Annotated in this window: 77 protein-coding genes, 20 tRNA genes, 1 pseudogene, 2 riboswitches and 1 other annotated feature (1 of these 101 cut by a window edge); of the genes and pseudogenes, 69 read left to right on the top strand and 29 right to left on the bottom strand. The window is 33.6% G+C overall.

Translation table 11 applies throughout. From position 1 onward, the window contains the following. Nucleotides 1-40 precede the first annotated feature (40 nt). The 24 genes from B6K90_RS15285 (at nucleotide 41) to B6K90_RS24215 (ending at nucleotide 4,215) form a co-directional block, all read left to right on the top strand. A tRNA-Lys gene (locus B6K90_RS15285) sits at nucleotides 41-116 on the top strand. Nucleotides 117-128: 12 nt separating this feature from the next. Next, nucleotides 129-212 (top strand) — tRNA-Leu (locus B6K90_RS15280). A gap of 22 nt (nucleotides 213-234) precedes the next feature. After that, nucleotides 235-309 (top strand) — tRNA-Gly (locus B6K90_RS15275). 8 nt (nucleotides 310-317) lie between these two features. Continuing rightward, nucleotides 318-406 (top strand) — tRNA-Leu (locus tag B6K90_RS15270). 10 nt (nucleotides 407-416) lie between these two features. Continuing rightward, nucleotides 417-493 (top strand) — tRNA-Arg (locus B6K90_RS15265). Nucleotides 494-517: 24 nt separating this feature from the next. Beyond that, nucleotides 518-594 (top strand) — tRNA-Pro (locus B6K90_RS15260). Between the two features lie 10 nt (nucleotides 595-604). Then, nucleotides 605-677, top strand: a tRNA-Ala gene (locus tag B6K90_RS15255). Between the two features lie 28 nt (nucleotides 678-705). Then, nucleotides 706-779: transfer RNA gene (locus B6K90_RS15250), tRNA-Met, on the top strand. Between the two features lie 9 nt (nucleotides 780-788). Continuing rightward, nucleotides 789-865 (top strand) — tRNA-Ile (locus B6K90_RS15245). A gap of 8 nt (nucleotides 866-873) precedes the next feature. After that, nucleotides 874-966 (top strand) — tRNA-Ser (locus tag B6K90_RS15240). Between the two features lie 52 nt (nucleotides 967-1,018). Next, nucleotides 1,019-1,095: transfer RNA gene (locus B6K90_RS15235), tRNA-Met, on the top strand. A gap of 3 nt (nucleotides 1,096-1,098) precedes the next feature. After that, nucleotides 1,099-1,174 (top strand) — tRNA-Asp (locus tag B6K90_RS15230). 8 nt (nucleotides 1,175-1,182) lie between these two features. Next, a tRNA-Phe gene (locus B6K90_RS15225) sits at nucleotides 1,183-1,258 on the top strand. A gap of 408 nt (nucleotides 1,259-1,666) precedes the next feature. Next, nucleotides 1,667-1,739 (top strand) — tRNA-Thr (locus tag B6K90_RS15220). 9 nt (nucleotides 1,740-1,748) lie between these two features. Beyond that, nucleotides 1,749-1,824: transfer RNA gene (locus B6K90_RS15215), tRNA-His, on the top strand. A 6-nt stretch (nucleotides 1,825-1,830) separates the two neighbouring features. After that, a tRNA-Gly gene (locus B6K90_RS15210) sits at nucleotides 1,831-1,901 on the top strand. 16 nt (nucleotides 1,902-1,917) lie between these two features. Continuing rightward, nucleotides 1,918-1,994, top strand: a tRNA-Ile gene (locus B6K90_RS15205). A gap of 20 nt (nucleotides 1,995-2,014) precedes the next feature. Continuing rightward, nucleotides 2,015-2,089, top strand: a tRNA-Asn gene (locus B6K90_RS15200). Nucleotides 2,090-2,095: 6 nt separating this feature from the next. Then, nucleotides 2,096-2,186, top strand: a tRNA-Ser gene (locus B6K90_RS15195). A gap of 11 nt (nucleotides 2,187-2,197) precedes the next feature. Continuing rightward, nucleotides 2,198-2,269 (top strand) — tRNA-Glu (locus B6K90_RS15190). A gap of 303 nt (nucleotides 2,270-2,572) precedes the next feature. Beyond that, a complete protein-coding gene (locus B6K90_RS23765; RefSeq protein WP_167555381.1) occupies nucleotides 2,573-2,734 on the top strand; it encodes a hypothetical protein in 162 nt (53 codons plus the stop codon). Nucleotides 2,735-2,764: 30 nt separating this feature from the next. Beyond that, on the top strand, nucleotides 2,765-3,319 hold the full coding sequence (locus B6K90_RS15185; RefSeq protein ID WP_088013620.1) for a bifunctional transcriptional activator/DNA repair enzyme AdaA: 555 nt from the start codon (nucleotides 2,765-2,767) through the stop codon (nucleotides 3,317-3,319). Beyond that, complete coding sequence (locus B6K90_RS24220) at nucleotides 3,316-3,651, top strand: EamA family transporter (protein WP_235821815.1); 336 nt, start codon at nucleotides 3,316-3,318, stop codon at nucleotides 3,649-3,651. The genes B6K90_RS15185 and B6K90_RS24220 overlap by 4 nt, the downstream gene beginning before the upstream one ends. Nucleotides 3,652-3,708: 57 nt before the next feature. Continuing rightward, nucleotides 3,709-4,215, top strand: coding sequence for a DMT family transporter (locus B6K90_RS24215; protein ID WP_235821814.1), 507 nt, complete (start codon nucleotides 3,709-3,711; stop codon nucleotides 4,213-4,215). 83 nt (nucleotides 4,216-4,298) lie between these two features. On the opposite strand, the gene B6K90_RS24210 is transcribed toward B6K90_RS24215, so the two are convergent. Both B6K90_RS24210 and B6K90_RS24205 read right to left on the bottom strand, forming a co-directional pair. Then, nucleotides 4,299-4,805 (bottom strand): PepSY-associated TM helix domain-containing protein, encoded by a 507-nt coding sequence (locus B6K90_RS24210; RefSeq protein WP_235821813.1) that lies wholly within the window; start codon nucleotides 4,803-4,805, stop codon nucleotides 4,299-4,301. Nucleotides 4,806-4,892: 87 nt separating this feature from the next. Next, nucleotides 4,893-5,357, bottom strand: coding sequence for a PepSY-associated TM helix domain-containing protein (locus B6K90_RS24205; RefSeq protein ID WP_235821812.1), 465 nt, complete (start codon nucleotides 5,355-5,357; stop codon nucleotides 4,893-4,895). A 571-nt stretch (nucleotides 5,358-5,928) separates the two neighbouring features. Between B6K90_RS24205 and glgB the strand changes: the two genes are divergently transcribed. From glgB to B6K90_RS15145, 6 genes are read left to right on the top strand one after another with little or no spacing between them, the layout of a single operon-like run. Continuing rightward, the gene (glgB, locus tag B6K90_RS15170; RefSeq protein ID WP_139840737.1) at nucleotides 5,929-7,860 is read left to right on the top strand and encodes a 1,4-alpha-glucan branching protein GlgB; all 1,932 of its coding nucleotides are present in this window, start codon (nucleotides 5,929-5,931) and stop codon (nucleotides 7,858-7,860) included. Next, on the top strand, nucleotides 7,808-8,935 hold the full coding sequence (locus B6K90_RS15165; protein WP_088013619.1) for a glucose-1-phosphate adenylyltransferase: 1,128 nt from the start codon (nucleotides 7,808-7,810) through the stop codon (nucleotides 8,933-8,935). Before glgB ends, B6K90_RS15165 begins: the two co-directional genes overlap by 53 nt. A 48-nt stretch (nucleotides 8,936-8,983) precedes the next feature. Further along, nucleotides 8,984-10,003: a GlgC family sugar phosphate nucleotidyltransferase gene (locus tag B6K90_RS15160; RefSeq protein ID WP_088013618.1), complete on the top strand. Its 1,020-nt coding sequence runs from the start codon at nucleotides 8,984-8,986 to the stop codon at nucleotides 10,001-10,003. Continuing rightward, entirely contained in the window at nucleotides 9,997-11,430 is a 1,434-nt protein-coding gene (gene glgA / locus B6K90_RS15155; protein WP_088013617.1) for a glycogen synthase GlgA, read from the top strand. Before B6K90_RS15160 ends, glgA begins: the two co-directional genes overlap by 7 nt. Nucleotides 11,431-11,455: 25 nt before the next feature. Beyond that, nucleotides 11,456-13,864 carry a glycogen/starch/alpha-glucan phosphorylase gene (locus tag B6K90_RS15150; RefSeq protein ID WP_088013616.1) on the top strand — a complete coding sequence of 803 codons (2,409 nt, stop codon included), beginning with the start codon at nucleotides 11,456-11,458 and terminating at the stop codon, nucleotides 13,862-13,864. A 60-nt stretch (nucleotides 13,865-13,924) separates the two neighbouring features. Beyond that, nucleotides 13,925-14,719: a lipase family protein gene (locus tag B6K90_RS15145; RefSeq protein ID WP_088013615.1), complete on the top strand. Its 795-nt coding sequence runs from the start codon at nucleotides 13,925-13,927 to the stop codon at nucleotides 14,717-14,719. Between the two features lie 79 nt (nucleotides 14,720-14,798). On the opposite strand, the gene B6K90_RS15140 is transcribed toward B6K90_RS15145, so the two are convergent. Then, nucleotides 14,799-15,587, bottom strand: coding sequence for a TIGR00266 family protein (locus tag B6K90_RS15140; RefSeq protein WP_088013614.1), 789 nt, complete (start codon nucleotides 15,585-15,587; stop codon nucleotides 14,799-14,801). 474 nt (nucleotides 15,588-16,061) lie between these two features. On the opposite strand from B6K90_RS15140, the gene B6K90_RS15135 reads away from it, so the two are divergent. Further along, entirely contained in the window at nucleotides 16,062-16,262 is a 201-nt protein-coding gene (locus tag B6K90_RS15135) for a cold-shock protein (protein ID WP_088013613.1), read from the top strand. Between the two features lie 58 nt (nucleotides 16,263-16,320). Here B6K90_RS15135 and B6K90_RS15130 read toward each other — a convergent pair whose 3' ends face one another. From B6K90_RS15130 to B6K90_RS15120, 3 genes are all read right to left on the bottom strand, one after another. Then, nucleotides 16,321-16,785: a TspO/MBR family protein gene (locus tag B6K90_RS15130; RefSeq protein WP_088013612.1), complete on the bottom strand. Its 465-nt coding sequence runs from the start codon at nucleotides 16,783-16,785 to the stop codon at nucleotides 16,321-16,323. Between the two features lie 108 nt (nucleotides 16,786-16,893). Then, nucleotides 16,894-17,643: a TraR/DksA C4-type zinc finger protein gene (locus B6K90_RS15125; RefSeq protein WP_088013611.1), complete on the bottom strand. Its 750-nt coding sequence runs from the start codon at nucleotides 17,641-17,643 to the stop codon at nucleotides 16,894-16,896. Between the two features lie 99 nt (nucleotides 17,644-17,742). Next, on the bottom strand, nucleotides 17,743-18,666 hold the full coding sequence (locus B6K90_RS15120) for a 1,4-dihydroxy-2-naphthoate polyprenyltransferase (RefSeq protein WP_088013610.1): 924 nt from the start codon (nucleotides 18,664-18,666) through the stop codon (nucleotides 17,743-17,745). Between the two features lie 154 nt (nucleotides 18,667-18,820). Here B6K90_RS15120 and B6K90_RS15115 point away from each other — a divergent pair, with 154 nt between their 5' ends. The 6 genes from B6K90_RS15115 (at nucleotide 18,821) to menC (ending at nucleotide 26,340) form a co-directional block, all read left to right on the top strand. Beyond that, nucleotides 18,821-20,227, top strand: coding sequence for an isochorismate synthase (locus B6K90_RS15115; protein WP_088013609.1), 1,407 nt, complete (start codon nucleotides 18,821-18,823; stop codon nucleotides 20,225-20,227). Continuing rightward, nucleotides 20,217-21,956, top strand: a complete 1,740-nt coding sequence (gene menD, locus B6K90_RS15110; protein ID WP_088013608.1) for a 2-succinyl-5-enolpyruvyl-6-hydroxy-3-cyclohexene-1-carboxylic-acid synthase — start codon at nucleotides 20,217-20,219, stop codon at nucleotides 21,954-21,956. The genes B6K90_RS15115 and menD overlap by 11 nt, the downstream gene beginning before the upstream one ends. Nucleotides 21,957-21,974: 18 nt before the next feature. Continuing rightward, nucleotides 21,975-22,802, top strand: coding sequence for a 2-succinyl-6-hydroxy-2,4-cyclohexadiene-1-carboxylate synthase (menH, locus tag B6K90_RS15105; RefSeq protein WP_088013607.1), 828 nt, complete (start codon nucleotides 21,975-21,977; stop codon nucleotides 22,800-22,802). Continuing rightward, on the top strand, nucleotides 22,799-23,617 hold the full coding sequence (menB, locus tag B6K90_RS15100; protein ID WP_056473277.1) for a 1,4-dihydroxy-2-naphthoyl-CoA synthase: 819 nt from the start codon (nucleotides 22,799-22,801) through the stop codon (nucleotides 23,615-23,617). The genes menH and menB overlap by 4 nt, the downstream gene beginning before the upstream one ends. Nucleotides 23,618-23,782: 165 nt before the next feature. Further along, nucleotides 23,783-25,225: an o-succinylbenzoate--CoA ligase gene (locus B6K90_RS15095; RefSeq protein WP_088013606.1), complete on the top strand. Its 1,443-nt coding sequence runs from the start codon at nucleotides 23,783-23,785 to the stop codon at nucleotides 25,223-25,225. A gap of 11 nt (nucleotides 25,226-25,236) precedes the next feature. Then, entirely contained in the window at nucleotides 25,237-26,340 is a 1,104-nt protein-coding gene (gene menC, locus B6K90_RS15090) for an o-succinylbenzoate synthase (RefSeq protein WP_088013605.1), read from the top strand. A 36-nt stretch (nucleotides 26,341-26,376) separates the two neighbouring features. Here menC and yidD read toward each other — a convergent pair whose 3' ends face one another. Together yidD and ytzI are read right to left on the bottom strand one after the other, a co-directional pair. Then, the gene (gene yidD, locus B6K90_RS15085) at nucleotides 26,377-26,631 is read right to left on the bottom strand and encodes a membrane protein insertion efficiency factor YidD (RefSeq protein WP_088013604.1); all 255 of its coding nucleotides are present in this window, start codon (nucleotides 26,629-26,631) and stop codon (nucleotides 26,377-26,379) included. 24 nt (nucleotides 26,632-26,655) lie between these two features. Beyond that, nucleotides 26,656-26,802, bottom strand: a complete 147-nt coding sequence (gene ytzI / locus B6K90_RS15080; RefSeq protein ID WP_088013603.1) for a YtzI protein — start codon at nucleotides 26,800-26,802, stop codon at nucleotides 26,656-26,658. A gap of 168 nt (nucleotides 26,803-26,970) precedes the next feature. On the opposite strand from ytzI, the gene ytkD reads away from it, so the two are divergent. Next, nucleotides 26,971-27,450, top strand: a complete 480-nt coding sequence (ytkD, locus tag B6K90_RS15075; RefSeq protein WP_088013602.1) for an RNA deprotection pyrophosphohydrolase — start codon at nucleotides 26,971-26,973, stop codon at nucleotides 27,448-27,450. 572 nt (nucleotides 27,451-28,022) lie between these two features. Here ytkD and B6K90_RS15070 read toward each other — a convergent pair. The 4 genes from B6K90_RS15070 to B6K90_RS15055 all read right to left on the bottom strand — a co-directional run bounded on the left by B6K90_RS15070 (nucleotide 28,023) and on the right by B6K90_RS15055 (nucleotide 31,236). After that, a complete protein-coding gene (locus B6K90_RS15070) occupies nucleotides 28,023-28,829 on the bottom strand; it encodes an ABC transporter permease (protein ID WP_167555380.1) in 807 nt (268 codons plus the stop codon). After that, entirely contained in the window at nucleotides 28,822-29,586 is a 765-nt protein-coding gene (locus B6K90_RS15065; protein ID WP_088013600.1) for an ABC transporter ATP-binding protein, read from the bottom strand. The genes B6K90_RS15070 and B6K90_RS15065 overlap by 8 nt, the downstream gene beginning before the upstream one ends. Nucleotides 29,587-29,598: 12 nt before the next feature. Further along, the gene (locus B6K90_RS15060; protein WP_407920530.1) at nucleotides 29,599-30,591 is read right to left on the bottom strand and encodes an ABC transporter substrate-binding protein; all 993 of its coding nucleotides are present in this window, start codon (nucleotides 30,589-30,591) and stop codon (nucleotides 29,599-29,601) included. 156 nt (nucleotides 30,592-30,747) lie between these two features. Next, nucleotides 30,748-31,236 (bottom strand): RrF2 family transcriptional regulator, encoded by a 489-nt coding sequence (locus B6K90_RS15055; RefSeq protein ID WP_088013598.1) that lies wholly within the window; start codon nucleotides 31,234-31,236, stop codon nucleotides 30,748-30,750. A 238-nt stretch (nucleotides 31,237-31,474) separates the two neighbouring features. Between B6K90_RS15055 and B6K90_RS15050 the strand changes: the two genes are divergently transcribed. Continuing rightward, the gene (locus tag B6K90_RS15050) at nucleotides 31,475-31,918 is read left to right on the top strand and encodes a carboxymuconolactone decarboxylase family protein (RefSeq protein WP_088013597.1); all 444 of its coding nucleotides are present in this window, start codon (nucleotides 31,475-31,477) and stop codon (nucleotides 31,916-31,918) included. Nucleotides 31,919-32,097: 179 nt separating this feature from the next. Here the strand turns inward: B6K90_RS15050 and pckA are convergent, their stop codons facing one another. Beyond that, complete coding sequence (gene pckA / locus B6K90_RS15045) at nucleotides 32,098-33,684, bottom strand: phosphoenolpyruvate carboxykinase (ATP) (protein ID WP_088013596.1); 1,587 nt, start codon at nucleotides 33,682-33,684, stop codon at nucleotides 32,098-32,100. 316 nt (nucleotides 33,685-34,000) lie between these two features. Next, nucleotides 34,001-34,112: riboswitch (SAM riboswitch) on the top strand. 210 nt (nucleotides 34,113-34,322) lie between these two features. Between pckA and metK the strand changes: the two genes are divergently transcribed. Continuing rightward, on the top strand, nucleotides 34,323-35,519 hold the full coding sequence (gene metK, locus B6K90_RS15040; RefSeq protein ID WP_088013595.1) for a methionine adenosyltransferase: 1,197 nt from the start codon (nucleotides 34,323-34,325) through the stop codon (nucleotides 35,517-35,519). A 142-nt stretch (nucleotides 35,520-35,661) separates the two neighbouring features. Beyond that, nucleotides 35,662-36,651, top strand: a complete 990-nt coding sequence (locus B6K90_RS15035) for an NAD(P)-dependent alcohol dehydrogenase (protein WP_088013594.1) — start codon at nucleotides 35,662-35,664, stop codon at nucleotides 36,649-36,651. A gap of 75 nt (nucleotides 36,652-36,726) precedes the next feature. Here B6K90_RS15035 and B6K90_RS23760 read toward each other — a convergent pair whose 3' ends face one another. Together B6K90_RS23760 and B6K90_RS15030 are read right to left on the bottom strand one after the other, a co-directional pair. Next, nucleotides 36,727-36,891 (bottom strand): hypothetical protein, encoded by a 165-nt coding sequence (locus B6K90_RS23760; RefSeq protein WP_167555368.1) that lies wholly within the window; start codon nucleotides 36,889-36,891, stop codon nucleotides 36,727-36,729. Nucleotides 36,892-36,990: 99 nt separating this feature from the next. Beyond that, the gene (locus B6K90_RS15030; protein ID WP_088013593.1) at nucleotides 36,991-37,965 is read right to left on the bottom strand and encodes a glycoside hydrolase family protein; all 975 of its coding nucleotides are present in this window, start codon (nucleotides 37,963-37,965) and stop codon (nucleotides 36,991-36,993) included. A 161-nt stretch (nucleotides 37,966-38,126) separates the two neighbouring features. Between B6K90_RS15030 and B6K90_RS15025 the strand changes: the two genes are divergently transcribed. The 3 genes from B6K90_RS15025 (at nucleotide 38,127) to B6K90_RS15020 (ending at nucleotide 40,316) form a co-directional block, all read left to right on the top strand. Continuing rightward, nucleotides 38,127-38,582 carry a MarR family winged helix-turn-helix transcriptional regulator gene (locus B6K90_RS15025; RefSeq protein WP_088013592.1) on the top strand — a complete coding sequence of 152 codons (456 nt, stop codon included), beginning with the start codon at nucleotides 38,127-38,129 and terminating at the stop codon, nucleotides 38,580-38,582. Nucleotides 38,583-38,610: 28 nt separating this feature from the next. Continuing rightward, entirely contained in the window at nucleotides 38,611-38,769 is a 159-nt protein-coding gene (locus B6K90_RS23755) for a hypothetical protein (protein ID WP_167555379.1), read from the top strand. Between the two features lie 66 nt (nucleotides 38,770-38,835). Next, a riboswitch (purine riboswitch) is annotated at nucleotides 38,836-38,935 on the top strand. Between the two features lie 73 nt (nucleotides 38,936-39,008). After that, the gene (locus B6K90_RS15020; protein WP_088013591.1) at nucleotides 39,009-40,316 is read left to right on the top strand and encodes an amidohydrolase family protein; all 1,308 of its coding nucleotides are present in this window, start codon (nucleotides 39,009-39,011) and stop codon (nucleotides 40,314-40,316) included. Between the two features lie 58 nt (nucleotides 40,317-40,374). Here the strand turns inward: B6K90_RS15020 and B6K90_RS15015 are convergent, their stop codons facing one another. Continuing rightward, the gene (locus B6K90_RS15015) at nucleotides 40,375-40,884 is read right to left on the bottom strand and encodes a DinB family protein (RefSeq protein WP_088013590.1); all 510 of its coding nucleotides are present in this window, start codon (nucleotides 40,882-40,884) and stop codon (nucleotides 40,375-40,377) included. Nucleotides 40,885-41,007: 123 nt separating this feature from the next. Between B6K90_RS15015 and B6K90_RS15010 the strand changes: the two genes are divergently transcribed. The 4 genes from B6K90_RS15010 to B6K90_RS14995 all read left to right on the top strand — a co-directional run bounded on the left by B6K90_RS15010 (nucleotide 41,008) and on the right by B6K90_RS14995 (nucleotide 43,864). Then, the gene (locus tag B6K90_RS15010) at nucleotides 41,008-42,042 is read left to right on the top strand and encodes a DUF2332 domain-containing protein (protein WP_407920529.1); all 1,035 of its coding nucleotides are present in this window, start codon (nucleotides 41,008-41,010) and stop codon (nucleotides 42,040-42,042) included. A gap of 38 nt (nucleotides 42,043-42,080) precedes the next feature. Then, the gene (fosM, locus tag B6K90_RS15005; RefSeq protein WP_088013588.1) at nucleotides 42,081-42,503 is read left to right on the top strand and encodes a FosM family fosfomycin resistance protein; all 423 of its coding nucleotides are present in this window, start codon (nucleotides 42,081-42,083) and stop codon (nucleotides 42,501-42,503) included. A gap of 201 nt (nucleotides 42,504-42,704) precedes the next feature. Continuing rightward, a complete protein-coding gene (locus B6K90_RS15000) occupies nucleotides 42,705-43,400 on the top strand; it encodes a pirin family protein (protein ID WP_088013587.1) in 696 nt (231 codons plus the stop codon). A gap of 38 nt (nucleotides 43,401-43,438) precedes the next feature. After that, nucleotides 43,439-43,864: an OsmC family protein gene (locus B6K90_RS14995; protein ID WP_088013586.1), complete on the top strand. Its 426-nt coding sequence runs from the start codon at nucleotides 43,439-43,441 to the stop codon at nucleotides 43,862-43,864. A gap of 129 nt (nucleotides 43,865-43,993) precedes the next feature. On the opposite strand, the gene speE is transcribed toward B6K90_RS14995, so the two are convergent. From speE to B6K90_RS14965, 5 genes are all read right to left on the bottom strand, one after another. Then, nucleotides 43,994-46,324, bottom strand: a complete 2,331-nt coding sequence (gene speE / locus B6K90_RS23985) for a polyamine aminopropyltransferase (RefSeq protein WP_212667557.1) — start codon at nucleotides 46,322-46,324, stop codon at nucleotides 43,994-43,996. Next, a complete protein-coding gene (speD, locus tag B6K90_RS14980) occupies nucleotides 46,321-47,160 on the bottom strand; it encodes an adenosylmethionine decarboxylase (RefSeq protein WP_088013585.1) in 840 nt (279 codons plus the stop codon). The genes speE and speD overlap by 4 nt, the downstream gene beginning before the upstream one ends. A 210-nt stretch (nucleotides 47,161-47,370) precedes the next feature. Further along, a complete protein-coding gene (locus tag B6K90_RS14975; protein ID WP_088013584.1) occupies nucleotides 47,371-48,522 on the bottom strand; it encodes a glycosyltransferase family 4 protein in 1,152 nt (383 codons plus the stop codon). A 12-nt stretch (nucleotides 48,523-48,534) separates the two neighbouring features. After that, a complete protein-coding gene (locus tag B6K90_RS14970) occupies nucleotides 48,535-49,068 on the bottom strand; it encodes a phosphatase PAP2 family protein (RefSeq protein WP_088013583.1) in 534 nt (177 codons plus the stop codon). A 280-nt stretch (nucleotides 49,069-49,348) separates the two neighbouring features. After that, nucleotides 49,349-49,876 (bottom strand): gamma carbonic anhydrase, encoded by a 528-nt coding sequence (locus tag B6K90_RS14965; RefSeq protein ID WP_088013582.1) that lies wholly within the window; start codon nucleotides 49,874-49,876, stop codon nucleotides 49,349-49,351. Nucleotides 49,877-50,036: 160 nt separating this feature from the next. Here B6K90_RS14965 and B6K90_RS14960 point away from each other — a divergent pair, with 160 nt between their 5' ends. After that, on the top strand, nucleotides 50,037-51,131 hold the full coding sequence (locus B6K90_RS14960) for a tetraprenyl-beta-curcumene synthase family protein (protein WP_088013581.1): 1,095 nt from the start codon (nucleotides 50,037-50,039) through the stop codon (nucleotides 51,129-51,131). Nucleotides 51,132-51,257: 126 nt separating this feature from the next. Here B6K90_RS14960 and B6K90_RS14955 read toward each other — a convergent pair whose 3' ends face one another. The 4 genes from B6K90_RS14955 to B6K90_RS14935 form a co-directional block, all read right to left on the bottom strand. Then, nucleotides 51,258-52,433: a cation:proton antiporter gene (locus B6K90_RS14955; protein WP_088013580.1), complete on the bottom strand. Its 1,176-nt coding sequence runs from the start codon at nucleotides 52,431-52,433 to the stop codon at nucleotides 51,258-51,260. Between the two features lie 844 nt (nucleotides 52,434-53,277). Then, nucleotides 53,278-53,760: a hypothetical protein gene (locus tag B6K90_RS14945; RefSeq protein WP_088013578.1), complete on the bottom strand. Its 483-nt coding sequence runs from the start codon at nucleotides 53,758-53,760 to the stop codon at nucleotides 53,278-53,280. Nucleotides 53,761-54,388: 628 nt separating this feature from the next. Continuing rightward, nucleotides 54,389-54,964, bottom strand: coding sequence for a class I SAM-dependent methyltransferase (locus tag B6K90_RS14940; RefSeq protein ID WP_088013577.1), 576 nt, complete (start codon nucleotides 54,962-54,964; stop codon nucleotides 54,389-54,391). Continuing rightward, on the bottom strand, nucleotides 54,961-55,923 hold the full coding sequence (locus B6K90_RS14935) for a TIGR01212 family radical SAM protein (RefSeq protein ID WP_088013576.1): 963 nt from the start codon (nucleotides 55,921-55,923) through the stop codon (nucleotides 54,961-54,963). The genes B6K90_RS14940 and B6K90_RS14935 overlap by 4 nt, the downstream gene beginning before the upstream one ends. A gap of 193 nt (nucleotides 55,924-56,116) precedes the next feature. Here B6K90_RS14935 and B6K90_RS14930 point away from each other — a divergent pair, with 193 nt between their 5' ends. The 7 genes from B6K90_RS14930 to B6K90_RS14900 all read left to right on the top strand — a co-directional run bounded on the left by B6K90_RS14930 (nucleotide 56,117) and on the right by B6K90_RS14900 (nucleotide 64,274). Further along, nucleotides 56,117-56,380, top strand: coding sequence for a DUF2524 family protein (locus B6K90_RS14930; RefSeq protein WP_088013635.1), 264 nt, complete (start codon nucleotides 56,117-56,119; stop codon nucleotides 56,378-56,380). 61 nt (nucleotides 56,381-56,441) lie between these two features. Further along, nucleotides 56,442-56,591 carry a glycogen biosynthesis protein GlgD gene (locus B6K90_RS14925; RefSeq protein WP_088013634.1) on the top strand — a complete coding sequence of 50 codons (150 nt, stop codon included), beginning with the start codon at nucleotides 56,442-56,444 and terminating at the stop codon, nucleotides 56,589-56,591. Nucleotides 56,592-57,276: 685 nt separating this feature from the next. Further along, nucleotides 57,277-58,722: a group II intron reverse transcriptase/maturase gene (gene ltrA, locus B6K90_RS14920; RefSeq protein ID WP_235821811.1), complete on the top strand. Its 1,446-nt coding sequence runs from the start codon at nucleotides 57,277-57,279 to the stop codon at nucleotides 58,720-58,722. A gap of 292 nt (nucleotides 58,723-59,014) precedes the next feature. Then, nucleotides 59,015-60,214: an MDR family MFS transporter gene (locus B6K90_RS14915; protein WP_088013575.1), complete on the top strand. Its 1,200-nt coding sequence runs from the start codon at nucleotides 59,015-59,017 to the stop codon at nucleotides 60,212-60,214. Nucleotides 60,215-60,280: 66 nt separating this feature from the next. Next, nucleotides 60,281-60,498: a binding site (T-box leader), on the top strand. A gap of 79 nt (nucleotides 60,499-60,577) precedes the next feature. Next, complete coding sequence (leuS, locus tag B6K90_RS14910; RefSeq protein ID WP_088013574.1) at nucleotides 60,578-62,995, top strand: leucine--tRNA ligase; 2,418 nt, start codon at nucleotides 60,578-60,580, stop codon at nucleotides 62,993-62,995. 556 nt (nucleotides 62,996-63,551) lie between these two features. Continuing rightward, nucleotides 63,552-63,848, top strand: coding sequence for a rhodanese-like domain-containing protein (locus B6K90_RS14905; protein ID WP_088013573.1), 297 nt, complete (start codon nucleotides 63,552-63,554; stop codon nucleotides 63,846-63,848). 210 nt (nucleotides 63,849-64,058) lie between these two features. Further along, nucleotides 64,059-64,274, top strand: coding sequence for a DUF2553 family protein (locus B6K90_RS14900; RefSeq protein WP_167555378.1), 216 nt, complete (start codon nucleotides 64,059-64,061; stop codon nucleotides 64,272-64,274). Nucleotides 64,275-64,506: 232 nt separating this feature from the next. Here B6K90_RS14900 and B6K90_RS14895 read toward each other — a convergent pair whose 3' ends face one another. Then, on the bottom strand, nucleotides 64,507-65,778 hold the full coding sequence (locus B6K90_RS14895) for a BaiN/RdsA family NAD(P)/FAD-dependent oxidoreductase (protein ID WP_088013632.1): 1,272 nt from the start codon (nucleotides 65,776-65,778) through the stop codon (nucleotides 64,507-64,509). Between the two features lie 151 nt (nucleotides 65,779-65,929). Between B6K90_RS14895 and B6K90_RS14890 the strand changes: the two genes are divergently transcribed. Then, entirely contained in the window at nucleotides 65,930-67,549 is a 1,620-nt protein-coding gene (locus B6K90_RS14890) for a putative polysaccharide biosynthesis protein (protein WP_088013571.1), read from the top strand. Between the two features lie 151 nt (nucleotides 67,550-67,700). Next, complete coding sequence (locus B6K90_RS14885) at nucleotides 67,701-68,423, top strand: pseudouridine synthase (RefSeq protein WP_088013570.1); 723 nt, start codon at nucleotides 67,701-67,703, stop codon at nucleotides 68,421-68,423. 227 nt (nucleotides 68,424-68,650) lie between these two features. On the opposite strand, the gene B6K90_RS14880 is transcribed toward B6K90_RS14885, so the two are convergent. Then, nucleotides 68,651-68,851, bottom strand: a complete 201-nt coding sequence (locus tag B6K90_RS14880; protein WP_056473526.1) for a DeoR family transcriptional regulator — start codon at nucleotides 68,849-68,851, stop codon at nucleotides 68,651-68,653. 302 nt (nucleotides 68,852-69,153) lie between these two features. On the opposite strand from B6K90_RS14880, the gene pepV reads away from it, so the two are divergent. The 5 genes from pepV (at nucleotide 69,154) to B6K90_RS14855 (ending at nucleotide 75,756) form a co-directional block, all read left to right on the top strand. After that, nucleotides 69,154-70,557 (top strand): dipeptidase PepV, encoded by a 1,404-nt coding sequence (gene pepV / locus B6K90_RS14875; RefSeq protein WP_088013568.1) that lies wholly within the window; start codon nucleotides 69,154-69,156, stop codon nucleotides 70,555-70,557. Between the two features lie 128 nt (nucleotides 70,558-70,685). After that, nucleotides 70,686-71,873: an MFS transporter gene (locus B6K90_RS14870; protein WP_167555377.1), complete on the top strand. Its 1,188-nt coding sequence runs from the start codon at nucleotides 70,686-70,688 to the stop codon at nucleotides 71,871-71,873. A 1-nt stretch (nucleotide 71,874) separates the two neighbouring features. Further along, nucleotides 71,875-72,426, top strand: a complete 552-nt coding sequence (gene thpR, locus B6K90_RS14865) for an RNA 2',3'-cyclic phosphodiesterase (RefSeq protein ID WP_167555376.1) — start codon at nucleotides 71,875-71,877, stop codon at nucleotides 72,424-72,426. Between the two features lie 236 nt (nucleotides 72,427-72,662). Continuing rightward, nucleotides 72,663-74,825: a type I pullulanase gene (gene pulA / locus B6K90_RS14860; RefSeq protein ID WP_088013565.1), complete on the top strand. Its 2,163-nt coding sequence runs from the start codon at nucleotides 72,663-72,665 to the stop codon at nucleotides 74,823-74,825. Between the two features lie 142 nt (nucleotides 74,826-74,967). Further along, the gene (locus tag B6K90_RS14855; RefSeq protein ID WP_170927390.1) at nucleotides 74,968-75,756 is read left to right on the top strand and encodes a phosphotransferase family protein; all 789 of its coding nucleotides are present in this window, start codon (nucleotides 74,968-74,970) and stop codon (nucleotides 75,754-75,756) included. Nucleotides 75,757-75,787: 31 nt separating this feature from the next. Here the strand turns inward: B6K90_RS14855 and B6K90_RS14850 are convergent, their stop codons facing one another. Then, on the bottom strand, nucleotides 75,788-76,066 hold the full coding sequence (locus B6K90_RS14850) for a YtzH-like family protein (protein WP_088013564.1): 279 nt from the start codon (nucleotides 76,064-76,066) through the stop codon (nucleotides 75,788-75,790). A gap of 151 nt (nucleotides 76,067-76,217) precedes the next feature. On the opposite strand from B6K90_RS14850, the gene trmB reads away from it, so the two are divergent. Together trmB and B6K90_RS14840 are read left to right on the top strand one after the other, a co-directional pair. After that, nucleotides 76,218-76,859: a tRNA (guanosine(46)-N7)-methyltransferase TrmB gene (gene trmB, locus B6K90_RS14845; protein ID WP_088013563.1), complete on the top strand. Its 642-nt coding sequence runs from the start codon at nucleotides 76,218-76,220 to the stop codon at nucleotides 76,857-76,859. Between the two features lie 226 nt (nucleotides 76,860-77,085). After that, nucleotides 77,086-77,928 (top strand): YtnP family quorum-quenching lactonase, encoded by an 843-nt coding sequence (locus tag B6K90_RS14840; protein ID WP_088013562.1) that lies wholly within the window; start codon nucleotides 77,086-77,088, stop codon nucleotides 77,926-77,928. Nucleotides 77,929-77,942: 14 nt separating this feature from the next. Here B6K90_RS14840 and B6K90_RS14835 read toward each other — a convergent pair whose 3' ends face one another. Then, nucleotides 77,943-78,254, bottom strand: coding sequence for a PepSY domain-containing protein (locus tag B6K90_RS14835; protein WP_056473349.1), 312 nt, complete (start codon nucleotides 78,252-78,254; stop codon nucleotides 77,943-77,945). A 162-nt stretch (nucleotides 78,255-78,416) separates the two neighbouring features. Between B6K90_RS14835 and B6K90_RS14830 the strand changes: the two genes are divergently transcribed. The 4 genes and pseudogenes from B6K90_RS14830 to B6K90_RS14815 form a co-directional block, all read left to right on the top strand. Then, nucleotides 78,417-79,487 carry a M42 family metallopeptidase gene (locus B6K90_RS14830; protein WP_088013561.1) on the top strand — a complete coding sequence of 357 codons (1,071 nt, stop codon included), beginning with the start codon at nucleotides 78,417-78,419 and terminating at the stop codon, nucleotides 79,485-79,487. A 420-nt stretch (nucleotides 79,488-79,907) separates the two neighbouring features. Continuing rightward, nucleotides 79,908-81,026 carry an ABC transporter substrate-binding protein gene (locus tag B6K90_RS14825; RefSeq protein ID WP_088013560.1) on the top strand — a complete coding sequence of 373 codons (1,119 nt, stop codon included), beginning with the start codon at nucleotides 79,908-79,910 and terminating at the stop codon, nucleotides 81,024-81,026. Beyond that, nucleotides 81,016-81,852: pseudogene (locus B6K90_RS14820) on the top strand (alkaline phosphatase family protein). Before B6K90_RS14825 ends, B6K90_RS14820 begins: the two are co-directional and overlap by 11 nt. Before the next feature lie 78 nt (nucleotides 81,853-81,930). Then, nucleotides 81,931-81,938, top strand: the 5' end (the start) of a protein-coding gene (locus tag B6K90_RS14815; RefSeq protein ID WP_088013559.1) for an ABC transporter permease. The gene runs 847 nt beyond the window's last position; only the first 8 of its 855 coding nucleotides appear in the window; the start codon lies at nucleotides 81,931-81,933; its stop codon lies off the right edge, out of view.

Raw genomic sequence — 81,938 nt, 5'->3', positions numbered from 1 at the left:
GTAGGTTGGGGGTTCAAGTCCTCTAGTCGGCACTCTTTATGAGCCATTAGCTCAGTAGGTAGAGCATCTGACTTTTAATCAGAGGGTCGAAGGTTCGAATCCTTCATGGCTCACCATTTAAATAATATGCGGGTGTGGCGGAATTGGCAGACGCACCAGACTTAGGATCTGGCGCCTATGGCGTGGGGGTTCGAGTCCCTTCACCCGCACCATTTATCTTGTTAATCAGTATATGCGGAAGTAGTTCAGTGGTAGAATACAACCTTGCCAAGGTTGGGGTCGCGGGTTCGAGCCCCGTCTTCCGCTCCATATATACTGCCGGGGTGGTGGAATTGGCAGACACACAGGACTTAAAATCCTGCGGTTGGTGACAACCGTGCCGGTTCGAGTCCGGCCCTCGGCACCATTTATAATATGCGCCCGTAGCTCAATTGGATAGAGCGTTTGACTACGGATCAAAAGGTTATGGGTTCGAGTCCTTTCGGGCGCGCCATATTATTTCACCTGTAATTCTGAACGGGAAGTGGCTCAGCTTGGTAGAGCACCTGGTTTGGGACCAGGGGGTCGCAGGTTCAAATCCTGTCTTCCCGACCATTTAAAATATGGGGCCTTAGCTCAGCTGGGAGAGCGCCTGCCTTGCACGCAGGAGGTCAGCGGTTCGATCCCGCTAGGCTCCACTTGAACAAACTTAAATTAATTTATTATGGCGGTGTAGCTCAGCTGGCTAGAGCGTACGGTTCATACCCGTGAGGTCGTGGGTTCGACTCCCTCCGCCGCTACTTATTTAAGGACCTTTAGCTCAGCTGGTTAGAGCAGACGGCTCATAACCGTCCGGTCGTAGGTTCGAGTCCTACAAGGTCCACCACTTATAATGGAGTAATACCCAAGTCTGGCTGAAGGGATCGGTCTTGAAAACCGACAGGGGTGTAACAGCCCGCGGGGGTTCGAATCCCTCTTACTCCTCCATTTTTATTAAATTTTATATTAATGGATCTAACATAGTTAGTATCCAAATTATCGCGGGGTGGAGCAGTCTGGTAGCTCGTCGGGCTCATAACCCGAAGGTCGCAGGTTCAAATCCTGTCCCCGCAACCAAATGGTCCCGTGGTGTAGCGGTTAACATGCCTGCCTGTCACGCAGGAGATCGCCGGTTCGATCCCGGTCGGGACCGCCATTTAAGATGGCTCGGTAGCTCAGTCGGTAGAGCAGAGGACTGAAAATCCTCGTGTCGGCGGTTCGATTCCGTCCCGAGCCACCATCTTAAGTAAAAAACAATTATAATAAGCCGACTTAGCTCAATTGGTAGAGCACGAACGAATAAGCTTCGTAGCGAAACATCAGCGTACTTGTCGAAAAACTCCTTGAATTATCTATTAGAGACAAGGACGACATTATGATGATTACTACACCAACACTTAAGTTTGAGTGGAACAAATTATATAAGTAACTAAACTAAGTAATTTAATTAATATTAAGCCGACTTAGCTCAATTGGTAGAGCACGAACGAATAAGCTTCGTAGCGAAACATCAGCGTACTTGTCGAAAAACTCCTTGAATTATCTATTAGAGACAAGGACGACATTATGATGATTACTACACCAACACCTAAGTTTGAGTGGAACAAATTATATAAGTAACTAAACTAAGTAATTTAATTAATATTAAGCCGACTTAGCTCAATTGGTAGAGCAACTGACTTGTAATCAGTAGGTTGGGGGTTCAAGTCCTCTAGTCGGCACTCTTTATGGCGGTCGTGGCGAAGTGGTTAACGCATCGGATTGTGGTTCCGACACTCGTGGGTTCGATTCCCATCGGTCGCCCCATATTTTGCGGGTGTAGTTTAATGGTAAAATAGAAGCCTTCCAAGCTTCGGTCGTGGGTTCGATTCCCATCACCCGCTTTTTATAAAATTTAATGGGCCTATAGCTCAGCTGGTTAGAGCGCACGCCTGATAAGCGTGAGGTCGATGGTTCGAGTCCATTTAGGCCCACCATTAAATTTATAATTAATTTTTCCGCAGTAGCTCAGTGGTAGAGCACTCGGCTGTTAACCGAGTGGTCGTAGGTTCGAACCCTACCTGCGGAGCCATATGATAGAGAAGTACCCAAGTGGCTCAAGGGGCGCCCCTGCTAAGGGTGTAGATCGGGTAACCGGTGCGAGGGTTCGAATCCCTTCTTCTCTGCCATATTTTTTTTTGGCCCGTTGGTCAAGCGGTTAAGACACCGCCCTTTCACGGCGGTAACACGGGTTCGAGTCCCGTACGGGTCATATCTAAAGCTCAGTTATTTGTGATAACACAGGTAACTGAGTTTTTTTATTTGTCTTTTTTTAAACTATAGTTAGCAATATTTAAATGAATACGTCTGTCTTCATTTTATTAGAGGGTTCCTTGTTCGTTTTAAGATGAACAGGCCGTCTTGTTTTGAATTAGAGCTTTATTAAATAAAATGATCTTTGAACCTCAAATTAGAGGCTATTATATATGCTCAGAAAAGGAAAAAGTTAGTTTATTAGCGTATGATTAAATAACTACATTTCTCTTTTGTATCCAAAAATAAACGGACTAACTGAATGATTAATCAGTTTTTTAAGATCGGCAGAATTAATGGGAAATATAAAGTTACTTACGATGGATTAGAAGGTTGTAAGATTATTCAAAATGATACGATGGTCTATTATCTAATGAAATTAGAAAGCAAGAAATTGAAAGCAAGTGCATTATCTCAGTGCTAAAATGTGAATAGCTAAAGATGAGGTGATTAAATGAACGGATTAAATAATCAGGTCATGTGGAATGCAGTTGAATCATGCGATGAAAACTACGATGGAGTATTTATTTATGCAGTTAAGTCTACTGGAATCTGTTGTAAGCCTTCGTGTAAGTCAAGAACTCCATTAAAAGAAAATGTATCGTATTATCCTTCATTTTCTTTAGCAATTAGTGATGGATACCGTCCATGTAAAAGATGTCGCCCTGACTTACTTCACTCAAATGAAGAGGATGTTATTTTATCGGCTCAACATTTTATTGAAAAAGAATATCGAAATACCTTAACATTGGATCGGTTAGCAATTGAAGTAGGAGTAAGTAAATTTCATTTGCAAAGATTATTTAAAAAATCCACAGGTTTATCGCCGTTAGAATACGCAACTAAGCTGAGGATGAAAGAAGCTTTGAGATTGTTACGAGATACTGAGGAAACAATAACTGAAATAGCACATAATCTCGGTTTTAAAAGCTCGGCACATTTTTCAAGCATGTTCCGTCAATATTTAAATTACACTCCAACAGCATTTAGAAAGGGGCTAAATAAGTGAAATTAAAAGATGGAATAGCTTTATTTAGCCTAGCTGCATTATGGGGAGCTTCATTTTTATTTATTCGAATAGCTTCACCCGTTTTTGGACCGATTTTAACAATACAAGGAAGAGTTACAATTGCTGCATTTGCCCTAGTGCTATATTTAGTTATTACTAAAAAGTCTTTACAATTTAAAAAGAGATGGAGACAATATTTAATAATGGGGGCATTAAATGCCGCAATTCCATTTACATTAATTGCAACATCAGCATTATATCTAACAGCCTCAATGTCATCTATTCTAAACTCGTTGACGCCATTATTTACAGCATTGGTTCTCTGGGTATAGACGAAAGAAAAGCTGGGTATACGAAAGTGGTTTGGAATAATAGTAGGAGTAATAGGTGTGATCTTGCTAGTAGGATGGAGTTCAATTCCGTTTACTTATGATGTTAAAATAGCAATTGGACTAGCGGTTTTGTCGACTATTTCATATGGGATTGCAGGAGTTTATGCAAAGAAAGCATTTGCCTTTGTACCACCACTTTCGCTTGCAACTGGTCAACAAATTGGTGCTGCAATTTTACTTTTACCTTTTACATTCCTAAATTTCACAGCATTTACTGATAAAGTTTCGGGAATTGCTATTTTGGCAGTTCTAGGGTTAGCATTGTTTTGTACTGCCATAGCATATTTATTGTATTTTTATCTTATCGATAGTGTTGGGCCAACTAAAACATTAAGTGTTACTTTTTTAATACCTGTGTTTGGAATGATCTGGGGAGCTCTTATTTTGAAAGAACATATTACAATAGGAATGTTGTTTGGTTTTCTTGTCATTTTATGTGGTGTATTTTTGATTTCAGACATTCGTTTACGTGTATTAACATCAAACAAGCGAATGCAGATCTAACATGGCCAGTATATAACAATTCAAATAAACAAAAAGGATCTTCGTAAAATTGAAGATCCTTTTACTATTTTAAAATGATTTTTTTAGCTAAATACTTTATTCAAAACAGGAATTCTTTTTATAAAGAGATAATCAACTATTAGTACGAAAATAAGTGATAACCCAGCCAAAGGAAGTATTGCACCTAGTAAAATAATTATTATAATAAGACCTTTTGTAAGTTTGAAATCATTTGGGATCAATGGTGAACCTATTCTATCAGCAGGTTTTCTTTTCCACCATATCGAAATACCAAAAATGGTAGTAGATGCTAATACTAGACAGATGATTAAATCGATAAGTTGATTTGTAACTCCGAAGTAATGCCCTTCATGTAGAGCTATTCCAATCTCGATGATTTTGGCTGACATTCCATAATCTTTAAAACGCAAGTCCATTAATATTTTTCCGCTATATTGATCAATATGTAGCGTTGCTTGGTCCTGAGGTTTTGGAGGAATGACAGATACAGTATAGACACCTTTGTCATTTGCTGGCAATGTGATTGTATAGCCTTTATGTATATTAGATTCATCTGCGATAGAAATCATATCAGATACTTTTAAAGACGTTGCCTTCATAAGGTTTGAGGTAGGTACTGGTAAGTTCTCCGCTTCCCATGGTACTTTTGTAACATCTTATGAAATTATTTTTGAAGAGGGAATATTTCCGTCATATAAACCAATTGGATAACTTGTATGTGTTGCTGTAGCAAATTTATTTATAATGTTACCTAATAAGCCAGACCAAGGTAAACCTGTAAAAATAAAGATACTAATAAAAATTGAAAACCAAAATGCGGGTACTGCATGTAAATCTCGTAGAAGCATTCTTTTTCCTTTTGAAAAGCGAGGAATTAGGAGACCCATTATTTTCTCTTTTTTTCTTGGCCACCATAAATATAATCCCGTGACTAAAAGTATCATTGCCCAACTTGCAGTCATTTCTACAATACGATCTCCAATTGTGCCTGCCATTAACTCCCCATGTATTTTAACAATTTTATTAACGAAGCGATCCTCACTTTTTAGGTTACCAAGTATTTTTCCATTATATTGATTGATAAAAACAGTCGTAATTTCACCATTTTGATCTACTTCCAACCTTTACGAATAATCGATCGTGATAACTTGCATTTTCAATTTGTGGCTTAAATAAATAAATAAATAATCCCACTTATTGTAAGTATCAAAATTAATGGGGCAAGAAAGATTCCGGCATAAAAATGCCACCTCCATATTGCTGCATAAAGTGAATTTGATTTAGACTTTATTTCTACTTTTGCATCTGAAATTCAAACTATTTTATTCTGGCTTTCTAAATTTTTTTCCAAAAATAGCTCTCCTCTTCAATTCGACAGTTTTCTACAATTCTTTTTTAATATAAAGTTTATATGTATTAAAAGTGTGAAATATGTATGAAATTTTATGATAAATCAAAAATTTACAAATTGTTACAAGGGATTTTTAAAGTGAAATGTATAAATATACCATATTATTCGTTCGACAAATTCGACATTTTTACGACAAGTGCAACAATGACAACGGTTTCATGAATGGTTATTCATTTTCCAAAAAATGTTTTTGAATTTTTTTTGCATAAAAACAAGGTAAATATATATATTTGTAGAATATTAAGAGATAGAAGAATTTAAGAGATTGTAATGAGGTGAGGATGTTGCTTTTGACGCGGCCAACTGAGTTTGATGTACATTTATTCCACGAGGGAAGTTTATTCCATAGCCATGAATGCTTTGGGGCACATGTAGTAAAAAAGGGGAATAAAGTTGGAACAATTTTTACAGTGTGGGCTCCACATGCAAAAGGTGTCTCAGTTGTTGGGGACTTTAATAATTGGAATGGTTCTGAACATAAAATGGAAAAGTTGAACGATCAAGGGATTTGGACGATATATATCCCCGAAATTGGTCATGGGACGATATACAAATATGAAATTTCAACCAAACATGGTGAAATTTTATTAAAAAGTGATCCTTTTGCTTTCTATAGTGAACTTCGACCAAGCACAGCTTCAATTGTTTATGATCTTTCGGGTTATAAATGGAATGATGCAAAATATCGTAAGCAGAAATTTAAAAAGTCTGTATATGAAGAACCAGTTTTAATTTATGAAGTACATTTAGGCTCTTGGAAAAAGAAGGAAAACGGTGACTTCTACAATTATGCTGAACTAGCGACAGAACTAATTCCATATGTAAAAGATCATGGTTTTACACATATTGAAATATTACCATTAGTCGAACATCCATATGATCGTTCTTGGGGGTATCAAGGAGTAGGATATTTTTCTACTACTAGTCGATATGGAAATCCTCATGAGCTAATGAGCTTTATTGACGAATGCCATCAGCAAGGATTAGGAGTCATTATGGATTGGGTGCCAGGTCATTTTTGTAAGGATTCTCACGGATTATACATGTTTGATGGTGAACCGACATATGAATATGAAGGTTATGATGCTAGAGAAAATGAAGTATGGGGAACAGCGAATTTTGATTTATCAAAACCAGAAGTAAAATCATTTCTAATTTCAAACGCCTTATATTGGATGGAATATTTTCATATTGATGGTTTCCGAGTAGACGCTGTTGCAAATATATTATATTGGAAAAATAGAAATGAAGAGAATCCTTTTGCAACTCACTTTTTAAGAAGATTAAATGAAGCGGTATTCGAACATGATCCACAAGTATTAATGATTGCAGAGGATTCTACTGATTGGCCATTAGTTACTGCACCTACATACGAAGGTGGACTAGGTTTTAATTTTAAATGGAATATGGGTTGGATGAATGATGTTTTGACTTATATGGAGACTCACCCAACGGAAAGAAAGCATCATCATAATAAGATGACTTTCTCGTTTTTATATGCCTTCTCAGAAAATTTTGTTTTACCTTTTTCACATGATGAAGTAGTACATGGTAAGAAATCTTTACTAAATAAAATGCCAGGTACATATGAGGAAAAGTTTGCTCAATTAAGGGTACTATTTGGTTATTATTTATCTCATCCAGGTAAGAAGCTCTTGTTTATGGGAAGTGAATTTGGGCAATTTGATGAGTGGAAGGATTTAGAGCAAGTTGATTGGATGATTAAAGATTATGAATATCATTCCAAGATGAACAAATATTTCAAAGAATTATTATCTATTTATAAAAAAAATAAATCACTTTATGAAGTTGATAATCATTGGGATGGATTTTCATGGATTGATGCCAATAATGCAGATCAAAGTGTATTTTCATTTATCCGTAAAGGAAAGAACAAAGAAGATTATGTCATCGTAATCTGTAATTTTAGAGAGATTTCTTATGACACATATCGAATTGGTGTACCTGCAAAGCAACGGTATAAAGAATTGCTTTCAAGTGACTATATACAATTTGGCGGCGATAGTAAAATAAATCGTTCTGCCATTGAATCAGAAGAAATACCATACCATGGTTTACCATATAGTATTGAAATAGCATTACCTGCCTATAGTTTTACAATCATTCGTCCAGTTAAAATGCGAAAGGGGATTAGCAGCAATGGTTCAGAAAAAATGCGTAGCAATGTTACTAGCAGGGGGAAAAGGGAGTAGATTAAGTTCTTTAACAAAAGAACTAGCAAAACCAGCCGTAGCTTTCGGAGGTAAATATCGAATAATAGATTTTACTTTAAGTAATTGCACAAATTCAGGTATTGATACTGTTGGGGTACTAACTCAATATCAACCACTAGTACTAAACTCATATATTGGTATAGGAAGTGCATGGGATTTAGATCGCTTAAATGGTGGGGTAACTGTTTTACCACCATATTCAGAAGCATCTGGAGTTAAATGGTATACAGGTACTGCAAGTGCAATTTATCAAAATTTAAATTATATAAAGCAATATCAGCCTGAATATGTGTTGATTCTTTCAGGGGATCATATTTATAAGATGGATTATAGTAAAATGTTAGACTATCACGTTGAAAAAGAAGCAGATGTATCAATTTCAGTTATCGAAGTTCCGATAGATGAAGCTAGCCGTTTCGGAATTATGAATACAAACGATGAAATGGATATTATAGAATTTGAAGAAAAACCTCAATATCCGAAAAGTAATTTAGCATCAATGGGAATTTATATTTTTAAATGGAATGTTTTAAAAGAGTTTTTAGAGATGGATGATCGCAATCCAGAATCAAGTAATGACTTTGGTAAAGACGTTATTCCACTATTATTGGAAGAAAAGAAAAAAGTAGTTGCTTATCCTTTTAAAGGCTATTGGAAAGACGTTGGTACAGTAAAAAGCTTATGGGAAGCAAATATGGATTTACTAAATGAAGACAGTGAACTAAATATATATGACCGTGATTGGCGCATATATTCAGTTAATCCAAATCAACCACCACAATACATTGCACCTACGGCAATCGTTGAAGACTCTCTAATTAATGAGGGATGTGTTGTTGAAGGATTTATATCACATTCTGTATTATTCCAAGGAGTAACAATCGGAGAAGGCAGTATGATAAAAGATTCTGTCGTTATGCCAGGTTGTGTAATTGGAAAAGATGTTCGAATTGAAAATGCAGTAGTAGCTCCTGGAATGGTAATTCCTGATGGAAGTCTGTTAGGTCCGGAGAAAGATTATGAAGAGGTAATTTTAGTTACAAGCGAAGAATAAGAGGTGGCTCATTCCTCAAATAGAAAAATAGATTGAGAGGGTTATTTGATGAAACATACTATGCTAGGAATAATTGAGGCGTCAACACATTTTGAATCTTTAAAGCCGTTAACACAACATCGACCATTAGCAACACTTCCTTATGCAGGGCGATATCGTTTAATCGATTTTATGTTAAGTAATATGGTGAACTCAGGTATTACGAGTGTCGCTGTATTTCCTGATCAACCTTATCGATCAATTATTGATCATTTAGGCTCAGGTAAACACTGGGATTTAAATCGTAAAAAGGATGGGCTATTTATTTTTACGCCAGAGCCAACTGATGGAGCTTTTGGTACATTCGATTTCATTCAAAAGCATATTCAATTTTTACAACGTTCTACTCAAAAGTATGTAGTAGTTGCAAATACTTATACGATTTGCTCAGTGGATTTTAGACCGGTTTTAAAGAGGCATATCGAAACAAATGCACAGATTACTGAGTTAAAGCAGTTCGGTAAATCTTTAAATATCTATATACTTGAAAAAGAGTTATTGTTAAAGCTTTTTGAAAACTTCCACGAAAAAGGCTATGAAACAATTATGGATGTTGTGCGCGATCAAAATAATGAGGTTGAGCTAAGTGCGTATGAAATACCTCAACAAGTTGCAATCATTCAAACAATTGAGGATTATTTCGAGCAAAGTATGAAATTATTAAATCCTGAGATATGGAATCAATTATTCTTAAAATCTTATCCTGTCTTTACTAAGGTTAAAGATGAGCCGCCAACAAAATATTCAAAAGAAGCAATTGTAAAAAATTCAATTGTAGCTAATGGATGTGAAATTGAAGGAACGGTTGAAAATAGTATTATTTCAAGAGCTGTGAAAATTGGAAAAAATACGATTATTCGAAATTGTGTTGTTATGCAAAAATCAAACATTGGAGATAATTGTATATTAGATGGTGTTATATTAGATAAAGATGTCCGAATTGAAGATGGTGTTGAAATAAAAGGAAGCTTAAGTGAGCCAGTAGTGCTTCAAAAAGGTTCAGTTCAAGGAGCGTTGATTCAGTGGTAAATGTTTTATATATTGTTTCAGAGTGTGTACCATTTGTTAAATCGGGAGGGCTTGCAGATGTTGCAGGCGCTCTCCCTAAGTATTTAAATAAACTAAATATGAACGTAAGAGTAATGCTTCCATTTTACTCGTTAATTCCTGCTAAATATAGAGAAGAAGCTAAGCTAGTAAAAGAGCTTTCTATAAATCTAGGCTGGAGAAAACAGTATTGTGGTTTATTTGAGTTGAAAGTAGAAGGAACAACTTATTATTTTATTGATAACGAGTACTATTTCAATCGAGATAAGTTGTATGGTCATTTTGATGATGGAGAGCGCTTTGCATTCTTTTCTCTAGCTGCAATTGAATGTATTAAAGAATTAGACTTTAAACCTGATGTTATTCACTGTCATGACTGGCATACAGCAATGATCCCATTTTTCATGAAAGAGTACGGTGCATTAAAAGACATTAATCCAAAAATGAAATCTATTTTTACAATTCATAACCTTCAGTTCCAAGGGGTATTTTCAAAAGAAGTAATGGACGATATGTTAGGAATTGATGAACAATATTTTCGTGATGACTATTTAAAATTTTACGATTGTATCAACTTTATGAAAGCTGGAATCATTTCAAGTGATTTCGTAACAACTGTTAGTCCAACATATAAAGAAGAAATTAAGCATGAATTTTTTGGAGAGCAATTAGATGGACTATTACGTGAGCAAGATCACAAACTTTTTGGGATTGTAAACGGAATTGATGAAACAATTTATAATCCAGCTACTGATCAAAAAATTCACTCTAATTACGATGAATTTACAATCGAAAATAAGACTGAAAATAAATTGAAATTGCAGGAGTCACTAGCATTAAAAATGGATGAAAATATTCCTGTTATTGCAATGGTTTCTCGCTTAACAAGTCAAAAAGGTATCGATCTCATTCAACACGTATTCCCTCAAATTATGGATCATAATGTCCAAGTAGTCATTTTAGGTTCTGGTGATGAAGAATTCGAGAACTTTTTTAAAGCAATGGAGCATAACTACTACGATAAAGTAAGAGCTTATATTGGATTTGACGAAGGTTTTGCTCATCAGATTTATGCAGGTGCGGATTTATTCCTTATGCCTTCACTATTTGAGCCATGTGGACTAGGTCAGCTTATTGCGATGAAGTACGGGTGTGTTCCAATCGTAAGAGAGACTGGGGGGCTAAATGATACTGTCCAGTCATATAATGAAGAGACGAAGAGTGGAAACGGTTTTACTTTTACAAACTATAATGCTCACGATATGCTTCATACAATTGAACGTGGATTGAGTATTTATGAGGATAAAAAACATTGGAAATCAGTCAGAAAAAATGCAATTAGAAGAGATTCAAGTTGGTTAAAATCAGCTAAAGAATATGCGAAATTATATATGCAGTCTTCAAAGTAAAAATCTTTTAGGGCGAGGTGATTCCATGTTTTCTAGTGTGGAAGAGTTTGAGTGGTGTTTTAAAGAGAAACTAGAAAGTATGCATGGAAAGAGTACTGCAGATAGCACTACTCAAGAGCAGTTTCAAACACTTGGAACGATGATTCGTGAACATATAAGCGGTAATTGGTTAGGAACGAGTGAACAATACCGCTTAGAGCGAAAAAAACAAGTTTATTATTTATCAATTGAGTTCTTATTAGGAAAGCTTTTGAAAAGTAATTTAATTCATTTAGGGCTTAGAGAGTTATGTGAATCTGGCCTCGAGAGATTAGGAATTTCTCTAAGTTCTCTTGAGGAGTTTGAAAGTGATGCTGGTCTTGGAAACGGTGGACTTGGACGGCTAGCATCTTGTTTTCTGGATTCGTTAGCATCACAAGATCTGCCTGGTCATGGATGTGGCATCCGCTACAAACATGGCCTATTTGACCAAAAAATTGTTGATGGATATCAAGTGGAGCTACCTGAACAATGGCTGAAATACGGAAACGTTTGGGAAGTTAGAAGAGATGACGAAGCAATAGAAGTTTTATTCGGCGGCGAAGTAGAAGCGTTTAATAATAAAAATCGATTGGAATTCCGCCTTCATGGTGCAGAAGCAATCACAGCGGTACCATATGATTTACCGATTATTGGCTATCATACAAACACGGTAAATACATTAAGATTATGGAGTGCTGAAGCGTCTACTCATTCCTCAAATAAATCACTGATGAAATATAAGCGAGAAGCAGAAGCAGTTTCAGAATTCTTATATCCAGATGATACACATGATGAAGGAAAGATTTTACGTCTAAAACAGCAATATTTCTTAGTCTCTGCAAGCATTCAAAGAATAGTAGATTCATATAAGGAGCAGTATGGTAATATTCGTAGGCTTCATGAAGAAATTGCTATTCATGTAAATGATACACATCCAGTTTTAGCGATTCCAGAGTTAATGAGAATTTTAATCGATGCTGAAAAGTTATCATGGGATGAAGCATGGGAAATTACAACTAAAACGATTTCATATACGAATCATACAACTTTATCGGAAGCACTAGAAAAATGGAGAGTTGATTTATTTAAACCTTTATTGCCAAGGATTTATATGATTGTAGAAGAAATAAACGAAAGATATTGTAAAGAGCTCTGGAACAAATACCCAGGTGATTGGGATCGAATTGAACAAATGGCCATTATTGCTCATGGAGTCGTTAAAATGGCTCATCTAGCTATTGTAGGTAGTAAGAGTGTTAATGGTGTTGCTGAAATCCACACTGAAATTTTAAAACAAAGAGAAATGAAGCTCTTTTATGAGTATGAACCATTCAAGTTTAATAATAAAACAAATGGTATTACTCATAGAAGATGGTTACTACAATGTAATCCTGAGCTTAGTAGCTTAATAAATGATTCGATTGGGAACGATTGGATACACGAGCCAACTCATCTTGAGAAACTATTAGAATATCAAAATGACGACGTATTCTTATCACAATTTATGAATGTAAAGAAAAAGAGAAAAGAAGTTCTCGAAAATTATGTTCACTATACAAATGGAATTGCATTAGATACAGATTCAATCTTTGATATTCAAGTAAAACGGATGCATGCATATAAAAGACAATTACTAAATGTGTTACATATCATGTATTTATATAATCGTTTGAAGGAAGATTCACACTTTAAAATGCATCCTAGAACCTTTATATTTGGAGCAAAGGCATCTCCTGGTTACTACTTTGCTAAAAAAATCATTAAATTAATTCATTCAGTGGCTGATATTGTTAATAATGATCGCTATATAAGTCAATTTATTAAAGTTATCTTTATTGAAAATTATCGAGTTTCATTAGGTGAAATCATTTTTCCAGCAGCGGATATTAGTGAACAAATTTCAACTGCAAGTAAAGAAGCTTCAGGTACTGGGAATATGAAATTTATGATGAATGGTGCTTTAACACTTGGTACTCTTGACGGTGCAAATATTGAAATCTTAAGAGAAGTTGGCGAGGAGAATATTTTTACATTCGGACTTACAGCTGACGAAGTTTTAAATTATTATCAATACGGTGGATATAAAAGTAGTGACTATTATCATCATGATCCGCGAATAAAAAAGGTATTAGATCAATTACTTCACGGTTTATTTCCGTTACCAAGAGAAGAGTTTGAACCGATTTTTGATTCTCTTATGTCTTATAATGATGAGTATTTCTTACTTAGAGATTTCTCTTCGTATGTAAAAGCTCATGAATGTATCAATCACACGTATCAAAATAAAAGGGACTGGGCTATAAAAAGTCTTAACAATGTTGCGAAGTCGGGATTTTTTACGAGTGATCGCACGATTCGTCAATACGCTTCAGAAATATGGAATATCCATCAAAGAACTTTACACCATTCTTAACCTCCTCTATTACCAGGAGGTTTTTCATATCATGATGAAAAGCGAGAAAGGAGAGATACAGTGAAATTCCTTTCAGTTGACTATGATAAGGCCTTAGAATTATTACTTTGCATTGAACAGGCATATGCTCAGTTTGATAATGATGGTAAATTTATGATTCCAGCAAGCTATTCTTTAGTAGATACAATTAAAGCATGTGCGATTAGCGAGCTAGAATGGTTTGGCTATATTATTGAAAATGGTGAATCCGTGATCATTGTTTTTAGAGGAACGAAATCAGATTTGGATTGGTTAGTTGATTTGAAAATTGATCAAGACTTATTTCCTTATGTGATGAACGGTGGGAGTGTCCATTCGGGGTTTTTATCAATTTATCAATCTTGTCGAGAAATGCTTTTAGCAATTGTGAAGGAAAAGGCTCTTTCACAAAAAATATTCATAACGGGGCATAGCTTAGGTGGTTCATTGGCCACGTTATTAGGATATGAATTAGCAATGACTGGAATTTGTAACCCGAATGTCTATTCATTTGGCTCTCCAAAAGTAGGAAATACAAAGTTTAAAGAAAACTATGATGAAAATGTTAGGCATAGTTTAAGATTTGTAAATTTGTATGATATTGTCCCTTTAAGCCCGCCCTTTAAAGTAGAAGTGAAGCCATTAAAAATTTTTTTAGAATACGTTCAAGTGAAACATCCAATCACTTTTTCATTAAATAAAGGATCTATTAAGAATAGTCACCATTTATCAACTTATATTGAAGGCGTTAAAAAGATGCAGTTGGATTATGATTATACTCCAACCTTTACTTACAAATTACGTGAAGCTGAACCAGTGGAAGAGGAAGTTATTTAATGGTACAAAAAAACTAGTCAAGATTTCGTTGACTAGTTTTTTGTATGTAAACAAAAAAGCGCTTTTTTAGTATCCTGATTTAATCATTACCATCTAATAGATTGCCAAGGCCACCTAATATACTTCCTTCTTCTTTTGATGAATTTGGTAAGTATTGCCCAATTCGAGAAGCTAATCTTGCTAATGTTAATGATTGAACCCAAATTGTTCCTGGTCCTTGTAATGTAGCAAAGAATAGACCTTCTCCTCCAAATAGTGCAGTTTTTACATTTCCAACGTATTCAATTTCATAATTAACATCACCAGTGAACCCAACTATACATCCAGTATCGATTTTAACTTTTTCACCTGGTTGAAGTGTCTTCTGGTAAATTGAACCACCAGCATGTAAGAAAGCAAGACCATCACCTTCGAGCTTTTGCATGATGAAGCCCTCACCACCGAATAGGCCAGTACTCAATTTTTTTCTAAATTCGATTCCAACTGAAGTTCCTTTTGCTGCCGCCAAGAAAGAATCTTTTTGACAAATAATTTTATTTCCATACTCATGTAAATCTAACGGTATAATTGTTCCAGGGTATGGAGCGGAGAAACTGACTGTTTTTAAAGAGCTTGATCGGTTTGTAAAACTTGTCATAAATAAGCTTTCACCTGTAACAAGGCGCTTACCTGCTCCCACCAATTTTCCAAATAATCCACCTGATTGCTGTGAACCGTCCCCAAATATTGTTTCAAGCTCGATTCCATCATCCATCATCATCATTGCTCCAGCTTCAGCAATAACTGTTTCCTTTGGATCAAGCTCTACTTGTACAAACTGCATGTCATGGCCATGAATCCTATATGTAACTTCATGAGAATTTTTCATTTTTATTCCTCCTTTTAGTTTAACTATACAAATATTTTAATACTAAAATCTAGTTATTTAATAAAAAATAATTTGATAAATTATTACAGAATCCTCATATAGTTTGACTATTTAATGAGAAAATATGACTTTTTTATTGGATGTCACTTAGGTCTAAATGTATAGAAGATAAATTTTATGAATTATATAAAAAATTCTTTCAATTAACCGTTAGTGTCATTGACGCACTTTTTCAGATATGATATATTTAAGTTACTATTAACTGCATATTTATTTGAAGGTAAGAAATTAACGATACATTTGCACTACAAAATTTTTAGTAACGCTCATTTTTCTTTGTCTCGAAAAGAAGTTTTGACCACTTTCAATGTTGTAGCAATCCTTTAGCTGATTGGACAATGACGTTCTTTTTCTTTATCCCTCTTTTATGCACGCATTAATAGTGTATATATGTATTTCTAGGAGGTATTATCGATGGAATTCGGTAAAGTTAAATGGTTTAACAGCGAAAAAGGTTTTGGATTCATCCAAACTGAAGGTGGAAACGACGTATTCGTACACTTCTCTGCAATTCAAGGCGAAGGTTTCAAAACTTTAGAAGAAGGTCAAGAAGTTGAATTCGAAATCATCGAAGGAAACCGTGGACCACAAGCAGCTAACGTAAACAAAAAATAATTTTTGTTATGTTCAAGGCATCCTTTTTTAGGATGCCTTTTTATATTTATCTAGAAATCTATCTATTTAGTACGTAGATGTTGTAGTTTAAATAGGTTGCAAATAATGACCAAATAGAATATGGAATAAGTAATACAAATGAAGTTTTTGAAAGTTTATAGGCGATGAACGTTAAAAGAATTGCTGTAATAAAGACGAGTCCACAATCGATCGTAGCTAAAAGTAAATCTTTTTGTTTGAATTGAAAATAGCTAAACAACTGGTTAAATACATAACTAATAATCAATATAATATAAAACCATTTTGCTTTTTTAAAGGATTCTCCTAAAGAAACAATTATACATACGCTTAAAGATATGAATGAATATAAGAATGCCCAAATGATTCCGATTGTTTTTCCGGATGGAGTATAGCTAGGTTTATTTAGATGGCTATACCAATCATAGTCGATCGGAAATAAAACAGAAGCAACAAAAAATAAGCAGTATAAGGAGAAAAATAATACAATTAACTTTATATTCATAAAACCTCCTAATTAAGTTGTCTTGATTAAGTATATGTATATAATTTAAAAATATAAAAAAAACGACCACATTATAGTGATCGTTTTTTTAATGAAAGTTTAACTCATTTAGTACTTATCGATGTCTTTTACATCAATTTCAGATAATTCCCCATTTAAAGCTTGTTCTTCATAGTCATCTAGATCTTGTTCATATTGTTCATGTTTTTTTGTAGGGTAAACAGTTCGATTTTTTCCGTAAATATCAGTACCGATAAAGTTTTCAAATTCCTCAACATAACCTACATTTTCATAGCTCTCAGTAAATGTGCTTCCATACTCATCAATATTATTAAATTCAAAATCAGACGGTGTTTGAGAATTCCCATATCTTTCAACATCTTGCAGTGCGTCCTCAGGGTCATACATCATTGATCGATCTTTAGGATCTCTACTAAATGGAGGGTTTAGTACTTCTTCCTCAACAGGACGATCGTATCTTATTCTAGAACTTGAAATATGCTGATCATGAGTATGTTCAATCATCGCTTTTGCTGTAGGAAGAGCTTGTAAACGTTCAAAAGGTATTTCTTCACCGCTTACTTCGCATATACCATATGTTCCATTTTCAATTTTTTGTAACGCCTCGTTAACATCAGTTAGTTCGTTTCTTAAATGCTCATGAAGGGAAATGTCTTTTTCACGCTCATATAATTCAGTACCTAAATCACCTGGATGGTTGTCTGCAAGTGAAAGCTCATCAACAGAATCTCTAAGTGAGTATGGTATAAAAGCTGGATCATTTAGTCTTTCTTCTATATGTTTTTTTTGTTTCAGTAATTCGTTTTTAAATGTTTGGATTTGTGATTGTGAAAGCATCATGCTCCCCCTTTTCAATAAATGAATATGACTATCCATATTTTGTTCAAAAAGGAGGAAAACATGAATTAAGTTTTTTGAGGAATTGATCTGTCTTAATTAGGAAAAAATATTTCCAATTATTAAGCCTATAACAAGAAGGAATCCCATTATAGTATTTGTTTTTGCTGTTGCTGCCATGGCTGGCATCATTTCCATTGGTTGGGTTTTACCTATAAAACCTTTTGTTGCTTTAATTGCAACAGGAATACTTAATAAAGAAATAAGTGCAAAAGGTGTAATTAAATTCATGATAACAAATACAATAACTAAAGCATATGCAACTGCAAATAAAGAACCAATAAAGATAATTGAATTCTTTTTACCTAATAAGATAACAAGTGTTTTACGTCCATTTTCTTTGTCATTATCTAGGTCACGAATATTGTTTGCTGTTAAAATTGCTCCAATTGTAATTGAAGTAGGGATAGAAAGTAAGATCACATTTGATGTTAAATTTCCAGCTTGAATATAGTAAGTAATTCCAATAATTACTACTCCCATAAAAAAGCCCGCTACTAACTCACCGAATGGAGTGTACGCGATTGGAAGTGGTCCACCAGTATAAAAATAAGCTGCCGCCATACAAATAAGTCCAATAACTGCTATCCACCAGCTACTTTGAATACAAATATAAATGCCTAATAGAAGAGCGATACCAAAAAAAGTAAAAGCAATATTTAAAACAGTTGAAGGTTTAATACCATCCCTTACGATTGCTCCACCGATACCGACAGAACCTTCATGATCTAGCCCTCTTTTATAATCATAATATTCATTAATCATATTTGCAGCGGCTTGGATCAGTAAACTTGCGATAAGCATTGAAAGAAATAAAAGTAAATGAAATGAGTGAGCTATGTGCGCTAACATTGTTCCAATCGCAACAGGAATGAACGCTGCGGTTAATGTATGTGGTCTTAATAAATTCCACCATGTTCTAAAACCTGTTGAGGAAGTTGGAGATTGAACAGTTGGTTGCATTTTAACATCCTCCTTTTTAATATTATTTGAAAATGTAGGTCATTTTACTTTAAAAAAGTATGGACGAACTTCATAAAATTGACAGTCTACATTCATCGTTGTATCTTTAGTTATATCATGTATTTAACGTATATTTAAGCTAGGGGGAACTATTATGCTTAGAACAGGTCAACTTGAATCGACTGCCTTCTTTGAGCATTCTCTTCAAAAGGCAAAAGCTTGTTCAAAACGCTTCATTTGTAAAGTGGAAAAAATAATGAATATCCATCCCCTAAGTGTTTACCATTTTTATCATGAATTGGGTTTTACTGAACGCTTTTATTGGTCAAACCAAGAAAACTCGTTAATTCTCACAGGAATTGGTACTTTAGTTCCTTTTCATCATAGTACAGAAGAACAGTATTCTGCAATAGAAAAAGAATGGAAACGCTTTGGAGAGCAAGTGTATATCGAGCAAGAAAATTGCTTTGGTACAGGACCGATAGCTCTTGGGGGTTTCTCTTTTTTTGATAAGTACAAAAATGATCAAGATTGGAAGGATTTTGGTACCTCTCATTTCTATGTACCTAAATTAATGGTGACGGTTACAAACGAAGGGACATTCATTACCTCTAATTATGAAATTAATGAACAAACTTCAGTAGAGGATTTATTGCTTCAATATAAAGAATATGATGACTTTTTAGAAAGATTTGGAATGAAGCAACCAAGCTTTACACAATCAGAATGTATTAATAAAGATGAATATGAACCAAATGAATGGATTCAGAGTGTAAAAGAAGCAATTCATCAAATGAAAAACGAAAAATTAGAAAAAGTTGTTTTAAATCGAACTTTAAATGCTACATTTTCTGCAGAAGTAAATTCAACAAAAGTAATATATGAACTAGAAGCAACAAGAAATGTTAACTATGTAATATCTTATCAATTAAAAGATACTGTATTTATTAGTGCTACACCTGAGAGATTAATTTCAAAGAAAAATAATACAGTTTCTTCGATGTGTCTTGCTGGTTCTGCTGCAAAGGGAAAAACTAAGGAAGAAAACACAGAAGCCGCCAATTGGTTATTAAATAGTAAAAAAAATAATGGTGAACATGCTTTTGTTGTAAACTATATCCGAGAAACGCTACAACAATATTGTAACGAATTATCAATACCTTCATCACCAAGAATAATGGCGACGAAAAGCTTATTGCATTTATTTACGCCGGTTGAAGGTAAATTATATAATCATGTATCTTTATTTAAATTAATTCAAGCATTACATCCAACCCCTGCACTTGGAGGATTTCCTAAGGAAGAGGCATGTAAACTAATTCGTGAACTTGAACCTGTGGACCGGGGATGGTATGGTGCACCAATAGGGTGGATTGATTTAAATGGAAATGGTGATTTTGCTGTAGGTATACGTAGTGCCTTAATTAAAGAAGATAAAGCAAAATTATATGCCGGTTGTGGTGTTGTACAAGATTCAAAACCAGAGGAAGAATTTTTTGAAACTGGTGTAAAGTTTCTGCCAATGCTAAATGCATTAGGAGGGTTACGAAATGAAAGATAATGAAGCACTAACAAAGTATATTGGTGCTCTTGTAGATGAAATAAGCGCATTAAATATTAAAAACGTTGTAATAAGTCCAGGATCACGCTCTACACCAATATCGATGTTAGTAAATGAGCATCCAAAATTAAAGTCTTATATTGCAGTAGATGAAAGAGGGGCAGCATTTTTTGCTTTAGGTATCGCTAAAAGTACAAAACAGCCTACAGTATTAATCTGTACTTCTGGAACGGCTGCTTCTAACTATTTGCCAGCTATATCTGAAGCAAAGGAATCTAGAATCCCATTAATCGTACTGACAGCTGATCGTCCACATGAACTTCGAGATATAGGTGCACCACAAGCTATGAATCAAATTGGTTTATACGGTTCATTTGTAAAAAAATTCATTGAACTAGCCTTACCAGAGGCTTCTGAAGCAATGTATCAGTATGCACGTTCAAGCGTTAATCGACTGTACCGTTCTTGTGTGACTGCTCCAATGGGGCCCGTACATATGAATGTGCCACTTCGAGAACCATTAGTTCCAAATTTTGCGATTGATGATTTATTTTCAGCTGGAAAGCGTAAAAATTCTGCCCACACAATACTTATTGAAACACTTGCGACAATTTCAAACGATACAAGTAGTGAGTTCACCAAGCTTTTTCAATCAAAAAGAAAAGGCTTATTAGTTTGTGGACCTTATGTTGGAGAAGAAGCCTTAAAGAAGATTAAAACTTTAGGAAGTTTATTAGACTATCCAGTTCTATGTGATCCTCTTTCAAATGGAAGAACGATTAGTGGTAATGAAGACTCGAATGTAATTGATACATATGATACATTTCTTCGTTTTGAAGAAATTGTTAATTCTCTTGATTCTGAAGTTATACTACGATTCGGGGCAATGCCTGTATCTAAAACGTTTACCCAATATATACAAAAGCAAAAAGATTGTGAGCTAATTGTAATTGATGAAGGAGACTTATGGAGGGATCCGACGTTAAAAGCAACTCAAATGATTTCTTGTGATGATATTCAATTTTGTGATGCAATTATAGAGTCATATCAGAAAACAAGTAGCCTAGAAATAGATTGGTTGAATAAATGGAAAACAATTAATGAAAAAACAAAAAATGGACTACAACAAGCAGAACAGTTTGATGAACTTTTTGAGGGGAAAATCGTCCAAGTTTTGGCAAAAAATTTACTTGAAGAAAGTACATTGTTTGTTTCAAACAGTATGCCTATTCGTGATGTGGATACGTTTTTACATAATCAATCTAAAAAGTTAAAAATTGCTTGTAATCGAGGGGTAAATGGAATAGATGGGACAATTGCAACAGCATTAGGGATGGCAGCAGCTGGAGAAAGTGTAACATTATTAATTGGAGATTTATCTTTCTATCATGATTTAAATAGTCTAGTCCTTTCTAAACTACACCATTTACCTTTAAGAGTGATACTTGTTAATAATGATGGTGGAGGAATTTTTTCATTTTTACCACAATCAAAAGAAGAAAAGCATTTCGAAGAATTATTCGGAACTCCTTTAGGATTAGATTTCGAGCATGCAACAGCTCTTTTCGGTGGAGTTCATACTAAAATTTATAATTGGTTTGAACTTGAAGATGAATTATCTAAAAAGAATAATGGATTACATGTAATTGAAATTCAGACAAATCGTAAAGAAAATTATGATCTTCATCAAAAAGTTTGGAGCATTGTAAAAGCAGAATACGAGAAATGAAATTAGGTGTTCTTGTTCATGGAAATTAAAATAAATGATGTCACATATTCATACAGTGAATCTGGCCAAGGGCAAACAATATTATTATTGCATGGTTTCACAGGTTCAAATGAGACATGGGGAAGTTTAATCAGTAAACTAGAGTTAAATTATCATGTAGTAGCAATTGATTTGTTAGGACACGGAAAGACAGATAGTCCAATTAATGATGAGCGGTATAGAATGGAGTTTGCTGCTAAAGATTTACATGATTTTTTAGTACAAAAGCAAATTGATTCTGTGCATCTTTTAGGCTATTCGATGGGAGGTAGACTAGCTCTCTATTTCGCTTTAGCCTATCCAACTAAAATTAGATCGCTTATTTTAGAAAGCTGCACGGCTGGTCTTAAAACTGAAAATGAAAGATTAGCTCGAATCGAACAAGATAATCATTTATCTTCAATGATCCTAAATGAAGGTATTGAAGTATTTGTTAATTATTGGGAAAACATTCCGTTATTTTCAACTCAAAAGAATTTGCCATCAGAGTCACAACAAAAGATTAAACAAGGAAGAATAAATCAGTCACCAATTGGCTTAAGTAATAGTCTAAAAGGGATGGGCACGGGCATTCAACCATCTCTATGGAGTGACTTGAAGCAATTTAAAAAACCTACTTTATTAGTTTGTGGAGAATACGATGAAAAGTTTTGCTTAATAATGGGGAAAATGAACCAGAGGCTAGAAAATAGCGAAATTATTAAAATTCCACATGCAGGCCATGCAATTCATGTGGAACATTCGGAAAAATTTGCTACAATAGTAATTGGGTTTTTATTGAAAAGTGAAAAGGAGGAAATTTCATGACTATTGAATGGGTACAAGAAAGAAAATATGAAGAAATTTTATATTCTACATATAATGGAATTGCTAAAATTTCAATCAATCGTCCACACGTACATAACGCATTTACACCATTAACAGTATCAGAAATGATTGATGCTTTTGCTTATGCAAGAGACGACGAAAAAATTGGAGTTATTATTTTAACAGGTGAAGGTGGAAAAGCATTCTGTTCTGGTGGAGACCAAAGTGTTCGCGGACACGGTGGTTATGTTGGACAAGACCGCATTCCCCGCCTGAATGTATTAGATTTACAACGCCTAATTCGCGTTATTCCAAAACCTGTAATTGCAATGGTAGCTGGTTATGCAATTGGTGGAGGTAACGTATTAAATGTAGTATGTGACTTAACAATCGCAGCTGAAAACGCTAAATTTGGACAAACTGGTCCTAAGGTTGGTAGCTTTGATGCTGGTTATGGATCAGGCTATTTAGCTCGTATTGTAGGGCACAAAAAAGCTCGTGAAATCTGGTACTTATGCCGTCAATATAATGCACAAGAAGCATTAGATATGGGATTAGTTAATAAAGTAGTACCTTTAGAAGAATTAGAAGCTGAAACAGTTAAATGGGCTGAAGAAATGCTTGAAAAAAGTCCAACTGCACTTCGCTTCTTAAAAGCAGCAATGAATGCAGATACAGACGGTTTAGCTGGACTTCAACAGCTAGCTGGAGATGCAACACTTCTTTATTACACAACTGAGGAAGCAAAAGAAGGCCGCGATGCATTTAAAGAAAAACGTACACCTGATTTCGATAAATTCCCACGTTTTCCTTGATTTGAAAGAAGATAAAAGCTTGATGAGAAATCATCAAGCTTTTTTTGCACATTAAGAAATTAAATTGGCAGCGGAGCCTCTGTCTGCGCACAAAGGCTCGCCAATCTATGAGTTTTCTTTAATTGAACTTTTGTACATTTTGATAAAAAGTCAGGAAGTGTTTTGATGAACCAAATTCCGAATTTTTTACTTGAGAGAGTCAGATTAACTCCTAATCGAATAGCAATCGCAACAAATGGGGAGGAAATTACGTTTAAAGATTTACATGATCGAGTTATCAATCTCGCATATAAATTTCACCATTGTGGCATAAAAGATGGATCTCACGTTTCTGTTTTAATGAATAATTCCGTTGAATTTATAGAAGTTGTTTATGCACTTCATTATATTGGAGCAACATCAATTTTACTGAATATAAGATTAAGTGATGACGAAATAGTATATCAATTAGAAAATAGTGATTCTGAATTTTTAATCGTAGCGACATCAAATACGATGACGATTCCTAAAAATATTAAACTGTTAAATATAAATGAATTGGAGAACAGTGAATCAAAGGAATTTCCGATTAAGTCTAATTTTGATGGAGATAAAATCGCAACTATGATGTACACATCTGGTACAACAGGTTTTCCAAAAGCAGTTTTACAATCTTATTTTAATCATTGGAGTAGTGCAATTGCTTCAGTATTAAACTTAGGATTAGATCATAAAGATGTATGGCTAGTTTGTTTGCCTATGTTCCATGTGGGTGGCTTATCTACTGTATATAAAAGTGCAATTTATGGCATGAAAATCGTGTTAACGAATAAAGCTGATGCACATACCATTAAGGACTGTGTCAAAAAGCATACTGTAACAATTCTATCTGTTGTAACAAAAGTTTTAAATGACCTCTTAACAATTGTAGAGGGTACAAATGATTTAAACAGCGTAAGAGCAGCCTTACTTGGTGGAGGGCCGGCTCCGTTACCACTTTTACAAAAGGCAACAGCATTAAATGTGCCAGTGTATCAAACATACGGAATGACTGAAACTTGTTCACAAATTGCAACGCTTTCTCCTGAATATATGCTTTCTAAAATTGGTTCTGCAGGTAAAGCTTTATTTGGTTGTACGCTTGAAATAAGAGATGATCATCGAGCTTGTTTACCAGGAGAAGTAGGAGAAATTGTAGTAAAAGGACCGAATGTGAGTAAAGGGTATTATAAACTTGCCGGGTTAACTGATTCATCTGAGTATCTATATACAGGGGATTTGGGTTATGTGGACGAGGATGGGTTTTTATTTGTAGTTGATCGTCGAAGTGACTTAATTATTTCCGGTGGTGAGAATATATATCCAGCAGAGATTGAATCAGTATTATTATCGCACCCAGATATCATTGAAGCTGGTGTCACAGGCAAAGAAGACCCGACTTGGGGTAAAGTACCTGTAGGATTTGTTGTAAGTAAATCCTCTAATCCTCCGTCACAAGAAGAAATAATCGAATATTGTCGAGATAAAATCGCAGGGTATAAAATTCCAAAGGAAATATTTTTTGTAGACAACCTACCAAGAAATGCAACAAACAAGCTAGTTAGAAGAGAGCTACTTAAGCTTCTATAAGGGGAATAAACATGTTGATTTGGCATATTGAATTATTTTTAATTGAACAGCCGTTAAAAATACCTTTTAAAACAAGCTATGGTACATATGAAAAACGTGAAAGTATTATTGTTAAAATTTTAGATACAAACGGAAGAATCGGTTATGGAGAAGTCGTTGCTTTTTCAGAGCCGTGGTATACAGAAGAAACGATTCAAACAGCACTTCATACTTTACAGGATTTCTTTATACCAATACTATTAAAAAAACATTTTAATCATCCAAGTGAAGTCGCTAAACTATTAAATCAATTTAAAGGCAATCAAATGGCTAAAGCTGGGCTTGAAGCTGCATATTGGGATTTATATAGTAAAATACACTCAATCACTTTAGCACAAGCACTAGGGGGCAATAAGGCAGAGATACCAGTTGGGGTTGTAATTAGTATAGACGAGCCAAGTAAAATGTTGAAACAAATTGGCGCATATATAGCAGAGGGCTATGAGCGATTTAAAATTAAAGTTTCAAAGGACAATGATTATGAAATTGTATCAACTATACGTAATAGCTATCCGACAATCCCTCTAATGATTGATGCCAATTCAGATTATTCGATTGAAGACATTCCGAAACTAAAAAAATTAGATGAATTTAATCTGTTAATGATTGAACAGCCATTCGGTGAACGCCAATTCATCGAGCACGCCATTCTTCAAAAGGAAATTTCTACACCTGTCTGTTTGGATGAAAGTATATGTTCCTTAGAGGATGTTCAAATTGCGTATGAATTAAAAGCCTGCAAAATCATTACCGTAAAGCCTGGTAGAGTCGGAGGATTATCTAAATCAATCGAAATACATGATTATTGTTTGGAAAAGAATATTCAAATTTGGGTTGGCGGTATGATTGAAACAGGTATTTCTAGAATTCAAAACGTTGCATTAGCCTCTCTTCCCGGATTTACAATACCTGGAGATATTTCAGCTTCTACTAGACATTGGGAGCATGATCTCATTTTTCCAGAAGTAGCATTAACAAATGGAAAAGTTAAAGTACCAGTTCGCCCTGGTTTAGGGGTAGAAGTGGATGAAGAGAGAGTCCGAAGTATTTCTAAAAAGATTTATAAATATACTTAAATAAAAAATACGATCAAATTAAACTTGTCATTCGTTTCAAGTTTCTTTGACCGTATTTTTTTTTGTTTCCTTATTTATTTTCTCTGGTACCGGATCATATCCACCAGGATGGAACGGGTGACACTTAAGAATTCTTTTAGTCGTTAAATATGAGCCCTTTAGTGCACCATGGGTTTGAAGTGCCTCTAATCCATAATGAGAGCAAGTTGGATAAAATCTACATGATGGTGGCGTTGCAGGTGAAATCCATTTTTGATAAAATCTAATGATTCCAATTAAAATTTTATTCATATATAAACCTTTCGTCTGCTAGAATTATTTCTCATCATGGTTATTTTTCATTTTTACGTCTTCTAGCTTATCGACTTTATGTTGTACACCATAGCCTTTATTTACAGTAAGAACGAAAGCACCGAATACAACAACGATAATAATTCCACTAACAACAAATACTCCAGTCATATTATATCCTCCTAAAATCGTTATACTACTATGATATAGTATACGGTCCAATTTGCAAGGCAATCAAATATTTTCATAAAGTTTTGAGGAATATTATTTCAATAATGATGAAACATTTTATTAGAAATAGTACAATGGATAAACAAGTATGAATGTAGGAAGGTTAAAATGTACATATTTAAAGATTTTTACCATAATACAGTTGAATTATCGTTTGAGAAACATCCATTTTCACACGCTCCAAAACATGTTTGGGTTATTTGTAAGTATAATGACCAATGGTTACTCACAGACCATCAAAGAAGAGGATACGAATTCCCAGGCGGAAAAGTCGAAGAAGGCGAATCACCTGAAGAAGCAGCTAAACGTGAAGTTTTAGAAGAAACAGGTGGAAATGTATCTAAAATTAATTATTTAGGGCAATACCGTGTTACAGGTAAGGACAAAATTATCATAAAAAATATTTATTTTGCCGAAATAGGAGAACTTTTAACACAAAAGCACTATTTTGAAACAAACGGCCCTGTATTGTTAGACGAATTTCCACCAAACATAAAAAAAGATCGCCGATTTAGTTTTATCATGCGTGACGAAGTATTTTCACAAAGCTTAAGTTACTTGAATACTAAAAAAAGCTCACTTTTATAAGGTGAGCTTTTTTTACAGAGTGTTGAAATATATTGTAGTCAATATAAAAAATACGAACATTTAATGATATTCGATGAAATTTGCAATATTTTTAAATATGATCTTTTAATCGTCTCTTATTGAAAGACAATAAATTTAATATGTTTTCTTTACTAACTTGCAAAAATTCAACATAATTAAAGTTATTATTATATACAAATTTCTTTTTTGAGGCTTTTTAATTATAACGATTTGTAAGACGTTGATTATGTATCACTTACAATTAGATTAATAAAGGGAAATTCATTTAGATTATTCTTTTTTATTAAGTAGATGATTGGAACGAAAGGGTGCCAGGCTCCTATGGGATTAGCGGGAAGGCTAAAGACCCCACAGGCGCCAGCCGAGGAGGCTAAAGAATCTCGCCCCATGGAAAGCGAGCACACTGTAGTGGAAATCAATTACACACAACTTATTTATCAGGGATAAAATTCCATCGTAATTGACAAAGTTCTTTTTCAACAGCATTAAAAAAGCTTACTACATTAAGTAAGCTTCTTTATATTAAACTTTTCCTATACCTTTATCTCACATTATTTCTTTAAAGTTTTTCTCTCAATATATTCAACAATAATATACATCAAACCAGCACACACACTTATGATTAATACACTCATTAAAACAAGAGTGAAGTTAAAAACTTGGAAGCCATAAACGATTAAATAGCCAAGTCCGTTTTTTGAAACTAAGAACTCCCCGACAATCACTCCTACCCAAGCTAAACCGACATTTACTTTTAATGTTGAAATGACAGTAGGTATACTAGCAGGAAAGATGACATTTTTAAAGATTTGAGTTTTTGTAGCTCCGAAACTTTTAATCACTTTTACGTAATTTTCATCTACCTGTAAAAAGGCTTGATAAATAACCAGCGCTGTTATGACAAAACTTATAATGATCCCCATGGCAATTATGGAATAATATGAGGGACCAAAAATTACAATGATGATTGGACCAAGCGCGACTTTTGGCATAGCATTAAAGACTACTAAAAATGGATCAAGTACCTTTGAGGCAAATGGATACCACCAAAGAATGATAGCCAAAATGACCCCGATAATTGTTCCTAAAACAAATCCAACAAGCGTTTCAGTGATTGTAGTTATGGCATCGTGATAAATAGAGCCATCACCCAATTTTACGATGAGTAAATCGTAAATTTTAGTAGGTGAACTAAACAATAATGGATCAATTATTTTTCTATGACTTAAAAGCTCCCAAGCTATAAAAAAGATAATTATAATTAATAGTTGGAAGAAAAATATGAGTAGCTTTTTACGGCGATTTTTTTTGATGATACTGGCGTGATAGGATTTTAGTTCGTCATTTACTTTATCCACGTTTCTCCAACTCCTTCCAAATCGCAGAAACATATGAAGAAAAGAGTGATTGTTGTCGTGTTTCAAAAGGGGAGCAAATACGTAATTCTTCTGGTAAATTGAAAATTTTTGATATTTTTGTAGGAGCATTTGTTAACGTAATGACGCGATCACACATTGCGACTGCTTCTTCAATATCGTGAGTTACTAAAATAGCAGTTGTATTTAACTTCTTAAATAAGTTGAAAACTAATTCTTCAAGTTTTACTTTATTTTGATAGTCTAGAGCGGAAAATGGTTCATCTAATAATACAATTGAAGGGCTTGTAGAAAGAGTTCTCACTAATGCAACGCGTTGTCTCATCCCACCGGATAGTTCTCTTGGGTATGCATTTTCATAATCCTTTAATCCAACTTCATTCAACAATTCTAGCGTTCGATGTTTATTTTCTTCGGTATCCTTATCTAGAATCTGAAGACCTAAAAAGATATTTTCTCTAATTGTTTTCCAAGGGAATAAATAGTCATGCTGAAGCATGTAACCAATATCTCCCGATTTTATATCATAAGGCTTACCTTTAAACTTTACTGATCCGTCATATGGTGTAAGCAATGAAGAAATGATCGATAATAGTGTGCTTTTTCCACAGCCACTTGGACCTAAAACAGATACAAATTCACCTTTTTCAACTTCAAACGTTAAGCCATCCAATATTTTAATTGCTTTTTCCTTCGATAAAAATACATGAGAAATATCATTAACTGTTAGATAAGTCATTTTATTAACCTACTACTTCTCCGTAGATTTTTCGGCGAATTTTGTATTAACTAAAACTGAGTGTGGGACTTCTTTTGGCAATTCGCCAGAGTTCTTCATGATATTTTGAAGATTATTCCACTCATCTTCTTCTAATATTGGATTTGTTGAATAAGAATTTTGAGACTTATAACGATCAATAACTTTAATTGAAATGTCTAAAGGAGTATCTTTAAAGAATGGAGCAACACTTTTTGCAATCTCTTCTGCAGAATGAGTATCAACCCATTGCTCTGCTTCATAAATTGCATCTGTAAATTTTTGTGCCGTTTTCGCATTCTTCTTCAAATAACTTTCTTTTGCGATAAAAGCAGTGTAAGGAACTTTTCCAGACTCCAAGCCGAATGAAGCAACGATTTTACCTCTTCCTTCTTTTTCCATAATACTTGCTGTAGGTTCAAACAATTGAACATACTCACCAGTACCTGATGCATATGCATTCGCTATATTTGCGAAGTCGATATTCTGAATAAGATTCAAATCTTTATGTGGATCAATCCCATGTTTACTTAGGACATATTCGCCAACCATTTGTGGCATTCCACCTTTTCTTTGACCTAAAAATGTTTTGTCTCTTAGTTGGTCCCAATTAAATGGTACAGTTTGATTTCTTGCTACTAGAAATGTTCCATCAGTTTGGGTCAATTGGGCAAAGCTTTTTACTGGGTCATTTGCGCCTTGAGCGTATACATAGATAGTTGTTTCTGGCCCAACTAATCCGATATCTGCACCGTTTGACAATACAGCAGTCATCGTTTTATCTCCACCAGCAGTAGTAGTTATTTCAACATCTAATCCGTGCTTTTTGAAAATTCCTTCACTAATGGCCACATATTGTGGTGCATAAAACAATGAATGAGTCACTTCTGCAACTGTCACCTTTGTGGTACCATCTTTAGGTTTATCCTTCGAACATGCACCTAAAATAGAAGCAACTAATAAAAACAAAATAACAAGCCATTTGATTTTCATTTAATCCCTCCTAATCGAAAATATACAATTAGCCTATGCAATAGGAGAAAATGGGTGAATGCGGAGTAATGCCTGTGCGAAAAACGCTCGGTTTAAAACAAAGAAAAACCTCTCTAATTTCCTTTTTTAGGAAATTAGAGAGGTTTTTTATCAATCACTCTTAGAAAAATATTTCCGAGTATCTTCACGTATTTCGTTAGGTAAAACCCTTTCTAATTCTTTGTTTAACCATGAAAGTGTTTTACTACGTAAATACTCATGCATTTTTTCTTCAGCAGAGAGCATGACTAAATTAATCGTGCAGGTGGCACTTGGAGTACAACCTTTTTCTCTAAAAAGATATCCGTTATCTTTAATGTTTTTACATTGAAAGATGGGCTTAGAACCTTCAATTGCTTCAATTACATCCCAAAAAGAAATTTCTTCTGGAGATTTGGCAAGTTTAAAGCCACCTTTAACACCTGGAACTGAACTGACAATACCAGCCTTAGATAACTTACTAAAAATCTTTGATAGATATGTATCTGAAACACCTTGAAAGAAGGATAGTTCTTTTATTCCAATTGGAGAATCGCAAGGAGTGTCAATTAAATAAACAAGGCAGTGAAGTGCATACTCAACTCCAACGCTATACTGCATTAAAACACCTACTTCATAAATGAGATTATTTTTAATTAATCTTAGAAATGTTTTATTTCTTTGTCAAACAATTGCTTTTGTTTTCGATCAAAGTTAAAAGAAGTTTGACATTATTAGATAAACAGAATAATATAGATAATATAAATCGGCGATTGAATTTGTCGCCATTTTATACATTTTGAAAATCTACATTTAATTTAATTATTTTTAGAATTAACTTTTTTAGGGGGAATTAAAAATGGAAAAACAAATTAATTATTCAAAATTGGCTCCAGGAGCACTAAAAATAATGATGGAAATGGAAAAGTATATTAAATCAGCAGGGATAGATGATAAACTTCGTGAACTGATTAAAATTCGTGTTTCACAAATAAACGGTTGTGCATTTTGCCTTGACATGCATACGGCTGAAGCAAGAGAAATAGGAGAAACGGAACAACGTTTATATTGTATAAGTGCATGGAGAGATTGCGATTTTTACACAGATGCAGAAAAAGTAGCTTTAGAGTTAGCTGAGCATATCACACTGATTTCGAATAAAGGTGTATCTGATGAACTATATAATCGTGTCAGTAAACACTTTAGCGAAAATGAATATGCAAATCTTGTATTCATCATCAATCAAATTAACAGTTGGAATCGTATCTCTATTTCTATGGGTAATAAACCAGCTGAAAAATAATACCCTTATCAAATTCGTCTTTTTGTTAAGAAGAGATAGAGAGAGGTACTAATGGAAATGAAAAAATGAGCCGATAATCGGCTCATTTTCTTTTTAAATAGCTTTTTATTACTAAAAAAGGCTGCCAAAAAGTCATTGATTCTGACTTTTTGGACAGCCTTTCATTATTAATTATTAGATTATTTTAAAGGTCCACCAAGTTCAGCTAATTTAGCATCAAAACCTTCAAACTTTTTGAAGTTCTCTTTGAATTTTGATACTAATTCAGAAGCTTTTTGATCGTATGCCCCTTTATCTTCCCAAGTTGTTGATGGGACTAACACACTATCAGGAACACCTGGTACATGAGTTGGAATTGCTAAACCGAAAAATTCGTCTTGAGTAGTTTCAACGTTATTTAAATCTCCTTCAAGTGCAGCGTGAACCATTGCTCTTGTGTAAGAAAGATTCATACGTTTACCAACGCCATATTCTCCACCAGTCCAACCAGTGTTTACTAAGAAAACATTTACATTATGTTTTTCAATTTTTTCACCAAGCATTTTTGCATATTCTACAGCTGGAAGCGGTAAGAATGGTGATCCGAAACATGTAGAGAATGTTACTTGTGGAGAAGTAACACCACGCTCAGTACCAGCTAATTTACTAGTAAATCCGCTTAAGAAGTGGTACATTGCTTGTTCTTTTGTTAATTTACTGATTGGAGGTAATACTCCAAATGCATCAGCAGTTAAAAAGATAATTGCATGCGGATGTCCAGCAACACTTGGCTCAATGATATTTTGAATTGCTTGCATTGGGTATGCAGCACGAGTATTTTCTGTTAAAGTTGTATCATCATAGTCAGCTAAACGGCTATCAGATTTAACAACAACGTTTTCTAACACAGTACCAAATTTAATTGCAGAGAAAATTTGTGGCTCTTTTTCAAAAGTTAAATTGATACATTTAGCGTAGCAACCGCCTTCAATATTGAATACACCATTATCTGACCAGCCGTGCTCATCGTCACCGATTAACTTACGGTCTGCATCTGCAGATAATGTAGTTTTACCAGTTCCTGAAAGTCCGAAGAATAATGCTACATCACCTTCGCTACCAACGTTAGCAGAGCAGTGCATTGGTAAAACATTATTTTGTGGTAATAGAAAATTCATGATTGAGAAAATAGATTTTTTCATTTCACCAGCATATTCCGTACCACCGATTAAGATTATTTTCTTCTCAAATGATACAATAACAAATGCCTCTGAATTTGTTCCATCTACTACTGGGTCCGCTTTAAATGTAGGGGCAGAAACAATTGTAAATTCTGCTTTATGAGTTTGAAGCTCTTGCTCAGTTGGGCGAATAAATAATTGGTGAGCAAATAAGTTGTGCCATGCAAATTCGTTAATTACTTGGATTGGTAAACGATATTCAGTATCAGCACCTGCAAATCCTTTAAATAAGAATAATTCGTTACGATCTTTTAAGTAGTTAAGTACTTTGCTATACAATTTTTCGAATACGTCAGCAGAGATTGGTTGATTTACTGAACCCCAATCGATTAAATTTTCAACAGATGCCTCTTTAACAATAAATTTATCTTTAGGTGAACGTCCAGTATATTTGCCTGTTGAAACGCTAACTGCTCCTGTTGACGTTAAAATTCCTTCTTGTCTTGTTAGAACTTTTTCAACTAATTCAGAAACGCTTAGTTGGTTATACATTTGATTACTAGTAAGTAATTCGTTTAATTCAAAGTTTACATCAACTGTCTTCATATACTAATACCATCCTCTTTAAATATAATTTGTCTGCCATGTAGGTATCTCGATAAATAGTATAACACATTTATTTTAATAGTGTATACTATTAGTTAGCAAAATGTGTTATGAATTTGATTAAAAAATAAATTTGAGTAAAATTTACTTATTTTATTGAAGTACTTTATTTAATTGTAAGATAATATTTAGTAATTTCCCATTAAATAGAAATGAATGTAGAGATTAAGTTATTGTAGAATTATGTCTAAGTAATGATGAAAAAGTTGTTGACAACAAAGTGAAATTTTAATATGATACTTTTCATACGGATACTCTCTTATCCCGAGTAGGTGGAGGGATACAGGCCCTACGAAGCCCAGCAACCTCACATAATGTGAAAGGTGCTGAACCTGATGCAAGACTTTTTTTGTCTTGGACGATAAGAGTGAAAGGCAATTAACCAAGAAACCTTTCCTCATTGTAATATGAATCAGAGGAAGGCTTTTTTTTTGCTCAAAACTTAAATACAGTGGCAATTTCGTAATTTACACTGAGTTATCTTTATCTTAAATGGGAAACATAGGTTTTAGGAACAATTTTTCTAAATTTATGTTGAGAAAAAAGAGATCCGTCAATTCAATTTAGGAGGGGACTCAATGTCACAACGTCGTTTATTTACTTCAGAATCAGTTACAGAAGGACATCCAGATAAAATCTGTGACCAAATTTCAGATTCTATTCTTGATGCAATTTTAGCAAATGATCCGAATGCTCGTGTAGCAGCGGAAACTTCAGTTACAACAGGTTTAGTACTTGTTGCAGGTGAAATTACAACTTCTACTTATGTAGATATTCCAAAAATCGTTCGCGAAACAATCCGTGAAATCGGTTATGACCGTGCAAAATACGGATTTGATGCAGATACATGTGCAGTTTTAACTTCTATCGATGAGCAATCAGCAGATATCGCTTTAGGTGTAGACCAAGCATTAGAAGCTCGTGAAGGTAGCATGACAGATGAAGAAATTGAAGCAATCGGTGCAGGGGACCAAGGTTTAATGTTCGGTTTTGCTGTTAATGAAACACCTGAATTAATGCCACTTCCAATTTCATTATCACACAAAATTGCTCGCCGTTTAACTGAAGTTAGAAAAAATGAAACAGTTTCTTACTTACGTCCAGACGGTAAAACTCAAGTAACAGTTGAGTATGATGAAAACAACAAACCAGTTCGTATTGATGCAATTGTTGTATCAACACAACATGGTCCAGAAGCTACTCAAGCTCAAATTGAAAATGATATTAAAGAACTTGTAATTAAACCAGTTGTACCAGCTGAGTTAATTGATGAAAACACAAAATTCTTTATCAACCCAACAGGTCGTTTCGTAATCGGTGGACCTCAAGGTGATGCAGGTTTAACAGGTCGTAAAATTATCGTTGATACTTACGGTGGATATGCTCGTCACGGTGGTGGCGCATTCTCTGGTAAAGATGCAACTAAAGTTGACCGTTCTGCTGCTTACGCTGCACGTTACGTTGCTAAAAACGTCGTAGCTGCTGGCTTGGCTGATAAAGCTGAAGTTCAATTAGCATATGCAATTGGTGTAGCTAAACCAGTTTCAATCGCTATTGATACATTTGGTACAGGTAAAGTTTCAGAAGAAAAATTAGTTGAAGTAATTCGCAACAACTTCGACCTACGTCCAGCTGGAATTATTAAAATGCTAGACCTACGTCGTCCAATCTACAAACAAACTGCTGCTTATGGTCACTTTGGCCGTACAGATATCGATCTTCCTTGGGAGCGTACTGATAAAGCAGAAGTTTTAAAAACTGAAGCAGGTCTTTAATTAATTGATTAAGGCTGAATATGGCATATGCTATATTCAGTCTTTTTTGTTTAGTTCGGTTTATTCAATCTATACAGGTATACTTAAAAATCATTTTTCATAGGTTTAAATGACTAAATTAAAGTTTGTAATGGAGGAACCTATGAAAGCGATTATATGTACAAAATATGGGCCACCAGAAGTTCTTCAGATAAAAGAAGTTGAAAAACCAAAAATAAAAGATGATGAAGTATTAATTAAAATACACGCAACAACTGTAACCGCAGGAGATGTAAAGCTTCGAAGTTCTGATTTTCCTTTTATGTATTGGCTGCCTTCACGCATTATGTTTGGTCTCACTAAGCCGAAAAATAAAATACCAGGTTGTGAGCTTGCAGGAGAAATAGTCACAGTTGGTAAAAACGTAAGAAATTTTAAAACAGGTGATCAAGTTTTTGGATATAGTGGAATTACTTTTGGGGCTAATGCAGAATATATATCTTTACATGAGGAAGGTGTTCTAGCTAAAAAACCAATAAATATGTCATTTGAACAAGCTGCAGCTGTACCTGTTGGGGCGCTTACTGCATTACATTTTCTAAGGAAAAGTATTATTCAAAATGGACAAAAAGTTCTTATTTATGGCGCATCAGGAAGTGTTGGTACCTATGCAATACAGCTTGCTAAATATTTCGGTACAGAAGTTACCGCATTATGTAGTACATCAAATTTAGAATTGGTGAGAGCCTTAGGAGCAAATGATGTAATAGATTATACAAATGAAGATATTGCTAACAGTAAGAAAACTTATGACATTATTTTTGATACGGTAGGAAAAAGCTCTTTTTCAAATTGCAAAAGATTACTTAACAAAGATGGCGTCTATTTATTAAGTGCAGTATGGAAGCTTTCAGTTTATTTTCAAGCAATTTGGAGTAATTTGATTAGTAATAAAAAAGCCATACTTGGTGTAGCAAATATGAACTATGAAGATTTAAATTATATAAAAGCACTTATTGAAGCGGATAAATTAAAAGCTGTTATTGATCGAAATTATCCGCTTGATCAAATTGTTGAAGCACATCGTTATGTAGAAAAAGGACATAAGAAAGGGAATGTCGTCATTAACATTCGAGGGATTTTAGACTGTTGACAAATGCTAGCCTTCTTTGTTGTTTCACCTTTCTACACAGAGAATCCCTCAAAATGATCTTTTGAGGGATTTCTTTTAAAGATTTTCATTTTGCTGTCTAATTTCTTCTCCAGCTAGAATGATGTTTGCAGTTTCAATTTTACGATGCTCATCCACGGAATGACCTGGATCGAGATTATTAAGGTCTGCTTGTATTTTCATTTGCTCTTCATTAATGAGGGGTTTATTTTTTTTACTCAATTTTATTACCTCCATTTATAGTAGTAAGTCGATAAAACTCATCCTTGTTTTAGTCTTAACGAATTGACTAACTTCATTCAACATTATAGGAGGTGAATTTTACTTGCTTAATTCATTCACTAATTTTTGATAGGTGAAATAAGCCGGCTTAGGAGTATAATCGTCCTTCATCATTCCGAATTGATGAAATAGGTCTTCTTTTGAACTATCAGCATCCCTTAATCCAAAAAATTCATAATGAGTAATATTTAGTTCCTGATGAAGTGAATAAACTGTTCGAATAATTTTCTCAAGTATAATTGATTGTTGTTCATAAGACCTTTCAATTTGTATAAAAGGATTTTTGCCGGTTGGCCATCCATTCTCTGTAATGTGGATTGGAAGCGTGGAAGGGAAAGCATTCCTATTCAATGTTTCGCGAAATTTACGTAGTATGTTTTCAACTGAAACAGCAACTTCTTCAATTTTTAGTGGTTCCTCAAATACATCAATATAAAAATTATGACCTACATAATCAATTGAATGAATTAATTCGTCTCCACCAATTTCCAATAGATTTTCCCAAAAATGTGGAATCGTTTTTTCACCCTCAGGAACCGAACCGAATCCAATTTTAATAGGTAAATGACTTTTTTTTATTTCTTCTTTTGCAGCTAGTACGCCTTGGACAAGCGCTTCTATTACATATGGTTTCGATCCATCCATAAACGATAAATTAGGCTCATTTGTTATTTGAATCGAATAAAGGAAATTCCCATATTCTTTAATTACTTTACGAACAAAATTTATCCAATAATCAAGTGATAAGCTTGGATCCATAAGACAACCAATTGTTAAATCACCTAATAAATTTGCTGTTTTGTACCGATTTAGAGCGTTAAATACTTTTTCCTCTGTTTCAGGACCCATATAGACAGCATACAATCTTGGTAAAAGCTGATTTGCATTACCTTTAAGCTCTCTAAGTGCGGATGATATTTTTTCATAATTATCTTCTGGACCTGTAGCTAATCCTATAGGTGTGCCAGCTACGCTAAGGGGATAGATACCGAAAGTTAATCCATTTGAATTCACTCTACTTCACTCCTTTTCTTAAATAGTAAATATTTATTTACATGTTGGATTGGTTTTATTTATAAAATATGATATTGTTATATTGTACCTCGAATAAATAATAAACTTTTGTTTACTATATGTCAATTTAGGAATTTTTACCTAGAAAGGTTTGTAATAAAATGAATTCAAATCCAAATCAAATTGCAGAGAAGTTTATCCAACTACTTCCACTAGTTTTTAATAAGTTTAACAAGCCAGGCTCAAAAAATTCTTTAAAGAATAAGCAATCCGAGTTAACTCATTTACAAAGTCATATACTAGAAGAATTGTTTCAATCAGCAGAAGGAATTTCACTTACAGAGCTAGCCCAAAATATAAGCATTTCTAAACAGCAAATGACACCGTTAATTATGAAATTAGAAGAAAAAGAATATGTATCTAAATTACAAGATGCTTATGATAAACGAAGCGTAAAAATTGTACTGACTGAAAAAGGGAAAACAGTTGTCACTAAGCGATGGGAAGATTTTTATCATATTTTTTGTGAACGGATTGGACAACTTGATGAGGAAGACTTACTTGATTTAGACTACTCAATGCATAAGATCATCCGAATACTTGGGAAATTAGAATAGAGAATATATTGAACAGGAGGAATGTTGTTTGGTTAATCAAAAATGGGAAGCCAGATCAAGATACATTGCGATAGGAGTAGCGCTAGGTGCAGCTTTTGGTGTCCTTTATCATAATATTGGGCTAGGCATCGGATTGGGTGTTGCTTTCGGTATTGTCTTTTATAACATCAAAAAAAATAAAAAATGATAGCCCTCTATTTTGTTAAATTATAGAAATCCTTGAACTTTATTAATTAATCATATATTATGTTTTAATATAAACGCATAACGAAAATGTATAACCTCATTGATATGGTATGAGGGTCTCTACCAGGAACCGTAAAATCCTGATTACGAAAAAGAATGTAATTTACTACATCCTTCTTCGTAATCAGGATTTTTTTTATTTTCGTTCAATTTTGAAAATGATTTATGGAGGAAAAAATAATGAAAACAGTCTATATAAACGCTACATTTTTTACAATGGATCAGGAAAATCGAATTTTTAATAACGGTATGATGATTGTACAAGATCAATTCATTACTTATGTCGGAAATCATTCTGATGAGCTAATGAACGATGCAGATCAAGTAGTTAATCTTCAAGGGAAATGGGTAATGCCAGGTCTTGTAAATACGCATTCTCATATTCTTATGACGCTTTTACGTGGGATTGGAGATGACATGCTGCTAAAGCCTTGGTTAGAAACGAAAATATGGCCAATCGAAAGACAATATACAACTGAAATTGCTTCTGTAAGTGCACAGCTTGGTATTTTAGAAATGGTTAAGTCGGGAACTACAACATTCTCAGATATGTTTAACCCTAATGGAATCGATCCAAACGTTGTAATGGAGACAATTGGTGAAACTGGAATTAGAGGAGCATTTTCATATTCAATATTTAGCTTTGGAACAGATGAAGAGCAAAGATTGAATCTTAAAGGTGCTGAACAATTTTCAAAAGACTACAAAAGGTTTGCTGATGGTCGCCTAACAACGATGGTTGCACCTCATAGTCCATACGCGTGTACGCCAGAAGCTCTAATAGAAAGTGCGCGTATTGCAAAAGAAAATGATTTAATGATGCACATTCATGTGTCTGAAACAGATTATGAAATTCAAGATATTGAAACTCGTTATTCGAACAGACCTGTTGAATACCTTCGTAAATTAGGGGTATTTAATCAACCAACTGTTATGGCTCACGGTGTAGTTCTTAATGCTGAAGAAAGAGCGATCTTAAAAGAATATGACGTACGAGTTGCACATAATCCAATTAGTAATTTGAAGTTGGGTTCTGGAGTTGCAGATGTTGTTAGTTTATTAAAAGCCGGAGTAAAAGTAGGTATAGCAACTGATAGCACAGCATCTAATAACAATCTTGACATGTTTGAAGAAGTGAGAATAGCTGCACTGCTACAAAAAGGGATGTATAAAGATGCTACGAAATTCTCAGCACAAACTGCATTAACTTTGGCTACTCGAGGTGGCGCAGAAGTGATAGGAATGGGACATACGGGCTCACTTGAAGCAAATAAGAAAGCAGACTTTATTACTATTTATCCATTTGATAAAGAGCATTTACAACCATTAAGTAATGCATATTCACACTTACTTTATGCTGCTCGTGGTAGCGATGTATGTGACGTTTTCATTGATGGAAATGCAATTGTAAAAGATCGTATTTGTTTAACAATTGATGAAGAAAAAGTAATCTCAGAAGTAAATCGATTACAGAGTAGATTTGCTTAAGAAAAAAGACAGAAAGAGCAGGAAAGAAGGTAATAGACTTTCCTGCTCTTTTTACATTTTAAAAATACCGTTCATTGAGGATTTTTAAATGATGTAACTCATGGCCTGCAATAATATAAGCAATAGCACGAGGTGTCGTTTTGTGATATAGAACCATGCCCTCATGTTCTAATGCTTCATTAGATAAATTTTCTAGCAAAGATAAAGTCGATAGACGAACAGTTTCAAATTCATTAATAATTTGATCAAGCTCGAGGCGATTAAAATGTGCATTTTCATTATAAGCATTCTCATCAAAAGATGGTAAAGGTGTATGATCCCCTCTTGCAATTGCCAATAGACGATAACACATTATTCTTTCAGTATCTACTAAATGTCCAAGAACTTCCTTAATACTCCATTTTCCTTCTGCGTATCGGTATTCAGATTTTTCTTTAGAGATTGCTTTAAAAAAACTAACTGATTCCGCTAATTGACTCCTCAAAATAGTTTTTAAATTACCTTCAGGAACTAGCTCAATATAACCTTTAAAGTGTGGGTTATATTCGTTGGAATTTGGTCTAATCATTAATTAATCACCTCAAAGTTTTTATTTAAAATCTACAAAAGAGATAGTAGTACATTAAGAAAATTATATCTTATGTTAAAATTAAATAGTTAAAAAGTTTGAAAAATAAAAATATTAAAGGAGATTGAAATGACTAATCAGTTGAAGCAACGTTTCAAACAATTTGCAAAGATTGAATGTGAAAATTCTAGTAGATTATATGAATATATATCATTAAAAATTGCAGAAGACGAAGAGATACTTGAACTGTGTTCTTTTGCTCAAGATAGTCAACCTGTTCCCAATTTATTATTAGGAGCGATTCATTATTTATTAATGAATGGGAATTGTCATCCGTTAAAGGATTTCTATCCAAGTTTAGTTGAGACACCTAAAGAATTAGAAGAATCATATATATATTTTCAGGATTTTTGTAAAGAATTTAGAAACGAAATTATTCAGCTAATTCAATCGAAAATTGTCCAAACGAATGAAGTGGGACGCTGTGCCTATCTTTATCCATGCTTCTCCTATATATATCAAAAGGTTAATAAACCAATTTCATTAATCGAAATAGGAACAAGTGCGGGACTTCAGCTCTTATGGGATCAATATAAGTATTCTTACCGTTCAAGCGAAGAACTTTATGCGAATTTAGAATCTAAAGTTCTTATTCAATCAGAAGTAAAAGATAAAACTCCAACAATGCTCCCATTATTAGACGAAGCGCCTCCAATTGTTGATCGATATGGGATAGATTTACACGTTAATGATCTATCAAACGAAGAAGACTATTTATGGCTTAAAGCATTAATTTGGCCTGAGCATTTTGAACGAAGAGAATTATTTGAAAAAGCCGTTAACTGTTTAAAGGAAAATAAAATCAATTTAATAGAAGCAGACGGAATTAAAATTCTTCCAGAAGTAGTTAAACAATTATCTAGCGATTCAATTCTATGTATTTTTCATACACATGTTGCAAATCAAATACCGGTTGAGGGAAAACAAAATTTACTAAAAACTATTGAAGGTATTAGTAAAAATAGGGATTTGTTTCATCTATATAATAATATTTGGGATCGAATGTTGCATCTTGACTATTACATTGATGGGGTAAAGCATGAAGAAATAATTGGTGAAACAGAAGGTCATGGGAAATGGTTTGAATGGAGGATTTAGTAAAACATTAATTAATAGCTATGAAATGGGGGAGTAGTATGGAGATTAAAGGGATAAATCATTTGTTATTTTCAGTGTCAAATCTTGAAATATCGATCGATTTCTATAGGAACGTATTTGATGCAACTCTCTTAGTAAAAGGTCGAACAACAGCATATTTTGACTTAAATGGCATTTGGCTTGCTTTAAATGAAGAAAAGGATATACCTAGAAAAGAAATTCATCAATCGTATACACATATGGCTTTTACGATTGATGAAGACGATTTTGAAAAAATTTATGATAAACTAGTTCAGCTCAAGGTGAATATATTGAATGGCCGCGATAGAGATATACGTGATAAAAATTCAATTTATTTTACTGATCCAGATGGACATAAGTTTGAATATCATACAGGGACTTTACAAGATCGAATTGAATATTATAAACAATCAAAACCACATATGGATTTCTATATTTAGATGTTGGATAGAAAGTTTAGAAAAACTTTCTATCAAAAATTATCTTGAATTAAAGATAATTTTTGATACAATATAGTCAAGAGTTCGGTAAATTAAAATATAAAATACCGGATTAAACTAATGAATTAATGAGGTGTCTATATGGGTTATTCTTCGTGTAATATCTCAAATTAAAGATAAAAACAAAAGGAGCGATTAACTATGTTTGAAAAAATTAATAATAAGCAATTAGGCCATGCTGATCATGGTTGGTTAAAAACAATTCATCATTTTTCATTTGCTAATTATTATGATCCAAATAATATGAACTTTGGTGTATTAAGAGTATTAAATGATGATCTTATAAAAGCACACAGAGGATTTGGAACTCATCCACATAGTGATATGGAAATTATAACGTATGTCATAAATGGGAACTTAACTCACTCTGATAGTATGGGGAATAAACATGAAATTGGACGTGGCGATATACAGTACATGAGTGCAGGGACAGGTGTATATCACAGTGAACACAATATGGGCAGGGATTTATTAAGATTAATTCAATTATGGATTATTCCTGACAAAACCGGTCATACTCCAAATTACGGTGATTTAATTTCAGATTGGGAAAAGAGAGAAGGAAAATGGTATCATATGGTATCTCCGGTCGAAGGGAGTGCCCCAATTAAAATTCATCAAGATGCAAATATTTACTCGCTTGCATTAAATAAAAATGAAGAAATATCTTTTGAAATGAAAAAGGATCGACAAGCGTATTTAGTCTTATTAGAAGGAAATGCCATTGTGAATGGAGAACTATTGGAAGCTAGTGATGCTGCAAAAATAATTGAAGAAGATATTATAATAAAATCAAAAGATTTTTCACATTATTTAGTAGTAGAAATGAAAAAATAATAGATGAATTAATCTATTAATTGGAGGGGAAATAAGTAATGAAAACAAGTATTAAATGGGATGGTAAGTTAGCCTTTTCAGGTATTGCACCATCCGGCCATGAGATCAAAATGGATACTGCCGAGTCTTTAGGTGGAGAAAATAGTGCACCTACACCAGTTGAACTTTTAATTAATGCAGTTGCAGGATGTACTGCGATTGATATCGTATTAATCCTTGAAAAAATGAGATTAAAACTAACTTCATTCGAAATTGAAGTAGATGGTGAGCGAGCTGAGGAGCACCCTAAACGATTTACTGATATTCACTTACATTATATTTTAGCTGGAAAGTTAGATACTGAAAAAGTTCGAAAAGCTATCAAATTATCAAAGGATAAATATTGCTCAGTGGCTCATTCTTTAAATGCTAACATAACAGCAAGTTTCACTTTAAATGGAACAAAGGATGAGGAAGTTCTGTAATTGTAATAAATGTAGCTGCCCTTAAAGTCAAAGTACTTTTGGGGCAGCATTTTTAATTTGGAAAATTAAATAGTGTAGATCGCGATGGCAATTCAACAAAAAAACCAGCTTTTAGCTGGTTTTCTCTATTTACTCTTCATTATCTAATTGTTTCTTTACATAAGTAGGAAGCATAAAGCAACCAACATGTAGGTCTGTATTATAATATTTTGTTTCGATCCCTAGCTTATTCCATTCATCAGCTTTAATGTCTTTAATTGGGTCGTATTTTTTTGAAGCAAATCCGAATAACCAATGTCCAGATGGATAAGTTGGCATATGGAATTGATAGACTCTTGAAATTGGAAATGTTTCTTTAATTTTTGAATGAGCACGTTTCATTTCGTGTGCGTAACTAGCGTAATATGGACTTTCATGCTGGTTAATTAGTATACCTTCTTCACTTAATACCCGTTTACAATTGTTATAGAAAGCAACTGTAAAAAGCCCTTCACCAGGTCCAATTGGATCAGTTGAATCTACCAAAATCAGATCGTAATAACCTTCATCAGCTTCTTGTACGAACTTTAAACCATCTTCAAAATATAAGGTTAATCGCTTATCTTGATCTAATTTTGAAGCCGTTAAAGGTAAGTATTGTTGGCATAGTCTTACAACACGCTCATCAATTTCGACCATATCGACAACTTCCACATTTGGATAACGTAATACCTCACGTGCAGTACCACCGTCGCCCCCACCGATAATTAGCACTTTTTTTATGTTTGGATTAACGGCCATTGATACATGGGTAATCATATCATGGTAGATAAATTCATCTTTTTCAGTAACCATCATATAACCATCTAGAGTAAAGAAAGTTCCAAATGTTTCACTTCTAAAGAAATCGATTTGTTGAAATTCACTTTTTTCAGAATGAATATGTTCTTGAACCTTTATGGAGAATTTCGTATCTTCTTGGTGATTTTCTGTATACCATAAATCCATTAAATTTTCCTCCAAACTTCGATCGACGACTTTTATTATATAAGGATCATCATCATCGTTGATTGTGATTGTTCCTTCTGCTTTTAAATAAAGATAATGCTGAATCAATTCGGATGAAATTAGTTCACCTGGTATACAAAGAGGGATACCAGGTGGGTAAATCATGATTGATTCACCACTAATTAAGCCACTAGCATCATGAATTGAAATAATACGTTTTGGATGATAGTACGCTTCCCTAGGAGTCATAACCATTTTAGGATTTTTTAATGCAACACTTATATCTGTCTCAAGCTTTGGAAGTTTACCGTAATATCGGTCACTAATATCCCTTAATGCATCAATTAAAGTTTGAATCGTGTCTTCATTATCACCTAGCGAGATAATTGCTAAAATGACATTAGGTTCTGCAAGCTCGATTTGAATTTTATATTGTTCTGCAAGCATGTCATATACTTTAAAACCAGACAATCCTAATTCTGACACTTTAACAACAAGTTTTAACTCATCGTAATCGAATACGCCAACTCCATTTCGATAAGAATCTCGAGTTATACATTTTAATCCTTTTATATTGTTAATTTCTTCTTTAGCTTTTCTTGTTAAATTGAGTAATTTTTCAAAACGTTCGTGACCTTCTAAAACTAATTTCTTTCTCGCAACATCGATTGAACACATAAGTAAATAAGAAGCAGATGTCGTTTGAAATAAATTAATTGTAGAACGAACCCTATTTTTAGTAATGATCCCATCATTATGTAGTAGAACTGATGCTTGTGTTAAGGCACCACCAGTTTTATGCAAACTAAGAGTTACAAGGTCAGCACCAAGAAGGGCAGCGTTACTTGGTAAATCAGGATGGAACGAAAAGTGTGCACCATGAGCTTGGTCTACTAAAACAGGAATCCCCCTGGAATGGCCTATGTCGATAATTTGTTCTAAATCCGAGGTTGCTCCAAAATAAGTCGGATTGATAATAAGAATGGCTTTAACATCCGAGTTTAAATCTAAGGCATGAAGAACAGATTTTACTGAAACACCATTTACAATTCCATACTCATAATCGATTTCTGGTTCAATAAATACAGGCTTTGCGCCGGCTAAAATTAATGCATTTATTGCGGATTTATGTACATTCCTTGGCAGGAGAATTTTATCGCCATGTTCAAGGGCGCTCATAATCATATATTGAACTCCAGAAGTTGAACCATTTACTAACATATAAGCGTGATCAGAATGAAATGCATCTGCTAATAAAGTTTCGGCTTCTTGAATTACACCCGTTGGATGCGATAAGTTATCAACACGCTTTGAAGAATTAACATCCATTTTAAGAGCCATATCACTCCAAAGTTCTCTTAATTCCTCGAGTGAATTTCCTCTTTTATGCCCAGGTACATCAAAGCTCGTGATGTCTTCCTTAGCATATCGGACTAATTCAGTTAAAAGCGGTGTTTTACTATGATCAATCATCCATCAATATCCTCCACATCAGGACCATTCCATAGGTTTTTCCCGTAAAAGATTTCATCCATTTCATACTTCACTTTTTCTTCTATTTCCTTGATTTCTTTTTCATCTAATTTTTCTTTTGTATAGCCAAAAAGATAATTATCCAAATCAAATTGTTTTAACTTACATTTTGTATGGAAGATATTTTCTTGGAACACATTTACGTCAATCATTTGGTACATGTCTTTTAATTTTTGAGGAATATAGTTTTGAATTGAGTTGATATCATGATCAATAAATAATTTATAACCACTAACATCACGAGTAAAACCTCGAACACGATAATCAATAGTCATAATATCAGCGTCAAATTGGTGAATTAAATAATTCAAAGCTTTTAGAGGAGAAATTTCTCCACAAGTAGATACATCAATATCTGCTCTGAACGTACTAATTCCATCATCCGGATGATATTCAGGATAAGTATGAACGGTAATATGGCTTTTATCTAAAGCTGCTACTACTAACTCCGGTAAGGGTCCTGGAGATTCTGAGAAAGTTTCAGATGATGGATTATCAACTGGACCTTCTGAAACGAGAATCGTAACACTTGCTCCTTGGGGATCGTAGTCTTGTTTTGCAATATTTAAAATGTGCGCACCAATGATATGTGTAACCTCAGTCAATATTTTTGTTAAACGGTCAGCGTTATATTGATCATCGATGTACTGTATATATGCTTCACGTTCTTCTTTTGTTTTTGTAAAGCAAATATCGTACATATTAAAACTTAATGATTTCGTTAAGTTATTAAAACCATAGAGTTGAAAGTTATTATTTGACGATGAAATATTCATCTATTGTCCTCCTAGTTTTATAAAGTGAAAAAGTGTGTACGAAAAGTAAAAGCGACTTTTCAATAGTCGCTATGTAACTACTCAATATGTATTGTTGGTTTTTGAATTATTCATTATTCACATAAGTTGATGATTAAGAAGATACTTGGAAATAAAGAATTCTTATTTTTTTATTTATAATATTCGGAAAATTAAAAGCCTGAAAAGTTCTCAGGCCTTCTTAGAAAAGAGGATTGGCGGTTGTGGTGTGAAGATTAATTCAAATTCGATTACTAATTTATTAAAGATGCTATTCCAATCCTGTGTTAATGCATAATCTCTTGCTTTTTTTGACATATGCTTTAACATTTCACTTCCTTGTAAGCAATCCTCAATTGCTTGGCAAAAAGATGATGTGTTTTGGGGCTCACAAAGGACACCAGTTGAATAATCTCTAATTATATTTTTAACTCCACCTGCATTTGCACCAATCACTGGTGTTCCACACGCCATTGCTTCAAGTACTACATTACCAAATGTTTCAGTATCAGACGGAAACACCATTAAATCACACACACCGTATATTTCAACTAAGTCCTTCTTCTGAAGGTAGCCTGTATAAATAACTTGATCGGTACCAGTTTTTTTGATCAATTCTTCTTTTTTTGGACCATCTCCAACGATGATCCAAGTTAAATTTTTGTTAAATCGTTGTTTAGTATAGCTTATTATTTTCGATAAGGTTTCTAAATCTTTCTCTGGTGCAATTCTACCAACAAAACAAACCGTATATTTAGAGGTAATATTATATTTTTGTTTTATTTCATTAGGATTCAGAGTTGGGCGAAAGATCGAACAGTCAACGCCATGCGTCCAAATTGAGAGGTTGTTAAAGCCCTTTGTCACTAAATGATTGAATGTATCCTTCGATGGAACAAATATTTTTTGAGTAGGTTTATGAAACCAGTCTAAATACTTCCATAAAATATTTTCTAAGAATGTTAAGTTATAGTATTGAAGATAATGATCAAAATTTGTGTGGTATGAAGCAACTAAAGGAACTTTCATTTTTTTAGCAATATGGAGACCGCATAATCCAATAGTAAATGGTGTTGCAATATGAATAATATCCGGATTAAATTCTTTGAGCGTCTTTTTCATTTTAGAAAGGTTTGGAAATGAGATTTTACATTCAGGATAAATTTTAAATGGTACAGATTTTAATCTTGTTACATCTTCCGTTGAAGATATACCGTAGTCTTCAGGAGCAAACACATGGTAGGAATGGCCATGATCTTTTAAGTAATTTGTAAATCGATTTAAAGTTTTGGCAACACCATTCACTTGAGGAATATAGGTGTCTGTAAAAATAGCTACTCTCATAACTTCTCCTCCTCACAAATGATAGATAAAAAATTGTGAAATAAAAGTAGTAAATATACCAAGTAAAATTCCGAAAAAGACATCTGAAGGATAATGTAAGCCAAGATACATTCGAGAGAAAGAAACACATAAAACTAAAGGAAATAAAATAAATGCTGTTAATGGTAAATAAATCATAATAGGAAGTGCAACAGAAATAATTGCTGTTGTATGACCAGAAGGGAAGGAATGATCTTTTAAAGGATTTTTTAGAACAAAAGTACCTTCTAGTTTTAGATAAGATCTTTTACGTGGATAAAATCGTTTAAGAAAATGAACAGGGATATGGCTAAGAGAAAGGGTACAACAACATAGGATTGATGCTTCATGCAATTCACCTTTGGAATAAAGTAATAAAATAAGTACTGATGCAATTGTAAAAGTAGCTCCGCCAAGATGTGTAATATTCCGAAAGAAAAAATTCAAGTAACGCTTCTGGAATAATGAATTAACGCGATAAAAAAGTTGACATTCATATGTGTGAATCTTTTGAAGAATAGCGTTCATATTTCATCCTCCATTATGTTGATCTTTGTAACTTCATTATAAAAAGGGTTTATGGATTTAATTAGAAGCTTTTGTAAATGAATAATTTAGATATGTAAATTTTTATTAAAAGGATTGGAAGCGGGGAAATTGCAAAGCAAATAAGACTACAAATCATAAATAAACTGAGCTAATACTGATGAACCCGAAATTAAATAAAACTATCAATAAAAAAGAGAAGGCTTATTCAGTCCTTCTCTTTTCACTATTAATGCAACACAATATGTAACAAATCCTAAATTTATTTCGACAGATTTTCTTCTTCAACTTTTTTATAGAATTGACCTTTTTCAATATATTCTCTACGTATTCGATCCATATCAATGATGTCTTCTTCTGTTAATTCACGTACTACTTTAGCAGGTCTACCAAACGCTAATGTGTTAGGAGGGATTACTTTTCCACCTGGAACTAAGCTCCCTGCACCAATCATTGCACCTTCACCAATTACGGCACCGTCTAAAACGATTGAACCCATGCCTATCAATGCATTTTTTTTAACTGTACAGCTATGTAAAATGACACTATGTCCAACTGTTACGCCATCTTCTAAAATTAGGGGGCATTTTGGACTTTGGTGAAGAACAGATAAATCTTGAACATTTACATCATTTCCAATGATTGTATCATTAACGTCTCCACGAATGACTGCGCCGAAGAATACACTACTATTTGATCCAATTGTGACAGAACCAGTAACAGTTGCAGTTGAAGCGATAAAAGCAGATGGTTCGATTTTGGGTTGCTTCCCTTTGTATGGTAATATCATACTATACCGTTGCCAAACATATAAAAAATACGACGATTGTTTAGTTGAAATTGTCTAAACACTCAAGGCAACGTAGTTCACCTCCATAATATTTACTTCAATATGAGTATAACTTATTTTAACTATATATAATTAATGAAAAATAGGGAGGAGTGAAAAAATGTCACTACCTAAAAATCCGATCCAATTAATGCCGAAAGTTTATAAAGCTGTTTTTCCTCTAGTGCATCAGGAATTGAACTATTGGAGAAATTTTGCAACGGCAATCCCAGATCCAGAACTTAGAAAACAAGCATTAATGAGTATTGATACAAAAACATTCCATTGTGAAGGTGGTGCAATTTTAGCATTACTTTCTGAAAAGAATTTAAAACCAGTAATAGAGTTTATCGTTGCATATCAAACAATTAGTGATTACTTAGATAATTTATGCGATCGTAGTACTTCGCTTGATCCAGTTGATTTTGAAGCACTACATGAGTCGATGATTGATGCAGTAAAATGTCAAAAATCAGATCAAATGTATTATCGTTTCCGAGAAGAACAAGATGATGGTGGATATTTACGTGCACTAGTTTCAAAGTGTCATAGTAGTTTAAGTCAATCGAAGCATTATGAGGGAATTAAAGAGTACTTAGTCCAACTTGCTGATTATTATTGTAAGTTACAAATACATAAGCATGTCAAAAAAGAAGAACGAGTTCCTAGATTAACAAATTGGTTTGAAAAATATCAACCAGAACTTTCTGACTTAGAGTGGTATGAATTCTCTGCGTGCGCAGGTTCAACTCTTGGTATTTTTTGTTTAGTTTCTTATTCATTTAATGAAGTGATTTCTGAAGAATTATTTGAACAAGTTTATAAGAGCTATTTCCCTTATGTTCAAGGACTTCATATACTACTAGATTATGTTATTGATCAAAAGGAAGACGAAGAAGGCGGAGATTTAAATTTCTGCAGTTATTACCCATCTAAAGATGTCATGTTAAATAGAATTGAGTATTTTTCAACTAAAAGTGATCAAGCCTTAAAAGATTTAAAAGACTATCGTTTTCATCGAATGATATGTCAAGGATTGCTAGGCATTTACTTGGCCGATAAAAAAATGGCAGGACCAGACGAGATGAAAAGGATCAGAAGAGGGATTGTTAAAAACGGTGGTTTAACATCATTCTTTTTCTATGGAAATGCTAAGTTATATTTTAAATTAAAAGAGTTAAAGGCGAGTAATAGAAGAGTGAAGGAATCAGTTTAAACAAGAATACTCAAAAGAAGTATTATCTTAAAAGACTTCGATAATTAAAGAACCCCCACAAGGTGATAAATTTCCTTGTGGGGTTTTTAGTATTTTTTGTATTGCAATCAAATATGACCATTGGTATTACAATTTATGGGACATCTCCCTTTTACTGTTTATATTTAAAGCTTCCTTTTTTTCAGAGAAAAATATTTTCATAAGTGGTGGAGTTACAATTGTTGTGATTAGTACTACAATAACAAGGATAGCAAACATTTCTTTACTTAAAAGATTATTTGCTAAACCTGTTGATGCCATAATTAGAGCAACTTCCCCGCGTGAGACCATAGCTGAACCAATTCCAAGTGAATTTTTTGTTGGGAATCCCGCTAGTTTTGCTCCTAATGCTCCACCAATTAGTTTCGTTAAAATAGCGATAATACTTATAATAATAATAGTCGGAATCGAATGACTTAGCCCTGTAAATTGAACTGATACACCTATTAAAGTGAAAAACACAGGTACAAATACAGAGTAAGCAATTGTTTCAACCTTTTCAAATACTTCTTGTTTAAACTTAGTAACGGATATCGAAATACCTGCGATATAAGCTCCGATTATTGCAGCAATACCTGTTTGCTCGGCAAAGGCTGAGAATAAGAAGCAAACTATTAAAGCAGCAGAGATTAGTGTTTCTGAAACGTTTAGTTTTATAAACTTTTTTAGGAACCAAGGTATAATCTTCCAACCGATTAATATGGCAAATGTAAAAAATATAAACTTTTTAAATAAAAGAATTGGTAAACTAACTGCGCTATCACTGAAACTCATAACAAATGCTAATGCTATGATGACAACAATATCATCAATTACGGCAGCTCCTAAAATTGTTGCACCATCTTTTGTTTTAAGTTTACCCATTTCTTTTAATGTAGCCACAGAAATACTTACGCTAGTTGCAGAAAGGATTAGACCTAAAAAAATAGCTTCAAATTGGCTTAAGTTTATGGAAGTTCCATAAAGATATCCTGAGATTAATGGTAACAGTATTCCGAGTATCCCTACATAAGAAGAAGCTTTCCCAGTTCGTTTAAATTCATTAAGATCAGTTTCTATACCTGCAATAAACATAAGTAAAATGACGCCAATTTCACTCATTTCATTTAATGTTTCTGTTTCAGTAATGATTCCAAGTACAGCTGGACCTAATATGATCCCTATTAATAGCTTTCCTAAGACAGCGGGCTGACCAAGCTTTGTACTTAAATCCCCAAAAACTTTAGAGGCAATCAATATAATCGCAAGTTGCACATAAAGCATAAATTCATCTCCTGTCTGATCGCATAAAAAAAGAACCTGCCACAATAGGGTAAGTAAAAAAACATACTTATCCCTATCGTGACAGGCTCCTCCGAACGATGCATTAAATTTAACCTAAGTATAAACCAAAATTGAATGAGAAAACAAGCTTAAGCATTAAATTGGTAACAATTTAAATAGAAACTTAGTTTAATAGAATTAATAAAATAAGCGAAACAAAATAAGCAAAATGAAGGAGTATAAACGAAATGGCACTTTTAATTTTTCGAAAAAATAACATATATTTTAGTACGAAAGAGTGTAAATAAATTAAAATCATACTCCCGAAAAACCCATAAAAATACCCATAAATTACCCAAAGTGTCATCTGATTTACTTGTGAAGATTCTGTATGAAATCCTCTATATAATGAAACAAGGTAAAAAACTGACCAGTAATTGATGAACGCAATTAATCCAATTAATAATAATACCCAATTCGAATTCCGTAAAATGAACTGAAAAACATTACGAAATAGTTTATTCAAATTGTTTTGGTTTGTAGTCAACTCTTCACGCCCCTAGAGTTGGTTTATATCAATCAACTACTATTTGGTTTGTATGAACACATCAATTAAGTGGTTATATCTTTACATAATATTCAATTGATTTCTTGAATACGCCGTAATTAGATATTATTAATAATTTTTTGTGAATTTTTTAGATAAATTATTTTATGTTTTTTCTAAAGTGGTTATGTTCTTAATAGAAAACTTGTTGATAAGTTTATGAAACTTCAATCAAAAACGAATAAAATAAAAAGAGGCCTAATAAGTACAATGACTTAATAGGCGCATTTGTTTAAATTAATTTTTAGTAGGTTCAATTTGAGTAAAAATATCTCGGTGAACTCTTTTCATTTCTTCAAAAAATTGCTCACGTTTAATATTATTATTATCTAATATTTCTTTAAATGAATTTGTTTTGCTTTTTTGAGCGATGATATTTTCTAAAGGTTTATTTGAAAGTTTTGCTACAACTGCTATAAATATTAATTTCTTCATGTGCATTTTATGTTTCTCAACAGCTTTATTTATATTTGCTTCAGGTTGGTTTAAATAATTTGAAATATACTTAACAACTTCTTTTTTGTGGTTTTCTAACATTTTATTTGCTTTGTTGTTATGATGATGGTGATGTCTATGATGCTCACCATCATCTGTAGTTGCATCATGATCATGATGTGGATGTACATAATAATTTGCTGCTGCGATGTTTTCTGCATTTACCGAAATTGTACTAAGTGTAAAAAGACTAACTACTGCACCTGCAAAAATAGCTTTTTTCATTTTGAAAACCTCTTTTCTTTTTTTGATTTTTTTATCTTTACCAATTTTCCAAGAAAAATTTACCATTAATGAATTTTTAATGATTTTTTAAGATATTTATAATGATTTTGATGAGGTAAAACAAAATTCTATAATTGTACTTTTGAAATAATTGGGGACAAAATAAAAAAACTGCCTTTAGTAAGACAGTTTTTTCCAGAGTGTTGAAATATATTGTAGTCAATATAAAAAATACGAACATTTAATGATATTCGATGCAATTTGCAATATTTTTAAATATGATCTTTTAATCGTCTCTTATTGAAAGACAATTGATTTAATATATTTTTTTAACTAACTTGCAAAAATGCAACATAATTAACGTTATTATTATGACAAATATTTTTTTTTTTATTAAGACGTTGATTGGAACGAAAGGGTGCCAGGCTCCTATGGGATTAGCGGGAAGGCTAAAGACCCCACAGGCGAACGCCGAGGAGGCTAAAGAATCTCGCCCCATGGAAAGCGAGCACACTGTAGTGGAAATCAAGCTCACACAACTTATTTATCAGTGATAAAATTCCATCTTAATTGACAAAGGTCTTCTTCAACAGCGTGAAAAAACTGCCTTTAATAAGACAGTTTTTTCTTAAGCCCTTTTTTCAATTGCTAATATAAAAGGAGGATTATTTGCTTGATTAATAAATCGATAAGTTAATACATGTGCCAAGTCTTGAGGGATGTTTTGAGCAAAATTCATTAATGCATCTTTTTCAATTTGTCCACCTTCATGACCATGATATATCACAACTACGATAATTCCTTCTGGAGCCATCATTTCTAGTATTTGTTCAATTGCAGAAATTGTTGACTCGGGTACTGTTACAACAGATTTATCACTACCAGGCAAGTACCCTAGATTAAATATTGCGCCCTTTAACTTCTCGTGTAATGAAGCTGGGATTGCTTTTTTTACTTCTGAATGACTTTTTTGTAAAAGTGTAACTTGATTGCTTAAATTTTCATTATTTATTCTTTCAGTCGTTTTTTGAACAGCTAATTCTTGAATATCAAATCCATATACATGACCAGTTTTACCAACTAATTTTGCTAAAAATACTGTATCATGACCATTACCCATTGTGGCATCAATGGTAATATCGCCTTCTTTAACAGTTGATTGAAGAAGCTTTCTAGCGTACGGTAAAATACGATCTAAAATCATGTTAATTGTACTCGATTATTTGCGAATTTACCTTGCCAGCTATTTCTACGTTCAAACTCACGATCGATTGCATTTAATACTTCCCATTTCTTTAAGCTCCACATTGGTCCGATTAGTAAATCTGGTGGACCGTCTCCAGTAATACGATGTACGATTACATCACTTGGAATGATTTCAAGTTGATCAACGACTAAGTTAATATAAGCGTCAAAATCCATGAATTCAACTAGTCCTTTTTCATATTGTTTCATCATTGCGGTACCTTTTAATAGGTGAAGTAAGTGAATTTTAATTCCTTGAATATCAAGTTTAGCAACTTCCATTGCAGTTTCCATCATCATTTCAGGAGTTTCAAGTGGTAATCCGTTAATAATATGAGAACAAATACGGATGTTGTGCTTTCTTAATTTTTCTACGCCTTCTACATAAGTTTTATAATCGTGTGCACGATTAATAATATTTGCAGTTTTTTCGTGAACAGTTTGCAATCCTAATTCAACCCATAAATAAGTTCGTTTATTTAAATCTGCAAGATATTCAACAACATCATCTGGTAAACAATCCGGTCTAGTTGCGATGGATAAACCTACCACGCCTTCTTGCTCTAATATTGGTTCGAACTTTTGTTTTAATACTTCTACTGTTGCGTGAGTATTTGTGTAGGCCTGGAAATAGCCTAAGTATTTTCCGTTTTGCCATTTCTCATGCATTTTATCTTTTATTTTATGGAATTGAGTTACAACATCCTCAGCTCGATCGCCTGCAAAGTCTCCCGAACCAGAGGCGCTACAAAAAGTACAACCTCCAAACGCAACTGTACCATCTCTATTTGGACAATCAAATCCAGCGTCAATTGAAACTTTAAAAACTTTTTCGCCAAATTGTTGTCTTAAATGATAATTCCACGAATGATATCTTTTATGATCTATTGTATATGGAAAAGGATTGTTTTTTATCATTCCTCATCCCTCCCTTAATTTAAGTCAATATTATCGATTTTATCATGCTCTATTAAGAAAACCAAATGGAAAAACCTTTCTTATTTGTAAACAAATAATTGTACTCTGATTGAAAGGTTCGGAAATACTATCCTTGAGGTAACCTACATATCGGATACTTCATTAAAGTCTCAAAGGAGGTATTTTCTTGGGAATAACAGATCGCAATTTCGGACAAGAACAAGTACAAAAAGCAAAAGAAGCGTATGATTACGCAGTAGAGCAATTAGAAATTGGAATGAGACAAGAGCATTATAATGATATTGAATATTCACAAGCACAGGCAGGGATTGAAGAAGCACTTATAGAGCTTGAAAAAGTTGCAAACCTTGCAAATGCAGAAAATAAAGATGAGTTCTATCGTTTACGTAGACAATTAACACAACTACAGCATCAGATGATTATTACTCCGCACTAAAGGAGATTAGAATATGCAAGAATACGTTCAAGAATATGCGATCCTTGGGAGGAAACCAAAAATGGTAAAAAAGAAATCAAAAAGCAATAACCCTGAGCAAAAAACAAAGAATAAAACGATTACAGAATTCTCAGGTGAACTTTCAGCAGTAGATCAAGTGAAAATGAATAATTCTAAAAAAGGTCAACCACAAAGATCAAAACAGGGTTAAACAAAAAGGGAATAGGAAGAGCGAAAAGGGAAGGCTGGGCCTTCCTTTTTGTGCGACGGGCAGTCGCATAGGGTGCTGACCTAGTCAGCACCCTTCAATCATTTTTATCTAGACAGAGACGACACTTCGGTGTAACGACTGGATGAAAGATAAAATTATGAATTCCAGATGGTGAAAATCCATCCTCGAGGAGACTGACCTAGCTCGAGAAGTCTAATCTAGGGCATTATTGTGAGGTAATGTCTGAAGGAGATGCGGTAAATCGAGAGACCCGTAGGCGAAAAGATAGACCCTAATGCAAGAAGTGTGAAGCACGGCGGCGGGATAAGTTGGCGACTCTGCGAAAAGTGAGGAAGCCCACTAAAACGGCATTTTCTTTAGAAGTCAGAGCGAGAAAATATGGCTTATAACGTGATGGTGCAGGGTATGTCTTGAAGGAAAATGCGATGACCCCGTGAGGTCTCCACCTTACCGAACAGGCAGGGTTCTAATCTATAAGGGTAATCCGAAGTGATGAAGAACGGGTGGAGAAGTCAGACGTTCTCATAATACGGAAGTAGTTCGATGACCATAACACCGAATGAACGGAAGGGGAACGACCTATGGCTCCAAGTCATGGACGAGATGGAATGTTAACAATCAAGTTACTGAGGTAAAACCGTTTGAATGAACATCAAGGAAAGGCATGGAATACGTAATGAATCAAGAGTGGAAATTTAAATTACACAGTGTTTATGGTCAATTATTATTCGACCGTAGATTAACTCAAAGCTTTGAACAAGTAAAAGCGAATAAAGGTACAGGTGGTATTGACGGTGAATCAATTGAAAGCTATGAATCTAACTTAGAAGGAAATATACTGTCACTACTTGAAAAGTTGAAAACGAATACCTACAAAGCACAACCAGTTAAAAGAGTATACATACCAAAGAAGAATGGAAAGAAACGACCTTTAGGAATTCCGACAATTGAGGACCGAATTGTCCAACAGAGTCTAGTTAACGTACTTCAGCCAAAATTTGAAGACCTTTTATTTCATAGTTGGTCAGTAGGATACCGACCAAACCGAGGAGTCCAGAGAGCTTTACAAATTATCTTATGGAATATCGAACAAGGGTACAATCACATTTATGATTGTGATATTAAAGGTTTCTTCGATAATATTCCACATAAGAAACTAATTGGAATACTGAAGAAATATGTATCAGACCGAACAGCTTTAGGATTGATTGAACAATGGCTAAAGGTCGGGCATATGGAAGAAGGCAAACTGATTCACTCAGACTATGGGACTCCTCAAGGTGGTGTTATCTCTCCTTTACTAGCGAATGTATACCTTAATGAACTTGATTGGGAATGGGATTTAAATGGTATTCGATTCGTCCGCTACGCGGACGACTTTCTTTTGTTTGCGAAATCAAAAGAATCAATCGAAAAGGCAGCGACCTTAACTAAAGAAAAGTTGAAAGAATTAGGATTAGAGATTTCAAAAGAGAAAACAAGAGTAGTCAACTTTGAGAAGGACGATTTCGATTTCTTAGGTTTTACATTTCATCATTGGAGACCGAATAAGAAAGATAATAAACCTATATTTCATGTAACTCCTAAAGACGAATCAATCAAAGACTTTCGTTTGAAAATTAAAGAAAAGACTCGAAAGACATTAACTCTGAACAAAGAAGAGTGGATTAATCGAGTGAATCCAATTATACGTGGAAAAGTGAATTATTATGTGACGATCATCAAAGCGATTAAGGCTAATGAAGAACTAGGACAGACAAGTCATTGTCAAACTAGATGGACGAGACGAACACTTCGAAACTTAGATGGATACATAAGAAAGCGACTACGAGTAGCATTTATTCATAAACATCCAACCCAAAGAAAAGGGGACAAAATGAAAAGTTTATGGAATAACACATTCTTTCTGAAGATTAATTTGATTCCCTCCTACTGGCTGTACTTAAATAAAGCATATGGTTATACAAAAGAACAATATTTAAATGAATGGAAAATAAAAGCTAAACACAGATTACAAAACAGTATTAAAAGAGCAAGAGAAAACGGCGAAGAATATTACAACCCTCTTCGACTCCAAAAGATGCAAAACGCCTGGAATGCATCCTCATGATAATCATTACAACATATGGGTAAGCCGTATGCCTTAATAGGGCATGTACGGTTTGATAAGGGGGAAGTCTCGTAAGAGATTTCCCTACTTTCTTCATTGGAAAATAATCAAAAACTTTTTTGGTAATTTCAGGTTATTAAATAATGATTTCCTTAGCTGTCCACTTTGTCCTGAATTTCCCATTCTACGTACGTAGTTTCTTTCTCTTGAAACTAGGAAGATTCTCCTCTACAATTAATGAGTTAATGAGATAAAAATAGATAAAAAGGGACAGCTTTGAGGGGAGTACGGGATGCCAAAAAAACTATGGTTTTTGTTAATCGGTATGATTTTAAATGTAACAGGTAATTCTTTTTTATGGCCATTCAATACAGTATATATCCATACTTATTTAGGAAAGTCCTTGTCTGTTGCGGGGCTTATTTTAATGTTTAATTCATTGGCTGGTGTATTTGGTAATATGCTCGGTGGCTGGCTTTTTGATAAGTTTGGAGGATATAAGTCAATCCTAACTGGTATTAGTATTACATTTTTGTCAATTCTAGGTTTGGTTATTAATCATACTTGGACATTTTACAGTTGTTTCTTTGTAATATTAGGGTTTGGAGTCGGTATTGTATTTCCATCAATGTATGCGATGGTTGGAGCGGCATGGCCAGAGGGTGGACGTAAAGCTTTTAATGCAATTTATGTAGCTCAAAATCTTGGTGTTGCGATTGGTACAGCTTTAGGTGGAATTGTTGCAGATTTTAATATTAATTATATTTTCTCCGCTAATTTGCTATTATATATTGTTTTCTTCTTAGTAGCTTTATTTGGATTTAGAGATATTGGTTTACCTAAGCAATTAAAAGAATCTCATGAAGAAAAAGCAGAAAAACAAAAAATTTCATTTACTCCTTCCATGAAGGCTCTGATGATTGTTTGTGTTGCGTACGTTTTATGTTGGTTAGTTTATGTGCAATGGCAAACTACCATTGCTTCAGAAATGCAAAATCTACAAATTGGATTAAAAAAATATAGTCTGTTATGGACTGTTAATGGTGCGCTGATTGTCTTAGCTCAACCAATTGTATCAACTGCAATACGTAAATTTGCATTAAGTATGAGAAAGCAAATGTTGTTTGGAATAGGATTCTTTATCGCTTCGACTGTACTTGTGAGCACTGCCGAACAGTTTTCAATGTTTATGACAGGTATGATTATTTTAACGATTGGAGAAATGTTTGTCTGGCCTGCAGTACCAACTATTGCTAATATGCTTGCTCCAAAAGATCGTATAGGAATGTATCAAGGGATTGTGAATAGTGCAGCGACGGTTGGAAGAATGCTTGGACCTGTAATTGGAGGAGCACTTGTTGATACTTTTAATATGAGAGTATTATTTATCATATTAGTTGTTTTCTTATTAATAAGCATGGTCTTCTCTGTGCTCTATGAAAGATTAGCCAAAAAAGTAGTAAAAGTTGAAAATCAAACTTTTGCTTCTTAAAAAATAGGCTATGTATAATTGACCTTTTTCTTTGGTTATAATAAAATGGTATAAATTAAATCTAAATGATCGGCTATGATTGGGAATAGTAGTGAATATGAAGAGGTTTAGAGAGTTGACGGTTGGTGAAAGTCAATCCATTCTATTCATGAACTCGCCCATAAGCCACATTTGTGAACGGTTTTTTACCAAGTAATAAATGTCGTGTTCCACGTTACGGAAACAAGTGAATGTATTTTTACATTAATTTGGGTGGTACCGCGGGAAATCCTCTCGTCCCTTTTGGGATGGGAGGATTTTTTTATTTGTAGACCGCTAGGACCACAGCCGAGCCATTTATACATGAAAAAAGGAGGCAATAATATGAGTTTTAATCATGGTACTATTGAACAGAAATGGCAGAAGTATTGGTTAGAAAATAAAACGTTTAAAACAACTGACGATACAAGCAAGCCGAAATTTTATGCACTTGATATGTTCCCTTATCCATCTGGAGCGGGATTACATGTAGGTCATCCAGAAGGGTACACAGCTACTGATATCCTTTCAAGAATGAAAAGAATGCAAGGTTATAATGTACTTCATCCAATGGGCTGGGATGCATTTGGTCTACCTGCAGAACAATATGCATTAGATACAGGTAATGATCCTGCTGAGTTTACTGAAAAGAATATCAATACTTTCCGTAATCAAATTCAGGCACTAGGATTCTCATATGATTGGGATCGTGAAGTAAATACAACTGATCCTAATTATTACAAATGGACTCAATGGATTTTCCTAAGAATGGTTGAAAAAGGATTAGCATATGTAGATGAAATTCCAGTTAACTGGTGCCCAGCTCTTGGTACAGTTTTAGCTAATGAAGAAGTAATCGATGGAAAAAGTGAGCGCGGAGGACACCCTGTTGAGCGTCGTCCAATGAAGCAATGGATCTTAAAAATTACAGCATATGCTGATCGATTATTAGAAGATCTAGAAGAATTAGATTGGCCTGAAAGCCTAAAAGAAATGCAACGTAACTGGATAGGACGTTCGGAAGGTGCAGAAGTTTACTTTAATGTTGATGGATTCGATGAAAAAGTAACTGTATTTACAACACGCCCAGATACACTATTCGGTGCAACTTATGTTGTATTAGCACCAGAACATGATTTAGTTAATAAAGTGACAACAGCTGATCAAAAAGATGCTGTTGAAGCATATATCGATTCAGTTAAATCGAAAAGTGATCTAGAGAGAACTGATTTAGCGAAAGATAAAACAGGTGTTTTCACAGGAGCATATGCAATTAATCCTGTAAATAACGAAAAGCTTCCAATTTGGATTGCTGATTATGTACTTGCAAGCTATGGAACTGGTGCAGTTATGGCAGTACCAGGACATGATGAGCGCGATCACGAATTTGCAGTTAAATTTAAATTACCAATCGTTGAAGTTGTTGAAGGTGGAGACGTTCAAAAAGAGGCTTACGCTGGAGATGGCAAACATGTTAACTCTGATTTCTTAAACGGTTTAAATAAAGAAGAAGCACTTGAAAAAATGATCGAATGGTTAGATTCTTCAAAAGCAGGTGAGAAAAAAGTTACGTATCGTCTACGCGATTGGTTATTCTCTCGTCAAAGATATTGGGGAGAACCAATTCCAGTAATTTTCTGGGAAGATGGTACTATGACAGTTGTTCCTGATGAGGAATTACCATTAATTCTTCCAAAAACAGATGATATTCGCCCAAGTGGTACTGGTGAGTCACCATTAGCGAATATTACTGATTGGGTTAATGTAGTTGATCCAGTAACAGGTAAAAAAGGAAGACGTGAAACAAATACAATGCCACAATGGGGCGGAAGCTGCTGGTATTACTTACGTTATATTGATCCAAATAATAACGAGGTAATCGCAGATTCTGAATTACTAAAGCATTGGTTACCAGTTGATGTATATATTGGAGGAGCAGAGCATGCAGTTCTTCACTTACTATACGCTCGTTTCTGGCATAAATTCCTTTATGATTTAGGGGTAGTTCCTACAAAAGAGCCATTCCAAAAGCTATTCAACCAAGGAATGATCTTAGGGGAAAATAATGAAAAAATGTCTAAGTCTAAAGGAAACGTTGTAAATCCTGATGATATAGTTGCTAGCCACGGTGCTGATACATTACGTTTATATGAAATGTTCATGGGTCCATTAGATGCATCAATCGCTTGGTCAGAAAACGGATTAGATGGTTCTCGTCGCTTCTTAGACCGAGTATGGCGTTTATTTGTCACTGATAACGAAGAGCTTTCTGATAAAATTGTTGAAGGTGTTACTTCTAGCAGTCTTGAAAAAACATATCACCAAACAGTAAAGAAAGTAACAGAGGACTTTGAAGGTTTACGCTTTAACACTGCGATTTCTCAAATGATGGTGTTTATTAATGAAGCATATAAAGCTGACCAATTACCAAAAGAAATGGTTGAAGGTTTTGTTAAATTATTAGCACCAGTTGCTCCACATATCGGTGAAGAACTTTGGAGTAAATTAGGTCACAGTGATTCAATTGCATATGCTACATGGCCAGCATACGATGAAGCTAAGCTTGTAGAAGACGAAATTGAAATCGTAGTACAAATCAATGGTAAAGTAAAAGCAAAATTACTTGTTGCAAAAGATGCTTCTCGTGAGCAAATGGAGCAAATTGCATTATCAGACGATGTAGTTAAAGAACAAGTTGAAGGTAAAACAGTTCGAAAAATCATAGCTGTACCAGGTAAATTAGTAAATATCGTTGCTAACTAAATAGTTATATCGAAAAAACCTCTTATGAGGTTTTTTCTTTGTTATCCTTATTTACTAACTCATGACCTTCTTATGAGTAAGTAAAAAACATCGATTTCCTTTTTTATTAACTCATGAACCTTTTATGAGTAAGTAAAAAACATCAATTTTACTTTTTTTTAACTCATGACCCTCTTATGAGTAAGTAAAAAACATCAATTTGCTTTTTTATTAACTCATGAACCTTTTATGAGTAAGTAAAAAACATCAATTTTACTTTTTTTTAACTCATGACCCTCTTATGAGTAAGTAAAAAAACATCAATTTGCTTTTTTATTAACTCATGACCCTCTTATGAATAAGTAAATTACATCAATTTGCTTATTTATGCCCAGGAAACCTATATAAAGGCTTCAAGTTGACAAGAAAATTGTGTCTACTTTGCCTTAAAGACTTTTGTAAATAATACAGAACTACTTTTATGTAATTTGAAAATTTATCCAATTAAACTTACTTTTTGCATAGATAATAATTAGTTGTTAAGATGTTGCTATAAATATATGGAGGATGAATAAGTATGAATTCGATTTCTGCAAATGATGTTAAAGAGCGTTTAGAAGCAGGGGAAACGCTATTTTTAGTAGATGTACGAGAGGACTATGAGGTTGAGTACGGTAAAATTCCTGAAGCAGTTCATATTCCAATGGGGCAAATTCCTAACAAATTAGATGTTTTTAATAAAGAATTTGAATACATTTTTATTTGTAAGGCAGGCGTTCGTAGTGAGAATGTTTGTGAATATTTAAATGAGCTAGGTTATAAGGCGATCAACATGGAAGGCGGAATGATGGCCTGGGAAGGCGAGATAGAATAAAAAAAGTCAGTCTAAATCCAAATTTTTGAGACTTTGTCTAGCTACTGAGATCCAACGTTTTTGTTGGGTTTTTTTATTTATTTGGCTTAAATTGGGCTAATGTTTTTTAGCATAATGAATATTAAGCACGTGAGTTGTGACATATATTAAAGTAGAACCTCATATATTTTTTCATTGAGGTCTTTGCTTGTTAGAAAGGAGGGGGTTGATTTGCCTAAAACATTAAAAATTGATATTACCGATAAAATAATTGGTAAATTTAAAGATGGGCATATGGAATTGTATTCTTCAAAGTATTTAATTGGAAAGTTTTACTTTAAAGATTTAAAACAAACTTTCCAATTGGCAGAGGGATATGTTGAAGAGGATGGACGATTCTATTTATTAGTGAACTTGCAACACGAACAATCGAACGCTCGCCTTTGACCTTAAATTAGGGACGGTGAATTTGTGCCAAAGAAAAATATAATAATTGAAAAGCATAAGTTAAAACTAGAAAATAAGTATGATTGTTTTTCGAATAGAATTATGGCTATAACCTTGAGAAATAACAGTTTAACTTTTATAAAGTTTCTTAATCAATCCTTATGCTTTTCTATATGTAAAAATTATAGGACCTAGCGAAAAAAATGTATTCGTTCGGTCCTTTGTTTATAAGTTAAAAATTCATTTGAGAGTAATCCGCAGCTGATGCTCCTGCTAATCTACCAGTTACCAAAGCAGCGGTTATGTTATAGCCACCAGTGTAACCGTGAATATCTAATATTTCTCCACAAAAATAAAGACCATTCATGATTTTAGATGACATTTCTTTTGGATGAACTTCCTTTGTTGAGACACCACCACCTGTAACAAATGCTTTTTCTATTGAAAGAGTTCCGTTTACTACAAATGTGAAGCTTTTAAATAATTGGACAAGCTCTCTTAATTTCATCGTAGCAATTTCATTACAAGGAGTTGACTCATCAATTCCACATTTTGAAAGTAAAAATAGTAAGTATCTTTCAGGTACATAACCTTTCAGTACGTTCTTAATCGCTTTTTTAGGTTCTTCTTTTAGAATACTGTTTACTTCTTGAAATAGTGATTCCTCGTTTTGTTCTGGGAAACAATCAATCGCCATCGATACATTTTTTGTTTTAGACTTTTGTTGCACCTTATATACAAATTGGCTACAACGCAGTGCGGCAGGGCCCGATATTCCAAAGTGAGTAAAGAGCATGTCCATTTTATGGGCAATAACTTTTTTTCCTTTTGGATTTAATACACTTAATTCTATGCCTCTTAAAGCAAGGCCTTGTAATGATTTATTTTGAATAAATTCTTCACTAGAAGTAATAGGTACTTCTGTAGGAAATAGTTCTGTAATTGTATGACCAGCTTTTTTTGCCCAAGCATATCCGTCACCAGCCGAACCTGTATGTGGAACAGATTTACCACCTACCGCAAGGACAACACTTTTTGAATGAATGACCGTTCGATCATTCAATACGATTCCTACTACTTTATCATCTTCATAGAGTACGTCTTTAACGGTTCTATTCGTTTGAATATCTACATGATGTTTTTTTAGTTTTTGCATTAATGCATTTAATACTGATTTTGAGTCATTTGAAACAGGAAACATTCTACCGTGATCCTCTTCTTTTAATGCGACTCCCATATTTTCAAAAAACTGTATGATATCCTCGTTATTATAAATAGAGAATGCGCTATATAAAAACCGACCATTTCCAGGTATATGTTTAATAACTTCTTCTATAGGTAAGCGATTAGTTACGTTACAACGACCACCACCCGATATAAGGAGTTTTTGTCCTAATTTAGTTCCTTTTTCAAGTAAAAGTACTTTTGCTTTGTTTTCAGCAGCGCTAATTGCGGCCATCAGACCAGATGTTCCGCCACCAATTACAATTACGTCATAAACCATTATTTCACTACTTTCGTTACAAATTTCTTTTAGTAAGTTTACCATTATTTCAAGTAAGCTCCAACTTCTTATCATTTTTTAATTTTTTCTTTTTATATGATATGGTAAGATAGATTAGTTAGTTTGATCGAGAATTGGTAGGAGGCAGTTTATGTCAGATTCAAAGTTGCTACGAGGTACCTTCATATTAACTGCTGGTACGTTTTTAATAAAATTTCTAGGAATGATTTATACATTCCCTTTTTATGCGTTAGTTGGTTCAAAAGGGTCTGCGTTATATAATTATGGTTACGTTCCATATACATTATTTATCAGTATAGCTACGGCAGGTGTTCCGTTAGCTGTAGCAAAGTTCGTTTCGAAGTATAATGCGATTGAAGAATATGAAACAAGTAGAAGGCTCTTTCATGCAAGTCAGCTACTCTTAATATGTACAGGTATTTTTTCGTTTTTAACGTTATATATCATTGCACCTTATATTGCACCTCTTATGATTCCTAAAGATTCGAAGGGTAATAGTGTAGAAGATGTAGTTACTGTTATGAGAATAGTAAGTACTGCTTTAATATTAGTACCTTCTCAAAGTTTATATAGAGGTTTTTTCCAGGGGCATCAATCAACAGGTCCAACTACTGTTTCTCAGCTAATTGAACAAATTGTACGTATTGTTTTTACACTAGTTGGAAGTTATATCATTCTAAAAGTTATGGGTGGAACAATTACTCAAGCAGTTGGTTTGTCGACATTTGCAGCTACCATTGGTGCAGTCGGTGGTATTTTAAATTTACTATGGTATTGGAGAAAGCGAAAAGTTCATTTAGACGAACTTCTTCCAAAATCAAAAGGTTTAATTTACCCTACTAAAGTAGAAATGTTTAAAGAATTATTTTCTTATTCAATCCCATATGTATTTGTTGGACTTGCCATCCCGTTATATCAGTTAGTGGATCAGTTTACTTACAATAGAGCAATGGAATCAATTGGATTAAAAGATATTGCAGAGAATACTTATGTAATGTTTTCATACACAAGTCACAAACTAGTAATGATTCCAGTTTCATTAGCAACGGCATTTGGTTTAACACTTGTTCCTGCTATAACTGAAGCATTCGTAAATAACAATCATAAAAAGCTACAAAGTCAAATTACCCAAACCTATCAGGTTGTATTCTTCCTAACCCTTCCTGCTGTAGTAGGTATATCAGTTTTGGCTGAACCAATTTATAGTGCTTTTTATCAAAAAAGTACACTAGGTGGAAGTATACTAGGTTTCTATGCACCAGTCGCTTTATTGTATTCATTATTCACAGTAAATGTAGCCATTTTACAAGGTTTAGATAAACAAAAATATGCGATTATTGGTTTAATAGGCGGAGTAATTTTAAAAATAGTATTAAATGTACCATTAATTTATTTATTTAAAACATATGGCGCAGTATTAGCAACCGCATTAGGCTATTTATTTTCAATCGTATACAATTTCTATTATATTCGTAAAAATGCGCAGTTCTCTTTCAATAAAGTGTTTAGAAGGATATTCTTTATGATTATCTTATCTGGCTTAATGGCCGGAGCGGTTTATGCTGTAGAATACTTATTAGGATTCTGGTGGACTTATAAAGATGGTCGATTGATTTCAATGTTCCTTGTCATCATTGGAGCAATTGTAGGGGCTATAGTTTATTTAGGTGTTGCATACAAATTAAACTTATTTGAAATTATTTTAGGAGCTCGTTTACAGAATCGTTTTAAGTTTGGAAAAAGAGGATAAAAATATATGGTGAACCTTCTTTTGTAGTGGTTCACCTTTTTTTCACATTAAGGATGTATAAATTGATAGCGAAGAAAAATGACTTCGCCAAAAAGCTCGCCAAACGGCGGGTTTTCTTAAACTTTTATTTAGAAAGAAAAGGTGTTAATTAATGAGAATTGATAAAATTTTAGCCAATATGGGATATGGCAGTAGGAAAGAAGTAAAGTCTCTACTAAAACAAGGAGTTGTAAAAGTCGGAGATAATATTGTAAAAAGCCCAAAAGAGCATGTTGATATTGATCAGCAGGTTGTAACGGTAAATGGTGAAGTAGTAGAGTATAAAGAGTTTGTTTATTTAATGATGAACAAGCCACCAGGTGTTATATCTGCTACAGAAGATTCTGAGCATGAAACAGTAATTGGTTTATTAGAATATGAAGATATCATTTTCGAGCCATTTCCAGTTGGACGTTTAGATAAAGATACAGAAGGTTTATTATTAATAACGAATGATGGTCATTTGGCACATCAATTACTTTCTCCTAAAAAACACGTGCCAAAGAAGTATTATGCAACGATTGATGGAGTTGTAACTGAAGATGACATTAAAGCATTTGAAAAAGGTGTAACACTAGAAGATGGTTATTTAACAAAACCTGGCTATTTAACAATTCTTAAATCCGGAGAAGAATCTGAGATCGAATTAGTTATTATGGAAGGTAAATTCCATCAAGTTAAGAGAATGTTTGAAGCAGTAGGAAAGAAAGTTACTTACTTAAAAAGACTAGAAATGGGTCCTTTAAAGTTAGACGAAGATTTAGAGTTAGGTGAATATCGTGAACTGACTGATGAAGAGATTGATTTATTAAAGTCGGTTAATGAAGAGAAATAAGAGTTACTTTTAGATGAGTTTAGGTAAATCAAAATGTAAACATATATAAGTTTTTAATAGAGCATTTTGTGTGTTTGTGCTGGTCAGGTCAGCTCCCACGGATAGCGAGCAACTTAAAACACAAATATCAACTAATATAATTCTTAATTCAGATAGAGAGTCAAAAGAAAAACAAAAACCCTTGATTAGACGTCAGACAAGACAATCATAGGTTTTTGTTTTTCTTTTTACGAAGAAGCTTTTACTTTTTTCCCTGTTACGGCCCATTTTCCCCTACTTGGACTATAAACTAGATTATTAAACTCTAAAATGTTTAAATCTCGTTGGATTGTTCTAGGTGTAATACCAAACTCCTCCACTAGGTCTTTTGTAGAAACGGTACCATTTTCACTAATATACATGTAAATGGCTTTAATTCGAGTCAGCATTCGAGAAGTTCCAGAATTCAAAAAACCACTCCTTTACCTACCGCATTGTTTCATAACAGGTTAGTTAAGTATTTTACTAGCTTATATTTTCATTTTACTCTTTTTCAGTAGTTTCATAACGAAATTTATGAAAATAATACAAAAATTTAATGAAAATTTGCGCAAACGTAATCATTTTGCAAGTTTAAGGTAATATATTCTACAAAGAGTGTCATATTCCTTCTTTTTTCGTTCCATTTATGAATAAATTATGTTTAAATTTTAAAAGATGATAAACTATTTATATTAAAGGAGGTATTTCTATGACACAAATTAATTGGATGGAAGAAGTTTTAAAACGTAAAGAAGACTATTTAAAGCACACGATTGAACTTCTTAATATTGAAAGCGTTTATGATGAAGCGACAATATCAAAAGAAGCACCTATGGGTAAAGGTATTAATGAAGCACTTACATACATGTTAAATTTAGGTGAAAAAGACGGTTTTATTCCAAAAAATGTTGATGGATATGCTGGCCACTTAGAAATGGGAAGCGGCGAAGAACTAGTAGGAATTCTTTGTCATTTAGATGTGGTACCTGCTGGCGATGGCTGGTCTCATGATCCATTTGATGCAATTATTAAAGATGGAAATATTTATGCACGAGGCGCAATTGATGATAAGGGTCCTACTATGGCTGCTTATTATGCAATGAAAATTGTTAAAGAATTAGGATTGCCTATTAATAAACGTGTACGTATGATTCTTGGAACAGATGAAGAAAGCCAATGGCGTTGTGTTGATCACTACTTTGAAAAAGAAGAAATGCCAACAATGGGCTTTGCTCCTGATGCAGATTTCCCGATTATTTACGCTGAAAAGGGAATATTAGATATTAATTTCAAACAAGTGCAATTAAGTGAAGACAAAGAGAGTGAATATAAATTAGTATCATTCTCTTCAGGTAGAAGAGTAAATATGGTACCCGATTATGCAAAAGCGGTTGTTTCAGGATCAAATTTTGATCATGAAGCATTTACAAAACACATTAGTGAATTAGGCTGTAAAGCTCAATTTTCAAATGAAAATGGACACCAAGTTTTAGAAGTAGAAGGCGTTTCAGTACATGGAATGGAACCTGATAAAGGTAAGAATGCGGGTATTGCATTAGCAAGCTTCTTAAACCAATTTGAATTTAATGTTAATGCTGATCGATTCTTAAAATTTATCGTTGAAAACTTTAAAGGTGACTCACGCGGTAAAAACATGGGCGTTGCGTTTAATGATGATATTACTGGAGATTTAACGATTAATTTAGGAATTATGCAATACGAAGAAAATAATGGTGGTTCATTTGGCTTAACTTTACGTTATCCAGTGACAACTGATATTGACTTTGTTATTTCAACACTTACTGAACGTGGAAGTAAATATAACTTTGAGTATAATGAAATTAAAAATTCGAAACCTCACCATGTTCCACAGGACCACCCATTAATTCAAACTTTACAAAAAGTATATGAAGAGCAAACAGGTGAAGAAGCAACATTATTAACAATCGGTGGTGGCACATACGCACGTTCGTTAAGTGCAGGTGTAGCTTTTGGACCATTATTCTTAGGGAAACCAGAAGTAGCTCATCAAAAAGACGAATATGCTGAAATTGATGATTTATTAAAAGCAATTGCAATTTATGCACAGTCGATTGCTGAATTAGTTAAGTAAAATACGTTATCATCAGTCTGAATATTAAATTTGAATTTCAGACTGATTGAAATCGTTTGCCAACAGTCTGAAAGGGGAGAAAATTTCCTCCCCTTTTTAAGTATGTCTTTTAGGAGTTGAGAATTATTTTGAACAAATTACCAGCACGTAAAAATAGCATCTTACTAATTTTTAAGGGCTATTATTTTTGTTTATTTTTTGCAATAGGATCACTAGGACCTTTACTTTCTTCTTACTTTAAAAATGTGTTGGATTTGTCAACTTCACAAATTGGAATTTTAATGTCTTTAACACCTATCGTTGCAATTTTTTCGCAGCCTCTATGGGGAATGGTTAGTGACATGACGCTTAATCCTAAAAAAATGTTGCTTATAGCACAAATCTCCACAATCGTAATCGCACTTTTCTATTCTACAATCACTTCCTATGGCATGCTTTTATTTGTTGTTATCATGTTATCAATGACGCAAAGTGCTTTAATTCCTCTTTCAGATAGTATTGCACTGAATTATGTCCAAAAAATTGGTGGGAATTACGGAGCTATTCGATTATATGGCTCAATTGGTTTTGCTTTTGCTGTATTAGTTTCGGGAAGATTAGCTGAAGTTTTCGGTTTAGTCATTATATTTTTCGTATTTGCATTTTGTATTTTAGTCGGGTTAGGTATTTCAATCTTTATTCCAAATGCTACGACAATTAGTAAAAGGGAGCCCATCTTAAAAGGAGTCCCGATTTTGCTATCTAATAAAAGATTTTTACTATTTTTAATTTGTGCCTTTTTAGTTTTTGGACCAATTAGTGCAAATAATACTTACTTCGGTTTATATATTCAATCTTTAGGTGGAACATTAACAGGTGTTGGTATTGCATTTCTAATTTCTGCAGGTAGTGAAGCACCATTTTTACAAGTAGCCAAGCGATTAATTAATCGATTTGGGATATATAATATATTAATTGCAACCGCTTTAGTATCAGCATTAAGATGGTATTTTTATTTTACAAATCCTCCTATGCCGATTCTTTTCTTATCCTGCCTTACACAAGGACTATCGGTTGGATTATTTATTCCTGCAGCTCTCCAGTTTGTAAGAGATCAAGCACCGGATTCTTTAAAAGCAACGGCTGTTACAATTTATTCCGGTTTAGGCTTAGGGTTGGGAGAATGGTTTTGTACTTTTATAAGTGGATTTATATCAGAGTTATTTTCAATTAAAGCAATTTATATTTTATTTGGATCGCTTAGTATAGTTGCAGTTGGAATTATGCAATACTTAAAAAAGGACTCTAATTTGATTGATAAAAAGGAGATTGCGTAAGTTGAGTGAACATTATTTCCTTGCTGTTCCTTTGCCATTAGAAATAAAAGAAATTTTAGATGAATATTCAAAAAAATGGTATACAAAATTACCTTTAAAGAAATGGACTTTTAAAGATGATTTTCATATTACTTTATCATTTTTAGGTCCAGTTACATATACAAAAAGTGTAGAGCTTATGGATCAATTACAAAAAGAACTTAACGATTATAAAAGTTTTGACTTGTCAATTCAGCAGTTAGGAATTTTTGGGAGTACTGTACAGCCACGTGTATGGTGGTTTGGTTTAAAGAAAAGCGTTGAATTAATGGAGTTGCAAAATAGAATTCGTAAGATATGTGAAAAAATCGGTTTTTCAATTGATAAACGTCCATATAATCCGCATATTACAATCGCAAAGAAATATAATGATAGGTTTGATAAAAAATTTGAGATCCCACTTAGTTGGGAAGAGAAACCTTTAAAATTCAAAGTGAATGAAGTCGTTTTATATAAGATTCAACCTTCTAAAAAACCAAGTTACTACATTGCTGAATCAATTAAATTAAAGTAAATTGATGAGTTGAGCCGAATATAAGAAATATTTCAAGAAACTAACGAATACTTTTCTGAAGAAGCTTTAAACAGAATGAATTGACATTTAAAATAAAAGGGTAATTTCATTAAGTGTTTGTTTAGAATCCATTTTAACTCTTTGTGAATAGACTAATCATATCGATTTAATAAATAACGAAAATACGTCGTTTTTATGTAAACGTTTTAAATTTATAGTCTGGATGGTGAATAGCGTTGTTTCATATTAAAAGGGCTTTTGAAGCTTATATAGATGGATTTCAAGAAATAACAATGATTATTCCCAAATCGAACAAACATACAGTGCAGTCATATTTTGAACTAATTGAAGAGGATGGCCAAAGAACAAGGCTTCCTGTCATATCTCGAATAGAGTTTGATAGATTTTTTAAATATACTGTTTTGACTACTGAAGTTCTTTTGTTAGAAAAAAAGTATGAGATTGAGGATGAATTTGGTATTCGCACAGATTTACAAGTAGGTGGAGTTATTCGTTCGAGAGACTTTGATGAAAAATATGCCTATGATGGAGAGGATTTAGGTGCGATTTATACGCATAAATCTACACAATTTAAATTATGGGCACCTACTGCATCAAAGGTTAAGTTAAGAATTTATCAAGCATACGGTGAAAAAGAGAAGTTTACTGAAAAGTTAATGGAACGAGATGGAAAAGGGACTTGGAAAACAGTAGTCAATCGTGATTGTGACGGTTTAGTTTATAATTTTTTAGTATGTGTGAATCTGATTTGGCGAGAAGCTGTTGATCCATATGCAAAAGCAGTTACTTTAAATGGTAAACATAGTGTAGTGATTGATTTATCAAAGAGTAGCAAAGTTAGTAAAGTAAATAGTGCACCGCCTAGTAAGTATACTGATTGTATTATTTACGAAGCCAGTATTCGAGATTTTACTTCACATCCACTAAGTGGGATTCAAAAGAAGGGGTCTTTTGAAGGATTTCATGAAAAAGATACTAAGTACAATGGTTTTTCAACAGGTTTGGATTATATTTGTAATCTAGGAGTTACACATATTGAATTATTACCATTTTTTGATTTTGAAGGAATAGATGAAAATAATCCTTTCCAAAGCTATAATTGGGGCTACAATCCATTGAACTTCAATGCACCAGAAGGTAGTTATAGTTTAAAACCGGATGAACCGATCGAAAGAATAAATGAATTAAAGAACCTTATTTCGGTGTATCATGAACATGGTTTACGGATTATTATGGATGTTGTTTACAATCATGTTTATGAATTACAAACTAGCCAATTCGAAAAAATTGTACCAGGATATTATTTTAGACAAGATGAACGTGGTTTACCATCGAATGGAACAGGTGTAGGGAATGACTTTGCATCTGAAAGATTGATGGCTAGACGTTTTATTTTGCAATCTATAAAATATTGGACTGAAGAATATGACATCGATGGGTTTAGGTTTGATTTAATGGGAATTTTGGATACGGATACAATGAATCAAATTGTAACTGAACTGACAATCTTAAAACCAGAAATAATCATTTTTGGAGAAGGTTGGGATTTAAATACATCTTTAAGTCCATCTTCTCGAAAAGCAACAATAAACCAAAGTCATCAACTACCAATGGTTGGGTTTTTTAATGATAAATTCCGAGATGGTATAAAAGGAAGTACTTTTTCATTTCAAGAAATAGGCTTTATACAAGGTAATAATATTCATAATGAATATTTGTCCGATTTACTTTTAGGAAGTGTTGGGATTAATAATCAAATAAATTTATTTAAAGAGCCGTATCAATCAATCAATTATGTAGAATCACATGATAATCACACTATGTGGGACAGATTAAAGCTTTCCAATCAGAAAGAATGTGAAGAAATACTAAAGAAAAGACATTTACTTGGAACAAGTATTGTAATATTTTCGTTTGGTGTACCGTTTCTTCATAGCGGCCAAGAGTTTTTTCGAACAAAAAAAGGTATAGAAAACAGTTATAATTCAGGCGACACAATTAATAGTATTGATTGGGCAAGAGCAGAACGTGAAGCATCTTCAATCGAGATTGTTAAAGAGTTTATCGCAATTCGAAAGCGCTTTAAATGTTTCCGATTTTCTTTTAAAGAAGAAATAGAAAGGTATGTAACGCCAGTCAATATTCATCGTGATATAATTGGTTACCGAATTAGTGGTTTAGAAGAGATAGATCGTGTTAAAGAAGTAATGGTGTTATTTCATAATGGTCTAAATGACATTACGATTGATCTCGGAAATGAGGACCATTGGGAGTACGTATGGGATGGTAGTAATCATTATGTTAATAAAGGGATGAAAGTGGAATGTAATAAATTACCAATGCCATCCCTTTCGACTGTTGTATTAGTAAAATACTAGCAACTACTTGCAGATTCTAATTAAACAATGTAAACTTGTAAAAGATGGCTTATTACAGCTAATTGTAATAGGCTATCTTTCTTTTTTTGTAATAAAATAATTTTAAATACAAACATATATAACAACAAGGAACGGAAGAACAATGGATAATCTTATACAAGAAATACTCGGAAAAGAATGGACAATCTCGCCAGCCGGTGGTTTTACTGGTGAAGCGTATATAGCTGAAAATAATGATAAGAGATTATTTCTAAAACGAAATTCTTCTCCTTTTTTAGCAGTTCTATCAGCAGCTGGTTTTGTACCAAAATTAGTTTGGACTAGAAGACTAGAAAATGGTGATGTACTTACTGCTCAAGAGTGGGTAATTGCACGAAGTCTAGAACCTTTTGAGCTCTCTGCGAAAGGGGTTGCGCAATTTTTATATCGTATCCATTCTTCCAAAGAATTGTTATATATGTTAACGAAGCTAGGGATTAATCCATTAGAACCTCAGGATTTACTGCAAACAATCGTAGGTAATCTTACTGAAGAGTTTACACAAAGTCAGATTATTGTAAAAGGCATCGAATATTTAGAGGAAAATATGCCATCATTTGATCCAGAGGATTTAGTCGTTTGTCATAGTGATTTAAATCATCATAATTGGTTACTTACGGCGACTAATAATTTATATTTAATCGATTGGGATGAGGCAATCATTGCTGATAAAGCATTTGATTTGGGCATGTTTTTATTCACTTATGTAGAACAGAACGATTGGGAAAAATGGCTTCGAAGTTATGGAATAAAATTTACCGAAGACCTGTTAAATCGAATGACTTGGTATGTAGTCGCTCAAACAATCATTTGGATTAAATGGTATACTCTTCGTGAAAATGAAAAGCAGACTCAAAAAATGGAGAGCCTGCTTGAGAAAATATTAGATTAAATAAAAATTTCCTCGGAAATTGTCATATAGATTAAGAATAAGTATTAAAATCAGTCACCCATTGAGAGAGTTGATTTTGGTGATTTGTAATGTGCTGATCTAAATCGGAAGAATACTTTCCAGACTGACTGTAATAATACACATCATTTAACATGCTTTTTACATCATCTGTTATTTGGTCGTTCGTTAATAAGGATTGAACAAGTCTTTCTAACTGTTCACATTCTGATACGGTTCCACAGCAATCAGATTGGTGATTCATTAAAATATCACGTAAAATTGTTAATTGATGCTCATGATTTAAAGGCATAAATACACATCCTTTTTTTATTAAGTACACTTGAAATAGTTTGTGTTACAAGAAATGATTTTATACTATACCGGAATAACCGAGTGCCATAGTGCTTGGTTTTTTCTTTTTAAAAAATATAAATTGCAAAATCGAGAGGGAGTAAAATCTTATGAGATTAAGACATAAGCCAGGTGCGGCAGATCAAGTTAAACAAAATGCTCATTATGTAATTCCAAATCCGTCTGAACAAAAAGGAAAATGGAAAGAAATTTTCCAAAATGATCAACCAATTCATATCGAGGTTGGTACGGGTAGAGGTCGTTTTATGGTCGGTATGGCTAAGGCCAATCCTCATATTAACTATATTGGTATTGAGAAATATACAAGTGTAATTTCTGATGCATTAGATAAATTAATTGAAGCTGAAGTTCCAAACTTAAAGCTGTTAAATGTAGATGCACAAAAATTAACGGATTTCTTTGAGGACGGAGAAATAGATCGAGTTTATTTAAACTTTTCTGATCCATGGCCAAAGGTTCGTCATGAAAAACGTCGATTAACATATAAAACATTTTTAAATATGTATCAACAAATCTTAAAAAATGATGGCGAAATTCATTTTAAAACAGATAATCAAGATTTATTCGAGTTTTCAATCATGAGTATGGCGAACTATGGAATGACAATGCATTTCTTAAGCTTAGACCTTCATAACAGTGATTTTGAAGGAAATATTATGACTGAATACGAAGAAAAGTTTTCTTCAAAAGGTAATCGTATTTACCGAGTAGAGGCAGCTTATAGAAACTAATCTAATCAAAAGACTATCGTGAGCTATTTATCATGATAGTCTTTTTTATTTTGCTAGAACACACGAACTTTAATATGAATATTTATATTTACGCGAACTAAAAACGAATTTTCATTTCATATTCACTATTGTTCCCTTCTTTTACCTATTCCTGCTCTTAAAATATTCAGTAAATTCGTAAAAGTGGTATAATATTTAAGTCTAGTAAAAAAGAAGGGGGATACGTATGGAACAGTTAAAAATTGGAACTTGTACAATTCAGTGGCTTACTGGAGGAAATACACATTTAGATGGTGGAGCAATGTTTGGAGTTGTTCCAAAGGCGCTTTGGTCAAAAAAATATATTGTTAATGAGAAAAACCAAATTCCTTTACGTACTGACCCGGTATTTATTCAAACAAATGGTTTAAACATTATCATTGATAGCGGCATCGGTGTTAATAAATTAAATGAGAAACAAAAAAGAAATTTTGGCGTTACTGAGGATTCAGCGTTAGAAGAATCATTAGCGAGGCACGGATTAAAACTAGACGATATTGATTATGTCATTATGACACATTTGCATTTTGATCATGCAAGTGGATTAACTAAATTTGAAAATGGTGAATTCCAACCTGTATTTTCGAATGCAAAAATTATTACATCTCAAATTGAATGGGATGAAATGAGAAATCCGAATATTCGTTCAAGTAATACATATTGGAAAGAAAATTGGGAAGCAACCCAGCACCAAGTAATTGCATTTGAAAAAGAGTATTCTTTAACAGATGAAATAACAATTATTCACACAGGTGGACATAGCGATGGGCACAGTATTATAAAAATTGAAACTGAAGATGAGCTATTATTGCATATGGGGGATTTAATGCCTACGCATGCACATCAGTCACCATTATGGGTTATGGCATATGATGATTACCCAATGACATCTATTTACGCAAAAGAAAAATGGGTTAATTTTGGTATGCAAAAAAAATCTTGGTTTACGTTCTATCATGACGATGTATATAGAGCAATAAAATGGAGCGCCAAAGGACAAGTATTACAGTCGATCGAACGCTCCAAATAATTTGGCTATTGTGGTTAAACAATTTGAGCAGAAATTAGCTCACCATTTACAGCATTAATGATGAATGAATAGTTTGTAGTATCATTATCAGATTCTACTACTGTAAAACCACCTTCATAAACATCACCTTCATAATCAGGTAAATCTGCCCACTTTGGTTCTGAATGAATCCAAGTTCCAGTTACATTACCATATGAAAGAAATACTGGTTTAATTGTTTTTAATGCTTTTTCTGCTGGAATATATTGTGAAGATAATTTTTTTTGTAAATATAGTCCACCAGCAACACCTAAACCTAAGCCAATTAAGACGCGTTTAAGTTTCATTTATACCACCTCTATTTATGTATTATGCGCTTGAAAAAACATTCTACTACTTATCTTAGTCAAACCGGGGCAACATTTCAACGGTTAGCATTGGTATTATGTGTTATTTTTAGATAAAATAAAAAAAAGAAGTTATGTTTTGTACAGAGAGGAACTTTAATTATGAATCAAGACACTCTACAGCTTTTTAAATTTTTAACAGAATTACAAGGTGCACCAGGATTTGAGCATGAAGTTCGTCACTTCATGAGAAAAGAACTTGAGAAATATACGAATGAGATTGTGCAAGATCGTTTAGGAAGTATTTTTGGAGTTAAACGTGGAACAGAAGATGGACCTACTGTAATGGTGGCAGGTCATATGGATGAAGTTGGTTTCATGGTTACTCAAATTACAGAAAACGGGATGCTAAGATTTCAACCACTAGGAGGCTGGTGGAACCAAGTATTGCTTGCTCAAAGAGTTCAAGTTATGACAGAACAAGGACCAGTTATTGGAGTGATTGGTTCAATTCCACCGCATTTATTAAGCGATGAGTTAAGAGCTAGACCAATGGATATGAAAAATATGCTAATCGACATTGGTGCAGATAACAAAGAAGATGCACAAAATATTGGCATTCGTCCAGGTCAACAAATTGTACCAGTATGTCCTTTCACACCTATGGCTAATGAGAAAAAAATTATGGCAAAAGCATGGGATAACCGTTATGGATGTGGACTTGCGATTGAATTATTAAAAGAAGTTCAAAACGAGACATTACCAAATATTTTATATTCAGGTGCTACTGTTCAAGAAGAAGTTGGACTTAGAGGAGCACAAACAGCTGCAAATATGATTAAACCTGATATCTTTTACGCACTTGATGCAAGTCCAGCTAATGATATGTCAGGATCTAAATCAGAGTTCGGTCAATTAGGTAAAGGTGTATTATTACGTATTTTAGACCGCACGATGGTTACGCATAAAGGAATCCGTGAATTTATTTTAGATACTGCAGAAACGAATAAAATTCCTTACCAATATTTTGTTTCACAAGGTGGAACAGATGCTGGACGAGTACATGTTTCAAACGATGGTGTACCATCTGCTGTAATTGGTATTTGCTCTCGCTATATCCACACTGCAGCATCAATTATTCATGTTGATGATTATTTAGCTGCTAAGGAATTACTTGTAAAGCTTGTTAAAGCGACTGATAAAACTACTGTTGAAACATTACGTAATTATTAAAAAGAGCTGTCTCATAAGTCGAATGACTTTTGAGACTCTCTTTTTTTTGTGAAAAATTACTTCATTAAATTAATTGCAGAGAACATATTGCGAACTTTGTTGATATCGAGTCCTATCCAAACAAGGAACAATAGTACACAATTACTTGAAACGAAAAAAAATATGACCACAATACAAAAAAAAGCCTCACCAGCAAATTATTTACCTCGTTTTAGAAGTCTATTTAGAATAACCCCTTTATGTTTTATAAAATCTTTTCCTAAACGATTAATCGATAACGCTTAACCCTGTTTTATATAAATGTTATTAACAAATTCTTAACATCCAGTTAATGTGGGTTTTACGATGGTATCTTATGATTAAACGGTAATAACCAGTAACAAACATTAAACAAACCACATTATTAAGAGGAGATAAACAATGAAAACTGAATTTAAGAAGAAAAGTTACAAGGTTAAGGTGATTCAAGGTGTTGTTATAGGTATGACAGTTCTAGGATTAACAGCATGCGGAAAAGCTGTGGAAACGAAAAGTGAATCTGTAATAAATCCGAATTCATTAACTCTTAATGAAATTGAAGCTAAAGCAAAAAAAGAAGGTGAAATTAATAGTGTTGGTATGCCTGATTCATGGGCTAACTGGGGTGAAACTTGGAAAGAAGTTAATGAAAATTATAATTTAAAACATATTGATACGGATTTGTCTAGTGCAGAAGAGATTGCAAAAATGGAATCTGAAAAAGAAAATGCTACTGCAGATATTGGGGATGTTGGAATGTCTTTTGGCCCAATCGCAGAACAAAAGAAATTAACGATTCCTTACAAAACATCTTACTGGGACGAGATTCCTGATTGGGCAAAGGATGATAATGGCGACTGGGTAGTTGGATACCAAGGAACAATTTCTTTTCTGACAAATAAAGAATTAGTAAAAACACCTCCTAAATCTTGGGACGATATTTTAAAGGGAAAATATAAAGTAACAGTTGGAGATGTACAACGTGGTACTCAAAACCAAATGGCCGTACTTGCTGCTGCTATTGCTTACGGTGGAGATGAAAAAAATATCAAACCAGGAATCGACTTCTTTAAAAAGCTAGCAAAGCAAGGTCGTTTAAGCTTAACAGATGCTAAACCAGCAAACATCGAAAAAGGAGAGGTTGAAGTAGCCCTTGTTTGGGACTTTAATGGGCTTGGATATGCAGAAGCTATTAATCGCAATCAATTTGATGTATCTATACCTAGTGATGGATCAGTGGTTAGTGGATACTCAACTATTATCAATAAATATGCTAAACATCCTTATGCGGCTATGGCTACAAGAGAATATATTTTAAGCGATGAAGGACAAATCAACTTAGCAAAAGGATTTGCACGTCCTATTCGTGACGTAGTACTTCCAAAAGATGTAGCTGCAAAAATGATTCCAAAAGAGCAGTACAAAAATGCAAAACCAATTAGAGATTTTAAAACTTGGGAAGAAACCGCAAAAACTTTACCACAAATCTGGCAAGAAGAGGTGTTAGTAAATGTCAAATAAAGTTATAGCTATCGTTGTTGATGGTATGAGATATGACAAAGCTTGTGAAGCTCTTGGGTACCTTCAACATTTAGTTGAATTAAATCAAGCAGCACTTTATAAAATGAAATCGGAGCTTCCTAGCCTTTCACGCCCATTATATGAAGTGTTATTGACCGGAACAGCATCATCTGTAAATGGAATTACATCGAATCAAGCAGTGCGTTTATCTAATGAAAAAAGTATCTTTCATCTTACAAAGGAAAATGGATTAAGTAACGGAGCGGTATCTTATTACTGGGTAAGTGAATTATATAATCGTGCACCATTTAATTTTATAGAAGACCGAGAACAAGATGATCTCTCTAATGCGATTCAATATGGAAAATTCTATTGGGATGATGATTATCCCGACAGTCATGTTTTTGCGGATGCTGAAACTTTACGTAGAAAATATGACCCCAACTTTTTGTACATACACCCATTAGGTGTAGATGTTAAAGGAGAACTTTATGGTTCGGAATCGAAAGAATATCGTGAACAAATTTTAAAAATAGGAAGTTTGTTAGCCCAACTTCTTCCGATTTGGATGTGAGAAGGTTATCACGTATTAATAACATCTGATCATGGAATGAGTGAAACTGGAAATCATGGTGGGATAACAGCAGGCGAACGAGATGTACCATTGTTTATCATCAGTCCGAAAGTTGAGCCTGGTGTTTATGATGAAGTAATTCCTCAGTTGGCTTTTGCACCACTTGTTTGTGAACTATTAAATATCGAGCCATCAAATAAGATGATTTCTTATCGATTACCCGGATATAAGGAAAAAAATGAAGTTTATTGAAATGAAGATTTTTAATGGAAGGAGAATTGGTTAGAACCAATTCTCTAATGTTTAAAGAATTTAAGGGAGCGAGAATTTTTGCAAAA

This window comes from Gottfriedia acidiceleris (assembly GCF_002128425.1).
GTDB lineage: Bacteria > Bacillota > Bacilli > Bacillales > Bacillaceae_G > Gottfriedia > Gottfriedia acidiceleris.
The sequence above is the reverse complement of the archived record's forward strand: the minus strand, read 5'-3'. Positions and strand labels throughout refer to the sequence as shown.

What these genes read in the sequence shown, in the direction of transcription:
- B6K90_RS23765 (WP_167555381.1), top strand. Translation starts at nt 2,573, where the DNA reads ATGATTAATCAGTTTTTTAAGATCGGCAGAATTAATGGGAAATATAAA.
- B6K90_RS15185 (WP_088013620.1), top strand. Translation starts at nt 2,765, where the DNA reads ATGAACGGATTAAATAATCAGGTCATGTGGAATGCAGTTGAATCATGC.
- B6K90_RS24210 (WP_235821813.1), bottom strand. Translation starts at nt 4,805, where the DNA reads ATGATTTCTATCGCAGATGAATCTAATATACATAAAGGCTATACAATC.
- glgB (WP_139840737.1), top strand. Translation starts at nt 5,929, where the DNA reads ATGTTGCTTTTGACGCGGCCAACTGAGTTTGATGTACATTTATTCCAC.
- B6K90_RS15165 (WP_088013619.1), top strand. Translation starts at nt 7,808, where the DNA reads ATGGTTCAGAAAAAATGCGTAGCAATGTTACTAGCAGGGGGAAAAGGG.
- B6K90_RS15160 (WP_088013618.1), top strand. Translation starts at nt 8,984, where the DNA reads ATGAAACATACTATGCTAGGAATAATTGAGGCGTCAACACATTTTGAA.
- B6K90_RS15150 (WP_088013616.1), top strand. Translation starts at nt 11,456, where the DNA reads ATGTTTTCTAGTGTGGAAGAGTTTGAGTGGTGTTTTAAAGAGAAACTA.
- B6K90_RS15140 (WP_088013614.1), bottom strand. Translation starts at nt 15,587, where the DNA reads ATGAAAAATTCTCATGAAGTTACATATAGGATTCATGGCCATGACATG.
- B6K90_RS15135 (WP_088013613.1), top strand. Translation starts at nt 16,062, where the DNA reads ATGGAATTCGGTAAAGTTAAATGGTTTAACAGCGAAAAAGGTTTTGGA.
- B6K90_RS15130 (WP_088013612.1), bottom strand. Translation starts at nt 16,785, where the DNA reads ATGAATATAAAGTTAATTGTATTATTTTTCTCCTTATACTGCTTATTT.
- B6K90_RS15125 (WP_088013611.1), bottom strand. Translation starts at nt 17,643, where the DNA reads ATGCTTTCACAATCACAAATCCAAACATTTAAAAACGAATTACTGAAA.
- B6K90_RS15120 (WP_088013610.1), bottom strand. Translation starts at nt 18,666, where the DNA reads ATGCAACCAACTGTTCAATCTCCAACTTCCTCAACAGGTTTTAGAACA.
- B6K90_RS15115 (WP_088013609.1), top strand. Translation starts at nt 18,821, where the DNA reads ATGCTTAGAACAGGTCAACTTGAATCGACTGCCTTCTTTGAGCATTCT.
- menD (WP_088013608.1), top strand. Translation starts at nt 20,217, where the DNA reads ATGAAAGATAATGAAGCACTAACAAAGTATATTGGTGCTCTTGTAGAT.
- menH (WP_088013607.1), top strand. Translation starts at nt 21,975, where the DNA reads ATGGAAATTAAAATAAATGATGTCACATATTCATACAGTGAATCTGGC.
- menB (WP_056473277.1), top strand. Translation starts at nt 22,799, where the DNA reads ATGACTATTGAATGGGTACAAGAAAGAAAATATGAAGAAATTTTATAT.
- B6K90_RS15095 (WP_088013606.1), top strand. Translation starts at nt 23,783, where the DNA reads ATGAACCAAATTCCGAATTTTTTACTTGAGAGAGTCAGATTAACTCCT.
- menC (WP_088013605.1), top strand. Translation starts at nt 25,237, where the DNA reads ATGTTGATTTGGCATATTGAATTATTTTTAATTGAACAGCCGTTAAAA.
- yidD (WP_088013604.1), bottom strand. Translation starts at nt 26,631, where the DNA reads ATGAATAAAATTTTAATTGGAATCATTAGATTTTATCAAAAATGGATT.
- ytzI (WP_088013603.1), bottom strand. Translation starts at nt 26,802, where the DNA reads ATGACTGGAGTATTTGTTGTTAGTGGAATTATTATCGTTGTTGTATTC.
- ytkD (WP_088013602.1), top strand. Translation starts at nt 26,971, where the DNA reads ATGTACATATTTAAAGATTTTTACCATAATACAGTTGAATTATCGTTT.
- B6K90_RS15065 (WP_088013600.1), bottom strand. Translation starts at nt 29,586, where the DNA reads ATGACTTATCTAACAGTTAATGATATTTCTCATGTATTTTTATCGAAG.
- B6K90_RS15055 (WP_088013598.1), bottom strand. Translation starts at nt 31,236, where the DNA reads ATGCAGTATAGCGTTGGAGTTGAGTATGCACTTCACTGCCTTGTTTAT.
- B6K90_RS15050 (WP_088013597.1), top strand. Translation starts at nt 31,475, where the DNA reads ATGGAAAAACAAATTAATTATTCAAAATTGGCTCCAGGAGCACTAAAA.
- pckA (WP_088013596.1), bottom strand. Translation starts at nt 33,684, where the DNA reads ATGAAGACAGTTGATGTAAACTTTGAATTAAACGAATTACTTACTAGT.
- metK (WP_088013595.1), top strand. Translation starts at nt 34,323, where the DNA reads ATGTCACAACGTCGTTTATTTACTTCAGAATCAGTTACAGAAGGACAT.
- B6K90_RS15035 (WP_088013594.1), top strand. Translation starts at nt 35,662, where the DNA reads ATGAAAGCGATTATATGTACAAAATATGGGCCACCAGAAGTTCTTCAG.
- B6K90_RS15025 (WP_088013592.1), top strand. Translation starts at nt 38,127, where the DNA reads ATGAATTCAAATCCAAATCAAATTGCAGAGAAGTTTATCCAACTACTT.
- B6K90_RS15020 (WP_088013591.1), top strand. Translation starts at nt 39,009, where the DNA reads ATGAAAACAGTCTATATAAACGCTACATTTTTTACAATGGATCAGGAA.
- B6K90_RS15015 (WP_088013590.1), bottom strand. Translation starts at nt 40,884, where the DNA reads ATGATTAGACCAAATTCCAACGAATATAACCCACACTTTAAAGGTTAT.
- fosM (WP_088013588.1), top strand. Translation starts at nt 42,081, where the DNA reads ATGGAGATTAAAGGGATAAATCATTTGTTATTTTCAGTGTCAAATCTT.
- B6K90_RS15000 (WP_088013587.1), top strand. Translation starts at nt 42,705, where the DNA reads ATGTTTGAAAAAATTAATAATAAGCAATTAGGCCATGCTGATCATGGT.
- B6K90_RS14995 (WP_088013586.1), top strand. Translation starts at nt 43,439, where the DNA reads ATGAAAACAAGTATTAAATGGGATGGTAAGTTAGCCTTTTCAGGTATT.
- speE (WP_212667557.1), bottom strand. Translation starts at nt 46,324, where the DNA reads ATGATTGATCATAGTAAAACACCGCTTTTAACTGAATTAGTCCGATAT.
- speD (WP_088013585.1), bottom strand. Translation starts at nt 47,160, where the DNA reads ATGAATATTTCATCGTCAAATAATAACTTTCAACTCTATGGTTTTAAT.
- B6K90_RS14975 (WP_088013584.1), bottom strand. Translation starts at nt 48,522, where the DNA reads ATGAGAGTAGCTATTTTTACAGACACCTATATTCCTCAAGTGAATGGT.
- B6K90_RS14970 (WP_088013583.1), bottom strand. Translation starts at nt 49,068, where the DNA reads ATGAACGCTATTCTTCAAAAGATTCACACATATGAATGTCAACTTTTT.
- B6K90_RS14965 (WP_088013582.1), bottom strand. Translation starts at nt 49,876, where the DNA reads ATGATATTACCATACAAAGGGAAGCAACCCAAAATCGAACCATCTGCT.
- B6K90_RS14960 (WP_088013581.1), top strand. Translation starts at nt 50,037, where the DNA reads ATGTCACTACCTAAAAATCCGATCCAATTAATGCCGAAAGTTTATAAA.
- B6K90_RS14955 (WP_088013580.1), bottom strand. Translation starts at nt 52,433, where the DNA reads ATGCTTTATGTGCAACTTGCGATTATATTGATTGCCTCTAAAGTTTTT.
- B6K90_RS14945 (WP_088013578.1), bottom strand. Translation starts at nt 53,760, where the DNA reads ATGAAAAAAGCTATTTTTGCAGGTGCAGTAGTTAGTCTTTTTACACTT.
- B6K90_RS14940 (WP_088013577.1), bottom strand. Translation starts at nt 54,964, where the DNA reads ATGATTTTAGATCGTATTTTACCGTACGCTAGAAAGCTTCTTCAATCA.
- B6K90_RS14935 (WP_088013576.1), bottom strand. Translation starts at nt 55,923, where the DNA reads ATGATAAAAAACAATCCTTTTCCATATACAATAGATCATAAAAGATAT.
- B6K90_RS14925 (WP_088013634.1), top strand. Translation starts at nt 56,442, where the DNA reads ATGGTAAAAAAGAAATCAAAAAGCAATAACCCTGAGCAAAAAACAAAG.
- ltrA (WP_235821811.1), top strand. Translation starts at nt 57,277, where the DNA reads ATGGAATACGTAATGAATCAAGAGTGGAAATTTAAATTACACAGTGTT.
- B6K90_RS14915 (WP_088013575.1), top strand. Translation starts at nt 59,015, where the DNA reads ATGCCAAAAAAACTATGGTTTTTGTTAATCGGTATGATTTTAAATGTA.
- leuS (WP_088013574.1), top strand. Translation starts at nt 60,578, where the DNA reads ATGAGTTTTAATCATGGTACTATTGAACAGAAATGGCAGAAGTATTGG.
- B6K90_RS14905 (WP_088013573.1), top strand. Translation starts at nt 63,552, where the DNA reads ATGAATTCGATTTCTGCAAATGATGTTAAAGAGCGTTTAGAAGCAGGG.
- B6K90_RS14895 (WP_088013632.1), bottom strand. Translation starts at nt 65,778, where the DNA reads ATGGTTTATGACGTAATTGTAATTGGTGGCGGAACATCTGGTCTGATG.
- B6K90_RS14890 (WP_088013571.1), top strand. Translation starts at nt 65,930, where the DNA reads ATGTCAGATTCAAAGTTGCTACGAGGTACCTTCATATTAACTGCTGGT.
- B6K90_RS14885 (WP_088013570.1), top strand. Translation starts at nt 67,701, where the DNA reads ATGAGAATTGATAAAATTTTAGCCAATATGGGATATGGCAGTAGGAAA.
- B6K90_RS14880 (WP_056473526.1), bottom strand. Translation starts at nt 68,851, where the DNA reads ATGCTGACTCGAATTAAAGCCATTTACATGTATATTAGTGAAAATGGT.
- pepV (WP_088013568.1), top strand. Translation starts at nt 69,154, where the DNA reads ATGACACAAATTAATTGGATGGAAGAAGTTTTAAAACGTAAAGAAGAC.
- B6K90_RS14855 (WP_170927390.1), top strand. Translation starts at nt 74,968, where the DNA reads ATGGATAATCTTATACAAGAAATACTCGGAAAAGAATGGACAATCTCG.
- B6K90_RS14850 (WP_088013564.1), bottom strand. Translation starts at nt 76,066, where the DNA reads ATGCCTTTAAATCATGAGCATCAATTAACAATTTTACGTGATATTTTA.
- trmB (WP_088013563.1), top strand. Translation starts at nt 76,218, where the DNA reads ATGAGATTAAGACATAAGCCAGGTGCGGCAGATCAAGTTAAACAAAAT.
- B6K90_RS14840 (WP_088013562.1), top strand. Translation starts at nt 77,086, where the DNA reads ATGGAACAGTTAAAAATTGGAACTTGTACAATTCAGTGGCTTACTGGA.
- B6K90_RS14835 (WP_056473349.1), bottom strand. Translation starts at nt 78,254, where the DNA reads ATGAAACTTAAACGCGTCTTAATTGGCTTAGGTTTAGGTGTTGCTGGT.
- B6K90_RS14830 (WP_088013561.1), top strand. Translation starts at nt 78,417, where the DNA reads ATGAATCAAGACACTCTACAGCTTTTTAAATTTTTAACAGAATTACAA.
- B6K90_RS14825 (WP_088013560.1), top strand. Translation starts at nt 79,908, where the DNA reads ATGAAAACTGAATTTAAGAAGAAAAGTTACAAGGTTAAGGTGATTCAA.